The organism is Robbsia betulipollinis (assembly GCF_026624755.1).
GTDB classification, from domain to species: Bacteria; Pseudomonadota; Gammaproteobacteria; order Burkholderiales; family Burkholderiaceae; genus Robbsia; species Robbsia betulipollinis.
The window spans coordinates 1-84,559 of sequence record NZ_JAPMXC010000012.1; the positions used below are offsets into that span (position 1 = coordinate 1).

At 60.6% G+C, this 84,559-nt stretch carries 78 protein-coding genes, 4 pseudogenes and 1 other annotated feature; of the genes and pseudogenes, 60 read left to right on the plus strand and 22 right to left on the minus strand.

Features of this window, described 5'->3' with window-relative positions:
- A partial coding sequence (locus OVY01_RS21575; protein WP_267849665.1) for a helix-turn-helix domain-containing protein occupies positions 1-247 on the minus strand: 247 nt, incomplete at its 3' end.
- 112 nt (positions 248-359) lie between these two features.
- Between OVY01_RS21575 and OVY01_RS21580 the strand changes: the two genes are divergently transcribed.
- Both OVY01_RS21580 and OVY01_RS21585 read left to right on the plus strand, forming a co-directional pair.
- Positions 360-833 (plus strand): class I SAM-dependent methyltransferase, encoded by a 474-nt coding sequence (locus OVY01_RS21580; RefSeq protein WP_267849666.1) that lies wholly within the window; start codon positions 360-362, stop codon positions 831-833.
- 51 nt (positions 834-884) lie between these two features.
- On the plus strand, positions 885-1,415 hold the full coding sequence (locus OVY01_RS21585; protein WP_267849667.1) for a MarR family winged helix-turn-helix transcriptional regulator: 531 nt from the start codon (positions 885-887) through the stop codon (positions 1,413-1,415).
- Positions 1,416-1,505: 90 nt separating this feature from the next.
- Here OVY01_RS21585 and OVY01_RS21590 read toward each other — a convergent pair whose 3' ends face one another.
- The 4 genes from OVY01_RS21590 to OVY01_RS21605 all read right to left on the minus strand — a co-directional run bounded on the left by OVY01_RS21590 (position 1,506) and on the right by OVY01_RS21605 (position 5,262).
- Complete coding sequence (locus OVY01_RS21590; protein ID WP_267849668.1) at positions 1,506-2,561, minus strand: glycosyltransferase family 4 protein; 1,056 nt, start codon at positions 2,559-2,561, stop codon at positions 1,506-1,508.
- A 401-nt stretch (positions 2,562-2,962) separates the two neighbouring features.
- A complete protein-coding gene (locus OVY01_RS21595) occupies positions 2,963-3,733 on the minus strand; it encodes a ferredoxin--NADP reductase (RefSeq protein ID WP_267849669.1) in 771 nt (256 codons plus the stop codon).
- 100 nt (positions 3,734-3,833) lie between these two features.
- Positions 3,834-4,616 carry an endonuclease/exonuclease/phosphatase family protein gene (locus OVY01_RS21600; RefSeq protein ID WP_267849670.1) on the minus strand — a complete coding sequence of 261 codons (783 nt, stop codon included), beginning with the start codon at positions 4,614-4,616 and terminating at the stop codon, positions 3,834-3,836.
- Between the two features lie 97 nt (positions 4,617-4,713).
- Positions 4,714-5,262, minus strand: a complete 549-nt coding sequence (locus OVY01_RS21605) for a hypothetical protein (protein ID WP_267849671.1) — start codon at positions 5,260-5,262, stop codon at positions 4,714-4,716.
- Between the two features lie 426 nt (positions 5,263-5,688).
- Between OVY01_RS21605 and OVY01_RS21610 the strand changes: the two genes are divergently transcribed.
- From OVY01_RS21610 to OVY01_RS21710, 21 genes are all read left to right on the plus strand, one after another.
- A complete protein-coding gene (locus OVY01_RS21610) occupies positions 5,689-7,161 on the plus strand; it encodes a serine/threonine-protein kinase (protein WP_267849672.1) in 1,473 nt (490 codons plus the stop codon).
- Between the two features lie 33 nt (positions 7,162-7,194).
- Positions 7,195-7,434, plus strand: a complete 240-nt coding sequence (locus tag OVY01_RS21615; protein WP_267849673.1) for an EscF/YscF/HrpA family type III secretion system needle major subunit — start codon at positions 7,195-7,197, stop codon at positions 7,432-7,434.
- An 11-nt stretch (positions 7,435-7,445) separates the two neighbouring features.
- Positions 7,446-8,048: an RNA polymerase sigma factor gene (locus OVY01_RS21620; RefSeq protein ID WP_267849674.1), complete on the plus strand. Its 603-nt coding sequence runs from the start codon at positions 7,446-7,448 to the stop codon at positions 8,046-8,048.
- 12 nt (positions 8,049-8,060) lie between these two features.
- Positions 8,061-8,483 (plus strand): type III secretion system inner rod subunit SctI, encoded by a 423-nt coding sequence (gene sctI / locus OVY01_RS21625; RefSeq protein ID WP_267849675.1) that lies wholly within the window; start codon positions 8,061-8,063, stop codon positions 8,481-8,483.
- On the plus strand, positions 8,484-9,395 hold the full coding sequence (locus OVY01_RS21630) for a hypothetical protein (RefSeq protein WP_267849676.1): 912 nt from the start codon (positions 8,484-8,486) through the stop codon (positions 9,393-9,395). It abuts the gene before it with no gap.
- Between the two features lie 13 nt (positions 9,396-9,408).
- Entirely contained in the window at positions 9,409-10,056 is a 648-nt protein-coding gene (locus OVY01_RS21635; protein ID WP_267849677.1) for a hypothetical protein, read from the plus strand.
- The gene (locus OVY01_RS21640; RefSeq protein ID WP_267849678.1) at positions 10,044-10,700 is read left to right on the plus strand and encodes an HrpE/YscL family type III secretion apparatus protein; all 657 of its coding nucleotides are present in this window, start codon (positions 10,044-10,046) and stop codon (positions 10,698-10,700) included. The genes OVY01_RS21635 and OVY01_RS21640 overlap by 13 nt, the downstream gene beginning before the upstream one ends.
- Entirely contained in the window at positions 10,691-12,040 is a 1,350-nt protein-coding gene (locus OVY01_RS21645) for a FliI/YscN family ATPase (RefSeq protein ID WP_267849679.1), read from the plus strand. The genes OVY01_RS21640 and OVY01_RS21645 overlap by 10 nt, the downstream gene beginning before the upstream one ends.
- Positions 12,007-12,462, plus strand: a complete 456-nt coding sequence (locus tag OVY01_RS21650; RefSeq protein WP_267849680.1) for a hypothetical protein — start codon at positions 12,007-12,009, stop codon at positions 12,460-12,462. Before OVY01_RS21645 ends, OVY01_RS21650 begins: the two co-directional genes overlap by 34 nt.
- A 44-nt stretch (positions 12,463-12,506) precedes the next feature.
- A complete protein-coding gene (locus tag OVY01_RS21655) occupies positions 12,507-13,484 on the plus strand; it encodes a hypothetical protein (RefSeq protein WP_267849681.1) in 978 nt (325 codons plus the stop codon).
- Positions 13,477-14,811, plus strand: a complete 1,335-nt coding sequence (locus tag OVY01_RS21660) for a hypothetical protein (protein ID WP_267849682.1) — start codon at positions 13,477-13,479, stop codon at positions 14,809-14,811. Before OVY01_RS21655 ends, OVY01_RS21660 begins: the two co-directional genes overlap by 8 nt.
- A 23-nt stretch (positions 14,812-14,834) precedes the next feature.
- Entirely contained in the window at positions 14,835-15,179 is a 345-nt protein-coding gene (locus tag OVY01_RS21665) for a FliM/FliN family flagellar motor switch protein (RefSeq protein ID WP_267849683.1), read from the plus strand.
- Between the two features lie 148 nt (positions 15,180-15,327).
- Positions 15,328-15,981, plus strand: a complete 654-nt coding sequence (gene sctR / locus OVY01_RS21670) for a type III secretion system export apparatus subunit SctR (protein ID WP_267849684.1) — start codon at positions 15,328-15,330, stop codon at positions 15,979-15,981.
- A 15-nt stretch (positions 15,982-15,996) separates the two neighbouring features.
- Positions 15,997-16,272: a type III secretion system export apparatus subunit SctS gene (gene sctS / locus OVY01_RS21675; RefSeq protein ID WP_267849685.1), complete on the plus strand. Its 276-nt coding sequence runs from the start codon at positions 15,997-15,999 to the stop codon at positions 16,270-16,272.
- Positions 16,269-17,093: a type III secretion system export apparatus subunit SctT gene (sctT, locus tag OVY01_RS21680; protein ID WP_267849686.1), complete on the plus strand. Its 825-nt coding sequence runs from the start codon at positions 16,269-16,271 to the stop codon at positions 17,091-17,093. The genes sctS and sctT overlap by 4 nt, the downstream gene beginning before the upstream one ends.
- The gene (locus OVY01_RS21685) at positions 17,065-18,129 is read left to right on the plus strand and encodes an EscU/YscU/HrcU family type III secretion system export apparatus switch protein (RefSeq protein WP_267849687.1); all 1,065 of its coding nucleotides are present in this window, start codon (positions 17,065-17,067) and stop codon (positions 18,127-18,129) included. Before sctT ends, OVY01_RS21685 begins: the two co-directional genes overlap by 29 nt.
- Positions 18,126-20,066, plus strand: a complete 1,941-nt coding sequence (locus OVY01_RS21690; RefSeq protein ID WP_267849688.1) for a secretin N-terminal domain-containing protein — start codon at positions 18,126-18,128, stop codon at positions 20,064-20,066. Before OVY01_RS21685 ends, OVY01_RS21690 begins: the two co-directional genes overlap by 4 nt.
- Positions 20,063-21,292, plus strand: a complete 1,230-nt coding sequence (locus OVY01_RS21695) for a TyeA family type III secretion system gatekeeper subunit (RefSeq protein WP_267849689.1) — start codon at positions 20,063-20,065, stop codon at positions 21,290-21,292. The genes OVY01_RS21690 and OVY01_RS21695 overlap by 4 nt, the downstream gene beginning before the upstream one ends.
- Positions 21,289-23,445 (plus strand): type III secretion system export apparatus subunit SctV, encoded by a 2,157-nt coding sequence (gene sctV / locus OVY01_RS21700; RefSeq protein WP_284700968.1) that lies wholly within the window; start codon positions 21,289-21,291, stop codon positions 23,443-23,445. The genes OVY01_RS21695 and sctV overlap by 4 nt, the downstream gene beginning before the upstream one ends.
- A gap of 18 nt (positions 23,446-23,463) precedes the next feature.
- Positions 23,464-24,066 carry a response regulator gene (locus OVY01_RS21705; protein ID WP_267849690.1) on the plus strand — a complete coding sequence of 201 codons (603 nt, stop codon included), beginning with the start codon at positions 23,464-23,466 and terminating at the stop codon, positions 24,064-24,066.
- A 49-nt stretch (positions 24,067-24,115) separates the two neighbouring features.
- Complete coding sequence (locus OVY01_RS21710; RefSeq protein ID WP_267849691.1) at positions 24,116-24,790, plus strand: response regulator; 675 nt, start codon at positions 24,116-24,118, stop codon at positions 24,788-24,790.
- Positions 24,791-24,798: 8 nt separating this feature from the next.
- On the opposite strand, the gene OVY01_RS21715 is transcribed toward OVY01_RS21710, so the two are convergent.
- From OVY01_RS21715 to OVY01_RS21750, 8 genes are all read right to left on the minus strand, one after another.
- Positions 24,799-25,554: a hypothetical protein gene (locus OVY01_RS21715; RefSeq protein WP_267849692.1), complete on the minus strand. Its 756-nt coding sequence runs from the start codon at positions 25,552-25,554 to the stop codon at positions 24,799-24,801.
- 31 nt (positions 25,555-25,585) lie between these two features.
- Complete coding sequence (locus OVY01_RS21720; RefSeq protein WP_267849693.1) at positions 25,586-26,446, minus strand: hypothetical protein; 861 nt, start codon at positions 26,444-26,446, stop codon at positions 25,586-25,588.
- A 242-nt stretch (positions 26,447-26,688) separates the two neighbouring features.
- On the minus strand, positions 26,689-27,150 hold the full coding sequence (locus tag OVY01_RS21725) for a tetratricopeptide repeat protein (RefSeq protein ID WP_267849694.1): 462 nt from the start codon (positions 27,148-27,150) through the stop codon (positions 26,689-26,691).
- Positions 27,147-27,419, minus strand: a complete 273-nt coding sequence (locus OVY01_RS21730; protein ID WP_267849695.1) for a hypothetical protein — start codon at positions 27,417-27,419, stop codon at positions 27,147-27,149. The genes OVY01_RS21725 and OVY01_RS21730 overlap by 4 nt, the downstream gene beginning before the upstream one ends.
- An 11-nt stretch (positions 27,420-27,430) precedes the next feature.
- On the minus strand, positions 27,431-28,279 hold the full coding sequence (locus tag OVY01_RS21735; protein ID WP_267849696.1) for a hypothetical protein: 849 nt from the start codon (positions 28,277-28,279) through the stop codon (positions 27,431-27,433).
- A 27-nt stretch (positions 28,280-28,306) separates the two neighbouring features.
- Complete coding sequence (locus OVY01_RS21740) at positions 28,307-28,867, minus strand: hypothetical protein (RefSeq protein WP_267849697.1); 561 nt, start codon at positions 28,865-28,867, stop codon at positions 28,307-28,309.
- Positions 28,868-28,885: 18 nt separating this feature from the next.
- Positions 28,886-29,437 (minus strand): hypothetical protein, encoded by a 552-nt coding sequence (locus OVY01_RS21745; protein WP_267849698.1) that lies wholly within the window; start codon positions 29,435-29,437, stop codon positions 28,886-28,888.
- A 165-nt stretch (positions 29,438-29,602) separates the two neighbouring features.
- A complete protein-coding gene (locus OVY01_RS21750) occupies positions 29,603-30,304 on the minus strand; it encodes a dienelactone hydrolase family protein (RefSeq protein WP_267849699.1) in 702 nt (233 codons plus the stop codon).
- 379 nt (positions 30,305-30,683) lie between these two features.
- Between OVY01_RS21750 and OVY01_RS21755 the strand changes: the two genes are divergently transcribed.
- From OVY01_RS21755 to OVY01_RS21765, 3 genes are all read left to right on the plus strand, one after another.
- Entirely contained in the window at positions 30,684-31,829 is a 1,146-nt protein-coding gene (locus OVY01_RS21755) for a branched-chain amino acid ABC transporter substrate-binding protein (RefSeq protein ID WP_267849700.1), read from the plus strand.
- Between the two features lie 112 nt (positions 31,830-31,941).
- The gene (locus OVY01_RS21760) at positions 31,942-32,157 is read left to right on the plus strand and encodes a hypothetical protein (protein WP_267849701.1); all 216 of its coding nucleotides are present in this window, start codon (positions 31,942-31,944) and stop codon (positions 32,155-32,157) included.
- A 316-nt stretch (positions 32,158-32,473) separates the two neighbouring features.
- Complete coding sequence (locus OVY01_RS21765; protein WP_267849747.1) at positions 32,474-32,752, plus strand: H-NS histone family protein; 279 nt, start codon at positions 32,474-32,476, stop codon at positions 32,750-32,752.
- A 144-nt stretch (positions 32,753-32,896) separates the two neighbouring features.
- Here the strand turns inward: OVY01_RS21765 and OVY01_RS21770 are convergent, their stop codons facing one another.
- The gene (locus tag OVY01_RS21770; RefSeq protein WP_267849702.1) at positions 32,897-34,396 is read right to left on the minus strand and encodes a mannose-1-phosphate guanylyltransferase/mannose-6-phosphate isomerase; all 1,500 of its coding nucleotides are present in this window, start codon (positions 34,394-34,396) and stop codon (positions 32,897-32,899) included.
- Positions 34,397-34,792: 396 nt separating this feature from the next.
- On the opposite strand from OVY01_RS21770, the gene OVY01_RS21775 reads away from it, so the two are divergent.
- The 11 genes from OVY01_RS21775 to OVY01_RS21825 all read left to right on the plus strand — a co-directional run bounded on the left by OVY01_RS21775 (position 34,793) and on the right by OVY01_RS21825 (position 49,821).
- Positions 34,793-35,077 carry a hypothetical protein gene (locus OVY01_RS21775; protein WP_267849703.1) on the plus strand — a complete coding sequence of 95 codons (285 nt, stop codon included), beginning with the start codon at positions 34,793-34,795 and terminating at the stop codon, positions 35,075-35,077.
- A 123-nt stretch (positions 35,078-35,200) separates the two neighbouring features.
- Positions 35,201-35,845, plus strand: a complete 645-nt coding sequence (locus tag OVY01_RS21780; protein WP_267849704.1) for a hypothetical protein — start codon at positions 35,201-35,203, stop codon at positions 35,843-35,845.
- Positions 35,846-35,858: 13 nt separating this feature from the next.
- Complete coding sequence (locus OVY01_RS21785) at positions 35,859-38,756, plus strand: YjbH domain-containing protein (RefSeq protein WP_267849705.1); 2,898 nt, start codon at positions 35,859-35,861, stop codon at positions 38,754-38,756.
- A 100-nt stretch (positions 38,757-38,856) separates the two neighbouring features.
- Positions 38,857-40,266, plus strand: coding sequence for an undecaprenyl-phosphate glucose phosphotransferase (locus OVY01_RS21790; protein ID WP_267849706.1), 1,410 nt, complete (start codon positions 38,857-38,859; stop codon positions 40,264-40,266).
- A gap of 127 nt (positions 40,267-40,393) precedes the next feature.
- Positions 40,394-41,776, plus strand: coding sequence for a UDP-glucose dehydrogenase family protein (locus OVY01_RS21795; RefSeq protein ID WP_267849707.1), 1,383 nt, complete (start codon positions 40,394-40,396; stop codon positions 41,774-41,776).
- A 13-nt stretch (positions 41,777-41,789) separates the two neighbouring features.
- Entirely contained in the window at positions 41,790-42,230 is a 441-nt protein-coding gene (locus OVY01_RS21800) for a low molecular weight protein-tyrosine-phosphatase (RefSeq protein WP_267849708.1), read from the plus strand.
- Between the two features lie 86 nt (positions 42,231-42,316).
- Complete coding sequence (locus OVY01_RS21805) at positions 42,317-43,420, plus strand: polysaccharide biosynthesis/export family protein (RefSeq protein ID WP_267849709.1); 1,104 nt, start codon at positions 42,317-42,319, stop codon at positions 43,418-43,420.
- A 69-nt stretch (positions 43,421-43,489) separates the two neighbouring features.
- Positions 43,490-45,718, plus strand: a complete 2,229-nt coding sequence (locus OVY01_RS21810; protein ID WP_267849711.1) for a polysaccharide biosynthesis tyrosine autokinase — start codon at positions 43,490-43,492, stop codon at positions 45,716-45,718.
- Positions 45,719-46,006: 288 nt separating this feature from the next.
- Positions 46,007-47,479, plus strand: coding sequence for an O-antigen ligase family protein (locus tag OVY01_RS21815; RefSeq protein ID WP_267849712.1), 1,473 nt, complete (start codon positions 46,007-46,009; stop codon positions 47,477-47,479).
- Positions 47,476-48,654 carry a glycosyltransferase family 4 protein gene (locus OVY01_RS21820; RefSeq protein ID WP_267849713.1) on the plus strand — a complete coding sequence of 393 codons (1,179 nt, stop codon included), beginning with the start codon at positions 47,476-47,478 and terminating at the stop codon, positions 48,652-48,654. The genes OVY01_RS21815 and OVY01_RS21820 overlap by 4 nt, the downstream gene beginning before the upstream one ends.
- A gap of 24 nt (positions 48,655-48,678) precedes the next feature.
- Entirely contained in the window at positions 48,679-49,821 is a 1,143-nt protein-coding gene (locus tag OVY01_RS21825) for a glycosyltransferase family 4 protein (protein WP_267849714.1), read from the plus strand.
- A 77-nt stretch (positions 49,822-49,898) separates the two neighbouring features.
- On the opposite strand, the pseudogene OVY01_RS21830 reads toward OVY01_RS21825, so the two are convergent.
- Both OVY01_RS21830 and OVY01_RS21835 read right to left on the minus strand, forming a co-directional pair.
- Positions 49,899-51,008 (minus strand): annotated as a pseudogene (locus tag OVY01_RS21830) (glycosyltransferase family 4 protein); the annotation flags it as partial.
- Positions 51,005-52,120, minus strand: a complete 1,116-nt coding sequence (locus OVY01_RS21835) for a glycosyltransferase (RefSeq protein WP_267849715.1) — start codon at positions 52,118-52,120, stop codon at positions 51,005-51,007. The pseudogene OVY01_RS21830 and the gene OVY01_RS21835, both read right to left, overlap by 4 nt.
- Positions 52,121-52,361: 241 nt before the next feature.
- Between OVY01_RS21835 and OVY01_RS21840 the strand changes: the two genes are divergently transcribed.
- The 7 genes from OVY01_RS21840 (at position 52,362) to OVY01_RS21870 (ending at position 62,120) form a co-directional block, all read left to right on the plus strand.
- Positions 52,362-54,512, plus strand: a complete 2,151-nt coding sequence (locus OVY01_RS21840; protein WP_267849716.1) for an NHL repeat-containing protein — start codon at positions 52,362-52,364, stop codon at positions 54,510-54,512.
- Positions 54,513-54,575: 63 nt separating this feature from the next.
- Positions 54,576-55,574 carry a glycosyltransferase family 2 protein gene (locus OVY01_RS21845; RefSeq protein WP_267849717.1) on the plus strand — a complete coding sequence of 333 codons (999 nt, stop codon included), beginning with the start codon at positions 54,576-54,578 and terminating at the stop codon, positions 55,572-55,574.
- Between the two features lie 237 nt (positions 55,575-55,811).
- Positions 55,812-57,293, plus strand: coding sequence for a flippase (locus OVY01_RS21850; protein WP_267849718.1), 1,482 nt, complete (start codon positions 55,812-55,814; stop codon positions 57,291-57,293).
- 131 nt (positions 57,294-57,424) lie between these two features.
- On the plus strand, positions 57,425-58,330 hold the full coding sequence (locus tag OVY01_RS21855) for a glycosyltransferase family 2 protein (protein ID WP_267849720.1): 906 nt from the start codon (positions 57,425-57,427) through the stop codon (positions 58,328-58,330).
- A gap of 89 nt (positions 58,331-58,419) precedes the next feature.
- On the plus strand, positions 58,420-59,601 hold the full coding sequence (locus OVY01_RS21860) for a glycosyltransferase family 4 protein (RefSeq protein ID WP_267849722.1): 1,182 nt from the start codon (positions 58,420-58,422) through the stop codon (positions 59,599-59,601).
- A gap of 216 nt (positions 59,602-59,817) precedes the next feature.
- Positions 59,818-61,158 carry a flippase gene (locus OVY01_RS21865; protein ID WP_267849723.1) on the plus strand — a complete coding sequence of 447 codons (1,341 nt, stop codon included), beginning with the start codon at positions 59,818-59,820 and terminating at the stop codon, positions 61,156-61,158.
- Complete coding sequence (locus OVY01_RS21870; RefSeq protein WP_267849725.1) at positions 61,155-62,120, plus strand: glycosyltransferase family 2 protein; 966 nt, start codon at positions 61,155-61,157, stop codon at positions 62,118-62,120. Before OVY01_RS21865 ends, OVY01_RS21870 begins: the two co-directional genes overlap by 4 nt.
- Here the strand turns inward: OVY01_RS21870 and OVY01_RS23380 are convergent.
- Positions 62,033-62,251, minus strand: a complete 219-nt coding sequence (locus OVY01_RS23380) for a helix-turn-helix domain-containing protein (protein ID WP_432422297.1) — start codon at positions 62,249-62,251, stop codon at positions 62,033-62,035. The genes OVY01_RS21870 and OVY01_RS23380 overlap by 88 nt on opposite strands.
- A 16-nt stretch (positions 62,252-62,267) precedes the next feature.
- Positions 62,268-63,128 (minus strand): SGNH/GDSL hydrolase family protein, encoded by an 861-nt coding sequence (locus tag OVY01_RS21875; RefSeq protein ID WP_267849726.1) that lies wholly within the window; start codon positions 63,126-63,128, stop codon positions 62,268-62,270.
- Positions 63,129-63,197: 69 nt separating this feature from the next.
- Between OVY01_RS21875 and OVY01_RS21880 the strand changes: the two genes are divergently transcribed.
- The 10 genes and pseudogenes from OVY01_RS21880 to OVY01_RS21915 all read left to right on the plus strand — a co-directional run bounded on the left by OVY01_RS21880 (position 63,198) and on the right by OVY01_RS21915 (position 69,474).
- The gene (locus tag OVY01_RS21880; protein ID WP_267849727.1) at positions 63,198-64,337 is read left to right on the plus strand and encodes an acyltransferase family protein; all 1,140 of its coding nucleotides are present in this window, start codon (positions 63,198-63,200) and stop codon (positions 64,335-64,337) included.
- 1,192 nt (positions 64,338-65,529) lie between these two features.
- A pseudogene (locus tag OVY01_RS21885) lies at positions 65,530-65,982 on the plus strand (ATP-binding protein); the annotation flags it as partial.
- Between the two features lie 224 nt (positions 65,983-66,206).
- The gene (gene tnpB / locus OVY01_RS23385) at positions 66,207-66,434 is read left to right on the plus strand and encodes an IS66 family insertion sequence element accessory protein TnpB (RefSeq protein ID WP_432422296.1); all 228 of its coding nucleotides are present in this window, start codon (positions 66,207-66,209) and stop codon (positions 66,432-66,434) included.
- Positions 66,385-66,615 (plus strand): annotated as a pseudogene (gene tnpB / locus OVY01_RS23210) (IS66 family insertion sequence element accessory protein TnpB); the annotation flags it as partial. The gene tnpB (OVY01_RS23385) and the pseudogene tnpB (OVY01_RS23210), both read left to right, overlap by 50 nt.
- 84 nt (positions 66,616-66,699) lie before the next feature.
- Positions 66,700-66,897 (plus strand): transposase, encoded by a 198-nt coding sequence (locus OVY01_RS21895; RefSeq protein ID WP_267849730.1) that lies wholly within the window; start codon positions 66,700-66,702, stop codon positions 66,895-66,897.
- 24 nt (positions 66,898-66,921) lie between these two features.
- Positions 66,922-67,200, plus strand: coding sequence for a hypothetical protein (locus OVY01_RS21900; protein WP_267849731.1), 279 nt, complete (start codon positions 66,922-66,924; stop codon positions 67,198-67,200).
- 23 nt (positions 67,201-67,223) lie between these two features.
- On the plus strand, positions 67,224-67,784 hold the full coding sequence (locus OVY01_RS21905) for a helix-turn-helix domain-containing protein (RefSeq protein ID WP_267849732.1): 561 nt from the start codon (positions 67,224-67,226) through the stop codon (positions 67,782-67,784).
- On the plus strand, positions 67,723-67,905 hold the full coding sequence (locus OVY01_RS23390) for a hypothetical protein (RefSeq protein ID WP_432422298.1): 183 nt from the start codon (positions 67,723-67,725) through the stop codon (positions 67,903-67,905). Before OVY01_RS21905 ends, OVY01_RS23390 begins: the two co-directional genes overlap by 62 nt.
- Before the next feature lie 27 nt (positions 67,906-67,932).
- Positions 67,933-69,183: an IS256 family transposase gene (locus OVY01_RS21910; RefSeq protein WP_267849734.1), complete on the plus strand. Its 1,251-nt coding sequence runs from the start codon at positions 67,933-67,935 to the stop codon at positions 69,181-69,183.
- Positions 69,184-69,285: 102 nt separating this feature from the next.
- Entirely contained in the window at positions 69,286-69,474 is a 189-nt protein-coding gene (locus tag OVY01_RS21915) for a hypothetical protein (protein ID WP_267849735.1), read from the plus strand.
- A 317-nt stretch (positions 69,475-69,791) separates the two neighbouring features.
- On the opposite strand, the gene OVY01_RS21920 is transcribed toward OVY01_RS21915, so the two are convergent.
- The 3 genes from OVY01_RS21920 to OVY01_RS21930 all read right to left on the minus strand — a co-directional run bounded on the left by OVY01_RS21920 (position 69,792) and on the right by OVY01_RS21930 (position 74,517).
- Positions 69,792-71,780 carry a hypothetical protein gene (locus OVY01_RS21920; protein WP_267849737.1) on the minus strand — a complete coding sequence of 663 codons (1,989 nt, stop codon included), beginning with the start codon at positions 71,778-71,780 and terminating at the stop codon, positions 69,792-69,794.
- A gap of 1,140 nt (positions 71,781-72,920) precedes the next feature.
- Complete coding sequence (locus tag OVY01_RS21925; RefSeq protein ID WP_267849738.1) at positions 72,921-73,154, minus strand: hypothetical protein; 234 nt, start codon at positions 73,152-73,154, stop codon at positions 72,921-72,923.
- A gap of 211 nt (positions 73,155-73,365) precedes the next feature.
- Positions 73,366-74,517: a glycosyltransferase family 4 protein gene (locus OVY01_RS21930; protein ID WP_267849739.1), complete on the minus strand. Its 1,152-nt coding sequence runs from the start codon at positions 74,515-74,517 to the stop codon at positions 73,366-73,368.
- 673 nt (positions 74,518-75,190) lie between these two features.
- Between OVY01_RS21930 and OVY01_RS21935 the strand changes: the two genes are divergently transcribed.
- From OVY01_RS21935 to OVY01_RS21945, 3 genes are all read left to right on the plus strand, one after another.
- On the plus strand, positions 75,191-76,435 hold the full coding sequence (locus OVY01_RS21935; RefSeq protein ID WP_267849741.1) for a glycosyltransferase family 4 protein: 1,245 nt from the start codon (positions 75,191-75,193) through the stop codon (positions 76,433-76,435).
- A 311-nt stretch (positions 76,436-76,746) separates the two neighbouring features.
- Positions 76,747-77,763 carry a glycosyltransferase family 4 protein gene (locus OVY01_RS21940; RefSeq protein WP_267849742.1) on the plus strand — a complete coding sequence of 339 codons (1,017 nt, stop codon included), beginning with the start codon at positions 76,747-76,749 and terminating at the stop codon, positions 77,761-77,763.
- A 461-nt stretch (positions 77,764-78,224) separates the two neighbouring features.
- On the plus strand, positions 78,225-78,461 hold the full coding sequence (locus OVY01_RS21945; protein ID WP_267849743.1) for a hypothetical protein: 237 nt from the start codon (positions 78,225-78,227) through the stop codon (positions 78,459-78,461).
- 85 nt (positions 78,462-78,546) lie between these two features.
- On the opposite strand, the gene aptA is transcribed toward OVY01_RS21945, so the two are convergent.
- Positions 78,547-79,875 (minus strand): omega-aminotransferase AptA, encoded by a 1,329-nt coding sequence (gene aptA / locus OVY01_RS21950; protein ID WP_267849744.1) that lies wholly within the window; start codon positions 79,873-79,875, stop codon positions 78,547-78,549.
- A 140-nt stretch (positions 79,876-80,015) separates the two neighbouring features.
- Here aptA and OVY01_RS21955 point away from each other — a divergent pair, with 140 nt between their 5' ends.
- From OVY01_RS21955 to OVY01_RS21965, 3 genes and pseudogenes are all read left to right on the plus strand, one after another.
- Positions 80,016-81,494, plus strand: coding sequence for an aminotransferase-like domain-containing protein (locus OVY01_RS21955; RefSeq protein ID WP_267849745.1), 1,479 nt, complete (start codon positions 80,016-80,018; stop codon positions 81,492-81,494).
- Between the two features lie 686 nt (positions 81,495-82,180).
- The gene (locus tag OVY01_RS21960) at positions 82,181-83,287 is read left to right on the plus strand and encodes an acyltransferase family protein (RefSeq protein ID WP_267849746.1); all 1,107 of its coding nucleotides are present in this window, start codon (positions 82,181-82,183) and stop codon (positions 83,285-83,287) included.
- A 203-nt stretch (positions 83,288-83,490) separates the two neighbouring features.
- Positions 83,491-84,559, plus strand: a pseudogene (locus tag OVY01_RS21965) (IS3 family transposase); the annotation flags it as partial.
- Positions 83,769-83,885 (plus strand) — a sequence feature (AL1L pseudoknot). Its footprint overlaps the pseudogene before it by 117 nt.

The window sequence follows — 84,559 nt, forward strand, 5'->3', positions numbered from 1 at the left end:
GCGCACTACCAGCGGTCAATTTGCGTGGCCTTCGGCTTCGTTCACGCCGTGCGCGATACGCCTTTGCAGCGGCAGTGGCGTCATAACACCTGCGCGTCTCAGTCCGGTTACGCGCGAGTTCTCGGCTGATGCTAGACGCGTTGCGTCCCAGCAGCCTCGCTATCGACCGGATGCTCGCGTTTTTACCGCTTTCGATCATGATTGCCGCGCGCTCTTCCGCGCTCAGATGAAAATATCTTTTTTCCATCCCAACACCCTATATCAATATGGGTGTTGCACTTGATGGTTGAGTCTAAGCCGTTTCCGGAACGACCGCCGCCGTCGCCTCCGCGAAGGCGACCGTGGCATTCTCCACGAAAATGGCGACGGCACCCTCGGTGTACGGCAAGGTGGTGATCGTGCCCTTCGCACCGCCGGGCTTCACCGATATCAGGCCGCCTGGCGGTGCCGATCTCGTATTGACGTTCCGCAATGTCCATAACTGGTTGAAGGCGGGTACCAGCGATGCGGTGTTTGCCGCGATGTTTGCTGCGCTCAAGCCGGGCGGGACGCTGGGCGTGGTCGAGCATCGGGCGCGTCCGGGCACGAGCCTCCAGAAAATGATCGATACCGGCTATATGACGGAGGACTACGTGATCCAGTGTGCGCAGGCGGCCGGTTTCAAGCTGGTGTCCCGCAGCGAGATCAACGCGAATCCGAAGGACACGACAGATCACCCGAACGGGGTCTGGTCGCTGCCGCCGGGATTGGCGGGCGGCGCGACCGACCGGCAGCGGTTCGTCGATATCGGCGAATCGGACCGCATGACGTTACGTTTCGAAAGGCCGCGCTAGGCCGACTGCAGTCAAAAGAATGCATAAGAACTTACCGATCAGGTAATTTGCTTGCAGAATTACGGGCAAATAGTTGACAATTCGGCATTCCCGCCTAAATTCGGTAAAAACGCCCCCTCATCGGCCGAAATCTCCTTCATGTCAGAAATATATTCGGTAGAAAATTTCGAACCCAAACGTGCAGTGGGCAGATTGTTGACGCGAGCGCGTCATTTGCTGCTCGAGCGCGTGGGAGAACGGCTGGCGCCGCTGGACCTGACCGCAGCGCAGTGGGGCGTCGTGGTGTCGTTGGCCGAAGGTATGGCGTCCACGCCAGCGGAATTGTCACGGATACTCGATTACGATCCCGGCGCGATGACCCGTCTGATCGATCGCCTCGAAAAAAAGGAAGTGGTCCGGCGTACGCGCAGCACGGACGACCGTCGCTCGGTCAGCCTGGAATTGACGGAGCGCGGCCGCTCGCTTTACCCGGAGATTTTGCCGCTGATCGTCGGTGTCTACAATGAGTTGTTGGCAGGCTTCACCAAAGAGGATGCCGATCAGCTGGAAGGACTGTTGACGCGCATGCTCGACAACGCGTGAGCGGCATCCAAAAATAAAAACGGGCGAGCGCCCGTTTCGAGACTGCCGCGCGCCCCTGCCTGTTCCGCAGGGGCGACTTCCTTGCCACGTTCAGCTGACCTGACGCAGCATCGGGCGGTTTTGCGATTTCAGCATCTGCGCGTAGAGATCGACATAGTTCTGCGCCATCGTATCCGCGGTGAAGCGGCGTTCGAATTCCGCGCGGATGTCCTTGCGCGACAGCTCGCCCAGACGGTCGACGGCTGCAACCGCGCCATACACGTCTTCCACCACGAAGCCGGTCAAGCCGTTCTCGACGACTTCCGGTACCGAGCCGCGGTTGAAGGCGATCACGGGTGTGCCGCAGGCCATCGCCTCGATCATCACCAGTCCGAAAGGCTCCGGCCAGTCGATCGGCAGCAGCAGCGCCTTGGCGCCCGACAGGAAGGCGGGTTTCTGCGCCTCGTTGATTTCGCCGATGAATTCGACGTTCGCCGAGCCGAGCAGCGGCTCGATTTCACGCTCGAAGTACTCCTGGTCAACCTTGTCGACCTTGGCTGCGATCTTCAGGGGCAGGCCGCTCTGTGCGGCAATCTTGATCGCCGTGTCGGGGCGCTTCTCCGGGCAGATGCGGCCCAGGAATGCCAGGTATTCCGGCTTCACGTCTTCGCGCGGCGTCAGCAGATCGCGCGGGAGGCCATGATAGACGGTATTCAGCCAGTTCGCCTTCAGCGGGGCCCGCTGCGCATCCGAAATCGAAACGACCGGGACCTTCGGGAAAGCATTGAAGACCGGCTGTAGTTCGCTCAGGTCGAGACGGCCGTGCAGCGTCGTGACGAAAGGCACGTCCATCTGCGAGAAAACCGGAAACGGCATGTAATCGAGGTGAAAGTGCAGCACGTCGAATTCGTGGGCAACCCGTCGCACCGTTTCCAGCAACAGCGCGTGGGGCGCCAGCGCATCGCGGATCGATGGATCCAGGCGTAGCGCGCGGGGCCATACGGCCTCCAGCTTGGCGTTCGTCTGGGAGTCCCCGCTGGCGAACAGGGTGACGTCGTGACCTTGATTGACGAGCGCTTCGGTCAGGTAGGACACGACGCGTTCGGTGCCGCCGTAGAACTTCGGCGGGACCGCTTCGTAAAGAGGTGCAATCTGGGCGATGCGCATTTGGATGCTCTCCTGGTCTGGCGTTCCGCGTGCACGCCGCTGATTCGCGGGCCGCAGCTGAAACGATGGGGGATCGCCGGAAAAGCCCGGCGAGCGCCTGTTTCGGAAACGTGCACGCGGCATGGTCGTCCCGTGCTTCCCATTATCAACAGGCGCCTGAAAAGTGCGACCACCTTTTCAAACAATTGCGCCTTGTTACACGGGGATACAACCTTGCGTGGGGGAGACCGGAGTGCGTTTCGCGTACGTTCGAAATCGGAGCACATGCTATGCTCGATCGGCGGACCGGCGCAACCCATTTCACCGACGTACGGCGCTGAGGCAAAAATCCGACGCCGCAGGCGTCGTGGCCGTACGCCGCGCCATGAACAGGGTGCGCGGCAGCGGGTACGCCCGCCGGGTCAGCCGACGAAGGCGCGTTCGATCACATAATGACCGGGCGTCGAGTGATTGCCTTCCTTCAGACCGGCGGCATCGAGCAGCGCGCGTGTGTCCTTCAGCATGTGCGGGCTGCCGCACAGCATCAGACGATCGTTTTCCACCGAGAACGGCGGCAAATCGAGGTCCGTGAACAGTTTGCCGCTCGAGATCAGATCGGTGATGCGGCCGGTGTTGCGGAAGGTCTCGCGGGTAACCGTCGGGTAGTAGATCAACTGATCGCGGATCAACTCGCCGAAGTGCTCGTCCTGCGGCAGGGATTGCGTGATGTAGGCCTGATAGGCGAGTTCGCGCTCGAAACGGCAGGTGTGGGTCAGCACCACCCGCTCGTAACGCTCATAGACTTCCGGGTCCTTGATGATGCTCATGAACGGCGCGAGGCCGGTGCCGGTGGACAAGAGCCACAAGGTCTTGCCCGGCAGCAGATTGTCGACGATCAGCGTGCCGGTGGGCTTGCGCCCGATCATCACCGGGTCTCCCGGCTGCAGGTGCTGCAGGCGCGACGTGAGCGGACCGTCCTGGACCTTGATCGACAGGAATTCCAGCGATTCCTCGTAGTTCGCGCTTGCCAGGCTGTATGCCCGCATCAGGGGTTTGCCTTCCACCGGCAGACCCACCATCGTGAACTGCCCGTTCAGAAAACGGAACGACGTGTCGCGTGTGCAGGTGAAGCTAAAGAGCGTGTCGGTCCAGTGATGCACGCTCAGCACGGTTTCCTGATTCAGATTGCTCATGACTTGGTCGAGTGTAAAGGCAGCGGCCCGCGCTTGCGGGTAACGGGGTATTTTACCCGATACGCGCTCCGGTCAAGCGATATACGCGTTGCGCATCCGGCTATTCGAGGCGCAGGCGGGCGATATACGGCAAATGATCGGACAGCCAGGCCGCTTTTTGATCCGCCGCCACCCATTCGAGCGGGGCCAGCCCGCGCACGAACATCTTGTCCAGCGCAAGCGCCGGCGAGAACGCGGGGAAGGTCCGGCCGCTCACGCCCAGCGCCGTGGCCACTTCGAGCATGCCGGCTTCCCGGAAAATCGGCACCGAATCGTTCTTCCAGTCGTTGAAATCGCCCGCGAGGATCAACGGCCCTTCGGGCGCGCCGCTGCTGATCCATTCGGCGATCCAGGTCATCTGCCGCAACCGCGCGCTGCGCGTCAACGCCAGGTGTGCGCACAGCAGGGTGATGACCCGGCCCGCGAAGGTCATGCGCGCCGCCAGCAGACCACGACGCTCGAAGCGGTGCGCCGATATGTCCCAGCGCCCGCCGAGGTCCAGCGGGTGTGGGGACAGGATGGCGTTGCCATGACGCCACGACGGTTTGAAGACGTTCTGGCCAAGCGTCAACTGCATCTTCAACGCGGTGGCGATCTCGGTCGCCTGACAGTGCCACGCATCCTCCGGCGGGCCGTCGGACGGCTCGCCGAATCCGGTGGACGCCAGCGCGGCGGGCAGGCGCTTGGCCATCGCTTCCTGGAGGAATGCGGCGTCCGCGCCCGCCGAGGCGAGCCATTCCTGCATCGGCTTCCAGACGTGAAAGCCCAGCGGCGAGCGGCCCTTGTGCAGGTTCCAGCTAACGGCCGTGAAATCGTTCTTGCCCAATTCGTGCGGGTTTCTCATCGTGATAGCTTACCCGTCGCGGAAAAATTCTGCTGTGTCATCGTCGGATCTCCAACGCGGGCCTGTAACAATGCATCACCCGCCATGCCGCCGTGGTTCAATCGCCCGCGGCCGCGGGTTCGACCGAGGCGTCCAGCCGATAGACCAGCAGCGGATTCTTTTTCAGCAGGGTCCAGTTCGCGCTCTGGCCGCTGGGTACGTCCAGTTCGGGATGCCGCGCCGACAGCGTGCGCGCCTGCGGCGGCAACGCGCAGCCATCCGCGCCCATGCTGGGTCGAGAGGCATCCTCGATCGTCTCGTCGGCGCCGATCTCGAAGCCGATCACGCCCTGCGGATCGACGCCCAGCGGCGCGACCGTGACGGTTCGCTGCAAATCCGCCGGTGCCGTTTGCGCATGGTCGCATCCGACCGCATGACTCACCGAGCGATGGTGCGTGATGCTCCTGGACTGGCCGACTGCGGTGACCGCGCTCAACTGGTCCACCTGCTGGCCATCCATCATCACCGTGATCTGCCAGCGGATATGGGCCGGTGCGTGATGGGGCGTCGTGGTGTCCTGGGCCCGGACGGCGACGCTCGCCAGCGTTCCGGCGGCGATCGCCGTGGCCATCGTGGCGGCTAGCGCAACGCGCGAAATGCGTTTCATCGGACCGTCTCTCCCGTCATTCTCGTTGTTTTCATCGGCATGTCCGTCTGCTCCAGCCGCCGTTGGCGTGGCGTTTCCCATCATAGTACGGCGCAGCGGTTTACACCGCCCGGCGGCCGGCGCTCCTGTTTTTATCGGTTCAGGAGTCGCAACGCCGGCCGGTAAAAGTGCATCACCGCCTCTAAACGCCGCCTTAGCCGGTTTGCGCACGGGTACTTAGCCAGGTCCGGGCGGTTTCGCCATCGCCCGAACGGCCGGACTTGCGCAGAATCACTGCCAGTTACCCGTTGTGCGTCCATGCCTTTGGCGCACCGACCGCGACGGGGGACGCGCTGAATAGCCGAGGATGCCAATTTCATGCACATGTCAGCGTCGCGACCGCTTCTCGAGGTGCTTTCCGGGCCCTGCCGCGGAGCGCGTGCCCCTTTGGGACGGGCGGTATGCGTCATCGGTGACGACGATGGCTGCGACCTGTTGCTCGGGCCGCCGCGCTCGCGCGCCGAGGGCAGCCGTTACGCGTCGTTGCGCGCCGACGCCCACGGCGTCTGGCTTGCGCGTCCGGACGCCGCCGATGCGGCCGCGGCAGAAATGCGGCTGCATCCTGGCGACGACTTCGAGGTGGCGGGCGTGCGGTGCCGGATAACCTGCGAGGACGGCGACGGGACGCCCGACGACAGCGCATCCACGGGCGCCGCGGTGTCCGTGAGCGATCCGCCCGGACAGGACGAAGGCGGCGCGGCGCATGGCGACGGCAGCGGGGACGGAAGCGGAAGCGGCAACGGGAGCGGCAACGGAAGTCTGGCCCGGGATGCGGCCGAGTTCGTGCACGCGCTGGATCGCGCCGGCGCGGCCCATGCCGAAAGCGCGCCAGCCGGGGAAAGTTGCGCCCGGCGGGCGCTGCCTCGGGAGGCGGACGCCGGCCGCCCGACGGGCGCACGATTGCGCCGCCGCGCCGCGCTCAGCACCCTGGTACTGAGCGCCGGTCTGCTGATCGCCGGCGCGCTGACCGACGGACCGCTGTTCGCGATGCAGGGGCGCGACGCGGCGCCGGCGGCATCCGGGGCGGTGCGGACGCGGCAGAGCGTCGATGCGGTGCACGTGCAACTTGCCCGCGCCGGCGTTGCACGCTGGGTCGGCGTCGCGGGGAAAGGCGATGCGCCCCAATTGGTGGTGTTTGCCGACGTCCCGGCGCATGAATCGACGATCCGTCGGGCTCTGTCGAACGCGGGCGTGGCGTTGCCCGTGCAGGTCATGAGCGAGTCGGCCGTGCTTGCGCAGGTCAATGCCTTTCTGCAAGGCGACCATGCCGCCGCGCGCCCGCGCGGGCGCCGCTTGCGTGCCGTCGGCGCAGGGCCGGGGCGGATCCGCATCGTGGGTCTGGTGGACAGCCGCGCCGATGCGGCGGCGGTGCTGGCAAGCCTGCGGGACCGCTTCCCCGCATTGAAAGCGATCGAATGCGATCTGGCGAGCGATGCCGACGCCCGGCAGACCGTATTGCCCCTTTTGCGCGAGCCGCTGCCTGAAACGCCGTCTCCCGAAAGCGCAGCGCGTCTCGTCGCCGCACCCGAGCGCGCCCTGGCGGAGGACGCGTTCGGCGAGACCGGCGCGGGCATGCATCTGCTGATCGATGCGGCGCCGGCGACGCTGGCCGTCCTCGAGCAGCGTGTCGCCGCCGCCGCGGTGGCGCAAAACCAGGTGCTGGCCATCGCACTGCGCGACCCGGCCGCGGCGAGCCGTCACGCACCGGCGCCGCGCATGATCGTGATGGGCGCGCGGCCCTACGCGGTGCTGGCGAATGGCGTCACGGTATTCGAAGGCGATGCGCTGGGCGACCGGATCGTCGCCCGCATCGAACGCGATGCCATCCGTTTGCTGCCGCCGTCGGGCGGCAGCACCTGATCACGCCGCATCATCGATGCAAAGGAGAGACCCGTGAACGATCTCACGTCACGTTTTACGCCCACCCACATCCTGGCCAAGGCGCAGGGCGCGCTGGACGCGCAGGAAGCGCGATTGAATCAGCGCATCGACGCGCTCGGCGAGAAGACCGACCAGGCGACCCTGCTGAAGCTGCAGGTGGACTTCCAGCAATACCTGCAGAGTTACAACGCGACCTCGGCGATCACGAAAGCGATCCACGATACGCAGAGCGACATCATTCGCAAGTTCTGAGCGCCAGACACATGCCAGCGCCGCCCACTCTCCTCGACTCCGCGCCCTCCCCATGTACCGGTGACGAACGTTGGCGCGCGCCGCTCGAACGGCTCGCGGCGGAGCGATACCAGCATTTCTATCGGGCGATATTGCGCCGCGTCGGCAACGAAGCGGATGCCGCCGACCTGGCGCAGGAGACCTTCGTCATCGCCGCGGCGTCGCTGCCCAAGTTCCGGGGTGAAGCGTTGCTGTCGTCATGGGTTTTCGGTATCGCGATGAACGTGATCCGCGACCATCGGCGCAAGCGTTTCGCGCAGCGCTGGATCAGTGTCAAAAGCGACGAAGACGTGGCGTCGAGCACCGATCTGCGGGCGGACCCCGTGCTGTATCCGGACCCGCTCGACGCCTTGCTCGTCAGCGAGCGTCTGCGGGAGGTGGTCGAGGCGATGGACTTGCTGCGCCCGGAAACGCGCGAGGCGCTGTGGCGTGCGGCGGTATCGGATTGCGACAGCGATTACGCCACCCTGGCTGCCGAACTGGGCGTGCCCACCGGAACGCTGAAGAGCCGGGTGTCGCGCGCGCGCGCGCTGATCAAGGCCAGTCTGGCCCGCCTGAACGATGACACTCTTTAAGGAGCCCATGACATGGCGGCGATGACCGAGGGTGTGCGGACCGCCGCGCACGCAGACGCGCGGATGGACGAGGGGGCCGGCGGCGGATTCGACGCGACGCCCGCGCCCGCCGCGCACGACGCGACCCGTTTCGCGCATGCGCTGCACCGCGCGCGGGGGATACGCGACGAACCCAACGGAATCGATGACCGATCGCTACCCGGGCGGGCGCATGCGCTGCGCGATGGCCTGCGCCAGGCGGCGACCGCGCTCGATCGCGACTGGCGGGACGCCACCGGTCTGGTGGCGGCATCGCTGCAAGCCGGGCGCTGGGGTCCGGCCGGGATGCTGGCATTGCAGGGCCGCATGCTGCAGGTGTCGCTGCAGATGGATCTGGCGAGCAAGCTGGTGCAGAAAAGCACGCAGGCGGTCGATCAACTGGTGCGGATCCAGTAGATGGCCGCGCACGGCTCGATTCGCGCGCGTCGCGCCCGGCTGGCCGCGCTGGCCGTGGGCGGCGCGTTGCTCGCGGCGTGCTCGCGGGAGGCGACGCTCTTGTCCGATCTGCCGCGCGGCGCTGCGTTCGCGATCCAGCACGCGCTGGCGGAGGTCGATGTCCCGGCCGCCGCACGGTCCGGCAAGGACGGCAGGATGACGGTCACGGTGCCCCGCGAGCACATGGCGCTGGCGCGTCGCACCCTGCTCGAACAGGGCTTGCCGCGGCCCGAATACCGCAGCTTCGGCGACGTCTTCCATAACGATGGCATGCTGACATCGCCTTTCGAGGAGCGGGCGCGCTACCTCTACGCGAGTTCGCAGGAACTGGAAAACACCTTGCGCCATATCGAGGGGGTCGTCTTCGCGAAGGTCCATGTCGTGATGCCGGAAGCGCGCTCCCTGGTGCGCGACGGCGTGCCCGCTTCCGCCAGCGTGTTTCTGAAATACCGCGCGCCGTCCCAGGTGGCGACGATGCATGCGGCGTTGCAGCGGCTGGTGGCCAACGCGGTGCCGGGACTGGTCCCAGAGCGCGTGGTGGTGGTGGCGAAGGCGGTCGACGATCATCTGCCATCGCCGGCCGCGTTGCTGGCCGTGCCGCATCCGGCGGGCGGCGGCGCGGCGGGTACCGGCTGGCGCGCAGGGTTGTCGCACCTCGCGGCGGTCATGGGCGGCGTGGGGGCGGCCCTGCTGCCAGGGTTGTGGCGGCGCGCGCGCGCGCGGTGGCGTCATGGGCATTCCGGCGCCGGGATGCCGCCGGGTTGGATGGGCATGCTGCGCCGGTTCGCACGACGCGATGCCGGCCAAAGCGCGGACGCTGCCGTGACGCCGCGCGGCGCGCGGCCGGGTTGGCCGGGCGACAAGGCCGAATGAGGACGTGCGCGCCATGATGGATCGACCGCGCGCGCCCCGGGCGCCCCGCCGCGTGCGGCGTTTGATCGCGTTCTATCACGCGCCGCGCCGCTATGCCCATGCATCCTGGCCCGACGCGGTCCTGTCGGCGTTGGCGGACTGTCCCGATCCGCCGCCTCCGCTGCCCGATGCGCCGATTCCGGCCTGCCTCGATCATCGCCGCATCGCGCGCTTCGTCGCGGTGCTCGATTGCATCCTCGCGACGTGCGCCGCGCCTGCCGATGCCCCCGCCCGCCGGGATGCGCTTGCCCGCACCGGCAGCGATGCCGATGCCGCGTTGCGCGCCGACGAGCGAGCACTGGTACACGAGAGCGCGCCTTTGCTGTATCCGCCGGGCGACAAGGCGCCGGGCGACGAATCGCCGGGCGACGAATCGCCGGGCGACGAATCGCCGGGCCTCGTGGACTCCGCGCTGGGGCGCGCCGCCGGCCGGCCCACCGGCACCGACTGTCTGCGCCGCTACTACGCGGCGCAGACGCCCGCGATCGCGGCACGCTTGCGCCTGCTGCTGCCGTATGACGACACGCCGTTCACACCGGTGCCGCAAGGCGCGTACGCGCACGCGGAACGGCGTTTTCTCGAACGCGTCTGGAACTGGGGAACGCGACAATGTTTCTGGTAAATGAAGACGGGACGGAGGTCGCCGCGCCGCGGTACCGGCTGCCGGCGGAATGCAAGGTCATTCCCCGGCGCACGGCGGCACGGGTCCTGGCGGCCACGCGCCTGCTCGACGAGGCGCGCCGTATCGCACGGCGGCTCGTCGCGCGGGCCGCCGACGAGGCCGACGCGCTGCGCGAGCAGGCGCGGGACGCGGGTTATGCCGTCGGTCATGCGCAGGGAATGGCCGATGGCTTCGCGCAGCTCTGCGCCGCCAGCGATGCCGCGCGCGCCGCCTTGTGCGGCGACGCGGCGCAGCAGGAGGCGATTGTCGCCGTGATCGAACACGCCATCGACACGGTCTTCGCGAGTCGGGACGACGCCACGCGCCTGCGGGATTTCGTCGCGCGCGGACTGGCCGCGCTGCACGCGCCGCTGGGTCGCATTCGTCTGGCCGTTCATCCCGCACAGGCGGACGCGCTGCAACCGCTGGCCGCGGCCTGGGCGCAACGTCATCCGGCGCTCGACATCGCCGTGCGGGAGGATCCGCTGCTGGCGCGCGACAGCTATCGCATCGAGGGCGGCGACGGTGACGCCCGGTGGTGCGTGGCGGATTCGCTGCCGGAGGCGCTCGCCGAACTCAAGCACCGGTTGCGGCAATGCCGGTGACCGATGCCTGGGTGGCGGAACTGGCGCATACCCTCGGCGCGCCCCGCATGCCCCGTTTGTCGGGACGGGTGGCGTCGGTCGTCGGCGGCGCGCTGCGCGCGAGTCTGCCGGGCGCAGCGATCGGCGATCTCTGCGAGGTACGTTCGCCCGATGGCGGCCGCTGCGGCCGGGCCGAGGTGGTCGCCATCGACGGCCAGGGCGCGACGCTGCTGCCGTATGGCGAACTGGCGGGTCTCACGCGTGGCCACGAGGTGGTGCGGATCGCGAGCGGCGCGCAAGTCGAGGTGGGCGATCATTTGCTGGGCGGGGTGGTGGACGGTGCCGGGCAATGGCTGAACGCTCCCGCGCAACGGACCGTGCCGCAGGCAGCGCGCGCGCCGTTGATGCGGTCCGCGCCCGATCCGCTGACGCGTCATCCCGTGGCCCGGGCGATGGGTTCCGGCGTGCGGGCGATCGACGGCCTGCTCACGCTGGGCGAGGGGCAGCGGGTGGGAATTTTCGCGGCCGCGGGCATGGGCAAGACATCGCTGCTCGGCATGCTGTTGCGCGGCGCGGCGGCGGACGTCTGCGTGATCGGCCTGATCGGCGAGCGGGGGCGCGAAGTGGGTGAATTCCTCGAGTTCGAACTGAGCGAGCGCGCGCGCGCGCGAACCACCGTCGTCGTCGCCACGGCCGAGCGGCCGGCGGTGGAACGCCGGCGCGCGGCCTACCTGGCGACCGCGCTCGCCGAATACCACCGGGCACGGGGGCGCTCGGTGTTGCTGATCATGGATTCGCTGACGCGGTTCGCCCGCGCCGCGCGCGAGATCGGTCTGGCCGCGGGCGAGCCGCCGACGCGTCGCGGCTATCCTCCCTCGGTATTTTCGGCGCTGCCGCGGTTGCTGGAGCGCGCCGGCAACGACGACCGGGGATCGATCACGGCGATCTATACGGTACTGGTCGAGGGCGACGACCTGAACGAACCGGTGGCCGACGAGGCGCGCTCGCTGCTTGATGGCCATATCGTGTTGTCGGCGAAACTGGCGAACGCCGGCCAGTATCCCGCGATCGATGTTCTGCGAAGTGTCAGCCGCGTGATGCATCGCGTCACCGAACCCCCGCATCGCGCCGACGCCGCGCGGCTGCGCGCGCTGCTCGCGAAACATCAGGATATCGAACTGTTGGTGTCCCTTGGCGAATACCGGCGCGGCCATGACGCGCTCGGCGACGAGGCGCTGGACCGGATCGCCGCGATACGTGCCTATCTCGCGCAACCGCTCGATGCGGTCACGGAGATGGCGCAGGCCCACAGGGAACTGGCGGCCTTATGGCAGCATCCGCAGCACCCGCCCCAATCCTAGCCATCGCGGCCCTGCGCCGGCGTCGCGAGGAGGCGGCGCGCGCGGCGCTGCGGCGTGCGGAGGCGGATTGGGCGGCGGCGCAGCGCGAGGGTGAAGAGGCGCGGGCGCGGGTGGCCGCGCAGCAGCGGGAGATCGATGCCGAAGCCCGCCGGCAACGCGCAACGGATGCGCGGCGATGCCGCATGGCGGCGTTGCAGCGCGCCGCCGCACGGCTGGGCGCGCTGCAGGCGCATTGTCTGAGCCTCGGCGAAGCGCTGGTGCGCTGCGAGCGGCAGGAGCAGGAACGGCGGGCCGAGCTGGAGGCGGCCCGCCAGGCCTGGGCAGCGCTGCGTTTGCGCTGTGAAAAGCTGGATGCGCTGCAGGCGCAACAGGGGTGCGGGCCCGAGGAACGCGCCGCCATGGACGGTACGCACGAGGAATGACCCATCCAATGACGAGTGGGACGAGCGAAAGCAAGGAGTGCACGATGCGGATCGGCAACCCGGAAACGGTTGAGACGAACGGCTGCGCGCCGTCCGTTGGTGCGTCCGGGCCGGGTGGGTGGCATGCCCCGGAACTCGCCAACGCGGGTCCGTGCTTTGCCGCGGCGCTCGCGCGCTGCGAACGGGCGCTGGCGGATGCGCGCGAGCCCATGCGAGAGGCGCAAGCGGCGCGGACCGGTGCGAGCATCGGTGCCGGTGCCGGTGCCGGTAATGATGCCGAGGTCGATATCGACGAGGAGAATGGCGCGTGCCGCAAGGGCGACGCATGCGCCGAGGACGACGCGTGCGACGGGGACGACGCGTGCGACGGGGACGACGCGTGCGACGGGGACGACGCATGCGACGGGGACGACGCGTGCGCCGAGGATGAACACGGCCACCGGTATGGGGACGATCGTGGTGCGTATGGAGCGAGCCCCCCGCCATCGCAGAGTGGGGGGGCCGCCACGACAGCGGCGCAGTCGAGCGGGGCTTCGGCACCCATGTACGCCAGCGCCGTTGCATGCCACGCGCATGCGGTGTCGCTGATGTCGGCATCGGCGTCGGCAGCAGTGCCGGTGCCAGCACCGGTTCCGGTGCCGGGCGGGCGCCACGACCGTGCGCCGGAGGCGGATGGCCTTGCCGGTGCGGCGGCGTCGCAGGCCCGCGGCGGGGCGGTCGCGGGGCCTGTCGCCGCCCAGTCGCTACCGACGGGACGCTATACGGTGTTTCCGAACGCCCCGGGACTGGCGACGGGCGTGGCGATCGACGTTGCCGTGGGCCGGCAGGCCGCGTCGTTCGTGTTTCATGGCGTTCCACCCGAACTGCTGTCGCGCCTCGATGCGCAGCGGCCACGTTTGCGGGCAAGCCTGAGCGGCAAGCTCGGTGTGCCGGTCGCGCTGGAGGTGGAGGGGAGCGACGACCGCTGCGACGCGGACCCGGCGGGCGACGCCGGCGCAAGAGGGAGCGGGGCGCATGCGTGACGCCCACGCCGTCACCGGCTGCGCCGCTGCCTTGTCTGCGCTCCCTTTGCCGCGTCATTCGCGCGCGGAGGCACGCGGACGCGCGGACGTGGCGGCATCGTTCGCCGTGCGCCCGGTCTTCGCCATTCGGGACCGGCGCTATCGACTGACGCTCGACGGCGTGGGCATGCCGGCGGGACGGGGCGTGCCGCCGGATGCCGGGGTGCCGATAGGTCGTCTGCGACTGGACGATGCAATCGTCGACGTGACGATCCCGGCGGCGCTCGCCTGGCGCTGGCTGAACGACCTTGCGGCGCACGCGGCGGATGTCGCGGACCGAGTGTCTCGGGACGGCACTGGCGAAGACCTGATGGCCGCGAGCGCCGCCGAGACCTTGTCCGCGCCGCTCGCGCGCGTGCTGATCGACTGCATGTGCCGGCTTTTCACGCGACGGGCCGGGCGCGTGCTGCGCGGCCTGCCGGGTTCGCCGCCGCGTCTCGCATGGCTTGGTATCGCGGCGGATGCGCCGCGCGATGCCGCTGCGTCCGCACCCTCCGTATCCGGAGGCACGGCATCTGGATCCACGGCGTCCGGGCCCATGGCATCCGGGCCCACGGCGTCGCCCACGTACGTGGCGCTTCGCGTCAGCGCGTGCGGGGTACCTGCGCATGCCGCGCGGCGGACGCGCGACGCGAACGGTCCGGAAAACAGCGCAGCGCCGCACTGCTCGCCGGACCTGGACACGCCGCTCGGTTCGATCATCCTGACTTCTCCGCCTGGCACCCCGGCCGCGTACGCTCTGGCGCGCCTGCTGGCAGCGGTGTGCGCGGATGCCGGCGGGCACGCCGGCGGCACGCCGATCACGGCCGCGCATGCCCGCCGGATCCGGTTCCCCTGCCCGATCGGCGTCGCATCGCTGCGGCTTGGCCTGGGCGTCGTGCGGCGTCTGCGCCGTGGCGATGTCCTGCTGCCGGACGAGCCGACCGCTGCCGCCCCCCGCGCGACGCTGCTTCTGCCAACCGGCGAGCGATTGCCGCCCGACGTGCATCCCGACGTGCATCCCGGCGCGGACTCCGGCGCATGGCACGCCGGCACGAACGAATGCGCCATGGGGGCAGCGACTGTCCGTATCGATGTCGTCACGCATTGTATTTCGCTCGATGCCGACGAGATCGCACAGCGCCTGACGTACCCCACCGGGTACCCCCCGGAATACCCGCTCCCACCGCCGGCCGAACCGGTGCCGACGGTCCGCCTGTTCCTGCAGGGGAGCGAGATCGGCCATGGCGAATGGCTGCATATCGGCGGGCGGCGCGGCGTGCGCGTGCTCGCGTGGCGTGCGCCCTGATATCCCCACCTCGAGACTGCCACATGACAAACGATGTTCCCGCCCCGCCAGGGCCCGACCTCTCCCGGGTGAATGTCGTTCTGCGCATCGAAGCCGGCAGGATCGACCTGACGCTGGGTGCGATCGATACGCTGACGACGGGCGCGCTGATTCCATTGCCCGGGCAGCCGGGCCGGGTCGACCTGATCGCCCATGAGACCGTCGTCGGCAGTGGCCGGTTGGTGACGGTCGACGATGCGCCCGCGGTAGAAATCCTGACGCTCGCGCCCACGCGCGAACGGCCCGCGCACGGCGCGCCGTCCCGCGGCATCGACGTCGTCGACCGCCCTCCGGGGCTAAGTAGATGTACCGGTACGACCAGGCCGTGAGCCTAGTCCCCTCTGAATATTCCGCCCTGCCGCCCAGGGCGGGATGCCGGGCACAATGCGCTCGTTGCATCCGCCTCGCGACCCTTCGTCCGAGTATCGTGCATCGGACCCCGCCCACGCACCCGGGCGGTTGTGAAAGGAATCCGCGATGTTGACGCAGCCGCTCAATCTCACCATGCTGCTGGCGATGATCGGGCTGGTACCGCTCGTCGTCGTCGTCGCCACGTCGTTCCTGAAGATCTCGGTCGTGCTCATGTTGCTGCGCAACGCGCTCGGCATTCAGCAGACGCCGCCGAACATCGCGATCTACAGCCTCGCGTTGATCCTGTCGTTGTACGTCATGATGCCGCCGCTGCACCACGCCTGGCGCACGCTCGCCGACGCCGTCGACACGCGCGACGGCACCGTGGCGCTGGGTGCGTTGCTCGACGCGATGGCGCGGGCGCTCGGCCCGATCCGCGATTTTCTGATGCGCAACGCGGATGCCGCGAACCTCGATTTCTTCATGGCGTCGACGCGCCGTCTCTGGCCCGAGGAACTGGCCGCCGCCGTGCGCCGCGACGATCTGCTGATCGTGGTGCCGGCGTTCGCGGTCACGGAACTCACCGCGGCGTTCCAGATGGGGTTTCTGCTGTTCCTGCCGTTCGCCGTGATCGATCTGATCGTGCAGAGCATCCTGCTCGCGCTGGGCATGATGATGATGTCGCCGATGACGCTGGCGCTACCGCTCAAGTTGCTGTTGTTTGTTTTGATTGAAGGTTGGACAAACTTGATATCATCTCTGATTTTATCGTACGCATAACGAAGAATATTCTGAATGAACGATGAAATCATCGCGTTGACGACGCAGGCGCTCTTTCTCGCGTTTCGGCTGTCCCTGCCGGTCGTGCTCGCCAGCGCGGGGGTGGGCGTGGTGGTCAGTCTGATACAGGCGGTGACGCACATCCAGGACCAGACGCTGCCTTTTCTGTTGAAGCTCGGCGTGGCGGTGGCCACGTTGTTCGTCACCGGCTACTGGATGTTCAACGAACTCGACCGGTTCGCGCAGCGGGTGTTCGCATTGCTCGCGGCCACCGGCCGGGGGGCGGCTTGACGCCATTGCTCGACGCGCCTTTCGCCTGGATGTCCGCGTGGGTCCTGGCGTGCGTGCGGCTGCTGGCGTGCTGGTCGATCGTGCCGGTGTTCGGTCGGCAGTTGCTGCCCGGCCTGCTGCGCGCCGCCGTGGCGCTGGCATTGTCGCTGGTGTATGTGCCGCCGATGCAGGCCGCGCTCGCCACGGCGACGCCGTTCGAATGGGGGCTGATGCTGGTCCGCGAGGTCTGCGTCGGGGTGTGCGTCGGCGTGTGCATCGCCGTGGTGTTCTGGAGCGTCGAAGGGGTGGCGGCGCTGGTGGATGCGCAAAGCGGGGCGCAGGCCGGCGCCATCCTGAATCCGCTTTCGTCGAACGAGGAAGGCGTGTTCGCGGGACTGATGTACTGGGCTTTCGTCGCGTATTTCTTCAGTGTGGGCGGCTTGCGCTGGGTGAGCGCGCTCATCGCCGAAAGCTACCGCGTCTGGCCGCCGGGCATCTGGTATCCGCGTCTGCCGCTGCCGTCGAGCGCCGCGGGGGTGGACTGGTGGCTGCGGCTGTTCGACGGGTTGTCCGCGGCAATCGTGACCCTCGCGGCGCCGATGCTGGTGGCCATGCTGATCGTCGAGTTGAGTCTGGGTCTGATCGGCCGGTTCGCCCCGCAACTGCAGGTGTTTTTCATTGCGATGCCACTCAAGCTGGTGACGGCGTTGCTGGTGCTCGGCATGCAGATGTCGGGCATTTTCATCGCCGTCGGCGCGGGCGGCGGCGCCGACGGCGCGCAGGAATGGATGGACCGCATCAAGGGGGGCATAGGTGGCGGAGAAGACCGAACAACCCACTGACAAGAAACGCCGCGATGCGCGGCGCGACGGTCAGGTGGCGCATAGTCAGGATGTCGGGCAGTTGCTGGGGTTCGCCGCGGCCGTGCTGTTCTTCTGGATGGCGGGCGACCGTCTGCTGGCGGCCCTCGCGCGTCTGCTCCTGCTGCCGTCGCGCTTGCCGTCCGACGCCGCGTTCGGTCAGCGGCTCGGCGTGTTGGCGCAGCGCCTGGGCGCCGAGGCGGCCTGGGCGGTGGCGCCGCTGCTCGGCGCGATGCTGTTCTGCGGCGTGGCCGCGGACCTGCTGCAGAACGGCCTTCTGTTTACGCCCAAGCGTATCGTGCCGAGTTTCAACAAGCTCAATCTCTGGAGCAACGTCAAAACGCGTTTTGCGCTGCCGGCCTGGGTCGAGCTGCTGCGGATGATCGTGAAGACGGGGCTGTTGTTGACCGTGGCGAGCGTCGTGCTGCAGGCCGGTTTCGCCGACATCATGCGGCTGGGCGGCGCGCCGCCGCTGGCGGGATGGCGTCTGCTGGGCGACCTGTTGCGCCCCTTGTGCCTGATCGCGCTCGCGGTGCTGGTGCCGGTCGCGCTGCTCGACCTGTACTGGCAGCGCGCGCAACTGACGCGCAAGCTCAAGATGTCGATCGACGAGGTAAGGCGCGAATACAAGCAGACCGAGGGCGCGCCGGAGATCAAGGGGGAACGCCGGCGGCGCCATCAGGAACTGTCCACCGAGGAGATCCGCTCGCGCGTGAAGCGTTCTTCCGTGGTGGTGGTGAACCCGGTGCATGTCGCGGTCGGCCTGCGCTACGAAGCGGGCGTGACGCCGCTGCCGGTGGTGACCTTCAAGGATTTCGGCACCGCGGTGCCGCGCATCCGGCGGATCGCGCGGCGCTGCGGGGTGCCGGTGATCCGCTACCCGGCGCTGGCGCGCAGTCTGTATGCGCAGGCGACGGTCGACCGGCATATTCCCGGCACCAGCATCGAGGCGGTGGCGCACATCCTGTCGATGGCGCTGCGCGCCGATGCATCGGGCGCTTTGGAGCGGCGGTCATGAACGCAATGCGCTGGGCTGGCCGCGGCGGGCGCGTCCTGCTCGCCGGCGTGTTGCTGTCGGGCGCAGCGCAGGCCGACGTGCGTGCGCCGGGCACGCGCGCCGCCGCGTCCGGCGGCGCGGCCGACGGCAAGGCGGCCACCGCACCCGGCGCCCATGCCTATCCCTGGGGGGCGGAACCCTTCACGTACTTCGCGACGCGCACGCCGCTGGAGATGCTGCTGAACGATTTCGGCGCGCAGTACCAGGTGCCGGTGCGCATCGACCCCCGGGTACGCGGGCTGGCCGACGGCCGGCTCGCCGCCGCCACGCCGGCCGACTTTCTCGACACCCTGGCCGCCGCGCACCGTCTCGACTGGTTTTACGCCAGGGGGCGCCTGCACGTCAGCCGGCGCGTGGACCGGGTAGCGCGCGCGCTCGATCTCGCGGGACGGCATGCCGACGAAGCGGAGCGCATCCTGCGCGGCATGGGCGTCTTCCACGCGGAATACGGCTTCGTGCCGATGCCGCGCGAGCGCCGGGTACTGGTGTCCGGGCCGCCCGCGTATGTCGATCTGCTGGCCGTGTCGCTGGCGTCCCTGCCGGGCGACGCCGCGCCGCTGCGTTTCGGCTTTTTCGCGTTGCGGCATGCGCGGGTATACGACCGCACTTATACGTTCCGCAGCAACACGGTCGTGGTGCCGGGCGTGCAGCGGATCGTCGGCCGCCTCCTCGGCGAACCGGTGCGGGAGGCGGCGATCGGTCAGGAGGCCGGAGACACGGCGGGTATGACGGATCCGGCGGGCCGGGTGACGTCCGCGCGCCTGCGTGCGCCGGCGGCGCCACGCGCGGATGAGCGCACGTCGCACGGGTCCGCCTCTCCCGGGACGTTGCGGATCATGCCGCCCGATGGCGCGCCGTTCGAGGCGGCGGCGCGGCAGGAAGCACAGTGGGCCGCACGTGCCGCGACCGCCGCCGGGCCGCCGGTCACCGTGGTCGCCGACCGACGCCTCAATGCCCTGATCGTCCGCGGGCCGCAGGATGTCGTCGATGCGAGCCGGGTGCTGATCGAGCGCCTCGACGTGCCCGTGCCGCTGATCCAGCTCGAGGCCGTGATCGTCGATCTGAAGGACAGCGCCCGCGACGAACTGGGCGTGGATCTGTCGCTCTCGACCGGATTCGCCAGATTCGACACGGGCGCCACCGGCGCGAATGCGGCGATCGGCGGGATGGGCGCGGCGTCGAACAATCCGGATCCGACCGCACCGACGCTCACGGTGTTGCCCAACTGGCGCCCCTTGATGGCGCGCATTCGCGCGCTGGAGCAGGACGGGCGGGCGAGCATCGTGTCGCGGCCGTCGATCGTCACGCAGAACAACACGGCCGCCCTGCTCGATCTGAACGAGAGTTTCTTCATCCGGAACAAGGGCCGGGATTTCGCCGACACGACGCAGGTCGACGTCGGTCTGATGATCAATATCGTACCGGGCGTGGTCGACCCCGAAGCGGCGCTGCCACGGGTCGCGATGGATATCCAGATCGAGGACGGCGAGATCCTCGGTGTCACCGACGATCAGGTGCCCCGCACCAAACGCAACGTCATCGCCACGCAGGCATCGGTTCGCAGTACCGAGAGCCTCCTGATCGCGGGTCATCACAAACGGCAGGAAATGCGCTCGGAGCGCCGGGTGCCGGGCCTGTCCCGGTTGCCGGTGCTCGGGGGCCTGTTCCGTTCCCGGGAAACGCACGTCGAAAACGTCCGGCGGTATTTCCTCATCACGCCGCGTGTGCTGTCGCTCGAACATGCCGATCTGCGCGATGTCGCCCATGCCGCACGGATCACGCCCGATGTCCTCGACGCGCTCGGGGGGGCGCGCCGTCGCGCGGCCGGTGCCCTCGGTCCGCACGCGCCGCGCTTGCCTGGCAACGACACCGTCGCGGCGGAGCCGCCCATCTCATGAAAATTCCCTTTTCGGCGCCGCCGCCCCCGCCCGCCGCGGCGCCGCTATCGACGACCATCGTGCCGGCGTCGCGCGGTGCCCGGTCGGCCGGCATGCCGTCGCCGCTGCGCCGGCCGGCGCTGCTGAATCTGGTGCGCCTGATCCGTGCGACGCCGCAGGTGCGGGATCACGCCCGCCTGCTCGCCACCGCGCGCGCACTCGCGCGGCAGCGGGGCGATCCGGCACGCGCCGTCGCGGCCGAGTCGAGCGATCCCTTCGTGCAGTTCACGCTGCTTGCCCTCGCGGCGGGCGACGCCGGCGGGGAGGGCGGTGAGGGGGGACACCGGGGCCGGCAACGTCAGCAGGACGCGCCGGGTCAGGGTGCCGAGGCGTTGCTGGAGGCGGCACTCGCGCGGCTCGACGCACAGGACCCGTCGTTGCGCACACGCGTCCATGCGATGAATGCGGCATTGCAGTCTCCGGACATGCTGGCCGATGCCGAGCGCTGCGGCGAAGCGCTGGACGCCTATGTATCGATCGTTTTTCAGGGCGATACGCTGGCGGGGCTCTTCGAGATGCTGCTGGCGCGTTTCGGCGCGCGTTTCGAGACGATGCGCGGCTGGCTGATGGCGGCGCTGTCGGCGGAACTCCAGTCGGGATGGCTGTCGCGCGAGCCGGCGCAGATGGCGGCCGTGCGTCAGCGGCTGTACGACGCGCAGACGCTCGGGACACTGGTCGTGAACGCCCGGGCGTTGCTCGCGCGGCTGCGGCGCGCGGGCCATGCCGCCGTCCCGGACACCGCATCCGGCACGTCGCGCACGACGGCGGATGCGGTGGCGCGGGTGGCGCAGACGGCGACGCAGGGGAAGGCGGAAGCGGAAGCAGAGGCGCAAGCCAATGCGGCGGCAGACGCGCTGCAGGACGCGCTCGAACTGAGCGGCGAAGTGGTGCGGGGGTGCGCGCGCGCCTGGCCCTGCGCGACGCGGTTCACCGAACTCGGTCAGCGTCATGGCGTGCTCGACCTGGCCACGGGCCTCCTCTGGTATGCGGGTCTGCAGCGAATGCTGCAGGCCTTGCCGGTCGCGGTGTTCGCCGGCGAGGCGCCCCGCCAGCGCCTGCTGGACGACGTCGCCCGGCAGCATGATCGTCTCGCGCAGGCGGAAGACGACCGGGCGCAGGACGCAGAGGCGGCAGGCGCATCGCCGGCAGCGCCATCGTCGCCGCCACGCATGCGGGCGCGACGATGAAGTCCGAGGCGCCGTTGACCGTCCTCCTGCTCGCCATCCTGGTGATGATGGTGCTGCCGCTGCCGACGCTGGTGGTCGACGCGATGATCGGCCTGAACCTGAGCGTCGCCGTGCTGTTGATCGTCACGGTCCTGCACCTGCATTCGCCGCTGTCGCTGACGGCGTTCCCGGCGATCCTGCTGATGACCACGCTGTTCCGTCTGGCGCTGTCGATCTCGACGACCCGGCTGATCCTGCTCGACGGCGACGCCGGCATGATCGTCGAGACCTTCGGCCGTTTCGTCGTCGGCGGCAACGTGGTGGTGGGCATGATCGTCTTCCTGATCCTGACGATCGTCCAGTTCATCGTGGTGACGAAGGGCGCGGAGCGCGTCGCCGAGGTGGGCGCGCGCTTCTCGCTCGACGCACTGCCCGGCAAGCAGATGGCGATCGACGGCGACATGCGCGCCGGGCTGATCGATGGCGAGGAAGCGGGACGCCGCCGCGAATCGCTGGGCCGGGAAAGCCAGTTCTATGGGGCGATGGACGGTGCGATGAAGTTCGTCAAGGGCGATGCGATCGCCGGCCTCGTCATCTGCGTCGTCAATCTGCTGGGCGGCGTCGCCGTGGGCGCGGGGCAGCGCGGGTTGTCGCTGGGCGAGGCCGGCGCCATCTATTCGATCCTGACGATCGGCGACGGGCTCGTCTCGCAGATCCCGTCGCTGCTGATATCGATCGCGGCCGGCATCGTCGTCACCCGGGTCGCGGGCCCGGGCGGGGCGACCAGCACGGGGCAGGATATCGTGCGTCAGCTCGTGGCCGACCCGCGCGCCTTGCAGATCGCGGGCGGCGGCGTCGCCTTGCTTGGCCTGACACCGGGGCTGCCGGGACCGGTGTTCGCCCTGCTCGGCTGTGCGCTTTTCGCGTTGGCGTTCGCGGCGCGGCGGCGCGGCGCGGCGTCCGCCGCGGGGCGGCTCGGTCCACGGGAGCACGGCGGCGGCCCGGCCGGGCGGGATGCCGGCGCTGCGGACACGGACGCCGACGGACCCTTCACCGTGCCCCTGGCCTGCCGCTGCAGCACGGAGCTGATCGCGCACCACGGCGCCGCGGCGATAGCGGCCGCGCTCGAGCGGGCGCGCGGCGCGGTGCAGGCGGAGAGCGGCGTGCCGGTCCCGGCCATTGTGCTGCGGCGCGAGGCAGCGCTGGCACCATTCGCGTATCGCTTCGAGCACGACGAGGTGCCGGTGGCGCGCGGCAGCGCCGCGCCGGGCGTCGCGCTGGTCGTCAGCGACACGCTGATGCGGCTCGACGGGCTGGGCATCGCGTATGAACCGGTGTCGCTCGAGGGCGTGCCGCGCCCGGCGGCGCACGTGCCGGAAGCGGTCGCGGTCGACCTCGCGCAGCTCGGCGACAGGGTGTATCGCGGGCTGGAACGGGTCACCCTGCATCTCGAATGCGCGTTGCGCATGCGTGTCGGGCAGTTGATCGGCATGCAGGAAACGCACGAATTGCTCGCGCAACTGGAGCAACGCTATCCCGAGCTGGTGCAGGAGCTGCAACGCCTGCTGCCGGAACAGCGGGTCAGCGAAGTGCTGCAGCGTCTGGCGGCGGAACACGTGTCGGTTCGCAACCTGCGCGCGATCGCCGAGGCCCTGGTGCAGTGGGCCCCACGGGAAAAGGACGTGGTCGTGCTGACCGAATACGTACGGCTGGCGCTGGGCGCGCAGATCGGTCATCAGTGGCTGGACGCCAATGGCGCGATCCCCTGCTATCTGCTGGCGATGGAGATCGAGGACCTGATCCGCGAGGCGATCCGCCAGACCTCGGGCGGCAACTATCTGGCGCTCGACCCCGACACTTCGGGCGAGATCGTCGCCGCCGCGGCGCGGTGTCTGCGCGCCGAACATGGCGACATGCGCCCGGTGATTCTCGCGCCGATGGAGATACGGCGGTATCTGCGCAAGGTGCTGGAAATCGAATTTCCGCACGTGCCGGTGCTGGCGTATCAGGAAATTCCCGTCGACATCGAGGTCGACACGCTGGGCCGGATCGAATTGCCCGCCACGGCGGGGCGGCGCGGCGCGGCGAACCGCAACGAAAACCAGAACCAGAACCAAAACGACGGCCGGGGCGAAAACCACGACGGGCTCGGGGCGATACGGGACGCAGGGTGACCAAGGCGAGGAGAAGGCATGTTCAGCATACTGGTGGTGGATGATCATCCGGTGATCGGGGAGGCATTGCGTCTGGTGCTGAAGAATAGCAATGTCATCGGCGAGGTCGGCGTGGCGATGACCGCGCGCACGGCGCGGGAGCAGTTCCGGATCGGCAACTACGATCTGGTGGTGGTCGATCTCGATCTTCCCGACATGGCCGGCACGGATTTCATCCGCGTCCTGCGGATGATCCAGCCCGGCGTCAAGGTATTGGTCTACACGTCGAAGCGCTATGAAATGTACGCATGCCGGCTGAAATCGATGAACATCAGCGGTTTCCTGCGCAAGTCCGAACAGGTCGACAAGGTCGCGTCGATCGTCGAGCTGGTCGCGCAGGGCTACGCGGTCATGCCGCGCGGCGGGGCGTCGTCGAGCGACAATCCCTTCGACCTGCTGTCGAACCGCGAGTTGTCCGTGGCGATGCTGATCGCGAAGGGACACAGCAATCGGGTGATCGCGCAGGAACTGTCGATCAGTCAGAAAACCGTGGCGGTCCACAAGATGAACCTGCTGCGCAAGCTCGGCGCCGAGAGCGCGATCGACGTGGCGCAACTCGCGCAGATGCACGGGCTGGAATGACGCGCGCCGGCGATGACGCGCGTCGCGCGCGCGGCGCGGGGACCGTGGCATGACGATGCGCGTGGTGCTGGCCGACGATCATCCGGCGCTGATCCTGGGCATGCGGGCAGTGCTCGAGGCGGACGGAAAAACGCGTGTGACCGGAGAGGCCGGTACGCCCGAGGACTTGCTCGAGACGCTGCGCCGCGTCGAATGCGACGTGCTCGTCATGGACTATTCGATGCCGGATGACGAAGAGCGCGGCGGCCGGGACGGGCTATGTCTGCTGCGCGCGGTGCGGGGCGGATACCCGACGCTGCCGATCGTCGTTTTCACGATGCTGCGCGGTGCCGGCCTGGTGGATCTGGTGATCGGCGCGGGCGCCAATGGCGTGCTGTGCAAGCGGGATCCGATCGAACGGCTGCCCGGCATGCTGAGATTGGTGGCGGCGGGCCATACCCTCGTGCATCCCGTGCCCGTGAAACACATGCGAACCGGCCGGTCGGACACGCCGGGCGAGCGAGGTTCGCCGCGGTGCCCGTCGCTGCGGCGGCTGTCGCCGCGCGAGACGGAGGTGGTGCGCCTGCTGGTGGCCGGGCGTTCGCTGCGCGAGGTCGCCACCTGCCTGAACCGCAGCGCGAAAACGATCAGCCATCAAAAGCGCTCGGCGATGCACAAACTGGGGCTGCGCAACGATATCGACCTCGCGCGCTTCGCGATCGACGCCGGGCTTGCCGGCGGGTGACGTGCCGATCAGGCGTGGAACGACCGGTTGGGAATGATGTTGCGGATCGCGTCACGGATCTCCCGGGCATTCGCGCCCTGTTCCTGCATCTGGCTGTTGCGCAGTTCCAGCATCTGCGATTGACGCGTGGCCTTCGCCTGCTCGCCCTGCTGTTCGAGTTCGCCCAGCCGTGCGACGTAGCCGCCGGTTTGCGCGAAAACGCCGGACAGGCCCTGCGACAGGGCGTTGACCGCCATGACCCGGCTATGCACCCCCTGCGAGAGCACCGCCTTCGGCGTGAGCTTGGCCGCGATGACGCCCGTCGTATCGGCCGCCCCGGCTCCCGCTCCCGTGGCGGCGTGGGACGCCAGCGCAGTATTCCCCAGGTCCTTCAAGGCCGCCGACGCGGATTTTCCCCGTTTGAAAACATTCCTGAACGACGCCGTCGACATCTTCAGCATAACCAGCCCCGCGACGATCTGGACGGCGGCGCCGACCATCTGCAGGACGAAGGCTTGCTTCTGCGCCGCACGGGCTTTGGCGATGCCCGCCAGTGTCAGATCGTAGATGGTCTGCTGCGAATGCAGCGCGCTGTCGCGATAGCTCTTTTGCAGTTCCTTCGAGACGTCGTGCAGCCGCAGCAACGCGGCGAACGGATTCGCTTCGATACGCGAGGCAAACGCGGCCGGCGGTCGCGCAGCCGGTACCGGCGCGGTTGACGCGAGGGCGGTGGGCGTTGACGTGGCGGGCGTGCCCACCGGTGCGCGGGGGAGCGAAACAGACATGATGCCTCCTGCAAAGGGAACGCCCGGAACCTCAGGCGTAGTGGGAAAAGGGAATGTTCCGGGATTCGTGCATCAATTCGAGGTTGCGGCGTACGTCCCGGGTGAATTCCTGGCGCTGTCCGAATTGCAGGTCGAGCGCCTGCAGGGCCCGCTCGAGACGCTCCCTGAACACGGTCGACAGCGCGCGGATGGACGATTCGTCGAGGTGGGCGTGACGCGCTTCGTTGCCCTGGTAATTGCGGTAGACGCCGGTGCCGGCCTCGCCGAGTTGCGCCGCCGTGCCGGCGACCTGCATCGTGGTCGTGAAGGTGCGCACGTGGCCCGCGGCCTGGGCGGCCGACCGGACGGTGCCGGCGATCGATCCGACCGCGACCAGCAGCTTGACGGCGAGCGACGTCCATTGCCCGGCCTCCCGGGCGGTCTTTTCGTCGGCGCCGCAGACGTCCCGGGCGAACGCGGCGAGTCCCGCGGCCAGGCTGATGTCCTGGCCGGTGCGCTGATGGTGGATTTTGGCCACGATGTCCCAGGCGGTCAGGGCGACGTTGGCGACGGCCATCGCCATCAGGAAGGCGCCTGCGCCACCGGTGACGACGGTCAGCAGGACGCTCGCGATCAGCAGCAGGACGTCGCCGAGCAGCCCGAGCCAGAAACTGGCGGCGGAGGCGCTTTCCTGCTTGGCGATGGCCGCCGCCCGGCGTTCGGCCGCGGCGAGTTGTAACTTGATCAGGCCGCGGTTCATGCGCGCGGTGTCGTCGATCGACGCCAGCATGTCCTGGATTTGCGCGTCGGACAAGCTGTTGATCGCCAGCATCAGGGTAGAGAAGTCGCCGTCGAGGTCCGCCATGGCGTCCTGACGGGCCGCGCGCAGGGCGACGGCCGTAGCTTCGCGCATCGGCGTAGGTGATGGCGGAACGGGAGCGAACCCGTCCGCCCATGAGGGCGTCGATGCGGCGGCGCGACGTGGCCGCACTGTTGGCGGGAGTGGAGGTTGCGTGAGCGGCTGCATGGGCGGCTGCATCACGCCGGGCCTGTGAGCGGACGCGGTGTCGCGGCCCGCGCGGCGCGTTTGCGTGCGGTCCTGGGTGTACGCAGGTGCGCCGGCGCAGGACCGTGGTGCGCATAGGTAGGGCATGGTCACTCCTTGTGCGTGGCGGCCAGCAGCGTGTCGAGCAGCATCTGCGCGTGCTGCCGCAATGCCTGCTGGCCATCGTCTTTCATGGGTGCCGCGAGCAGGCGCCGTAGCGCTTCGACGGCTTGTGCGCTTTTGCCCAACGCCATCAGGCATTGGGCGATGTACAGCTGGCACAGCAGGTCCGTCGGCGAGAACGCGGCGCATAGACAATACGGCCGCAGCGCATCCTCGTAGCGGTGCAGCCTTTGCAGGCAGGCGCCGCTGGCCATGAGGTAACGCGGGTTCAAGGGTTCGCCCAGCAGCAGGCGGGTGAACAGGCCGAGTGCCTGCCGGTAGTGGCCCTGCCTGAAAGCGCGAAAGCCGCGCGCGTAGCGTTGTTCGTCGGCGTGCGAATCGGTGCCGCATGAACGCTTCGGTGTGCGGTTCGTCGAAGCCGTCCCTGGCGATTTCGCGTTCGTCGTCATACCAGTCGCATCCGGTGTCGCAACCGCGCGCCGAGCGTGCGCCATGACGACGCGTCCACTGAAGCGGGCACGGGCGTGCGGGAAGCGCGCTCCCGCGATGGCCGTTGTGGCTTGGCCGGAGAGGGCGTGCCGCCCCGAACCGGGACGTTGCCGGCGGCGCTGCGTTCGAGTTCCAGGCGGATCTTCTGGCTGAGCGCGATCTGTTCGAGCGCCTGCATGCGCAGCGCCGCCAACTGCCCCTCCAGTTCGTCGAGCGCGTCGTCGTCCATGACGCTGTTCCTCAGATCCGGTTCACCGTGCTCAGGCGGCCCTCGTGCCGCATGCGCGTCATGTTGGACAACTCCCGGACCAGTTGCGTGAGTTGCTGGTATTTGTCGTTGGCGACGGTCGACAGTTTCTGCGCCTCGGTGGACTCCTCGGAGATCAGATTGTTGATCTGCTCGGTGATTTTCTGCACGTCCGCGATTTTCGATACGGCTAGCGAGATGTCGAAATGCGCGGCGGCGCTCAGAAGGTCGATCTCGACGACGGCCGGCTTCTCGGCGCCAAGCATGGCAGTACGCGAGGATTTCCACTGGCGCAAAGTGTCGTGTTTGGCACGGGCGCTCGACACGTGTTTTGCGTTCGCCACGCGGGCCAGATGTCGTTGGTTGGCCGAGTACTCGCCCCAGCTGAACGCATCGAGAATGTTTTGGCCGAAATTCGGGCTGTATTTTGTCTGGGATGCCAGCGCTTTATCGAGCTGGTCTTTGGAAAATTCGGTCAGCGCGTCGAGATGCCGGTAACGCACCGCATCGATCAGGGTCGTATTCAACGGCACTTCGATGGCGACCGGTTTGCCATCTTTGAGAATGAGGTCTTCCATGCCGACCTTGCTGTCGGCCTCCTTGCCGAGGGCGTAGTCGTCGAATACCTTTTTGAACGCCCTCAACGCGCGCAGGTCCATCGACTTCTTGTCCAATTCATGGAGCGCATCGGCCACGCCGATGCGCTCGTCCTCGATGCGGGCGAGCAAGGCTTGCAGGACGAGCGTATCGACCTTGGCCATTTCGGACGTCGGATCGTAAGCGGGCGGCGGCAGCGCGCGTGTCGCGCGCGCTTGCGTGCTACTGCCTTCAAGATAGGCCATGACGATTCTCCCTGGTGAGTCGAGCCATCAAATCTTGTTCAGGATCGTCAATTTCGAATCGTGCCGCGTCTTGATCAGACCGCCAGCCGTCGAGACGATTTCCCGGCTTTTTTGCAGGGCGTCCTGCAGCAGTACCTGGGCTTGCTGGCTCTCGGTATTCGACAGCCGGTCGGCCAGGTTCTTGCGGATGGCTTTGAGATCGTCCGTATTCTTGGGCGTGGCATTTTCGCCAAGGGCGTGCAGCAAGGACGTCAGCCTGACGTTGCCGTTCTTGTCGTACTTGCCATCGCCATCCGCCAGATTGTCGACCTTCGATCGCAAGGTGTTTTTCGGCCCGACCGAGAATTCCAGGTACACGTTCTTCAGTTCGGGTTTCTCGCCGGTGCGAATGATGTCGTCGAGCTTTCTGCGCAGGTCGCGGATCACCGCATTCTGATCGATGATGTCCTTCGCGTCGTCGATGCGGTCCCACAGCATCGCGTCGGAGTTTTCTATCTTGTGGACCATCACGTAAAGCAGCGCCGCGTCGAGATGCAGCGGCGAGCGGCTGTCGGGATATTTGAGCGAGGTGGCGTCAACGGTGGACATGGGCGGGGCTCCGGAAAGTTACAAACGCTGGATCAGGGTGCGATGCGCGTCATTCAGGCCGGCGAACAGGCCGGCGGCCGCCGTGGACGCTTGTTGGAAGATCGCCAGATGATGTTGTATCAACAGCATGTGCTGCGATGCGATGCTCGCGTCCCGGGTCAGGCGGTCCTGCAGATCGGCGTCGAGTTCGGCCAGCGGGCGGTGCAGGGCGCGATCGAGGATGTCGCGCAGCAAGGCGCGGTCGTGGTGCTGCCAGCGCGGCGCCTGCTGCGCGAGCGCGGTTTCGAACGCGTGTTTCAGTTCGGCAGACAGCACGGCGGCCGGCGCCAGCTGCGCATCCCGGCGGGCGGCCCGCACCAGGTCCTGTAACGCCCGCAGTGCCCGGGTGTTGTCGATATCGGCGGCGCCAATGCCGAGCAGATCGACGAGTTCCCGCTCCGCTGAGCTCGTGCGCGTGCCGAAGCGCTCGAGCGCATGCCGGGTCAATCCCGAGGGGGCAGAAGCCGGGGGATGGGCGAGACGCGCCGACGCAATGGTGTCGACGCGTGGGGCGGGGGGGAATTCAGGCATGGCCGTCTCCTGGTTCGCAATGAACTGCCTGAGTCGGCGTCGGGAGACGAGAGGTTGCTGTCCGTTTGTCCTAAAGGGGCAGCGAAGAATGGCGCCGCGGATATGGCGGTGTGCTACCGGCGCCGGTGCCGCGCAGACCGCGCGGCACCGGGCACACAGCGGAAATCAGAGATTTTCCGCGAGGAAGACCAGCGTGCGGCCGTGGGCCAGCGCCGCGGCATGTTGCTGATACGATGCGCGCACGGACGCGTTGAAGCCGTGCTCGGCGCCGGGATAAATGTGGAAGGTCGTATTCGGGTGATCCGCGAACGCCGCCTGAACATCGCTCACCGCGGTCAACGGAATATGGCTGTCCTTCTCCCCGTAATGGAACATCATCGGCGTCTTCACGCGCGATGCCGCGTCGAGCTGGTTCTGGATGCCGCCCCCGTAATAGGCGACCGCGGCATCGACGCCCGTGTCGGCCGCCGCGAAATAGGCGAGCAGACCGCCAAAACAGTAGCCGATGGCCGCGACCTTGCCCGTCACTTCGGGCATCGCGCGCAGGGCGCTGACCACCGCACCGATATCGCCGACGAAGGTCGGCAGCGGTTCCGCCTGCATCAGGGCGATGCCGCGGTCGCGGCCGGCTTCGTCGTACCCGAGTTCCACATGCGGCTCGCCGCGCCAGAACAGATCGGGTGCGATGACGACATAGCCGTCCGCCGCATACGCGTCGGCGACGCTGCGAATATGCTCGTTGACGCCGAATATTTCCTGCAACAGGACGATTGCCGGACCTTTGCCGGCAGTGGGCAGGGAAAGATAACCCTGAAACGACCCGCCATCCGGGGCTTTGATATCGATCCAGCGGGAATTGGCGCTCATGTGACTCTCCTGATCTGATGTGCGGGGACGGCGAAATAGGGCGCGCGTGCGGCGTACGCCCGAAATCGGTCAGCGCTCAGTGTGCCATTTATTCTTCGGACTCGCGTGCGGCGGCTTATGTCGGCGCGCGCCATTGCGTGCGGCATGCAGGCCGAACGCAATTGAAATCCGGAAGAACGGTTGAAGATCGGATGAAAACCACAAGAAGGGCCATATTCGCGGCAGAAATCTTGATGGCGGGCTTTTTGTAAAGGTACACTCTGCATCGGTCGAAGCGGTTCTTTCGAAACCGTGGACGGGGCGCTGGCCTTGGACGTCCGACCCTCTTACGCTTAATCGCGGCGTGGCATTTGTTGAACCGGAAACCGGAGACGTTTTGATGAGGAACCTGTATTTTAAATTGCTGCCGATTACTGCTGCGGCAATTGCCTGCGCAGCGGGATCGAGCGTGGCATCCGCCGATGAAGTCGTCAAGATCGGTCATGTGGCGCCGCTGACGGGCGGGATTGCCCATCTGGGCAAGGATAATGAAAACGGCGCCCGTCTCGCGATCGAGGAAATCAATAAGAAAGGCCTCGTGATCAATGGTCAGAAGGTCACGCTGGAACTCGACCCGCAGGACGACGCGGCCGACCCGCGGCAGGCCACGCAGGTTGCGCAGAAGCTGGTCGACGACAAGGTCGTCGGCGTCGTCGGTCACCTGAACTCCGGTACGACCATCCCCGCGTCGAAGATCTACAGCGATGCGGGCATCGTTCAGATCTCGCCGTCGGCGACCAACCCGACTTATACGCAGCAAGGCTTCAAGACGGCCTATCGCGTGGTGGCCACGGACGCGCAGCAGGGTCCGGCGCTCGCGACGTACGCATCGTCCACGCTGAAGGCCAAGTCGGTGGCGATCGTCGACGACGCGTCCGCCTATGGCCAGGGTCTGGCCGACGAATTCGAGAAGAAGGCGAAGGCGCTGGGCATCAAGGTGCTGTCGCACGACGCGACGAACGACAAGGCCGTGGACTTCCGCGCGATTCTGACGAAGATCAAGGCGGAACGTCCGGACGTGATCATGTACGGCGGCATGGACGCCACCGGCGGCCCGTTCGCGAAACAGGCGCGTCAGCTGGCCATCAAGTCGCGGATCCTCGCCGGCGACGGTGTGTGCACCGAGAAGCTGTCCGATCTGGCAGGCGATGCGACCGACAACGTCGTGTGCTCGCAGGCCGGCATGGCGCTGGAAAAAATGCCGGGCGGCGATGCCTTCTCCAAGCGCTATCAGGCACGCTTCGGTCAGCCGATCCAGATCTATGCCCCGTTCACCTATGACGCGGTGTATATCATTGTCGATGCAATGAAGCGCGCCAATTCGACCGACAAGGCGAAGATTCTCGCTGCCATGCCGGCAACCGATTTCAAGGGCGTATTGGGCGAAACGCAGTTCGACTCGAAGGGCGACGTGAAGAAGCCGGTGATCTCGCTTTACGATTACAAAGGCGGCAAGAAAATGTTGCTGGATAGCGTCTCGATGTAAGAGCGCGTCGCATCCGACTGCCTTTTCCTGAAAGGCGGTGGGGTCTCCGGTTTTTCAAAAAGCATGTCACGTGAAAGCGTGACATGCTTTTTTCTTTACGGATCGCCTTTCAATGCGCGACCCGATGGGAACCCATTGCAAGTTTCATGAAATGCAAATGTCATGGAAACTTCATGCAGTAGTCTCGTGGCCGGGGAAGCCATGTGCCCGCCAGTGCCCGAACGGCCAGGGCAGCATCGAGGCAATAGTCGACCATGCGATTTTCAATAATGCGCTTTTTGATAAAGCTATTGAGCTTCTCTCGTATATTGAGAAAGAGACTTTTTGAAAATCAGACTATTCTTAAAAATTTGTAATCAAATGCAACGAGAGTCATGTCGATATGGCATTCACGAATGCGCATATCTCCGTTACCATGCGAAGACAGCGTGACTATTTCTGAAATGTAACTCACGGAAAGGTATCCGCGCTAACGCATCAGCCGATATAAGGTAATATGGCGGCATACACAAATTCGGTCTCGATGGCGTCTGCCCGTCGTGTTTAACACCCCCCGTATTAATAGGATATGAAAGAAGATGGCTGCGACCAAGGCAATAGAGAAGGATACGGCGAACGGCAATGGCGAATTCGCCGGCGATTTGATGGCATTGCTGGCACAGCAGGAATCCCTGGCACGGAAAATCGAAGACGTGCGTACCCGTGAACGCGAGAACGTGCTTCAGGACGTGCGACAAAAGATCGCGGCCTTCGAGATTTCCCCGTCTGAAATCGGATTTGGCGGACGCGGCCGCCCCCCGAAGCGGGTACGCGCTGCGGTAGCGCCGAAATTCCGTGATCCGGACACCGGCAGCACGTGGTCGGGCCGTGGTAAGCCGCCGCGCTGGATCGCAGGCAAGGACCGCACCAAGTTCGAGATTTAAGTGTCGTCAGGGCCTGGCTTCGGTGCCAGCGCCTGCGAGGTAGGACGACGCGTCAGGCTGGCGTCGGGCCACCGTCGCCCGAGCTTCAACCGCCGTCTGCGTCGAAAGCCGCATGCATCCTGAACGGTGCATGCGGCTTTCTGTTTAAGCGCGACCGTATGTGTCGTCGAAACGGACGATGTCGTCTTCGCCCAGGTAGGAGCCGGACTGTACCTCGATCATCTCGAGCGGCGTCTTGCCCGGGTTCGCCAGACGGTGCGTGGTGCCCAGCGGGATATAGGTGGACTGGTTTTCCGACAGCAGCAAAACCTTGTCCCCACACGTCACCTCCGCGGTGCCCGTCACGACGATCCAGTGTTCGGCGCGGTGATAGTGCATCTGCAGCGACAATTTCGCGCCCGGGTTGACGACGATACGCTTGACCTGGAAACGGGAACCCATGTCGATCGAATCGTAGTAACCCCAGGGGCGATGCACCTTGCGGTGATTCTGCGCTTCCGGATCGCCATTGGCCTTCAGGCGGTTGACGATCGCCTTGACGTGCTGGACCTGCGATTTATCGGCGACGAGGATCGCATCCGGCGTCTCGACCACGATCGTGTCGGTCAGGCCCACGCATGCGATCAGCCGGCCATCGGAGTGCGCGAACGAGGCGTGCGTACCTTCGAACATCACCCGGCCGCGGCCGACATTGCCTTCCGCGTCCTTGTCCGAAACATCCCACACGGCATCCCACGAACCCACGTCGGACCAGCCGGCGTTCAAGGGCACCACGACCGAGCCGATCGGGCCTTGCGTGCCGAGCTTTTCCATGACGGCATAATCGATCGAATCGGACGGCGACGCGGCGAAAAGCGTCTTGTCAAGCCGGTAGAAGTCGCCGTCGTCCTTGCCGGATTCGTACGCCTGACTCACCTTTTCGAACATGTCCGGGTTATGCGTCCGGATGGCGCTGAGCCACACCGAGGCGCGTACGACGAAGATGCCGCTGTTCCACCAGTATTCGCCCGAGGCAAGATACTGCTCCGCGAGTTCCTTGTGCGGCTTCTCGACGAAGCTGTCGAGCGTGTAACCGCCCTTGTCGCCCAGCGGCGCGCCGGCCTTGATATAGCCATAGCCCGTCTCCGGACGGCTCGGCACGATGCCGAGGGCGACGATGCTGCCGGCTTGCGCGTACTGCGCGGCATGGGCGACGGCTTTCCTGAAGGCGTCCTTATCGGCGACCGCGTGGTCCGCGGGCATGACCACCATGACCGGGTCCTGCTGATTGGCCATGGCGGCCAGCGCGGCGACCGTCAGCGCCGGAGCGGTATTGCGTCCCACCGGCTCGAGGATGATCCGGCCCGCACGGCCCTGCGCGCGCAGTTGCTCGGCGGTCAGGAAGCGGTGATCTTCGCCGCAGACGATCAGCGTTTCCGGGATGACGCGTGCGGTTTCGGCCAGTCCGTCGAGGCGGCCCAGCGTGGATTCGAGCAGCGACGATTCGCCGAGCAGTCCGATCAACTGCTTCGGGAAGTGCTCGCGGGACAACGGCCACAGGCGCGTGCCGGAGCCTCCGGCGAGAATGACGGGTTGAATCGTCAGTGTGTCGGGTTGTACGGAAGCGTCGGTCGCGACAGCGGCGGGGGCGAAGGTCGAGTTCATGGATCAGGTAGATGGAACAGGCGGGGCGAAGCGCGGCTGGCTTCGCGGATTCCGTCATCCTAGCAGAATGAAACCACGCGCAGCGACGGGGATACAACTTCTCACCGTTTAATGGGCGCTGGCGAACAAAAAGAAACAGGAATCTGGGGGATTATCCTGTTGCTGGATACGCCTCGATACAAGTGAACGCTTGAGTAGGCTACGATTCGTCACTAGAATGCGGTGGCAAATACCGCGAATCTCTTGCGAAAGGGCTCTAAAAACCTGATAAGTCGGCATTAGTCGCGTGAAGTCACTACAATGTAGCGTGACAATTCCACGTTGTCGGGTAGCGGTTTTTCCTACAAGGAAGATGTCGGAAAAACGCGCTTTGGGCCTTTATTTTCCGAGATCTTTATGAAGACAATGAAAGCGTTGGCAGTAGTCGCGACGGTTGCGGCGTTCGCGCTGCCGTCGGCCTCGTTCGCGCAGGTTGCTGCGATGGGCGCCGGCGGCGGTGTCGCGGCAGGCGCGGCGGCGGGTGCGGGCGGCTTCGGCATCATTGCCGGCGCCACGGGCCTGGCAGCCGTGGGCGCCGCGGCAGCAGTGGGCTTGAGTTCGGGCGGTCACGGTAACTCGAAAACCACTGGCGGTGCCTCTACATCCGGTACCTCCGGCACCACGGGCACGACCGCCCACTAAGCTGTCAGTTGTGTCCAGGTAAAGGGCTCTCGCACGTATTGGGGAGCCCTTCTTTTGTCGGAGTCTGCGCGCGATGTCGAATCGACGCTGAATTCGGTCCGGCGAGTACGGTTAAATCCATCCATGCTGATTCCCCGACTACTACTCATTATTGCCCCTTGCTTTTTGACCGCCTGCTCGACGCCGATGTATGCGCTCAACGACTACGTGCACTTCAAGAAACAAACGACCACGGCGGCCGTTGCAAAGACACCACTGAATCCTGCATTCCAATATCTATTGGTCACGATCGGTGGAAAATCGTTCCTCATGGCGCGCGGCGGCGTGGAGAACGCGCCTGACGGCCCGGTGGAGCTGTGGTACAGCGGCAGCCGCGAGGTGATCCGGATGCAGAATGGCCGGATCGTCGCCGCGTCGGGAACGCCGATCGAGTGGTCGGACGTGAGCCTGTCGGCGCAGCCGGCCTGGGAAGACGTCACGGGTCCGAGTCGCATCGAGCGCCGCCGCGACGTCATGCCCGGGTACCGCTTCGGTCTGAAGGACGCGCTGACCGTGGCGCCTGTCGCGGCGCCGTCGCGCACCGCGTTCTATGGCAAGTTGCCGGGCGATCTGCATTGGTTCACAGAGGTATCAGCCGGTCCTTACGCATTGCCGACATCGCGCTATGCGGTGCGTTTCGACGGCAGTCGCACAGAGGTCATTTACGGTGAGCAATGCTTGGCGGAAAGCTTCTGCTTTTCGTGGCAGCGCTGGCCCAATCGAACATAAAAAGGCGCGGTCGATGCAAAATCGGGGGGCGCGTGGTCAAGGCGCGGGTTATCTGTTTTCGTGTTTGCTGTTGTGTGGCATTCCCGTCGAGGCATGGTCGCAGGTTTCGGCGACCGTCGAGCAGTCCACCTCGTTGGGCGACTGGCTCGTGAGCCATCATGTCGAACAAGCGTCGAGCGCTGCCAAAGCGCCGCTGTATTCGCACGCCCTGATGTGGTCGCGTCCCCTGGACCGGTCGTTGCAGGAAGCAAGCTGGCGCTCGTTGCTGACGCAGATCCGTTATCGTCCGGCGCGGCCCGCAATCGCGCCCGCCAGTCGCGAGGGTCTATATCAGCTGATCGCGTCGCGGCAACCCACCGGACGTCTGCCGGTCAAGAGCGGCGACGGCGCCTGGCTGCAGGCGAATCCGTCGCTCGACCCGGTACTGGCTGCCGGCGACACGATCCATATCCCCGTGCGGCCCGAGACGGTCACGGTCATTCAGGAAGACGGACGCCTGTGCCGGGTGCCCTATCGGCCGGAAGCCGAAGCCGCCTATTACGTCAGCGCGTGTAATCCGGGCGTGAAGGCGGATCTGGCATGGGTGGCCCAGCCCGACGGGACGCTGGACAAGTTCAGGACGGGCGCGTGGAATCGCCAGGCGCAGACGGCGGTCGCGCCCGGCGCCTGGATCTGGGCGCCGGCCCGCAACAGTGGCTGGCCGGAGCGCGTGTCGGATCGCATCGGAGAATTCTTCGCGACCCAGGCCCCTTCCGGGCTGGAGACAAACGATTCGGTCGCGAGCGCGCCGAACGTGGCCCCGCCTGCGTTGGCGGCCGCCGCGCCGCTGGCCACGCGCCGCGCCCAGGATCTGGCCATTACGACCAACGATTGGGGCAACGAAGGTCTGCTGCAAACGCCGTCCGCACGCATGGGCACGGCCGGCGAGGCGTCGATCAGCATGACGAACGTGAACCCGTATACGCGCGTCAACGTCATGCTGCATCCGCTCGACTGGTTCGAGTTCGGTTTCCGCTATACCGATATCAGCAACCAGGCCTACGGCCCGGCCTCGTTGAGCGGCAGCCAGAGCTACAAGGACAAGAGCATCGACCTGAAAGTGCGCCTGCTGCAGGAGTCCGCCTACGTGCCGCAGTTCGCGCTGGGCATGGTCGACATCGGTGGAACGGGTCTTTTCTCCGGCGAGTACCTGGTCGCGAGCAAGCGCACCGGTGGATTCGACTGGTCGCTGGGTCTGGGCTGGGGGTACGTCGGGGAGCGCGGCAACATCGGCAACCCCTTGCAGATCTTCAGCGACAAGTTCCGCACGCGGCCTTCGGGCAACGGCTCGGATGAGGCGGGCGGCACGGGCAAGTCGTACTTCCGCGGACCGATGTCGGTCTTCGGCGGCGTGCAGTATCAGTTGTCGAACGTACCGCTGGTCTTCAAGCTCGAATACGACGGCAACGATTACAAGCACGAGCCGTTCGATTACGACGCGCATGCGAAACTGCCCATCAATCTGGGCGTCGTGTACCGGTTCAACAAGAATCTCGATTTCAGCGCCGGCTTCGAGCGCGGCAACCGGGCGATGCTGGGCGTGACGCTGCATGGCGACCTGTCCCGGCTGGGCACGCAGAAGGTCAGCGATCCCGCGCGCCTGCCGCTCGCCGTGCCGCGTCCGGCGCCCGACGCGCCGTCGCCGGACTGGAGCAAGACCGTCGCCGACCTGAAGGCGCAGACCCATTGGACGGTGCTGGACATCGGCCGCCACGGCCATATCCTGACGGTGTCGTTCGACAGTCCCGACGCGTTCTACCGCAAGGACCTGCTCGATCGCATCGCCACGGTCCTGCATCGCGACGCGCCGGCCGACATCGACACCTTCCGGGTGGTCACGGTCGTGCAGGGGCAGACCATGCGCGCCTACACGATCCTGCGTACCCCCTGGGTGGCCAGCAAGACGCAGGCGATTCCGGTCACCGACCGTCAAACCACGGTCATCGCGGGCGCGCCGCCGTCGCGCGCGCAACTCGAAGCGGAACCGAAGCTGTACGACAAACCCTTTGAGCGGTTTTTCTATTCGATCGGCCCCGGGTATTCGCAGACGCTCGGCGGCCCGAACGGCTTCGTGCTGTACGCCGTATCGGCGACCGCCAACATGGCGCTGCGTCTGCGGCAGGATACCTGGATCGCGGGTGAGCTGAGCTACCGCCTCCTCGACAACTACAGCCACTTCACCTATACCGCGGACAGCAATCTGCCGCGGGTGCGCACGTACCTGCGCGAGTATATGACCACGTCGCGCTTCACGATTCCCTACCTGCAGGCCACGCATGTCGGCAAACTGGGTACCGACCAGTACTACAGCGTCTACGGCGGCCTGCTCGAGCCGATGTTCTCGGGCGTGGGTGCGGAATGGCTGTATCGCCCGTCGAACAGTCCACTGGCCGTGGGCGTGGACGTGAACCAGGTATGGCAGCGCGCTTTCAACGAAGATTTCGATTTGCGTAATTACCGGACCTTCACCGGCCATCTGACCGTTTATTGGGATACTGGCTGGAACAACGTACTCGTCAAGCTGAGCGGCGGCCAGTATCTGGCGAAAGACCGGGGCGCCACGCTCGATGTATCGCGGCAATTCCAGAACGGCGTGTCGATCGGCGCCTACGCCACCAAGACGAACGTTTCGTCGGCCACGTTCGGCGAAGGCAGTTTCGACAAGGGTATTTATGTCCAGATCCCGTTTGATGCCATCATGGGCCGTTCGATCGGCGGCCTGGCGAATCTCGCCTGGCAGCCGCTCACGCGTGACGGTGGCGCCAAGCTTCAGCGCCAGTTCCCGCTGTACGACCTGACCGATGACCGCAGTCCGAAAAGCCTCTGGTACCAACCGGGCGCGGATGCCAACGTGGATGCCGACAAGCGATGACGGCGAGCTTTCCTCACTCCGGCGACTCCGTTCGCGTTCGCGCGCGCGGCGCGATGCACGGTTCGCCAGCAGTACGATTTCAATGGGAGGGCACTGAAAGATGCTCGGACTGACTGCGCGCCTGATTGACATCCTCGCCATTGCCCTCGGCGGCGTGGCAACGCACCTGATCTGGACCACCTTCGGCGTGCAGCACGGAATGATCTGGTCGCATACGGATATTTTCCTGTTGATCTTCGCCTGCGCCGGCGTATTGCTGCTGTTCCCCACCTTCGGTATCTACCAGTCGTGGCGCGGCAAGCCCATCGGAGAACTGATGGGCCGGGTCGTGTTCGCCTGGCTGTTGCTGCTCGTGCTCGGCGTGGCCGTTGTTTTCGGTCTGGAGGGCACGCAGGACGTTTCGCGCGGATGGGTGGGCGCATGGTGGCTGTTGTCGGCGATCTGGCTGGTATTGTCGAAATCGTTTTTTTACGGAGTGTTACGCCGTATTCGTCGTAGCGGCCGCAATCAGCGAGCCGTCGTGATCGTCGGCTCGGGGGGATATTGCCGTGCGCTTTTGTCGCGGATCCGCACGGCGCCCCAGGCGGGCTTTCGTGCGGTGTGCGTACTGGAGGAAGACGCGGTGCGCGACGGCGTGGGCGGCCTGCCGCCGCCAACCCAGATTTCCGGCGTGCCGGTACTTTCCAATTTCGCGGATCTGGTAAGAATGGTGCGGCAGCGACGCGTGCACGAGATATGGCTGGCGTTGCCCCTGTCGGAGGAACGCAATATCATGCGGTACATGCGTGAATTCCGGAACGACTTCGTCAACATCCGTTTCATTCCCGATGTGCGCAGCCTGAGTTTGTTCAACCACACCATCGTCGATCTGCTGGGTTTGCCGGCCATCAACCTGACGGCGGCCGAGTCGCCGGACATCCAGGTGTTGCCGAAATTGGTCTTCGACCGGGCGTTCGCACTGCTGGTGATCCTGATGCTTTTGCCCCTTTTCCTGTCGATCGCCGCGGCAGTGAAATTCTCTTCGTCGGGGCCGGTGTTCTTCAAGCAGCGCCGCAAAGGTATTGACGGTCGCGAATTCGAGATATATAAGTTTCGTTCCATGAAGGTGCATGCCGAGGCAAGCGGTGTCATCACGCAGGCACGCAAGGCAGACCCTCGGATCACCGCCGTCGGCGCCTTTTTGCGCCGCACGAGTCTGGACGAATTGCCGCAGTTCATCAACGTGCTGCGGGGCGAAATGTCAGTTGTCGGACCCCGTCCGCACGCCATTGCGCACGATGATCTATATAAAGATCAAGTTGAGGGGTATATGTACCGTTATAGGATCAAGCCCGGCATCACGGGGTGGGCTCAGGTAAACGGTTTCCGGGGCGAGACGGATCGGGTCGAGAAGATGGAGGCACGCGTCAAATTCGATCTGTACTATATCCAGCACTGGAGTTTCTGGTTCGACATGCGGATCGTCGTCTTGACGGTCTTCAAGGGTTTTATCGGACGCAACGCCTACTGACGTCGGATTTTCGACGTGGGTGGCCGCAACTCTCGGCAATTGGCATGAAGCCCGTACGCGGGGCCCGGCTTTTTCGGACTCGCGCGCGCATCGCTCACCACCACTAGCAATGAGATAGAACCGATACATGAAAATCACCATTATTGGCACCGGTTACGTAGGTCTCGTGACGGGCGCATGCCTCGCGGAAATCGGCAACGACGTTTTCTGTCTGGATGTGGACCCACGCAAGATCAAGATCCTCAATGATGGTGGCGTGCCGATCCATGAACCCGGCCTGAAGGAAATCATCGCGCGCAATCGCGAAGCGGGCCGGCTGCAATTCTCGACCGACGTGGCGGCCAGCGTGGCCCATGGCGACATCCAGTTCATCGCGGTGGGGACGCCGCCAGACGAGGACGGCTCGGCGGATCTGCAGTACGTGCTGGCGGCGGCGAAGAACATCGGCGCGCATATGCAGGGCTTCAAGGTCATCGTGGACAAATCCACGGTGCCGGTGGGCACCGCCGCGCATGTTGCGGATGTTGTCAATGCCGCACTGGCCGAGCGAAAACTGGACCATGGGTTTTCCGTCGTTTCCAATCCTGAATTTCTGAAGGAAGGCGCGGCCGTCGACGATTTCATGCGGCCGGACCGCATCGTCCTGGGCTGCGACGAAGATGAAGCGGGCGAACGCGCGCAGGCGCTGATGCGCCGCCTGTACGCGCCGTTCAACCGCAACCACGAACGCACCCGCTACATGGACGTGCGCTCGGCGGAATTCACGAAGTACGCGGCGAACGCGATGCTGGCGACGCGAATTTCTTTCATGAATGAGATGGCAAATCTCGCCGACCGTGTGGGCGCAGACATAGAAGCGGTGCGTCGTGGTATAGGATCTGACCCTAGGATCGGTTATAGCTTCCTGTACGCCGGAACCGGGTATGGCGGTTCCTGCTTTCCGAAAGACGTACAGGCGCTGATCAGGACCGCGGCCGACAACGGCCATGACCTGAAGATCCTGAACGCGGTGGAAGCGGTCAACGATGCACAGAAAAGCGTGCTGGTCGACAAGATCACGAAGTTTTACGGCGAGAATCTGCGCGGCAAGGTGTTTGCAGTCTGGGGGTTGGCGTTCAAGCCGAACACGGACGACATGCGTGCTGCGCCCAGCCGGCCGCTGATCGCCGCGCTGTTGAAGCGGGGCGCGACCATCCGGGCGTACGACCCCGTGTCGCAGGAAGAAGCCAGACGGGTTTTTGCGATGGATCTGAAGGGCGAGGAAGACGCACTGGGCCGCCTGCAGTTCGTCGACACGCAATACGAAGCCAGCGCCGACGCGCATGCGTTGATCGTGGTCACCGAATGGAAGGAATTCAAAAGTCCCGATTTCGGCAAGCTGTACAGGCAACTCACGTCGTCCGCGATTTTCGATGGACGTAATTTGTATGAGCCGGAAGCGTTGGCGGCGGCGGGCTTTCACTACGAGGCCATCGGTCGGCCGTTCGTGACGCCCAGCCGGCCTGGATAATCGATGAAGGCTCATGTTTAAAAATGTATTGATCGTCTGTCACGCCAACATCTGCCGCAGCCCCATGGCCGAGGCATTGCTGGTGGCGCAACCGGCGGTCAAGGAAGCGGGCATCTTCGTGCATTCGGCCGGATTGGCCGGGGCCGATGGCAACAAGGCGGACAAGGTAGTAAGCGACATGCTGGCACGACGCGGCATCGACCTGAGTGCCCATCGTTCGCGGCGGCTCACGATCGACATGATTCGTGCGGCCCAACTGGTTCTGGTGATGGAACAGCACCAGATCAGAGGCGTGGAGACGATGGATTCATCGTCAAAGGGAAAGGTTCATCTCCTCGGGAAATGGGACGACGTGGAAATCGCCGACCCCTACCGGCAAAGTGAATCGGTTTATCAGGGCAGTGCGGAACTCGTCGAGCGTTCGGTCGCAAACTGGATTAAAAAAATATGTTAAGTCGTGCGGTTCTTTTTTCCCTGTTGGGCGCGTCCGTTCTTGCGGGATGCTCGTGGGTGCCGGGCAATGCGTTGGATACATCCAACATGCAGCAGAGCAATGTCGTCACCACCGATGACAACACGTATCTGGTGACGCGCATCACCCCTGAGACCATCCTCCGGCAGAACCTGGCGGCGCAGCAGAAATTGCGTGCCCGGGATGCGAATCTGAACGTGCCGGTCGGCGATCCTGCGGCGTTCCGCTATCACGTGCAGGCCCAGGACATTCTCGGCATCACCGTGTGGGACCATCCGGAGCTGTCGGGTACGGGTGGCTCGACGCTGGATTCGACGCTGGGCAGCCCGTCGGGCGGTTCGTCGATGTCCCTGCCGTATTCGCAGACCAGTGGTGGCGGTTCAGGCGCGAGTCAGAACGATCCGATCGGCTATACGGTGAGTCCGGAAGGAACCGTGTTCTTTCCGTATGCCGGACTCGTCCACGTCGCGGGTGCTTCGATGGACGAGATCCGTCTGCGGCTGACCCGGGCCTTGAGCAAGTACATCGTGAAGCCGCAGGTTACCGTGCGCGTGCTGGCGTACCGCAGCCAGCAGGTGCAGTTGACGGGCGAGGTGAAGACCCCTGGCGCCCTGTCGATCACCGACCGGCCGATGACGGTGTCGGACGCGATCGCGCGTGCGGGCGGCGCGACGGCAACGGGCGATCTGCAGCGGGTGCGCCTGACGCGCAAGGGCAAGTTGTCCGTGATCGACACCTACGCGCTGCTGGACCACGGCGATGCCGCCCAGGATGTGTTGCTGCAGGGCGGCGACATCGTCAACGTGCCGGACCAGATCGACAGCCGCGTGTTCGTGCTGGGTGAAGTTCTCAAGCCCACCACGCTGTACATGAACAAGGGCCGCCTGACGCTCGCGGATGCGCTCACCGGTGCGAGCGGGATCGACAATCTGGCAGCCAATGTCCGGGAAGTCTTCGTGTTCCGGGGGGCGAAGGACAACCCGACGGAGCCGCAGATTTTCCAGCTGGACATGACGCAACCGAGTTCCATGGTGTTGGCTTCGCAGTTCCAGATGGACAAGCTGGATGTGATTTATGTGGGTACGTCGAAGGGAGTGCGTTTCAACCGTGCGCTTAACTTGATCACGCCTACTCTGTCGAACCTGTTCTACGCACGCGAGCTCACCCGGTAATAACGAGCCAATGAACCCTGTCCCTCGGCGAGGGGCGGGCGACTTCCCTGATCGACTGGTAGAAAGAATTTGAACACCCCAGCTAATATACGTACACAAGCGGCCGCGGGCAGCGAAGACGATGGCCTGGTATTGGGCGACCTGATCCGGCTGCTCTTCGACAAGATCTGGTGGGTGCTCGGCATCGCCGCGGCCGTGGTGCTGGCGGCGCTCGCCTATGTGACGATCGCGACGCCGATCTATTCGGCGAACGCCCTCATCCAGGTCGAGCAGCCGGACTCCAACTCGTCGCCCCTGGCGTCCTCGACCGCTCTGAGTTCGTTCTCCGGTACGCTGCCCACCGCGTCGGAAATCGAAGTCATCCAGAGCCGCGACGTCCTCGGACCGGTGGTCGACCAGTACAAGATGGCGTTTTCGATCAGCCCGCAACGGTTTCCGATTCTGGGGTCGATCGCCGCGCATTTCGCGCGTCCGGGACAGCTTTCCCGGCCCTGGCTGGGCATGAACAGCTATGCCTGGGGTGGCGAGATCGCGGATATCTCGAGTATCGTGGTGCCGCAGGCGCTTGAAAGCCAAAAGCTAACACTGGTGGCCCTAGGTGATGGCCGCTATGCGTTGCAGGACCCGGAAGGTCGTCGTCTGGTGGAGGGTATTGTCGGGCAACCGGCGCAGAGCGGTGGCGTGCAGATCACGGTGAATCGTTTGGTCGCAAATGCCGGTACGCGTTTCAACGTGGTTCGCTGGAATCAGTTGGATGCCATCCAGGGCTTTGGCTCAAGTGTGAAGGTTGGCGAGCAGGGCAAGCAGACCGGAATCATCGCGGTATCGATGAATGGCACCGATCCCGCGCGTACCGCCGAGCTGACCAACGCAGTGGCCGACTCCTACCTTAGCCAGCATCTGGAAATGAAGCAGGAGGAAGCCAGCCGGATGCTTACCTTCCTGAATGGCGAGCTGCCGCGTTTGAAAGGCCAGCTCGAAAGCGCCGAAGCACGTCTGAGCGCCTATCAGCAGAAGTCCGGCAGTTTCCAGCCGTCGACGGAAGCCGGCATCTATCTGCAGGGCTCGATCGAATACGAGCGCCAGCTCACGGCGCTGCGGCTGCAGGAAACCGAATTGCTGCAGAAGTTCACGCCCGATCATCCGATGGTCCAGGCGATTCAGCGTCAGATCGGTCAAATAGCGGCATCGAAGAGTTCATTCGATGCACGTTTCCGCGGCATGCCCGTCAATGAAGCCAATGCATTGAGTCTGCAGCGCGATGCCAAAGTGTCGCAGGACATTTATGAGTTGCTGCTGAACAAAGTGCAGGAACTGTCGCTGACCCGCGCCGGCACGGTGGGCAACGTACGGATTCTGGATCGTGCATTGCGTCCCGCCGAACCGATCAAGCCGAAGAAGAGCCTGATCATGATCGCCTCGGTTTTCCTGGGGCTGATTCTCGGATCGCTGTTCGTGTTCGCGCGTCGCCAATTGACGCTCGGTATCGAAGATCCGGACGTAATCGAAAACCACCTGGGTTTGCCGATACTGGGTGCGATTTCGCTGAATGCCGCACAGGTGCGCTGGGATAGTTCGTACCGTCGCGACAGGCACGGCCGTCGTGAAATTCTGGCAAAGTCCTTCCCGAAGGACCCTTCGGTCGAAGCGTTGCGCAGCTTCCGTACATCCTTGCAGTTTGCGGTCAGCGACGCGCGGAACAACATCCTGTCGATGTCAGGCCCCGTGCCGGGGACCGGCAAGAGCTTCATTTCCGTCAACCTTGCCACGCTGTTGGCGGAAGCCGGCAAGCGGGTGTTGTTGATCGATGGCGATATGCGCCGTGGGCATCTCAACGAGTATTTCGGGATCACGCGGGCACCGGGTCTTTCGGAAATGCTGCAACGCACGCTGTTGCCGTCGCAGGTGATCAATCAGACCGATGTGCCTGGACTGCATACGATCTGGACGGGAGCGATTCCGGAAAATCCGGCGGAGCTGCTCGAACTGCCGGAAACTCGCGGATTGTTCGAAAGCCTGGGGCGCGACTATGACATGGTGATCATCGATACGCCGCCCGTCCTGGCGGTGACCGATGCGACCATCATCGGCAGCATCGCGGGGAGCTCCTTCCTGGTGCTGCGTTCAGGGATTCACTCCGAGCGTGAGATTGCGCTGGCAATCCGGAAGATTTCGCAGTCGGGAACGCGCATTGTTGGCGGTATCTTCAATGCCATGCCGATGCGTAAGGCGAAGCATGGGAAATTCACGGGTGGCGGACATAACTATGTGTATAGCTATGAATCGGAGAAGAACTGACTTCCTGTTTCCGATCTGCTGAGGCAGTGTGGTGGCAGTTCCAAGGTATTTTGGCATAGGGCATGGAAAGCAGATGGAAATGGGACGTCGACAGCGAGGTATTCGAATCGGTATCGGGCGGAGGAAGTCAACTGCTACACCGTATGCAGTTGACTTCCTCGGAACCGCCAAAAATGAGGTGGGCAAAAAAGTTTTCAGCTTGACCTTATCAGCAGAAACAGTCGCCGACGTCATGCCCCAGTTGGCAAGTCAACCGCCGGCCAATGGCAATTACCGCTTCGCTCAACCATGACGCCTCAGATCACGCATTTCTCCGTCGACGCACGAAAACCGGATGCCAAGGGATTTTGGTGGCCCATCATCGGGCTGGTCGTCGTCACGTTCCTGCTTCTGTTGGCGCATCAGTCTTCCCTGCTGCAGCTAGCATACCCGGCGATGACTTTTGTCATCGCCATTTATTTCTATATCAAGTATCCCGTCCAGTTCATCGGCTACATCTGGTGGATTTTCTTCTGGACGCCGGAAGTGCGGCGATTCTCCGATTTCGTGCAGGGTGGATTCACAGAAGTCAGTTTGATCATGACCGCGCCACTCCTGGTATCTGCGCCGCTGGCATTTACCATGTTGCGACGTATACGCTATCTGGGGACCCGCCCTGGTTTGCCGATGCTGTTGATTCTGGTGGCATTGGCATATGGATACATCGTTGGAATTTTAAATGTAGGTTTTGCTGCCGCGACTTTTGGCTTATCAAGCTGGGTAACCCCCGTGATGGTGGGATTCTACCTCGCCGTTTCATGGCGACAGTATCCTGAATATCGACGGTGTGTGATGCGTACGTTCACAATAGGTATTGCAGCCTGTGCCGGTTACGCCATCATCCAGTACGTATTCATGCCACCTTGGGATGCTTTATGGTTGATTGGGTCAGGCATGACCTCGTCCATGGGACAGCCCCTACCTTTCGCGGTTCGGGCATTTGGGCCGTTGAATTCGGTGGGGCCGTTTGCCACGATCATTCTGGCGGGGGTTCTAAGCGCCACCGTTGCCGAAGGTAACCGCGGGCGCGTGTTCACAGCGCTCCTGGGCATTGTCGCGCTCGGGCTGTCGTTCGTCCGCTCCGCCTGGGGAGCGCTCATTGTCGCCATGCTGTACCAAATGCTGTTCTTCGACAACAAAACCCGTATTCGCGTCGTAATAGGCGCCTTGATAGTAGTCGCTGCTACGATCCCGGTTTTTATGTCAAGTAATATCTCCGAAAATTTCCAAAAGCGTGTTGACACGCTTACTGACTTGCAGAACGATACAAGTTTTTCCGAGCGATCGAGCTTTTATCAAACGTTCTTGGATACGGCATTAACCAACGTGGCAGGGGCCGGTCTCGGGGCGACAGGCACTGGAGGTAAATTGTCGGACGATGCCAACGCCCAGGATCATGTGAACTTCGATAGTGGGTTAATGGAAATCCCGTTCGTTTTGGGATGGCCTGGCACGCTTCTTTATGTCTTTGGCATAAGCTGGCTGATGATAAGAGGTGCCATGTCTGCGATACGACAGAGGTCGGATAGATTTGTGATTGCCTGGTTCAGCATAGCGATTGCAATCATCTCTGAACTTATATTTTTTAATCAACTGATTTCTTCTCCCGGGCAGCTCGCACTGATGGGTATGGTTTTGCCGATTATGGCGCTTCGATACACGAAATACCAGAATTCAATTCTGGAAAAGAACCGGATCGACAACAGTCAGGTGCTTCCATGAAAATGGTATTGGTGACGCATGGCGTCCGGGAGAACGATGGGCAAAGTGGCGTCAACTACGAAGTCGTGCGCGCCGCGTTGCGGCGCGGCTGGCATATAACATTGCTTGCGACTTTTGTCACTCCGCAGTTGCTCGAGATGCCTGAAATTACGTGGGTAAAGATTTCATTGGGAAAATTGCCGACCAAATTGTTGGCATACCAAGTCTTTGCGATAAAGAGTGCTGTTTGGCTTCGCCGGCATAGAAAAGAGTTCGATATCGTGCAGGTTAATGGGTTCATAACCTGGTCCCGTTCCGACGTCAATGCCGTTCATTTTGTTCATAATGGCTGGTTAAATAGTGGATATTATCCATTTTCCTTTTTCAAAGGGCTTTATTCTGCTTACCAAACTTGTTTTACTAGGTTGAATGCGATTCTCGAAAAAAGGGCTTTTGCGAACAGCCGTGTGATCGTTGCGGTTTCGGATCGCGTCTCTACAGAGCTGCGCGATGCAGGGGTAAAGACCGACATTGAAGTAATTTATAACGGCTCGGATATTGCAGGTTTTGCCAACGCTTTGCCGAACCGCATTGCTTTCAATTTGCCGAAGAAGAAGTTTCTTTGTCTTTTCGTGGGAGATTTGCGGATCACACGGAAAAATCTCGAGACCGTCTTGCAGGCTTTGGTTCAGGTGAATGATCGCGTCGAACTCGTGGTCGGTGGAACGACCAAAGGGAGCCCGTATCCGGCGATGGTTGAGTCGCTGGGCCTGGGCAAGCGCGTGCATTTCCTGGGGCACGTGAACGATATGCGAACGCTGATGGCTTCGGTCGATTGTTTGGTCTTCCCATCGCGTTACGATCCATTTGCGTTGGTGGTACTGGAGGCAATGGCGGCCGGTTTGCCGGTTGTGACCTCGTCCAAGGTCGGAGCCGCCGCGCTTGTCAGGAAATGCGGTGTCGTTCTGGAGAATCCCGATGACGTCACCGGGCTGGCTCAGGCAATAACGGATATCGAGGGCGATCCGAAAAAACGCAATTGGATGCACCACGCGGCCAAAGCCGAAGCGCTGAATTACACCTGGGAATTGATGGGTGAACAGTACGTCGATCTTTATGATCGGCTTATGCGCGGTGACGCTGCATTGGGGCGTCATTCGCCTGGAAGCGTCTCGGAAAAAGCCGCTAAAACTTAACGTGGCTTGCTACAAAGGATTTTCATGAAGGCGCTGCAGATCGGTATGCACTGGTTCCCGGAGCGCGCGGGTGGGCTTGACCGCGTGTACCACTCGTTAGCGCAATCCCTACCTGGGGCCGGCGTGGACGTGCGCGGACTTATCGCCGGGGGAGAACAGGCTTCGAACGACACCGCCGGAAAAATTCATAGTTTCGCTCGGGCTGACGACTCTTTGCTATCGCGTGTGTGGGCGAGCCGCGGTGCGCTTGGCGACGAATTGCGCAATCATCGCCCGGATATCGTTGCGGCGCACTTTGCCTTGTATGTCGTGGGTGGACTGGACCTGCTGAAGGGTTTCCCGCTGGTCATGCACTTCCATGGGCCATGGGCAGATGAAAGCGGAGTCGAGAAGGCCAGCGGGATGAACACGGTCATCAAGCGCCGAGTTGAAAAGGCGGTGTATCACCGCGCCGACAAGCTGATCGTATTGTCCCGTGCTTTTCGAGACGTGCTAACGAATATGTACGACGTCGACCCGGCGAAGATCGCGATCGTTCCCGGTTGTGTCGACGTACCGCATTTCGACATCTCGAAAAGCCGCCGAGAGGCGCGTGAATCGTTGAACCTCCCGCTGGATCGTCCCATCGTGTTTGCAGTTCGTCGCCTGGTACGACGGATGGGGCTGGAGGAGTTGATCGACGCCGTTGCCCTACTCAAACGAAGGTGGCCCGATGTCGTGCTGGTCATCGCCGGGCGCGGGCCATTGACAGCAGAGCTACAGGCACGCGCGGCGGCGGCGGGGCTGACGGAATCGGTTCGTCTGCTTGGGTACGTGTCGGATGAAATGTTGCCCGAACTTTACAGGGCCGCGGATATCAGCGTTGTTCCAACCGTCGCATTGGAAGGTTTCGGCCTGATCACGATCGAGTCCTTATCCGCGGGAACTCCCGTGTTGGTCACGCCGGTGGGAGGTTTGCCGGAAGTCGTAACGCAACTGTCGGAAAATCTCATTCTTCCCAACACGGGGTCCGAGGCGATTGCCGATCGCCTTGGTGAATTTTTCGCCGGCACGATCAAATTGCCAAATGCGGAAGAGTGTCATGCTTACGCCTTGAAAAACTTTGACTTGCCGGTTATTGCGAGAAAAACGGCCGATGTATATCAGCAGGTCATCGATGTAAGGTAGATCGAGACCTGCAGGCATGCCTAGATGGACGTTGCGGAAGCGCTGGCCGTTGACGTGCCGCCGTTGATGTTGATATTCAGTTCAGTGGCGGCGTTTTCTACGTAAGCAGTGAAGGCCTCCTTGAACAGGCTCGTGCTGAATCGTTCCGCGTTCAACCGGCAGTTTTCCGGTGTGAACAGGGACGCATGGCTTTCGAAAGTTTCCACCGCCTGTACGATCGCATCGACTGTTTGCGTGGCGAAGAGGACGCCAGTGGGCTGAGGCGAGTGAATGTCACGGACAGTCTCGACTGCGCCTCCTTTGCCAAAGGCGATCACTGGGGTCCCGCAAGCTTGCGCTTCCACAGGCGTGATGCCGAAATCTTCTTCCGCCGCAAACACGAACGCTTTCGCGCGTTGCATGTGATCCTTGAGAACCTCGAAGGATTGATAGCCGAGGATGGACACGTTCTTTCCCGCCTTGGCGCGAACCCGCTCCATCTCCGGGCCGTCACCGATGATGACGAGCCTGCGATCGGGCATGCGAGCGAAGGACTCTGCGATGAGGTCGATTTTTTTGTATGGCACCATGCGAGATGCCGTCAGATAGAAATCTTCCTTGGTTTCCCTTACGTTGAAAGCCGCGAGATCTACCGGAGGGTAGAGCACCTGTGCGTCGCGGCGATAAGTCTTGATGATGCGGCGTCGTATGAAGTTCGAATTACACAGGAAGTAATCGACGCCAGCCGCCGTGCGGCTGTCCCACATCCGGATGTAATGCAAAGTCAGGCGAGCCACCCAGGATTTCAGGCCATGCGTCAGTTTCGACTGGACGAGATACTGGTGTTGCAGATCCCATGCGTAGCGGATCGGCGAATGGACGTAGCTGATATGCACCTGGTCGGGACCGGTCAAGACGCCTTTGGCGACGGCGTGACTACTGGAGACCACCACGTCATATTGCGACAAATCGAGCTGTTCGATCGCGAACGGCATCAGGGGAAGATAAGCGCGATATTTCTTTCGGGCAAAAGGCAAGCGCTGAATGAAGCTGGTTGTAGCACGTTTGCCTTTTAGAAAGCGGCGCTCGTCCAAAAAGTCGACCACGGAGAACAGATCCGCGTCGGGGAAGCATTCCACCATCTGCTCCAGGACCTTTTCGGCGCCGGCGTATGTCACAAGCCAGTCATGGACGAATGCGATTTTCATCGGCTGGCTCCGGAAGATGCGCCATTTTCGTTAGGCCCACGCTCGAGAAGCAGTTGTTCGGTAAGGATCACGTGTTGTCTCGCGAAATTTTCAGTAGTGTAGGCACTGTGTATCAGCCGTTGCGTGGCGCGCAGGGTTTTTTGCAAGGTAGCGGCGGGGTCGTTCGTCAAGTCGGCGACCGCATTGCGTAGCGCTTCGGCGTCGCCTGGAGGAACGTAGGTGATTTCGTCCGGAGAAAAGTAAGTCTCCAGCCCACCGACGCGAGTGGCAACGACGGGCTTACCACCTGTCACGCCTTCGAATATGACGGTGATGCCTGACACATGCTTGTTTTCATGCAGCGGCACGACGATGATGTCGGCCCAGGCATAAAGCTCGCGCTGGGCTTCCATGCCATACACAGGGCCGATGCTGACATTGTCTGATTTAGGCGAAGACTTTACCTTGCGGCGCGTGGCAAGTCTGACCGAAAATCGAGCATCGCCATCAAACGCCGCAACGAGCGTATCCCAGTCCCGGTCGCGATCGTTCCCGATCGCGGCAATGCGCAGGGGCGTATGCGGTTGCCAGGTCGCAAGATTTTGAATGGGGAAGTCCTGTGTGCTGATACCGTAGAATACAAGGTGCGCAGGCCGTCCCAGGTAGTCTGAACACAATTTTTGGTTCACCGGAGAATGTGTGGTGAGCATATCAACCCGAGGCATCAGCATTCGATAGAACGCCTTGCGCAGACCGCTGAAGCGGGCCCACCTGTCGAACAACCATACGCTTTGCCCCAGCAGTAGAGGTCGGCGTCCCGTACCCGTCAAACGGAACAGAAGCGAGATCGCCAGGAATTCAAATTCGGTATGGGTCCAAACGACATCGGCATGCAGAATGTCTTTCCTGTTATGCCAAGCATGCAGAAAATCAAAGCCTACGGCTGCCTTTAGCGCCCGGCGGAACACCTGCCGGAGCTTGCCTTCCTCGGCGTCGTGCGAGTAGGTCAGGTGATACCGCTCCGACTCTGCAAAATGGTAGCCGTATAGGCAACCAGCGTTTTCTCCCTGTCGATACTTACGCGGGTCGGCCCCGTAGAACAGGTGAACGTTGACTTTGATCGGATTGTTCATCGGAAGTTGGTGGCTGGATGGTGTCACGTTGGTAATGGGTCACGGCCTGCCCTTTTTTGAGGCGTTACTAACGCCCTGTATCGAGGCAGGACCTGTTTCGGCTTATGGTCGATTGACGCACAGGCTTTGACCCCAAGCAATGTTTTTGAGACGAATTGGTATGAAAAGCATAGAGATGACACGAAACAGACATGCTGGAGGACGGGCAAAAAACCTGCGACGTCTGGGTAAGGCGTTGCTCATGCTTGGCATGATCGGTTCACTATCGGGTGCGAGCGCCGCCGCGACTCTGACATATACCACGTCCTGGATAGGTAACACCTACGGTTATGGTGATGGTCATTGGGTACCCTGTGACGTCCGCGCAATCTATGTCAAACCGGACGGCACAGTTTACTCCAACGCCCCTTGGGATGAATCAGGCGCCGAGATCAGTATTTTCAAAGATGGCGTGGCGCTAGGTAATGCCGGGCATACCCATGGCTGGGGGAATGAAGGTGGCGATGCCATCACGGGCAATGCACGTTATCTCTACGCTGCAGTGCGCGTAGGAAACGAAGGCGGCCATCTCAAGCTTCTCGATAATTGGCCGGACAAGGGCAAGGTCTGGTATGGCGTAACGCGGCGCGCGATGGACGACGTGGAAAGCGGACAGAGCTTTCAGGGAGGAAGGGGGAATTTTGGTTCAAAGGTGTCACGGAGTTTCCTCGCCATCAATGAGGTCGCGGACGCGCCTGAAACCGTCGACGTGGAAAGGCCCTACGTCACGGGTTTGACTGCGAACAACCAAGAGCTTTTCGTTTCAAATTATCTACGGAATCGGATCGAGGTGTATGACGCCGAAACGATGCAAAAAAAGCGTGAGTGGCCGTTGCCTCACCCACAGGGCTTGGCACTAGCGGCGGACGGGCATTCGATATGGGCGATCCATGAAACTGGGATCAATGGAGGAAAATCGGTTGATCGTTACGATGGCACCGGTAGGCACATGCAGTCCCTTATCCTCCCGAGCGGCGCCAATCCTAGCGCGATTGTCGTTGATAGCAATGATAGGGTATTGATTGCCGATAGCGGTGTGAGTCAACAGATTCTGGTCTTCACGCCCGGAGCGGGTAATAAGATCGTCGAGTCGACCATTGGCGTGAAAGGCGGAATTTTGGCCGATCCCCGTGGTATGCCTGGTCCGATGCGTTTTAATGGCTTATCGGGGATCGGGGTGGACGCAAAGAACAATCTCTATGTGGCCGAGAATGGTGCCGGGCTCCGCCCGGCAGCCATGACGGGGACGACCCTGGAGAGTTATTCGCCAGATGGCAAGCGTCGCTGGAGCGTAGATGGATTGCTGTGGGTCGATGGTGCGGATGTCGATCGTTCCGATCCCGAGACGATCTACTCCAATATGCAGCGTTTCAAGATGGACTACGCTAGACCCCCGGGCAAGGAGTGGCGCTGGGACGGAACCTTGACGGATCGATTCAAGTATCCGGAATCCCTCATGTTGCACCGCATAGCGAACTCTGCACCGATGATCCGGAAACTGCACGGACATTCGTTTCTGTTCACGACCGACATGTATTCCCACGCTTTGGGCATATACCGCTTCGATGCCCGAGACGGGACCATAGCGATTCCGTCCGGAATGATTTCACGCCAAACGATTCCGGGCGACTGGCCGCGCTTTCAACCAAAAAATGTGGGTTGGCTGTGGCGTGATGCGGATGGAAACGGCGCCTTCGGGCAGAACGAATACACGGCAGATCCTGATGGGGTAGACGTCTCTTCCTGCGCTGGATGGTGGGTTGACAGCGATGGTGGGATATGGGAGGCGCGGGGGACATCGCGCATCCGCTATTTACCATTCCAAGGCCTCGATTCGCATGGGAACCCGATGTACGATTTGACGCAGGCGAAGGAATTTGACTTGCCCCGACCTTTCACCCAGGTAAACCGGGTCCAATACGATGTGGACACGGATACGCTGTATGTTGCCGGCTACACGACCGATGCTGCCTATTCAAAGGAAACCTGGAAAGAGGCGGGTAAGGTGATGGCACGCTATGATGGTTGGCTTCGCGGCGGGAAGAAGCATCGCTATAACATCAACCTTCCGTGGAACGTTGCCGCCAAACCGATACAGACGATCATGAGTGTGTATCAGGAGGGCGACTATATCTTCGCTGTAGAGCCGGTTCTGGCCAGGGTCCATGTCTATGACAGCGCGACGGGCAGGGAGATCGGATTGATCGTGCCGGGCAAGGAAGTCGGAGCGGCCTCTGGTTGGGTGGATACAACACAGGGTATCTCCGCGTACAGACGGCCCGATGGCGAATACCTTATTTTTGTCGAGGAGGACGCGCGGGCAAAGGTTTTGATGTATCGCTGGAAACCTTGAGCGATTCTTCCCCGGCAATCATCGAGTTTTATTTAATAAATAAAGGTAAGGAACTTTGCACGAATGAGCCGTGAAAACGATTTGGACAGTAGAAGATCTGTGGCTTTAAGCGCGGAAACGGCGAGGAAGCCGTTATTTATGTCCCTGGTCATTCCAACTTACCGCCGACCCGACGATCTCTCTCGTTGTCTGGCTGCCATGGAAAAATCGTTCCGGCTACCGGACGAGTTTTTGATTGTCTGTCGTCCTGATGACTTTCTTTCAAGAGATGTCATAGCAAAATTCTTGACGAATTCATTTATATTGCCAATAAAAATAATCGATGTCCTTGAGCCAGGCCTGACGGCAGCCTTGATTGCTGGACTGGAGGCATCGATAGGCGACGTCGTGTGTTTCACGGATGATGACGCCGCACCGCACCAAGATTGGCTACAAAAAATAGAAGAATGCTATCAGCAGGATGCATCGGTTGTCGGAGTAGGAGGGCGAGATCTTGTACATACTCGTGCAGGCGTAATAAATGATCCAAAAACCCAGGTAGGTATCATTTCTCCTTTTGGCCGTTTGATAGGCAATCATCACCTCGGTGTGGGAAAGGCACGTGTCGTCGATGTCCTCAAGGGTGTCAACATGAGCTATAAAGGCGATCTGTTACGTGCGATAAAGTTCGATCGTCGTTTAAAGGGAACTGGAGCTCAGGTCCACAATGAGTTGGCACTTGGTCTTGCAATCCGCGGAGAAGGCCGGAAGCTTGTTTACGATCCCGCCATTTTGGTGGACCACTATCCCGCAGAGCGTTTCGACGAAGATGCGAGAGGGCCGCAGAGCGCCCTGGCGCTGTCCAATGCAACGTTCAATCTTTTTTTCGCCTTGCTTGGCGGGAGCGCTGGCTGGAATCGGCTTTTGATATGGCAGTGGTACCAACTGGTGGGTACCAGCACCGCACCTGGATTGCTCCAGATTTGCCGTTCTTTAATGTCCGGAGATCGCGATGTCATACGCCGATGGCGGATTGTGAGAGCGGCCGCCCGTGACGCGAACAAAGCTGTTTCTCCTGTCTGAACCGGGTGAGCGCTCGAAGATCTGAAAACCGTATGGTCAAGATCAATAATGTGTTTTAGTGTGGCTGCGGTGCTTTCGGTGCCGACGTCGACAGCAAAGGATTACAGGCAATGGAATGTGACGCGGATCGAACGTTTGATATACGAATGGTCGACGATTGCATGAACCATCCGAACATAGATGTAAAACGCGGCAGGGAAGTCAAGTGGCACAAATGAATACCAGAGGTCTGTGGCGATGAGTGATACCAGTAGTTTGAAGCGAAATGGTCTTTATAACTTCCTGGGGAGCACGCTGCCGATTTTCGTATCTTTGGTAACGATTCCCCTCTATTTGTCGCATGTTGGCGCAGCAGCCTACGGCGTGCTCAGCATCGTATGGATGCTGCAAGGTTATTTCGGATTTTTCGATTTTGGTTTGACGAGAGCCACGGCAAATCAGGTTGCAAAACTCAAGCACGGCACGGCTGACGATCGGGAATCGATTTTCTGGACGGCACTGATTCTGAATACGTGTTCCGGCTTGATTGGCGGAATCGTCTTGTACCTCGTCGGGGCTCTGGCGATCGAGCATTTTGTGCAAGCGCAGGACGCATTGCGAAACGAGGTGCTGCGGTCGATGCCCTGGATCGCAGCATCGGTTCCCATTACCACTATCAGCGGCGTGTTGGTGGGATCCGTGGAGGGAAGAGAAAAATTTGGTGTATTGAATGCCGTGCAGCTGGTCAACATGTTTATTTTTCAAACCTTTCCTTTGCTGGCGTCCTATGCAATTGGTCCCAGTCTAAATGTCATCATTCCTGCCTCGATTATCGGGGGGTGCATATCCATCATCGTATTGGCCATTACCGCGTTTTTTTGCTTTCCCCTTCGCATGACGGGAAAACCAAAGCGAAAACTCGTCAAGGTACTATTCAGCTATGGCGTATGGATAAGCATTTCGAATTTCATACTCCCGATCATGGAGGCTGCCGATCGATTCATTATCAGCCGTTTTCTCGGTGCGGTGGCGGTTGCCCAATACAATGTTCCATTCAATTTATCTATTCGTGTTCGTATCATTCCTTCGGTAATATCGAGAACGATATTTCCGCGTATGTCGGCACAGGATTCCAAGACTTCGCTTGACTTTTTTGAAAAGGCAACAAAGCTTTTGGCGGCCGTATTGACGCCAGTAATTGTTCTCGGCATATTTGCCATGGGACCGTTCATTCACTTTTGGATCAATCCGACGTTTGCGATACAGGCGGGGCCTATCGGATGCATCCTTTTGTTGGGCATCTGGTTCAACAGTCTTGCTTTCATTCCCGTTGCCTACCTGCAAGCGCAGGCGCGCCCAGGCGTCGTTGCAAGATTACAGCTGTGGCAGGTTATACCTTTCCTGACTGTTCTTTGGTTCAGTATTCATCATTTTGGACTTTTGGGCGCCGCGTGGGCCTGGACTGCGCGAGTTGCTATTGATGCAGTCTTGTTGACGAACGCCGTCGATCAAGGCATCAAGTTTATGAAGTTCTGCGTTTTTCCGATCACGATTCTGATCGTCTCCTATGTTGTCAACGAACTGCTTGTCACATCGGTCGCCAGTGCGGCAGCGATTGGCGCGCCATTCGTACTTGTCTGTGCGGTTTGGGCTTACCGAACAGAACCACGCATTCAGGAAATAGTAAAAAACAGTGTATATAGCAGGAAGATGAAAAATCTTGATAAAATGAATGGGTAAAAAACTCAAATTTTAAAATTTATGATAAAAGTTGATTGCATGGTTGAAATTTTTTGGCAGAACGGATATTTTTTCAAAATCAAGAAAAGTCGTCACGGTAAAAGGCCGAGAGGGAGCGAAGGAGAAAAACAATGAGTGCGAAAGTGTCAACGTTCCCAACTTTTTCAGTTTGTATTTGCACTAGGAATCGTTCGGAGGATTTGCGGCGGGCACTGCTTGCTACTCAGCGTTCCACCTATCCGATCCATCAAGTTGTCGTATCGGACGACAGTACGGATGCGGTAACCAAAGAAATGATAGCACTTGAATTTCCATATATTGTTTTTGTCGAGGGGCCCCGCAGGGGATTAAGTGCAAATCGAAACAATATCATAAGGGAAGCGACCGGGACCCATCTCCTTTTCATCGACGACGACGCCGTTCTCGGAGAAAATTTTTTTGCAATCATGGCTTTTCATATTCAGGGTCTGAAAATCAATGTTGACCATGTGATTGTTACCGGCTCGGAAATGACTCACGGCGAGCGCGTCGTTGCACATCGTCCTACCTATCTTGGATTCCAGGCCCATACCTACAGGCCCGGCGAAAAGATAGTTTCCACAGTTATTAATTCTGCGGTATTCCCAGCAAAGCTTTTTGAAAAGATAAGATTTGATGAAAACCTGATTTACGGATACGAGGAACTGGACATCGCAATGCATGCGGTGCTACAGGAAAGTTATAGGATAGATTGGGTAATCGAGGCGGTCAATGACCACTTTCCATCGCAGATCAACAGGGACTACTATGTTCCTTTTTTGGAGGCGTCTCGTCTATACGTTACTTACAAACGGTACCGTTGGCTTGAAAAAAACAAGTCGAAGGCGAATTTTTTTTTGATGATAGCGATAACGCAAAATGTGTTCCATATGTTGAAAACCAAGAGGTCATTTCGCGGTTGTCTCACGGCGACGAAGCTTGGTCTTAGTTACATTCGGAATCACTCCGCAATTTTGAATGCCAAACGTACTCCAACGATGACCGGTATTGAGTCATGAAATTAAACGTTTTATAAAACGTTGTATAAAATCCGAATTTTTCCAAATAAATTTTGAATGAAGTTGCATATAATTCCCGGGGAAAATCTGTGAATCAGGAAAAAACGATTGCACTGCTGCTGAGTACTCCGTGTTTCGAGGATTTTTTTGTAAGTGGGCTAGGATTGACTCTTGAATCTTATCTGGATCATTATCGCAACGATTTCTCCTGGTATTATTGCGATATGTTTTTGAAATACGGATGGAATCCTATAATTTATATTCCTTCCAAAACACATAGTGGAATCCACCGGGTCGACAACGGTGTGCAAGTCAGAATGCTGCCTTTGGAATCTTGGTTTCAGAAAGTGGAAAGAGTCCCCATATGGCGTACAAAGTACGGACGTTATGCTTCGCAGATGTTGAATACACTGTCGTTTAAAAAGCAAATTATCCAGGCAATTTCTCAGGATAATGTTGATATTCTTTATGTTCAGGAATATTGGTATGGAAGATATGATCTGTTGGCAAAGTGGTTTGGAAAAAAAGGAAGGCCGCTCATAGTGGGGGCCGATCATGGAGGATCCAAAGACGACTGGCTGCTTTGGAAAAAAAGGAAGTCTTTCTCAAAGTCCGACCTTTTGACTTCCCAGACGAAGCTAGAAGTTGAGGAAGTACGTGCTTTAGGTGGCAGGGCAGTACTGTTACCCAATCCAGTCGATGTTAAATTTTTTTCTCCTGCAGAAAATTCTGAAACCGGTTCGAAAAAAAATAAAACCGTAATTACTGTCGGCCGCTTCAACAACTCTCAAAAAAGGACAACCGATCTCATTGAGGCGTTCCGTTACATGGACGAAAGTTGGCACCTCGACATTTACGGTGTGGGCCCTGATAAAGTGTTGTTGGAGGAAACTATTCGGAAATTTGGTCTCGAGTCCAAAGTTACAATGAAAGGCTTTGTATCGGATCGTACCCAAATGCGCGACAGTTACCGGGCCTGCACAGTGTTCTGTCTTCCTTCGGCTCATGAAGGCCTCCCTATGGTGGCCCTTGAGGCAATGAGCTGCGGTTGTGCTGTTGTTGTAACGGACATTCGTGCGCTGGAAAACCTTGTGACCAATGGCGTAGACGGGATCAAGGTGCGAGTGGGTCACCCGGAAGAGCTTGCGCAAGGAATCCGCAAAGCTCACGAAGAGGCCCCGCGCCTGGGTGCCGCTGCACGGGCAACTATCATTGAAAAGCATTCGGCTGACAGTTTTATGGAAAACTTCGTGGCTGCTCTGGGCCTTTGAGATGGCTGGAACGTTTTACACTCACTTACAACTGTCGACCTCAATTTTTTCTCGGGCGGGTGGCCGAATTCCGGGGTGATCCGACGCGTCTTGATAAATAGGCCAACCCCTGAAGCCGGCCGCCGTACTAGCAGTTCTTGACTACCACTCATTTGCCGGTTCATGGCTGACTCGCGGAAGGCTTTGTGACCGATAGAGTGAACTTTCACGCTGGCGATGCAAACTGAGCTGCATCCTTGCCAGTTGCCACGTTGCAATGGCCGACGAGACCCCAAAGGTCGATCGGGCTTTGACTTTAATGACATCATAATGAAATATGATCGACGGATTGCAAAGAATTTTGCTTCCCTGATGCTGCTCCAGATTGGAAATTACCTGATTCCTTTGATTCAAACGCCATATCTCGTGCGAGTGTTGGGTGCTGCGAGCTTTGGAAGGGTAGGATTTGCAATGGCCGCTGCACAGTACATAGTCAGCCTTGCTGAATATGGATTCAATCTGACTGGGACGCGGAAGCTTGCTGTTTCACGGCAGGAAGGGGACGAAAAAGTAGCCGAGGTTTTTTGGGGGGTGATGTGGACCAAGCTGACGCTTGCACTGACCGGTGCGGTGCTATTGCTTGCGTGCGTTTTCATATTCCCAAAGCTGCATGAGTATTCTGCGGCGATCTACCCCTTCTTTTTTTGGGCTTTGGGAGTGTCGATGTTCCCGCAGTGGTACTTTCAGGGCATCGAAAAAATGGGCGTGATCACGGTGATCAATATGACTGCCAAGATTTCAGTCTTGCCGCTGACTTTACTGTTCATCCATACGCCTCAGGATGGCGTACGCTATGCCATCCTCTTTTCCTCGATTTATTTCGCGGCAAGTGCTGTCGGAGTGCTAGCGGCGATCAGGGAAGTCGGCATATTCAAAAGGCCACGCGTCGAGACGATATTGCGTGAGTTGAAAGAAGGCTTCTCGATGTTTTTTGCGATGGTGGGATACACCATCTATTCAAATACGAATGCTTTGGTCATCGGGCTCGTTGGCGGAGACGTCATGGTCGGGTTATTCATAGGTGCGGAGAAATTTTTGCGGGCGGCGCTCGGCATCTTGGGGCCGCTGCATGCAGCCATTTATCCTCGCGTTAGCGCGACCGCGGCTTCGGCAAAAAACAGCACTGTGGAGGCACTCCGCACGCTGTTGAAGTGGGAGGGGCTGGCGTCATTTGCCGTGAGCGTTGCCATGGCATTGTCTGCCGAATACATTGTCCTGATCTTCCTGGGGAAAAAATTTACGGGGTCAATCGAGATACTGCGTGCGATGTCGCCAGTGTTCTTTTTCACTGCCGTCAGCAGTATCTTCGGCACCCTGACGTTGTTGCCATTCGGCGAGCAGCGGGCCTACACACGGGTACTCCTCGCCGCCGCCGTAATCCATGTCGTTTCATTGGCCCTACTGGTGCCTAAATGGGGCGCGCTTGGTGCAGGCATTTCAATGTCTGTATCCGAAGGTGCGATCATGGTTATCATGTTTTTGATTATTCTGAAGAAACGACTGTTGGCGCGCACATGACAGGCATGCTCTATTCGCTCATTATTCCAGCTTATAACGCCGAGAAAACCATTGGTCGATGTCTGGTATCGGCCTTGGAGCAATTGCAGGGAAGCCCAAATGTCGAAGTCATTGTCGTGGATGATGGCTCGACAGACGGCACAGCCAACACGGCACGTTTGACAGCCGAACGGTATCCGGAAGTAATCACTCACGTTATTTCCCAGGCCAACGCGGGTGTGAGTGCCGCGCGCAACGCGGGCATTGCCTCCGCAAAAAGTGCGTATCTGGGTTTCATGGATGGCGACGACTTTTGGTTGCCTGAACATTGGCAGGAAGTGTCGCGACGGCTGACGGACGGTAGCAGCCCGGACATCGTCGAATTCAATGCTATTACGGTGGATCAGCACGGAACGCAGGCCGGGTCATTGAACATGTGTCTTTCTGGGGGAAGCAATGTCGTCAACGTCGATCTCGATGTACTGCTACGCTATGCCGCTTTGCACAAACATTTCCCGTGGGCACGTGTGTACCGCGCAGGACTTTTCGAAAGCCGACTTTTTCCCGTAAACCGCCACTACGAAGACAACGGTGCGATGCCATGGATGTATGCCGCCGCGCATCGCCTTTCGTCCATCAATAAACCGCTTCTAGCCTATACCATCCAGGACGGCAATAGCATCACCGGTCAATCCGCCAAGATTGGTCAGTCGATCGACCTGGCAAGTTATACCGCTGATGCTATGGAAGAGGCGAAGCACAGTGACTCGCTGCGTCTTTACTGGTACCTGATCGCTGCGCGTGCGGCGGCGGCGAATCATGCGCTGATTCGCCGGCTTCGCTGGTCGCATCGTTTGAGAGCGCTGCGTGTTGCACGTCGTATCCCAAAGATTCCCTATGGCTGTGTCTCAAACAGTGAATGGGTAAAGCTGCGCTTTCCGGCTTTGTATTTTTTGTTTCTTAGTCTGCGGTCCGCTCGATGATGGACGTAGCTCAATTCCCGATTGATACTTGACACCTTACGCCCGAGCAGTGTTGATATCGATCGTAAGCTCGCGCCCTTGCCGTCCCCGATCATGATCGCTGCGCGTTCTTCTGCACTTGATGGTTGAATCTAGACAGTTTGGCAGTTACCAATGACGCATGGCGATAAGCTCCGCTACCGAGTTGGCTACTACCTCGTATCCGGAATCATTGAGATGTATGCCGTCGTCGTGACCATTTCTGATTCTGAAATTGGGGGAAATTGTGCCAATTTTTCCCGGGATTTTTTTCATCAGTATATCTTCGACATCGAGATAGTTGCCGGGGTAAAGTTTTTTTAAATTATCGTTTATTTCAACGACTTTCTCGTATCGAGAATCTGACGGTTTTTCTTCGTTAGAAGTCAAAACGGATAGAATTAAAAAATTTTGATTTCTTGCGCGTGCTTTATCCACGATTGCTGAAATATTATCGAGACAGATTTTTGTGTTCCAATCGCGCACCACGTCGTTGCGGCACGCCCAGATCACCGCAATGCTACCAGGCGAGTAAGGAGCAGGAATGACAAGTGCAGAGCCTGCAGCAAATTTGACAGGCGACCCGCTGCTTGCTCGGGTGAACTCCTGCATCGGACGTTCACGAATATCACCTCTTACCCCTGCAAGGCTTACCGGAAAAGGAAGGGGAGAGTACCCGTCGAACACCTCGACATCAGCGAGTTGAATTTCTGTAGCGCCGCTGGACGGGATCTCGCCCCCTCTTACAATGCGAAGGGGGATGGCTCCGAATCGTTCGGCAATGCCCGTAGAAGTTTGCCCCGGATACCCCAGATTCGTGACCGGCCTGCCTGTTTTTTGTGCTAGCAGTGCGGGCCAAGAATGTGCGGTGTCGGTTGCGTTTACACCGTATGTAAGAGAGTCACCCCAGGCGTATACCGGCGCGAGCGGAGATGCAGTGGCAGCGCTGGAAATCAACGTCAAGGCAGCGTAGAATAACAAGTTTTTCATCTATTTAACATTTGGTAGTGAAAAAATCATGCGGAAAAAATTCGTCGAAACAACTAACTGGGTCGGGCAATGACGATAAAAACGCCTTCAAGAAGGCTACACCAGCTTGATGCTCTCCGTGGTATTGCTTCATGCATGGTGGTTTTCAGTCATTTCGCATTGATTGGTCCCCTGATTTGGATCAATCGAACACCATTGCGCCTGCTTGCCACCGGACACGAAGCTGTGTTGTTGTTTTTCGTTCTTAGTGGGTTTGTTCTTACTTTACAGCAAACTGGAAGCCGACGTGTTGGATACCCGGAATATTTATTGAAGCGGTTTTGCCGAATATATCTCCCCTATATTTGTGTTCTGGTTCTCGCAATTGTTTGTCTTTTTTTGACCTATCACGGCTTGGTGCCATGGGCAGGAGGTTGGCTGAACAGCGCTTGGATAGGGAAGGATTTGAGCATTGGCTATTTCGTAGACCATATCATTTTTGTCGGAAGCTACGATACAGAGCATATCATTCCTGTTATTTGGTCGCTAATTTATGAAATGCGAGTGTCAATTGTTTTTCCGCTGATCGTTTTTTTTATAATAAAGATGCGTTTGATGTATGTTGCCGTAAGTGCCATTTTTCTGTCTTTGGGCACTTTTTGCTACATTGCTTTAACAGGCGGGGATTCATTGGCTTTAAGTTTCCAAGCTAGTTATTTAATGACGCTGCACTATCTGGGTGTATTCGTGGTTGGCGCGCTTCTTGCGCTGAAGAGGGCGCAGTGGATGCCATGGCTACGTGAAGGCCGACGGCCCTATGCCGTACTGTGTGTTTCACTCGCCTTGTATTTCCTGTCCCGCGGTTTTCTCGTTTTCGGAGATAGCCCGATGATACGATGGGTTATCGAATTAACGGTCACGGCTGGAGCTGCCGGTATTATCGCAGTATCGCTCACATCAAAACGTATTGCGCATTTTTTGGCTCGCAGGATTGTTTTGTTTTTGGGTGATATTTCATACAGCCTTTATCTTGTTCATACAATCGTACTGCTGACGTTTGCTCATTTACTCTCGGATGCGAGACAGGCTTGGATGGCATTGGGTTTGGCTGCTTTGACGGTCATTCCCTTGGCATTCGTAACGTATTTTATTTTCGAAAAACCGTCTCTGTTGCTTGGTCGTTATTTGACTTCGCCGAAGAATTCAAAAGATCATTCACCGAGCAAATAAAAACTCGCCTTGCATTTGAAGTAATCCGATGGGTTAACCCAATCCTGGGGCAATGTGAGGAATTTGATAAAAGGTTTAAGGTGGAGGCGTGTAGTGGTCTAATGTATCTAGCCATGCCTCGAAATGACGTGCAGCAGAGGTGTAAGGCAATCTGTTGAACGGAGGTCGAAATGGGCGAAAAGAACGTACCGAATCGTCGCTATACGCAGGAATTCCGACAAGAAGCGGCCAGACTGGCCAATGCCGCCGGTTCATAACGAGGCGGCACGCCGTTTTGGGAGGGGCCGCTGGCCAGATCGGCAATTGGGCACGAAGCCAGTTGAAACAAGGATCTGTCGGCGTGCCGACCGCGGCAATGTCGGCACCCCGTGCCAAGCCGGCGGTCCCGGAACTGGAGGCGGAAAACAGCCGCTTGCGAAAGGAGCTTGCCAGCCTGAAGCCGGATGCGGAGATACTGCTCAAAAGCAACGGCGTACCTTGCGAAGGGGTCGCGGTGAAGTACGCATGGATCGACGCCCACCGCTGCCAATTCGATGCCATTCGACTTTGTCGGGTATTGGACGTTTCGCGCAGAGGCTACTGCCGGTGGCGAGTGCGAGCGCCAAGCAAGCGTACCTCGCAACGGGCGAAATTTGATGCGCAATTGGCGAGCTTACATGCACGAAGTCGTGGAACGTATGGTCGGCCAAGGTTGGTCGAAGAGTTCGCAGCGCTTGGGGTAAAGGTGAGCGCTGAGCGCGCGCGCAGAAGCCGGGTGCGACAAGGAATACGACCGGTGTACCGACGGGCCTGGAAGACGACCACGGATTCGGTGCATCGCCTGCCGGTCGCGCCAAACGTACTGGAGCGTCGATTCGATGGATGGATGTGAATCAGGCGAGGAGTAAGCGAGCGCGCCGCACCGCCATTGGCGGCAAGACGTCGATCCGGTAGCTGTCAAGGTAGTTGTCGCCTCGACGTTTGGAGTTAGGCAGCGCCGCACGCCCTTTTTTCGCGCCGCGCAATGCCTGTCACGCTGTCGATTCGGTCCGAGCCCAAATGCACGGCACCAACGCGCTACCAGTTGCGCGTGCATTGAGCGTCCAGCCAGGGCATCTTCCCGGGCCGATCCAAGCCTGGGAGGATCTCCGATTTCATAACGAGATCGGATGCGATGAGAGAAGAACAGAATGTAGTCGAGGCCAGGCCGTCGGCGACGCGTCGACGCTTCAGTACGAAGTTCAAGCGGGAACTGGTCGAGCAGACGATGCGCCCTGATGTCTCGATGGCCGCAGTGGCGTTGGCCAACAGGCTCAACACGAACCAGCTTGCCCGGTGGCGACGCGAGTATTTATCGGATATGGGTGCGTATCGGCTGCTCATCATCGACGAAATCGGCTACCTGCCAATGAACCGCGACCAGGCCAACCTGTTCTTCCAGGTGATCGCGGCACTGTATGAAAAAGGCAGCTTGATCGTGACGAGCAACCTGCCGTTCGGCCAATGGGACGCGACGTTTGCGAAGGACGCGACACTGACCGCGGCGTTGCTGGACCGGTTGCTGCATCACGCACACATCGTGCCGATCGCCGGCGAGAGTTACCGGCTCAAACACCAGCGACAGGCCGGCACGGTCCACGGCGTTAAAGCGGATAGGGCTGACTGAATAGGTCATGCCGCAAACGAAAATCCAGCACGCGCTGGTAATTGGAGGTGTATCAGTTTTAAATCGCTGCAAGCGCCAAAACTGTATCAGTTTTAAATCGCCGTTGACAAGGATGATCGAACCCGCGCCGCTCGCGGCGCCTCAGCCCGGTGCCGCACCGCCCGCGCCGGGCGAGATCGAGTGGCGTCAAGGTTCGAGCATAGTCATGCTGCGCGGCACGGTCGATGGGGGGGGGCGCTGCGTTTGCTGCTGTCTCATCTTGGTGCGATCGCCTCACGAGGCACACGTTGATCGGTCTGCCCACAGGCACGCAGGTCTGGTTGATCGCCGGGGCCACCGACATGCGGCGCGGCCTCAACGGCCTGGCCGCCATCGTGCAGAGCACGCTCGCCTCGAACCCCCTTCGGCGGCCACGTGTTCGCCTTCCGAGGGCGGCGCGGCGATCTCATTAAAGTGTGGTGGTGGGACGGCCATGGCCTGTGTCTGCTGAGCAAACGCCTGGAGCGTGGGCGCTTCATCTGGCCGCAGGTTGCCACCGGTGGTGTGCATCTGACGGCGGCGCAACTCGCGATGCTGCTCGAGGGGATCGACTGGCGCCACACGGTGCGCACCGCCCCGACGCTGGCTGCGTGACGCGGGTGTTGTAAACGGTCGTCCCCCGGTGTCACAGTAGTTGTCGCTTCTGAAATTTTTATTAAAGAAAATCAGATGTGAGAAATGGAAGCGAAACGGACGTATTCTGTCGAATTCAAGGAACAGGCAATTTCGAAGGTTTTGCAGCGTGGCAGCCGAACGCTGGAGGCTGTCGCCGACGAACTGAACGTGAACGTTTGGACATCGAGGAACTGGATGAAAAGTGTCGTCCCCGCAAACCGGAGCGTGCGTCCTGAACAGGGAAAGTGTCCCGATGACTGATCGCCGCAAGAACGACTCCTGGCCTTGCACGAGAGCCACGGGTTAGTCGACGCAGCGCTGAACGCCTGGTGTTGGGAGCACGGTCTATTTGCGCATCATCTGGCGAAGTGGCGGGCGGATTTTTGCGCGGTCGGCGCCGCTGGTGGCCGCAGCGAGAGCATCCAGGAAATGCGCGATCTCAAACAGGCCAATGTCCAGCTGCAACGCGAGTTAAACCGCAAGGAAAAGGCGTTCGCGGAGGCAGCAGCGTTGCTGGTGCTACAAAAAAAGTACCGTGCGCTGTTCGGGGGCGAGGCCGAATGACGGCCCCTGAAGAGCGCTAAACCTTGCTCGGCTTGCTCGGCTTGCTCGGCTTGCTCGGCGAGGCGTGCCTGGCCGGGGCGCGTCAGGCACGCGCCTGCGCCGTCCTGGGGCTCAGCGCGCGCACCGTTCAACGCTGGCCGCGCGGCGAACCTGACGCGGTGGATCGGCGTGCCTGGCGTCAGCACGAACCCCGTCACAAGCTGTGCGCCGAGGAACGAGCCGAGTTGCTGGCCGTGGCGAACTCGCCTGAATTCGCTCATCTGCCGCCCAGCCAGATCGTGGCGCGATTGGCCAACCAGCAACGCTATATTGCCTCGGAATCGATGTTTTACCGGATTCTGAAGGCGGAGCAACAACTCGCCCACCGGCGTAGCGAGCGCCGGCACAGACCCGCAGCAAGCCCCGCGCGGTGCATGCCGATGCGCGGAACCAATTGTATTCCTGGGACATCACCTATCTGCCCACGACAATCCGGGACAGTATTTTTATCTGTACCTGTTTCTCGACATATTCAGCCGCAAAATCGTCGCCTGGCAGGTCTACGCCGAGGAAAGCAGCGTGCTGGCCAGCGAAGTGCTGCGTGATCTGTGCGCGCGAGAAGCGATACGCGCCGAGCAGGTGACGTTGCATTCTGATAACGGTGGCCCGATGAAAGGCGCGACGATGCTTGCCAGGGACTGTCATAAATTTTGTGTGCGGGGCTGACATGTCGAAAAAGGACGATGCACAGCCATGGCACGCAAACCGAAGACACCGCCGCGGGAACCGCCCGCGATTCCCCAGGAACTGGTCGACCAGTTCGTAAAAGGACCGATGACGGCCGAAGCCGTCCAGGACGCTGCGATGGCGTTCAAGAAGGCCCTGATCGAGCGGGCCTTGGGCGCTGAGATGGGCCACCACCTCGGTTACGCCATCGGCACCGAACGGCCGCCCGAGACCACGAACCAGCGCAACGGCCGCAGCGCCAAGACCGTTCTCACGGACGATGGCCCGTTGGCGTTGCAGATCCCGCGAGACCGCAACGCCAGCTTCGAGCCGATCCTGATCCCGAAGCACGAACGGCGCTTCACGGGCTTCGACGACAAGATCATCGCGATGTACGCGCGGGGCATGACTGTGCGCGATATCCAGGCGTTCCTGCTGGAGCAGTACGGCACCGAGGTCTCCCCAGAGTTCGTCAGCTCGGTCACCGATGCCGTGATGGACGAAGTGCTCGCCTGGCAATCCCGGCCGCTCGAACCCATGTACCCCGTGGTCTTCTTCGATGCACTGCGTGTCAAGATCCGCTCCGACGGCTTGGTACGCAACAAGGCGGTCTACCTCGCGCTGGCAATTCTGCCTGACGGCACGCGCGATATCCTGGGCTTGTGGATCGAGAACACCGAGGGCGCCAAGTTCTGGATGAAGGTCTTCAACGACCTGAAGACACGTGGCGTGCAGGTCATGCTCATCGCTGTCACGGACGGCCTGCAAGGCATGGAACAGGCGCTGGGCGCGGTGTTCCCGCAGACGACGCTACAGACCTGCATCGTACATTTGATCCGCAGCAGCCTGGATTACGCCAACTGGAAGGACCGCAAGGCGCTCGCCGCCGCGCTCAAGCCGGTATACACAGCAGCGAGTGCCGAGATGGCGCAAGCCGAGCTGGATGCCTTCGATAGCGGCGAGTGGGGGCGCCGCTACCCGACGGTAGCTGCGTCCTGGCGACGGGCCTGGGAACGCGTGATTCCCTTCTTCACGTTCCCGCCGGCCGTACGCAAAGTGATTTACACCACCAACGCCATCGAAAGCGTGAACGCCAGCCTGCGAAAGATCATCAAAACGCGCGGCCACTTCCCAAGTGACGACGCGGCGACCAAGCTGCTATGGCTGGTCCTGCGCAACATCACCGCCGACTGGAGCCGCGCCGCGCACGACTGGAAAAGCGCCATGAATCAATTTGCGATTCTGTACGAGGAGCGCTTCACCAGACCCTATTTCTAATTTACGATTAATGCACTGCCCGGGACAGCATGGCCAGCTTCACCCGCCTCGCACACAAAAATCCTGACAGGCCCGCTTGCCACGCTTCAGGCGCTGGGCGTCATGCCCTCGCTGAGCCGCCCGGGCGTGAGCAACGACAATCCCTATTCCGAATCGCTGTTCAAAACCCTCAAATACCGGCCGGCCGGCCCCCTTGAGGCGTTCGATGGCCTCGCGCCGCGCGCGCCTGGGTGGGTGCATTGGTGCGCCGGCACAACGAGGAGCATCATCACGGCGCGATCCGGTTCGTGACGCCGGCACAACGTCACGCCAACCTGGATCGAGAAATTCTGGATTGCCGAGCGGTTCTTTACGAGACTACACGGCAGCGTCATCCGCTGCGCTGGAAAACCCGCACACGCAACTGGCAGCGCGTTGATGTCATGCATTTGAACCCGGACCGAATCGACAGCGTGAGAGGCACTGCGCAGCACGAAAAACAGGCCTGCCGCGCTGCCTAACTCCAGCCTTCGAGGTGACAACTACCCTGACAGCTACCGCATCCCGTGCTTCATCTGCTTCGAACTCAGCCAATATCCACCAGGCAAGATGCCTTGCCTGGACGCTTACTATTGAACCAAGGAAAGATAGCCTCCACTGGGATAAGCCGTATTCAACCATTTTGCGAAGCGGTTCAATTCTGAGCCGTCCACACCGTCCTTGCGCATCAACGAAATCTGGTTGTACGCATAAGTCGGGAAGTTGGTCAACGTCGGCGTGGGACCTTCGAGTGTATTGGGAACATAATCGCTCCAGCAAAGTTCACGAATGCTTATTCCGCAGCCCTCCGTTGAGGAAGTGATCCGTGCCCAGACGTTTATGTTGAACGAATTCGATACATCCGTCCAATTTGACAAATAAGCATTAACGACGGCCAACTCAGTTGCGCTAGCGGTGCCTTTCCAAATGCCGCTTTGACCGGATTTCCAGACATCGAGCGGACTTGTGTCCCGGGTCGTCCACCCTTGGTTGACATTGGCCACACCCACGCCATTGTCCATTTCCTGCGCACCTTTCGTCACGAACAACAGATTGCGCGCTGGTTCCAATCGTCCTGAGGCTGCCGACAAGTTATCGATCACGCCATACACATACTGCCAGTCCACCGGCAAGTGAACGTTATGCACGCCGTTGCCCGGATTGAGCAGAAGTTGCATTTCGTACCACTGGTTTGCTTTTGTATAGTGACCAACAGTACTGCCGAACATGCTGTTGGCAGGCGGAAAGTTCAGCATGTGCGGCGATACGTTGAAAAGGAAGCGCCAATAACCGCACCAGCCGCGCGCTTCCAGCTTCGAGGCCGGGGCGCCTTCCGTTGTCCATGCAATCGGGCAATTGGTCTCTAGATTGAAATCCTGCGCCAGTTCCCATGACTTGATGAGTTGCCACTGCGCCGTGCCGTAGATATTTTGCTGCTGTGCGATCGTGTATGCGCCGGGCGTGCCCCAACCGGAAGGCGCGAACCGCTCGCCGAATTCCACTCCCCAATAATATATATCCTGGAAGAAGCTGCCAGATTTCTGTTGCGAGTATGCGGTGCCGCCGGCCGTCAGTTTCGCACGCAAATTATACGTGGAAGTGCCCGTACCGTCACCGTTGTACTCTTTGTCCAAATTAGAACTGGTAAAGTAGCTGCCCCATGCATCCTTCGGATGAATATGGGGCACCCAGTGGTTCCAGTCCGGCAGTTGCAGGGAAATCGGAATTTCCCGAGCGTTCAAATGACCTGCCGGAGCAATCGCCGTTTTGGTGATGCCGTTCGGGAAAATAGTGTTCAGCGTATCGATATCGTTGTCGCTCACCGCTTCCAATCCCGCGCCGCAGGTCCAGTTCTTGACATCGCCCGCATCAAGTCCCGGGCCCGGCTGGTAAGGCGGATTCCAGGGGCGGCAATGTGTTCCCGGTACACCCAGCGTCGCCGTCAGGCTACGGATATAGCTGGCAATCTGCAGGCCCTGCGCTTGCGACAGACCGTGATACTGCGAACGCATCACGATGGCATAGTTCGAGTAGTTGAAGCGCTGCAGGTCGGAGCCATTGGCCGCGTGACAGTCCATGCAATGCGCCTGGATCGTCGAGGTGGTCAGCGATGAATCGGTCAGCGTCGCCGTTTGCCACAGTGCCAGGCCCGCGGCGATGTTCGCCGAATCGGTTTCCGGCGCGACCCACGCGGTGGGGTCGTCCTGCGTGAAAGCAGTCGATGCGACCAGCGACGTTCCACTGGAGTTTTGCAGATTTAATGCCAGCACGCGGTAGCCGGACGACACGCCATCGCTGCCATTGAAGCGAAAGCTAATGGTATTGGTGCCGTTTACACCGCCGGTGATGGGTACGGTCAGCTTCAGCGTATCGAATCCGCCGCCAATGCCGCCGTAGTATTTGCCCGAGCCTTGAATGGAAACCGCGGCATTGGTCAGGCTGATCCAGGCCCCGCCGTTGATTTGAACGGATGCCTTGTTGTCATAGGACAGGTTGTTGACCTGCATCCACAGCTTCGTCGCCGTGCTGCCGCTGGCGGCGGGCACCTTGACGGTGACGATCGTGCCCGTGGCGCCCATGACTTCCAGAGGAAGTACCGTGGTGGTGCTCGAGGTGGTGGTCAGTGCGTTGGTGGGGCCGGTGGTGGCCAGCGACGCAGCTGCCGTAGCGGCAGACGTTGTCGTGGCAGTGGTCGTCGCCGCAGTCGTAGTCGCTGCGGTCGTGGCTGTCGCAGCAGTGCTACTACCGCCTCCTCCGCCACAGCCTGCGAGGAACGCAGCCAGGGGAAGGGCGGATAACGCCGTACGGAAAGAATTCTTGGAAACACGCCTCATGATTGTCACACTCTCTAAACAGTAGCCGCGGCCTCTTGTGCGCGAATGATTGGGACTCCGGTGTTTCGTGACCCTTTCGTGAGGGTTTCTTCAGCGTTCCCACCGTCAAGCGTTTCCAGAGCGAGCGCCCGCTTCAGGAACACAACCCGGCCCAGCGCAGCGTCTGGATCGGGGACTTGTTTCTAGGATTGGGGCTAGGATATTTCGCGCAGATTCGTGGCGAAACGAGGAATAGAGGTGGCATTACCCCCCACTTCTACGCGGGAAGCAAAATGAGGAATTAATTACCGGAAAAAATGCGAAAAAACGAGTCTGGAGCTGAAACCGTTAACTTTTAACGACGAAAATTCGTGCCTGCTCCGAAAAAAAATCGTCTAGAACACAACGGTTGTCCGTAAAACGAGGGTTTTTGGCCCGCATCAAGGATGAAATAACTTAAATTTGCCTAGGCAAACATAAAATCGTGAAAAGGTAAAAAATACTTGTTTGGATGGTTTTTTTGTTTCTTGGAAAACCGGGCGTGTGGAAAATGCCCTTCGAGGAGGCCGTTTTCCGTGTCTACGGGATGGATGTCAGGCGTGACTCGGCCGAGGCGGTCAGTGGCTTGGCGCAATTATTGCTTCATCGCCCGTGCGGTTTTGACGAGGATGTGTGAACGCGCAATCTGCGCCCGTCCGGAGAAGGCAAGTCGAAACATGACCATCAACGGCCAATGCCGGAAATAATATTCTGCATAACTATCTAATATAGTTCTACAGAATCATTTTTATTGCCTGCGGTCGTGCGGATGCGTACGTTCGATTTGCTACCGGAAAAACAAGTGCCGTGCTGTATGTGAAACGATCAGGCCCGACGGAATTATCTTTAATTGGCCAATCAGGCCAGTTAATTCAGCCACCATTGCGACTTGTGTCCGTCTTCATAGGAATTGAATCGGTCGCTTCCCTTCGGGTAGGGATTCTGTTTTTTATCGACCACGGCGTCGTTTGCGCCCTTCTGCCAGGCATCCTGCATCAGCTTGGCGTTCGGCGTTTCTTTGCGCGAATTCAGTAGCGTATCCAACGATTCCAATACGCGTCGGAAAATCCTGATTTCGGAGAAATTGGAGACGGCTATCATGGTGGTGATCCTCTGTACATCCGGAGGTCATGTCCCAGAGCGTCCCTGGTTTCCTGCCGGCATGTTCACAAGATACCGATTGCCGTCTTTCGCTACTGTGCGCGACGCCACGGAAACCGCATGAAAGTTTAAATGGGGAAAAATACGATACGGCTTTGCGGAACGGGCAGGGTATGGGCGTGACGGCGAGCGTCGCCGCCGAACCCCAGACTCACGCGCGAGACATCGCCATCGAGTCGACGCAGTTTGTCGCCAGATTGAACCCGCCGACACTTTCCAGCTGCTTGACGACCGCCTGGCAGTAAACGTCCGGGTTGAAGTTCGCGCATGCCGTCGCATAGGCACGTACCACAAGCTCCGCCACCATGTCGAGATTTTCCCGGAGCATATCGATCTTGCTCGACAGATCGCGCACGTTGCCGGGCTCGACGAATGATCCGTCCACCTGGTCGGTGATGATTTCCAGGGCGCCGCCCGCCGCGGTGGCGATGATGGGCCGCCGGGCAAGCATGGCTTCGACGATCACGCGACCAAACGGTTCGGAAGCGATGGACGTGTGCGCCACGATATCCATCGCGCGCATCAGGCCTGGTATATCGCTTTGGAAACCCAGGAAATGCACCCGATCCTCGATGCCGAGTGTTTTGACCTGTTCTCTTAACTGCGCTTCGTATTCGTCTTCACCGAAAAGCGCGGCGCCAACCAGGACGGCATGGACGCCAGGTTTGTTAGCGATTGCTTCCAGCAGAACATGCTGCCCTTTCCACTTTGCGAGACGACTGAAGGCACCGACCAGAAAAGCCTCGGTCGGCAGGCCATAGCGCCGGCGCAAGACGGCGACCGGTATTTTGGCCGCCGCATCGAACGGGCCGGCATCGATCCCGTTGTAAATGACGCTGATGCGATCCGGCGGCAATCCTGCCAGATCCTGGAGTGCCTTGGCGGAAGCCTGTGAATTCGCGATGACATGCGTGATCATCGATTTCGACAGCCATTTGATGACCCGCAGCTTGTTGGGGTCGAAGTGATCGGGCGAGACGATATCGCGCAAGTGCCACACGACGGGCCGATGGGAGAACGCGCCGGCAAGTGCGCCGATCACCATCGCCTTCTGGGTATTGGCATAGATCAGGCGATGCGAACGTGCCAGGCGGATGACTTCCCAGGCGAGTTTCACGACGCCGCGCAGGGCCCCGGCAGGCAGCGTGCGGCCGCCTTGCTTGTGCAGGTTGGAAAAGCCGCGCGGGCTCGACACGGTCACATCGACGTTGGCATCCTGCAGGATCTGGCGGAAGGGACCGTCGGAAAACAGGACCACATTGCAAAAGTGGCGAATCCGCTTGCAGACTTCAAGCAGGGACAACTCGGCCCCGCCTAGCGAGCCGCTTTGGTCCAGGACAAGGATGAGCTTTTCGCATGGATGCGTGGCGGGTGACGGTCTTTCGTCTGGGTCGTGGGTTGGCATATATAAGTCTCGTCCACTTAAAGGTTTGGCAGAAAGTGGCGCGATAGCTTCCGGACAACTATCTTCACCTGAACTCTATTGGGAATATGCCGATGCTGTCGGCGAACTGATCGGGATTCGGCGGATACCTGTGAAACATTGCGGCACCTACCATTTCCTTACCGATAATTTATGAAACATCGAAGATACTTTGCTTTCATGCCTTACAGACTACAACAAAAATTCGAGCCTAGACAACAATCGTCATTAATTTTTGTTTCAGCGGAACGGTCGTAATGCGTCTTGGATCGGGTATTCGAGGACGATTGCGCCGGTAGCAAAAGCGCAAGACCGTGGCCTGTCAGAACAAGGTTGCGCGGAGATGGCGTGGCTTTCACTGCACTATGTGGGCGAACGTACCGATGCCAGCGTGCGCAAGGACGACACTGCATTCAATCGCTGCGTAATCCCATGTCAATGGGAGGAATGCCAGCCAGTCGCCGGTGGCCGTGCATGGTCGAAAGATCGATGCCGCTCTTGCCCTATCGCTGAATACTATTGAAATAGGCTGACGTTGATCATGCGTGTACTAATGCTGCATCAGGCTGACGAGACGGGCGAGGCGGAGCGCGGGATGTTCGACCTTTGCACGCATGCGAACTTCGACTGGAGCGCCGCCTTGTTCGCGAAAGCGTCCTGCAAGGCGCGATTCGAATCGCCGGGCAAATCCGTGGAAATCGTCGCCTCGCACGGGTTCGATACGCTGCGCGATGGCGCGGTTTTTCGTGGCGTGCTGAATTTCGCACCGAAGGCCCGCGGCGTCGTGCAGCATCTGACGAAGGCGGCCCAGGCTGCCGATGTCGTCCTCATGAGTGGGCATAGCGCCCTCGCAATGGCCGCGGGTGGCCTTGCAGGGGCTCTCGCGGGACGCCCGGTCGTCTGGTATGTGCAAGACATCATCGACGAAAAACAGGTCAGCAAGTGGGAGTTGCAGGTGCTGCGTGTCGTTTCCAAGTGGATGGTATCCGGTGTGATTTGCCACTCCCACGCGGCGAAAAAATCCTTCGTATCGCTGGTGGGCGCGAGGTCGTCCCATATCGAAGTCATTCATCCCGGTGTCACCACGGCGGCGTTCGACAGCGCCATGAGCTGTTCGAAGGCCCATGCCCGGTCGATGTTTGGTCTGCCGGAAGAGGCGTATTTGATCGGCTGTTTCGATCGCCTGTCGCCGCGCAAAGGACAGCACGTCGTGCTCGAAGCCTTGGCGAGGGATGCGGACACGCATGTGTTGATGACGGGCGAGACGGTCCCTGGTGCTGAACAGTACGCTGCCGAACTGAAGCTGAAGATCCGGGAGTTGGGTTTAACGCATCGTGTACACTTTGTCGGTCGGCAGGCCGACGTTCCTGTGCTGATGCGTGCCGTCGATGTGGTCGTCAATGCCTCGACACAGCCGGAGGCTTTCGATTGGAATGTCGTCTCGGGAATGCTGGCAAGCTTGCCGGTCATCGCGAGCAGAGTAGGAGCCAACCCGGAAATCATCCAGCATATGAAGTCCGGTATCCTGGTCAAACCGGAAGACCCGGAAAGTTTGCTGCGAAGCATGCAAATGCTACGTAATAACCCAGAGTTCGCGGAGCGCCTGGGCAAAGATGCCGCGCTGCGTGGTCGGGCCCGCTTCTTGCCGGAATCCTGTGTTCAGTCCGTCACCGCATTTTTACGTCGGTATGCCGTTGCGGGGCGCACGCACAGGGCCTGGCCGGTTGGGCGGTCCGCTACGTCTGCTACAGACGCCACGGAACGTGGATTGGCAGTCAATATCAACACAATGAAGTAACGGTCCAGAACGCCATTGGAGTGAATTCAGCCGAATCTTCAGTACGTATTGATGAGCCTTGAGTAACAGTTGATTTTTGATAAAAGATAGAAAGGCAAGTCATGCGTGTACTGATGCTGGATCAAACTGGACAGATGGGCGGTGCGGAATTCGCCATGCTCGAATTATGCGAGCGAGCGCAGTTCGACTGGCAGGCAATCCTGTTCGAGGATGGTCCTTTTCGGGAAAAACTCGCCGCGCTTGATCGGCGGGTCGACATCGTGTCGTCCCACGCGGTCAGCAGCGTCAAGAAGGACGGGCAGTCCCGCTCCGTGTTGAAGGCCGTCGGTGGCGTGATCGGCATGATCAAGCAGGTCGCGAAGATCGCGACATCGTGCGACATCATTTACGCGAATACACAAAAGGCCGCCGTCGTCGGCGCCTTTGCCGGAAAATTCGCGCGGCGGCCGGTCGTTTGGTATTTGCACGACATCATGACCAGCGAGCACTTCGGGAAATTCCAGCTGCTTGTCATCAAATACGTTTCACGTCACCTGCTGTCCGGGGTGGTGTGCAATTCCGTGGCGTCGCGCGATGCTTTGGTGAAGCTGACGGGACTCGATCCAACTCACTTGCCGGTGGTGTACAACGGTATTCCCGCGGAGCCTTTCGACCATGCGGAGAGCGAGCCGGTCGCTCTCCTGCGCGAGCGGTTCCGGCTTCCCAAGGATGCGTTCCTGGTGGGCTGCTTCAGCCGGCTGGCGCCGTGGAAGGGGCAGCACGTACTGCTCGACGCCATTGCACGCGACGCTGACACGCATGCCGTCCTCGTCGGCGCGCCGTTCTTCGGCTCCGAGAAGTATGCAGAGCAATTGCAGCAGCAGGTCAAGCGCCTCGGTATCGAAGCACGGGTGCACTTCGCCGGATTTCAGGCAGATGTGCCGCGCATGATGCGCGCAATGGATGTGGTCGCGCATACATCGATCGCACCCGAACCGTTCGGCCGCGTGATCGTCGAGGGCATGTTGGCCGGAAAACCCGTGATTGGCTCGAAGGCAGGCGGTGTGACGGAAATCATCGACGATGGTCGCTCCGGATTGCTCGTGAACCCCGACGACGCTGCTGCTCTGTCGAACGCCATCACGGCGTTACGGCACGACCTGGCGATGGCGCATCGCATCGCGATGGCGGGACAGGCGAAAGCCCGGGCGAGTTTCACGCCGGCCGCGCACTGCAGAAAAATGACGGAAGCCTTGATGAATCACCTGAATTCGCCCCGGCGGGGCGCATCGGCGGTTCACATGACGCAATCCGGGGAACCTCCCGAGGCGGACGGACCCGAGCGTTGATCGACGGCCGCCGGGCCGATGCCCATCGGGTTCGCTGTCGCGGACGTTGCATTTATTATTTGCGCCAATCCGATGCGAAATGCATCATGCTTGGCGTCGATGCCTTGCACTGCTTTGTCGCCTCCCGAGACCGTCTTTTCGGCGCTGCGATAATGCGCTGAATGCGCGCCTTCGCACCGAACTCTTTTGCCCCCTCTGCGATTCTATGGCGATGTGGTGCCTCGTTGTCAGGCTGCGGGTGGAGAGAGTTTCTCGAAGGAGGGAAGTATGAAAGCAATGAACCACATCGCGATCATAGGTGCCATGGACCGCGGACAGTCTCCTTGCCACCGGACGCGACAGAAAATCGGCGTGCTGCCCGAATCACCGCTGGCGATGACCGGCACGAGGCCAATCCCGCATCTCGCCCGACTGTCCCGGCGCGTTGCCCATACCCCCTCCTGGCGTTCGCGTCTGCCGATATGATCGAGCCTCTCTGCCGTTACATCGCGATTTTCGCGTTGCTCGTTCGCATCGGGATGTCGTTCTACATGGGCCGGACCATGCGAAAAGAGGCGAACGGGCTGAACGCGTCGGCACAAACATCGGCCCGCACGCTGCGCTCCGCCCTGTTGTTCATGAATATCTGGGTGGCGATCGCGCTGACTTTTTGGCTCACTGCGCTGCTGCATGCGGAGCTGTCGCCAGACGCCCTCTAGGGCGACCGGCGAGGGCGGCCAGCTAGGGCCAATGTCTAGGAGCGGCCGACGAGCGACGACCTGCAGTGCCCGAGCATCACGTCAATCAATCGACCGTCGCGAGCACTTTGCGCACCGTATCGAACAAGGTGTGAATTTGCGCCTCGTCAATGATCAGCGGTGGCGAGAACGCCAGGATATCTCCGGTGTAACGGATCAGCACGCCCGCCTCGAAACACTTCACGAATGTTTCATAGGCCCGCGCGCCGGGCGCCCCGGGACGCGACTCCAGTTCGATTCCCGCGACCAGCCCGAGATTGCGGATGTCCTTGACGAAGGGCGCGTCGCGCAGCGCATGCACGGTTTTCTCGAAAAACGGCGCGAGGCCCGCCGCGCGCTCGAACAGGCCTTCGCCGCGGTACAGGTCGAGCGTTGCGATGCAGGCTGCTGCGGCAGCCGGATGTGCGGAATAGGTATAGCCGTGAAAAAGTTCGATGGCATTCGGCGAACTGCTGTCGACGATGGCATCGTGAATTTTGCGATGCGCTGCGACCGCGCCCATCGGGATGGCGGCGTTGTTGATCGCCTTGGCGAGCGTCAGGATGTCCGGCGTCACGCCGAAATATTCTGATGCGGTGGCTTTGCCCAGGCGCCCGAATCCCGTAATTACCTCGTCGAAGATCAGTAGGATGCCGTGCTTCGCGGTGATTTCCCGCAGCTTTTGCAGATAACCCTGGGGCGGTACCAGCACGCCGGTCGAGCCCGAGACCGGTTCGACGATAACGGCGGCGATCGTCGACGCATCGTGCAGGGCGATCAGCCGTTCGAGGTCTTCCGCCAGATGCGCGCCCCAGACCGGCTGGCCTTGGGTGAAGCTGTTGTGTTCGGGGTTGTGCGTGTGCGGCAGGTGATCGACGCCCGGGATCAGATTGCCGGAATAGGCTTTGCGGTTCGGCCCGATGCCGCCGACCGAGATGCCGCCGAAGCCCACGCCGTGATAACCGCGCTCGCGTCCGATCAAGCGGGTACGCTGTCCTTCGCCACGCGCGCGGTGATAGGCGATCGCGATCTTCAACGCGGTATCCACGGATTCCGAACCGGAGTTCGTGAAAAAGATGCGGTCGAGTCCCTCCGGCATGAGTTCGGCGACCTTGCTGGCGGCCTTGAAGGCGAGCGGATGCGCCATCTGGAAGGTAGGCGCGAAGTCCATCGTCTGCATCTGCGCGGTCACCGCCGATACGATCTGCTCGCGGCCGTGCCCGGCGTTCACGCACCATAGGCCGGCACATCCGTCCAGGACTTCGCGGCCGTCGGACGAGCGGTAATACATGCCCTTCGCCGATTCGAGCAGGCGCGGCGCGGACTTGAATTGGCGATTGGCGGTAAACGGCATCCAGAACGAGGACATGTCGTTGATGACGGGACGTGAGGTCATGTGCGGTTCTCCAGGGAAGGCTTTACTCTAGCGTCGATCGATTTTTGGCGGCATAGACAGTTGCGCGACACTTTACCAAACTGTGTTGGCTTGATTTCGCAACTGTGTTGATGAGGGTCTGCTCGCGCTATGCTTCAGGTATGAACGATTTCGACATCACCCTGGACCGCCGCGGCACACGCGCCGGCGCCGCGACGCTGGTCGAGCAGCTGGTGCGAGCGTTCCGAGACGCGATCGCGTGCAAGACGCTGCGCGCCGGTGGCCGCCTGCCTTCCGTGCGCGAGCTGGCACGTGGGCAGGGACTCAGTACTTTCACGGTATTGGAGGCGTACGGCCGACTGGCGTCCATGGGCCTTATCGTCGCCCGTCGTGGAGCGGGCTACCGTGTGAGTTTTGCGGGCGAAGCCGGGCAGGACAGCAGGGGCGGTCGCGTGACTGCCGAGCGGCCATCGCCGACGGTATGGGAGCCGCCCGCGCTCAATGCCGGTTGGCTGCTGTCGGACGTTTTCGCCGACCATTCGGTGCCGATCAAGGCGGGCTGTGGCTGGTTGCCCGGTGAATGGATCAATGAAAGCGGGATGCATCATGCATTGCGCGCGATCGGTCGCGTGCCCGGGGCGCGACTCGCCGACTACGGTCAGCCATTCGGTTTCGCGCCATTGCGCGAGCGCGTCGCCGAGCAATTGGGCAGCCACGGGCTGCCCGTTGATCCGGGCGTCAATGTGCTGCTCACGCAGGGCGCCACCCAGGCGCTTGACTTGATCGTACGCACTTTGCTGCGCGCGGGGGATACCGTCGTGGTCGAGGATCCATGCTATTGCAATCTGCTGCAGATATTGAGATTGGCCGGGCTGCGCGTCGTTGGCGTGCCGCGCACGCCGGCCGGCCTCGATACCGAGGCATTGGAACGGCAGGTGATCGCGCACCGGCCGACGGCGATCTTTATCAATACCACCTTGCAGAACCCGACGGGCACGACATTCGGCATGGCTTCGGCCTTTCGTGTGCTGCAAATCGCGGAGCACCATGGCATGTGGGTCGTCGAGGACGACGTGAGCCGCGAACTGGCGCCTGCCGGTGCGCCGTTGCTGGCGGCGCTGGAAGGACTGCGCCGCGTGGTGTACGTGGGCGGGTTCGCGAAGTCGATCACACCGGCCCTGCGGTGCGGTTATGTGGTCGCCGAGCAGGCGGTGCTGCGGGAGCTGGCGCGTACCAAAATGGCCGTCGGTTTGACGTCGTCGGACATCGGCGAGCGCATCGTCGAGAAGGTGATAGCCGAAGGGCGTTACGCGCGTCATCTCGATACCATCACCGAGCGTTTGCGACAGGATCACGCAAGGGTCGAGGAGCGCATGGACGCCCATGGCATCGAATTGTTTCATCGGCCGCGGGCCGGGCTCTTCGTCTGGGGACGTCTGCCGATCGATGCCGGCGCGGCAGCGGAGACGGCGACCCGTGCGCTGCGGGACGGCATCTGGCTCGCACCCGGGTCGTATTTTCGGCTGGAGGATGCGCCCAGCGCGTGGTTTCGTTTCAACGTGCCGTATTCGCTCGACGATGCGCTGTGGCGGTTTATTGGGGGGCTTGGTGGGGAGGCGTCTGGTGCGTCTGCGGCTTGATGCTTGACTGCGGATGATGTCCCGGGATCACTCAATATTCAACCATCACGCCGATGATTTATAGCGGTTCGGTATCGCTGTGTAGCACGCTTCGCCGTGACGAAGTCCCAAGGTGCGGTGCGATTTCTGATTCGATAACGGCTGACTGTACTTTTATTTATGCCTAGTGCAAACATTGTCTTTCATAATTTTTAAAATTGGAATATTCTCTAACAAATGCAATGTGAAGTATTAAAAATGATACGTAAAAAAATAAAATTAATTCCATACCTCAAATTTTTGATATTATAGTATAGTGTCCTGCGGAAATATCCGGCGTTATATTTCGATTAAATGAGCGCAATACAACAAATTTCTGCGTATCAAAATAACCTATTTAGTAAGGCGAATGGGAAAGCGTTTCATGCAAGGTCAACATCCATGGCCAGACATGATCATGTATCGTTCCAGGGTGAAAATTCAATCCATATTTTGAGAATAATTCCAAAATGTCATGTTAGGAAAGTAAAAATTTTATTTTAATCTAGCGAGTACGCAAAAATTTTTGAAATCAATTATGGCAAAGTAGGTAAAAATTTTTGTAAGTTTTTAGATATTTTATATTTATTTTGCCATTCTGTGCATATGTGAAAAAATATATGTTTGGCAAATTTATACAAAGCCCCTTTACTACATAGAGATGTGGAATGAATCATAAAAAGTATATATTTCTCGACGGCCTGCGAGGCATTGCAGCTCTGCTGGTTGTGATTCTTCATACCGGGAAGTTCTGGGGATGGCAACCTGCTCACGGATATCTCGCCGTTGATCTATTTTTTCTACTCAGCGGGTTTGTTATAGCTTACGCATACGAAGGAAAGCTAAGTGCTGGTCTAATAAATAAGAGACAGTTCGTTTCTATTCGACTGGTGCGGTTATATCCAATATTTTTCCTGTCATTAATTTTCTCGGCAGCGATTGCCGCCGGGCGTGCAATTTTGGCACACTACGCTGATTTGCTGACAATTCCGCAAATTTCTGTATCGTTTATATTGAATGTTTTTTTTATTCCGTCACCCATAAAAAATAATGAAATATTATTTCCTCTTAATGGCCTATATTGGTCTTTATTTTACGAGTTGTTGGTAAACATAATTTATGCAATTGTGCGACCAGTTCTAAGTACAAAACTGCTTCTTGCGATAATTATGGGTGCAGCTTTTATTGTCTTTGGTGTTGCAACGGTGCATGGTGATATGAATATCGGTTTCAATAACGATTTTGCTTCGGTTGTTGCCGCATTTGGTCGATCAATATTTGGAATATTTCTTGGTGTTTTAATGTTTAGGAAAAAAAGCTTTTTTCTAGATTACATAAATAATGTTTTGCATGTCACCATTAAACCGGCTTTTGCTTTTTTAGGTATAGTGGCGATTATGATAATGCCAGATTTTTCATCATTAAATGCATTGTCGGATGTGCTTGCTGTTATATTTTTTTTCCCGTTATTGGTATTGCATTGCATTGAAGGAACGACAAAGCGCTGGGGACGGGCAATGCTTATTTTGGGAGCGGCAAGTTACCCAGCTTACGTACTGCAAGCACCTTTCGCTGCTCTTGCCTATTTTGGAATTGGTAAAGGTGTGGTCGAGAAGCATGCACCATTTTATGGAATGGTTTTTCTTTTTTTTCTGATTATAGCATCTGTTGCTCTGGAGAAAAAATTCGATATTCCACTTCGCCAATGGTTTTCCGCGCGGTATATTAAAAAATCAAATAATTCAAAGCGCACTGATGAACAATCATCATCATAGGGATTTCGCGATTAATTAATTGGAAATTTACTTTGTCTCAAGATAACGTATTGCGGAGGTTAGATAACCGTGTTGACATGACATCGAGACAAGATGAGAAGCATGCCGAATCGCCGCCATATGGACGAACGTAAAAATGAAGAGATGCCTAACTGAATCGCCCCGGATTTTGAGGAGGCACCAATTCTTGAGAGAATGGTGTCATGACGAAGACAAACAAATTTTCCCCAGAGATGCGCGAGCGGGCCGTGCGCATGGTGCAGGAACACCGTGGCGAGTACCCGTCATTGTGGGCAGCGGTCGAGTCCATCGCGCCGAAGATAGGCTGCGTGCCGCAGACGCTGCTGGATTGGGTGAAGCGCGACGAGGTTGGTAAGGGGCAGCGCGAAGACCTGTCAAGCGACGAACGAGAGCGCCTGAAGGCGCTGGAGCGCGAGGTCAAGGAACTACGCCGCGCCAACGATATTTTGAAGACGGCCAGCGCGTTTTTCGCGCAGGCGGAGCTCGACCGCCGCTTGAAGTCGTGAAGGCGTATATCGATGGCCATCGGGATGCATACGGGGTCGAGCCCATTTGCAAAGTCTTGCAGATTGCCCCGTCGTGCTACAGACGCCACGCGGCCCGGCAGCGCAACCCGGCGCTGCGATGCGAACGGGCCCAACGCGACGACCGGCTGGTGGCAGAGGTTGAGCGGGTCTGGAACGCGAATTGGCAGGTTTATGGTGCCGACAAGGTCTGGAAACAGATGAACCGCGAGGGCATCCGTGTTGCACGGTGCACGGTAGAACGTCTAATGAAGCGTCAGGGTTTGCAAGGCGCACGACGCGGCAAGACTGTGCGTACAACGACGCCGGATACATCCGCGCCATGCCCGTTTGACAGGGTTCAACGCGTGTTCAGGGCTCAGCGCCCGAACCAGCTATGGGTGTCGGACTTCACCTATGTCTCGACCTGGCAGGGATGGGTGTATGTCNCGTTTGTCATCGATGTCTTCGCACGGCGTATTGTCGGTTGGCGGCTGAGCCGCGCGATGCNCACAGACTTCGTTCTTGACGCCTTGGAGCAAGCTTTATATGACCGTCGGCCCGCTGCGTCCGACGCCCTCATTCATCATTCGGACAGGGGGGCGCAATATGTTTCCATTCGTTATACGGAGCGACTCGCCGAAGCTGGCATCGAACCGTCGGTGGGGAGCCGTGGCGACAGCTACGATAATGCGCTGGCTGAAACCATCAACGGTCTGTACAAGACGGAACTGATTCATCGTCGAGC

Bases quoted from the DNA above. Each gene is read 5' to 3' on its own strand.
- OVY01_RS21780 (WP_267849704.1), top strand. From the start codon at position 35,201: ATGCTGATTCCCCGACTACTACTCATTATTGCCCCTTGCTTTTTGACC.
- OVY01_RS21755 (WP_267849700.1), top strand. From the start codon at position 30,684: ATGAGGAACCTGTATTTTAAATTGCTGCCGATTACTGCTGCGGCAATT.
- aptA (WP_267849744.1), bottom strand. From the start codon at position 79,875: ATGACCTCACGTCCCGTCATCAACGACATGTCCTCGTTCTGGATGCCG.
- OVY01_RS21650 (WP_267849680.1), top strand. From the start codon at position 12,007: ATGGCAGCATCCGCAGCACCCGCCCCAATCCTAGCCATCGCGGCCCTG.
- OVY01_RS21850 (WP_267849718.1), top strand. From the start codon at position 55,812: ATGAGTGATACCAGTAGTTTGAAGCGAAATGGTCTTTATAACTTCCTG.
- OVY01_RS21600 (WP_267849670.1), bottom strand. From the start codon at position 4,616: ATGAGAAACCCGCACGAATTGGGCAAGAACGATTTCACGGCCGTTAGC.
- OVY01_RS21805 (WP_267849709.1), top strand. From the start codon at position 42,317: ATGCAGCAGAGCAATGTCGTCACCACCGATGACAACACGTATCTGGTG.
- OVY01_RS21790 (WP_267849706.1), top strand. From the start codon at position 38,857: ATGCTCGGACTGACTGCGCGCCTGATTGACATCCTCGCCATTGCCCTC.
- OVY01_RS21895 (WP_267849730.1), top strand. From the start codon at position 66,700: ATGGAAGCGAAACGGACGTATTCTGTCGAATTCAAGGAACAGGCAATT.
- OVY01_RS21590 (WP_267849668.1), bottom strand. From the start codon at position 2,561: ATGCGCATCGCCCAGATTGCACCTCTTTACGAAGCGGTCCCGCCGAAG.
- OVY01_RS21695 (WP_267849689.1), top strand. From the start codon at position 20,063: ATGAAAATTCCCTTTTCGGCGCCGCCGCCCCCGCCCGCCGCGGCGCCG.
- sctI (WP_267849675.1), top strand. From the start codon at position 8,061: ATGGCGGCGATGACCGAGGGTGTGCGGACCGCCGCGCACGCAGACGCG.
- OVY01_RS21745 (WP_267849698.1), bottom strand. From the start codon at position 29,437: ATGCCTGAATTCCCCCCCGCCCCACGCGTCGACACCATTGCGTCGGCG.
- OVY01_RS21720 (WP_267849693.1), bottom strand. From the start codon at position 26,446: ATGCGCGAAGCTACGGCCGTCGCCCTGCGCGCGGCCCGTCAGGACGCC.
- OVY01_RS21800 (WP_267849708.1), top strand. From the start codon at position 41,790: ATGTTTAAAAATGTATTGATCGTCTGTCACGCCAACATCTGCCGCAGC.
- sctV (WP_284700968.1), top strand. From the start codon at position 21,289: ATGAAGTCCGAGGCGCCGTTGACCGTCCTCCTGCTCGCCATCCTGGTG.
- OVY01_RS21955 (WP_267849745.1), top strand. From the start codon at position 80,016: ATGAACGATTTCGACATCACCCTGGACCGCCGCGGCACACGCGCCGGC.
- OVY01_RS21920 (WP_267849737.1), bottom strand. From the start codon at position 71,780: ATGGGCGCCACGGGCACGATCGTCACCGTCAAGGTGCCCGCCGCCAGC.
- OVY01_RS21660 (WP_267849682.1), top strand. From the start codon at position 13,477: ATGCGTGACGCCCACGCCGTCACCGGCTGCGCCGCTGCCTTGTCTGCG.
- OVY01_RS21635 (WP_267849677.1), top strand. From the start codon at position 9,409: ATGATGGATCGACCGCGCGCGCCCCGGGCGCCCCGCCGCGTGCGGCGT.
- OVY01_RS21730 (WP_267849695.1), bottom strand. From the start codon at position 27,419: ATGGACGACGACGCGCTCGACGAACTGGAGGGGCAGTTGGCGGCGCTG.
- OVY01_RS21710 (WP_267849691.1), top strand. From the start codon at position 24,116: ATGACGATGCGCGTGGTGCTGGCCGACGATCATCCGGCGCTGATCCTG.
- OVY01_RS21785 (WP_267849705.1), top strand. From the start codon at position 35,859: ATGCAAAATCGGGGGGCGCGTGGTCAAGGCGCGGGTTATCTGTTTTCG.
- OVY01_RS21880 (WP_267849727.1), top strand. From the start codon at position 63,198: ATGACGATAAAAACGCCTTCAAGAAGGCTACACCAGCTTGATGCTCTC.
- OVY01_RS21865 (WP_267849723.1), top strand. From the start codon at position 59,818: ATGCAAACTGAGCTGCATCCTTGCCAGTTGCCACGTTGCAATGGCCGA.
- OVY01_RS21915 (WP_267849735.1), top strand. From the start codon at position 69,286: ATGCCCTCGCTGAGCCGCCCGGGCGTGAGCAACGACAATCCCTATTCC.
- OVY01_RS21715 (WP_267849692.1), bottom strand. From the start codon at position 25,554: ATGTCTGTTTCGCTCCCCCGCGCACCGGTGGGCACGCCCGCCACGTCA.
- OVY01_RS21655 (WP_267849681.1), top strand. From the start codon at position 12,507: ATGCGGATCGGCAACCCGGAAACGGTTGAGACGAACGGCTGCGCGCCG.
- OVY01_RS21750 (WP_267849699.1), bottom strand. From the start codon at position 30,304: ATGAGCGCCAATTCCCGCTGGATCGATATCAAAGCCCCGGATGGCGGG.
- OVY01_RS21795 (WP_267849707.1), top strand. From the start codon at position 40,394: ATGAAAATCACCATTATTGGCACCGGTTACGTAGGTCTCGTGACGGGC.
- OVY01_RS21960 (WP_267849746.1), top strand. From the start codon at position 82,181: ATGAATCATAAAAAGTATATATTTCTCGACGGCCTGCGAGGCATTGCA.
- OVY01_RS21835 (WP_267849715.1), bottom strand. From the start codon at position 52,120: ATGAACAATCCGATCAAAGTCAACGTTCACCTGTTCTACGGGGCCGAC.
- OVY01_RS21645 (WP_267849679.1), top strand. From the start codon at position 10,691: ATGCCGGTGACCGATGCCTGGGTGGCGGAACTGGCGCATACCCTCGGC.
- OVY01_RS21855 (WP_267849720.1), top strand. From the start codon at position 57,425: ATGAGTGCGAAAGTGTCAACGTTCCCAACTTTTTCAGTTTGTATTTGC.
- OVY01_RS21815 (WP_267849712.1), top strand. From the start codon at position 46,007: ATGACGCCTCAGATCACGCATTTCTCCGTCGACGCACGAAAACCGGAT.
- OVY01_RS21840 (WP_267849716.1), top strand. From the start codon at position 52,362: ATGCTTGGCATGATCGGTTCACTATCGGGTGCGAGCGCCGCCGCGACT.
- OVY01_RS21595 (WP_267849669.1), bottom strand. From the start codon at position 3,733: ATGAGCAATCTGAATCAGGAAACCGTGCTGAGCGTGCATCACTGGACC.
- OVY01_RS21760 (WP_267849701.1), top strand. From the start codon at position 31,942: ATGCGCGACCCGATGGGAACCCATTGCAAGTTTCATGAAATGCAAATG.
- OVY01_RS21725 (WP_267849694.1), bottom strand. From the start codon at position 27,150: ATGACGACGAACGCGAAATCGCCAGGGACGGCTTCGACGAACCGCACA.
- OVY01_RS21845 (WP_267849717.1), top strand. From the start codon at position 54,576: ATGAGCCGTGAAAACGATTTGGACAGTAGAAGATCTGTGGCTTTAAGC.
- OVY01_RS21870 (WP_267849725.1), top strand. From the start codon at position 61,155: ATGACAGGCATGCTCTATTCGCTCATTATTCCAGCTTATAACGCCGAG.
- OVY01_RS21740 (WP_267849697.1), bottom strand. From the start codon at position 28,867: ATGTCCACCGTTGACGCCACCTCGCTCAAATATCCCGACAGCCGCTCG.
- OVY01_RS21910 (WP_267849734.1), top strand. From the start codon at position 67,933: ATGGCACGCAAACCGAAGACACCGCCGCGGGAACCGCCCGCGATTCCC.
- OVY01_RS21820 (WP_267849713.1), top strand. From the start codon at position 47,476: ATGAAAATGGTATTGGTGACGCATGGCGTCCGGGAGAACGATGGGCAA.
- OVY01_RS21775 (WP_267849703.1), top strand. From the start codon at position 34,793: ATGAAGACAATGAAAGCGTTGGCAGTAGTCGCGACGGTTGCGGCGTTC.
- tnpB (WP_432422296.1), top strand. From the start codon at position 66,207: ATGGGGGGGGGCGCTGCGTTTGCTGCTGTCTCATCTTGGTGCGATCGC.
- OVY01_RS21630 (WP_267849676.1), top strand. From the start codon at position 8,484: ATGGCCGCGCACGGCTCGATTCGCGCGCGTCGCGCCCGGCTGGCCGCG.
- OVY01_RS21690 (WP_267849688.1), top strand. From the start codon at position 18,126: ATGAACGCAATGCGCTGGGCTGGCCGCGGCGGGCGCGTCCTGCTCGCC.
- OVY01_RS21825 (WP_267849714.1), top strand. From the start codon at position 48,679: ATGAAGGCGCTGCAGATCGGTATGCACTGGTTCCCGGAGCGCGCGGGT.
- OVY01_RS21765 (WP_267849747.1), top strand. From the start codon at position 32,474: ATGGCATTGCTGGCACAGCAGGAATCCCTGGCACGGAAAATCGAAGAC.
- OVY01_RS21945 (WP_267849743.1), top strand. From the start codon at position 78,225: ATGATCGAGCCTCTCTGCCGTTACATCGCGATTTTCGCGTTGCTCGTT.
- OVY01_RS21620 (WP_267849674.1), top strand. From the start codon at position 7,446: ATGCCAGCGCCGCCCACTCTCCTCGACTCCGCGCCCTCCCCATGTACC.
- OVY01_RS21580 (WP_267849666.1), top strand. From the start codon at position 360: ATGGCGACGGCACCCTCGGTGTACGGCAAGGTGGTGATCGTGCCCTTC.
- sctR (WP_267849684.1), top strand. From the start codon at position 15,328: ATGTTGACGCAGCCGCTCAATCTCACCATGCTGCTGGCGATGATCGGG.
- OVY01_RS21935 (WP_267849741.1), top strand. From the start codon at position 75,191: ATGCTGCATCAGGCTGACGAGACGGGCGAGGCGGAGCGCGGGATGTTC.
- OVY01_RS21875 (WP_267849726.1), bottom strand. From the start codon at position 63,128: ATGAAAAACTTGTTATTCTACGCTGCCTTGACGTTGATTTCCAGCGCT.
- OVY01_RS21665 (WP_267849683.1), top strand. From the start codon at position 14,835: ATGACAAACGATGTTCCCGCCCCGCCAGGGCCCGACCTCTCCCGGGTG.
- sctS (WP_267849685.1), top strand. From the start codon at position 15,997: ATGAACGATGAAATCATCGCGTTGACGACGCAGGCGCTCTTTCTCGCG.
- OVY01_RS21705 (WP_267849690.1), top strand. From the start codon at position 23,464: ATGTTCAGCATACTGGTGGTGGATGATCATCCGGTGATCGGGGAGGCA.
- OVY01_RS21925 (WP_267849738.1), bottom strand. From the start codon at position 73,154: ATGATAGCCGTCTCCAATTTCTCCGAAATCAGGATTTTCCGACGCGTA.
- OVY01_RS21640 (WP_267849678.1), top strand. From the start codon at position 10,044: ATGTTTCTGGTAAATGAAGACGGGACGGAGGTCGCCGCGCCGCGGTAC.
- OVY01_RS21770 (WP_267849702.1), bottom strand. From the start codon at position 34,396: ATGAACTCGACCTTCGCCCCCGCCGCTGTCGCGACCGACGCTTCCGTA.
- OVY01_RS21605 (WP_267849671.1), bottom strand. From the start codon at position 5,262: ATGAAACGCATTTCGCGCGTTGCGCTAGCCGCCACGATGGCCACGGCG.
- OVY01_RS21735 (WP_267849696.1), bottom strand. From the start codon at position 28,279: ATGGCCTATCTTGAAGGCAGTAGCACGCAAGCGCGCGCGACACGCGCG.